The organism is Candidatus Saccharimonadia bacterium (assembly GCA_035544015.1).
Classification (GTDB): Bacteria; Patescibacteriota; Saccharimonadia; order UBA4664; family UBA4664; genus UBA5169.
The window spans coordinates 108227-220144 of sequence record DATKIP010000076.1 but is presented as its reverse complement, the minus strand read 5'-3'; the positions used below and the strand labels follow the sequence as shown (position 1 = coordinate 220144).

The following is a 111918-nucleotide window of genomic DNA, read 5'->3' as shown; positions in this document are numbered from 1 at the left end:
CGAGCCGGGCCGGGCTACGGCGTGAGCCTGGGAGCCATGCGTGTGTGGTATCGAGACGGCCGCGTGATCTACCGGCTCCTGGAGCAGGCGGGCACGGCCGACCTGTCGGCGGAGGTGAGCTATGTGCAGCGCGTGCTGCAGACTCTAGCGGCGCTCGACCTGCTGAGTAGCGGTTGGCCGGAGGCGTAGGGTCCCGCTGAACATCGCCGTTACGGGGCGGCAGCTCTGCGCCACTCACGCTGTGTGGGTGGCGCAGAGCGAGAATGGTTACCCCTGCGCATCCGGAAACTGGGCGCGTTTGGTGCGCAGCCAGGCGGGTGATTGGCGCACGAGATGAGCGGCATCGGCCGGGTCGGCGAGCAGCAGCTTGACGGCCTCTTCGGCGAAAACGCCGTTTTGGGAGCCTTTGGCGAGCACTACGTCGCCGGGCTGAAGCAGGAGCCCGAGGAACGCCCCGGCGACGTACGGCGAATCGGCCGGCTTCCAGCGCGTGGGGTCGAGGCCGGCGTTTACGGCGGCTGGGCCCAGATAGGTATTGGCTAGGGCGCCGATGGTGACGAGCAGGTCTACACCGGCCGCGGCCACCCCCGCCTCTTCGTGGTAGCGAGGCGACGCCGACCCCATCTCATTCATAGAGCCGAGGATGGCGATGCGGCGGCCGCTCGCAGGATACGAGGCCAGCGCGGTCAAGGCCGCTACGATGGCTTCGGGGCTGGAATTATAGGTATCATCGATGATGACGGTGCCATTTATACCCGGTAGCGGGTTCATGCGCCCCGAGACGGGCCGAACGCGCTCAATGCCGGCTTGAATCTGGTGAGGAGTGAGTTTGAGCTGTCGAGCGACCAGAGCGGCGGCGTCCAGCGCCAGGCGCATGTGATCGCCGAGAATCTGAGGGTTTGAGGGATGGTTTCCGCCGATTTTGTGGCCGTATTTGAGCACGCTGGGATGGTCGCCCAGATATTGGTCTTGGTATTTCTGGGGGACCGCGTCGTCGTTGAGCACCAGTATTTTGGATGCTCCGGCGAGGGCCATTTCTTCGGCCGCTACCTCATCCAGGCCGCCGGGGAAGTTTTCCATGTGCTCGGGAGTGAGCGCGGTGAGCACGCCGATATCGGGCGTGAGATAGCGCAGATAGCGGGGGATTTCGCCGGGATGGTCGGTGGCGAGCTCGAGTACGAGGACTTGGTAGGGGTAATTACGCACGCGGCGCCCGGCCTGCACGAGCCGCCAGATCCAGGCGAAGGGGTTGAGCAGCGAGGCCGGTACAGTGAGCTCAAAGACCGATAATGGCAGCCCCAGCTCTGAATTGTAATTGCCGGGATGTACCAAAACTTGATATTTTTCGCTCAGAACGGTGGCTATGGCTTGTTTGGTGGTGGTTTTGCCAACGCTGCCGGCCACCGCCACGACGGTGAGATGATGGCGCGCGATGACGCGGCGGACCTGGCGCTCAAACAGGCTGGCGATAATGCGCCGCAGAAGGGGTTTCATATAGGCATGATAACACCGCCGGCGCGTGCTAGAATTTCCTTATGATTAAAATTCTCACGATACGGGGTGGCCGTGCCCTATCCGGCCGTGTGCGCGTGGCCGGTGCCAAAAACGCAGCTTCGAAAATGATGATCGCCAGTCTTTTGACTGACGAGGAGGTTGAGCTCGAAAATTGTCCCCAGATTGAGGAATTATCGATCACGGCCGAGATTTGCGCGGCGGTGGGAGCCCATGTGCGGCGCGACGGCGGGCACGTGACGCTGCATACCCCGAGCGTGACGAGTACGCGCGTGGCCAAGATGAGCCGCGCCAACCGGATTTCGATTTTGGCCCTGGCGCCGCTACTCCATCGGTCCGGCGAGGCGGAGGTGCCACGTGTGGGCGGGGATGCGATCGGCCCGCGGCCGGTGAATTTCCACCTGCGGGCGCTGGAGCAGATGGGCGCGGTGATCGAGGAGCACGAAGAGTATTACCGCGCGCGGGCACCCAAGGGGGGTCTGCACGGCACCACGGTTACACTCCCCTTCCCGAGCGTAGGCGCCACTGAATCGGTGATGCTGGCCGGGGTGCTGGCGAAGGGCCGTACGCGGATCGAAAACGCGGCGGTGGAGCCGGAAATTACTGAGATTGTGAAATTTTTGCAGCAAATGGGGGCGATTATTGAGCTGGGCGCCAACCGGGTGCTCACGATTGATGGCGTAGAAAAGCTTCACGGAGCCAAATTTCGCGTATTGCCGGATCGCTTGGAGGCAGCGTCGTTTGCGAACCTGGCGCTGGCTACTGATGGGGAGATTATCGTCGAAGATGCGCGGCAGAGTGACATGGTGACGTTCTTGAACACCGTGCGGCGGATTGGCGGCGACTATGAGGTGCTGCCCGAGGGGATTCGCTTTCGGCGGGGGCCGGGAGGGCTCGTGGGAGTCGAGCTCGAGACCGACACCTACCCGGGATTTGCGACGGATTGGCAGCAGCCGACCGTGGTGACGCTCACCCAAGCCAAAGGAATTTCGGTAGTGCACGAGACGGTGTATGAGGACCGCTTTGGTTACACCGAAGATTTGCGGCGCATGGGGGCCGACATCGGGGTGTTCGCGAAGTGCCTGGGCGAGCTGCCGTGCCGGTTTCAACACCATTCGGAACGACATTCGGCGGTCATCAAAGGCCCCACGCCCTTACACGCTACGACGATTGATATTCCTGACATTCGCGCGGGGATGGCGCAGGTGATCGCAGCGCTGGTGGCGACCGGCGAGAGCACGCTCACGGGGGTGCATCACTTGGATCGCGGTTATGAGAAATTGTGGGACAAATTAGCGGCGCTCGGCGCTGATTTCGAGGTCAAGTAGCAGGCGCTGGATGTCCGGGGAGAGCTTGGGGGGCTCGAGGAGATGGGCGTTTTGGGCGATTTCGACGGCGTGATGCAGACGGGTTAATTCTTCGCGGAGGCGAAGGGCGCCGTGCGGCGAGAGGCCGTAAACGTGACGCTCTTTGGCCTGTGTGCCGACTGGGCGCTTGCCAATGAGATCGACAAATCCCTCATCTTGGAGTCTGGTGAGTAGCGGGTATTGCTTGTTGGGCGGGAGTATGACGCCGCCCAGCGAGTCTTTGATGATCTGGCTCCGCAGGGCATAGCCGTGGAGCTCTCGACGCGCAAGGGCCAGGAGGGCGTAGAATTCTGCCGGGCGCAGCGGCTTGGGAGCTTGTGAGTAGGGGTCCATGGGTCGGCATTTTACTACCTTCTGGGTACATACTCCAGATGGTAGTAATTCCGTGGTGAGTGTGATCCGAGCTCGCGATACGTAGGCGTGGCTAGGGAGCGGGTGTCACGCCGAGGGCGGCCCGGAGTTTGGCGAGAGCGGCTTTGATGGCGGCCCTGAAGGTGGTGTTGGCCTGATCGACCGCGGCTTTGCGGGCGGTCTTGGCGGCGTCGAGGTTGGGTCCGACTTTGTCGGCGGCCTGGCGGGCGGTTTCGAGGTTGGCGCGAGCGGTGTCCAGGGCGGTTTTGAGGCTGGCGCGCACGGTGGCGGCACTGGCACCGGCCGCGCAGCTGGCTTTGGCGTCGGCTAGGGCCTTGGCGACGGCGGTTTTGTAGGCGGTCGCGGCGGCCCGCAGCTGATTTTGCCGAGCGGTGACGGAGCCGGCCACCGCGGCCTTGAAGGCGGCATCGGCAGCGTCTACGGTGGCGCGGCGGGCGGCGCGGGCGGTGAGCACGCTGGCTTTGTATTCGGCCACGGCGGCTTTTTGGGCCTCGGTAGTGGCCTTGGTGTCGAGTTCGGCCAGTTTGGCAGTGAGTTTGGCGTCGACGTCGGCCCGGTTGGCGGCTATTTTGGCTGCCACATCGGCAAATTGGTCGTTTACCTTTTGGCTGCGGGCGGCAAAATTATCGCTGAGTTTGCCGAAGCGGTCGGCGGTTTCGGTAGTAACGGTGGTGGTGGCGTCGGCATAGCGCGAGCAAAACTGGCTGCCGTCGATTTTGACTTTAGCCTGGGCGTCCCCCTGGCGGGTGGGGCTAGCGCTGTCTTTGGCGGCGGCGATGCCGGGCAGGAGCACGCTGGTCAAGGTGGCTGCTAGCAATAATCTAGTAAGCGTTTTCACTGGCGCTGCCTCCTAGATTAGTGATGTCTACATCGGGCTCGGCGGCGATGCCGGCTGAATCTTCGGCGGTGGCACTGAGGTTGGCATCGGAGGCCGATTCGGTCTCGCTAATGGCGGCTGCGGCATTGGCCACGCTCACGGCGGCCTTAGCGGCCGGCGTGGGGGTGCTCGTGACCGAGGCGGCGGGGCCGCCGCGGTGCGACGACTGGTAGAGCGCCACGCCCACGAGCCCGAGCACAGCCGCCACCAGCACCAACTCGAGAACCATGGCCACGCCACGCTGATCGTGCAGATGATTATTCATGATGTTGTTTTGTTTTTACCCTTTATGTGGGTTTATTATCGCACTTATGCTTGAGGTGTCAAACTGGGGTCGGGGTTCAAATAAATAATTCCTGGTGGAGCTACAGGGACTCGAACCCTGGACCTTCTGCATGCCATGCAGACGCTCTAGCCAACTGAGCTATAGCCCCATATGTTTGACCACCCGTAGGGTCAACAAGAGCAAAGATTACTATATATGAAGCTTAAAGGCAACCATCAGCGCCCACGTGAGGCCGCCAACGAGGAGGCCGATGAGGAGTTGGGCGGTGATGATGCCAATACCAAGGCGGAACCCGTCGCCGTAGGTGAGGCGCGGGCCTCGGGGCCGGACGGCTTCGGCTAGGAAATTGTCGCGGGTGCGTGTAGTGCGGGCAGGGGTTTTGGGGAGGTCTTGCATGGGTTTACTGTACGTCGATTTGGGCGTAGCCACAAGCGTTATGTGAATACGGGCGATTTTAAGTTTATTGCTTTGACAATAGTATTAATTATCAATATGGTAAGACTAATTACGGAGATATGAAGATGTTTCTCGACCTGCCATACGACGAACTTGAGCAAATGAACCTAGCGGCGCGGCGCCTCACCGACCCAGAGGCAGCGAAGGCTGAGCATGTGGGCTACCTGGAAAAGGAAGCGCGGATTAAGGCGGTCACCGTGTGTTTTTCGGACATTGAGGGCCGGCTGCATATGTTGGATTACGACAAAAAGTTTTTGCTGGCGTCGCTGGAGAACCTGACGTTTGATGGGTCGTCGATCCGGGGGTTTAGCCAGCTGCACGAGAGCGATCTGCGGCTGCTCGTGGATTGGACGAGCCTCACGCACCTGCCGGCTGATGTGTTTGGTCCGGGCAAGGTGATCGTGTGGGCCAATGTGGCAGACCGGGAGCTTAAGCCTTATGAGGCGGATTTTCGCGGGCGGTTGCAAGCCTATACCCGTGAGATGAAGGCCGGGGATGGGTTGGAAGCGTTTATGGCGCCGGAGCTGGAGGGCTTTTTGCTCGACGGCATTGATGCGGAGCAGCACTACGCCGGCACTGAGGGGTTTGAGCTGATCTCGACCGGCGGCTACTTCCACTCGCTGCCGCTCGACCGGCTGCGGCAATTCATTGATGCGGCGGCCGAAGCGCAGCGGGCGCTGGGATTTCGCAATGAGAAGGATCACCCGGAGGTGGCGCCCAGCCAGTTTGAGATTAACTTTTCGTACACGGATGTGGTGCGGGCCTGCGACCAGGTGCAGCTGTACAAGCTGGTGTGCCGGCAGATTGCGCGGCGGATGGACATGACGGCGACATTTTTGCCCAAACCGATCCAGGGGATTAATGGCTCGGGCATGCACACGAATTTTTCGCTGGCCAAGGACGGCCGAAATGTCTTCCACGATCCGAAGGGTCCAGATGGCTTGTCGCCGCTGGCGTGGGGGTTTATTGAAAAATTGCTGGCGCGGGCGCCGGAAATTTGCCTGGTGCTCAACTCGAGCGTGAATGCCTACCGGCGGCTCGACCCGAACTTTGAGGCGCCGAATCAGATCAAGGTGAGCGCCAATGATCGCGGGTCGATGATTCGGATTCCGTTTGGCAACGAGAAAACGGCCCGCATCGAGGTGCGGTCGGTGGCGCCGGACACGAATCCGTACCTGCTGCTGTTTACGCTCCTGAAGGTGGGCATGGAAGACAAGAAACCGGAGGCGGAATCGGCCGAAAAGCGCTCACGGCTGCGGTTTTTGCCGGGTACCGTTAAGGATGCGATGCGGCTGTTTAAGGCCAGCGACCTCACGGGCGTGATTATGGGCGAGGACTCGAAGGAGAAATACTTGGACTACAAACGGCAATCGGCCGACCGCAATCCGCGCGAGCTGGGGACAGCCATTAAGGATTCGGAGATTTTGTATCACCACGAGGTGACGAATCAGTGGCTTTGGAACCGGTTTTAGAGCCCCTGGCGAGAAGGCGGCGCTCCCCCGCCAGGGGCTATGAGGAGGGGATCGATTTAGGCGCTATTGCGCCTTCCAGCTGTGGCCAAGCTGCCCCAGGTTGAGCCAGACGCGGACCTCCCCGAGGCCTGGCGAAGCTTGTTCGAGGTACGCTTTCACGCGCTGACAGATTCCGTCTTGGTCTTCCACCCTTTCTTGAAACTCATGCGCGACCATGTCGATCTCGACATCGCCGATCATGCCGCTACCTTCTACTTGCATTAGGCGGACCGTGACCTCGCCAGGACTGAGGCTCAGCTCGCCACACGTCAGCTGAGCGGCTACGAACTGCTTTATGGCGGGCGTCATTTCCTCCATGATGCGAAGCTGCTCGGGGCTCGTGTAATAGGCGTTTAGTATTGGCATTGTTTTACTCTACCATTCGCCGGAGCTGGGCACGGAACCGGTTTGGGTTGTTGCATCGGAATTACCTCCCAAATGGGTAGTACCCAAAAGGGAGGTAATTTACCGATGAGTGGTCCGCCTCAATTAGGAGTGGCGCTTAAATCTTTCGAATATTGCAAAAATAAAGGTGATGATCGCGAGTAGGATTGAGCTGATGCCGAGCCATGCCTGGAGTAATTCGGTGGCGGGCTCAAAGCCGCGGCCGAAGACGGTCATGGAGACGGAATTGAGGCTCTCGCTGGTGTCGCCGCCGTCGACCACGAAGAAGCCGAATAGGAGCAGCGATAGGTAGAGCGCGCCGAGCAGCCACACGTCGGGGCGGCTGACGAGTCCGGATTTTTTGACGTCGGGGCGGCCGCTGATGATGAAGCCGATGACCAAGAGGGCGACGAACACCGCGGGACCGAAGGTGAATATATAAATAATCGACAGCCACCCGCTGTGTGATAGCGTTACCCAGGCGGGCAGTACTACAGCCATGGGGATGAGGAGGATGCGGAAGAGACGTTGAAGTTTTAGCATAAGCGGATTATACCACTGGCAGATGACGCTGCGGAGGCGTAGACTAAGTGCCATTATGAAGACTACTGACGAATTCTACCAAAAACTATCTGAGGCCGAAAAAGGCTATAAGCCGCCGCGCGTGATTACGAGCGGGCAGGGAGCGTACCTCACGATTGACGGGCAGCCGCGGCTCAACTTTTGCTCGAGCCATTATCTGGGCTTCGCGGTGGACGCGCGCTTGAGGCAGGCGGCGACTGAAGCAATGGCGAAATACGGCATCGGCACGGGGTACCGCACGCTAGCGGGGACGCATGAGCTGCATCTGGAGCTGGAGCGGAGCATTGCGAAGTTTAAGGGCACGCAAGGCGCCATGGTGCTTTCGAGTGCCTACGCGGCCAATGCGGCGGCGATTCAGACGATTTTGGGCAAGGAAGATATCGTGATTTCGGATGCGCTCAACCATGCGTCGATTATCGATGCGGTGCGACTGAGCGGGGTGAAGCAGAAATTGGTGTATGCGCATGCCGATATGGCCGACCTGGAGGCTAAGCTACAGGAGGCGGCGGAGTTGCGGGCCACGCCCAAAGCCGATGGCAGCGCGCTGCTCGTGCTGATCGTGACCGACGGGGTGTTTTCGATGGATGGCGACCTGGCGCCGTTGCCGCGGATTGTGGAGCTGGCGAAGCAGTACGACGCCATAACGATGGTGGACGATGCCCACGGCGAGGGCGTGATGGGCAAAGGCGGACGCGGCGTGGTGGACCATTTTGGGCTCGTGGGCCAGGTGGACATCGAGGTGGGCAGCTTGTCCAAGGCGTTTTCGGTGATGGGCGGGTTCATTGCGGGCCGTCATGAACTGATTAATTTTTACAACGCAAAGGCGCGACAGCGGCTGTTTTCGATTGCGCTGACGATCCCGGATACGGCGGCAGCGCTGGAGGCGGTGCGGATTTTGGACGAGTCGCAGGACCTGGTACAGAAGCTGTGGGACAACGTAGACTACCTGCGCAAAGGCTTTACGGAGCTTGGGTTTGATATTGGACACTCGGAAACGCCGATTATTCCGGTGATGCTCGGCGACGAAGACACGGCGCGCGAGGTGAGCGCAAAGTTGTTTGACGACGGCGTGTTCGCGACCCCCATTGTGTTTCCGATGGTGCCCAAGGGTACGGCGCGGATACGAGTGATTGTATCGGCGAGCTTTAGCCGCGAAGATTGCGACAAGGGGCTGGCGGCGTTTAAGCGCGCCACGGGGCGCTAAATAATCATGGCGCAGAACTTCGGGAAGTCGTTTGTCGGGCGCGTCGACGACCATATTCAAGGCAAGGGGTGGTTCTTTGGGGCTTTTATGCCCGAGCCTCTGCTGCGTTCGGATGATGTAGAAGTGGCCTGGAACAAACTTCCGAGCCAGTCGCCTTCGCCCGAGCAGGCGCATATGCATAAGGTCGCGATAGAAATCAACATCGTTATCCAGGGCTGGATCAAGCTGACTATCGACGGCCAGGGGCACGAACTGCACAGGGGGGACTTCTATATCATTTGGCCAGGGTCTGTGGTTGCCGACATCTCGACTAGTGAAGATGCGGAATTAATCTGCATAAAGGCCCCTAGTTTACCCGGCGACAAGTTTCCGGTTGGTTAGCCGCCGATTTTGATGACAATTTTGGGGTGGGCATTGAGCGATTGTTCGAAGTCTTTGGGGTTGTATTGGGCGAGTGGGACGATGGTCCCCTGCCCGCCTTTGAGGATGACATCCCACATTTTGTCTTGGATGCCGTTTGACCGGTCCGAGAGGATGCGCTGCGAGATTTGCCAGGTTTCGAAGATGCGGCGGCCGATGATGCCGTGCACGGTGAGGCCTTTCACGATGAAGCGCGAGAATTTGGGGATAGTGAAATCACCGTCCTTAAGGCCAAAAAGCACTACCTGGCCGCCGCGGCGGGTGGCTTCGAGCGCATTGTTGAGGCTCGACGGCGGGCCGGCCATTTCCATGGCGACGTCGACGCCTTTGCCGTAGGTGAGCTCATGGATGCGGTCGATGACTTCGGGATCGTGGTCGTAATCGTGTTCTTTGGACTTCTTCTCGATTTGGATGGTCTCGTGTGCGCCGAGCTCTTTGGCCATAGCGAGGTTGTCGGGATTGATGTCGACCGCGATGATTTTGGCCGCGCCGAAGTTTTTGAGCAGCAAGATGGCGAACAGGCCGATGGGGCCGCAGCCCATCACGGCCACGCGCTGGCCGCGCACGTCGACCTTGGTGACGGCGTGCACTGCGTTGCCAAAAGGGTCCATGACGGCGGCGATTTCGGGCCGGATACGCGACTCGTCGATGGCCCAGAGGTTTTTGGCCGGTACTTTCACGTATTCGGCGAAAATGCCGTTGATGGAGATGCCGAGAATTGATTCGTTCATGCAGACGTTGGCCTCGCCGATGCGGCACTGGTAGCACTTGCCGCAGGTGACATGCGAGTCGCCGGAGACGAGGCTGCCGACCTCAATTTTGACCGGGTTGGCGGGGTCGGGGTCGTAGTAGAGCGTGTGCACCATGGAGCCGGCCTCGATGATCTCGCCGACGAATTCGTGACCGAGCACGCGCTGGGTCTGGCCCTGGGCTTTGAGGCTATCATGGATGAGGTCGTGAAAGACGTTGCGGTACCAGATGCCGCGGTCGGTGCCGCAGAAGCCGGCGTAGCGGATTTTGAGGATCACCGAGGTGGCGTCGGCGGGATCGGCGGCTTCATCCAGGGTGGGCATGGGGATGTCGCGCAGCACGAAGCCCGTGGAGCCTTCCCAGGAGTCTTGGGCGGTGTCGAAGGTGAGAGCTTTTACGGTTTTCATACCTGCTGGTTATACCTCTTTTGGGGTGAGGTTGGCAATGTCGGCACGGCCCTAATTTCGTCGATCATAAAATTAATGAACGCAACGGTGCCGGGGTAGGTGGATTCGGGATCAACGCCCTCGGTGTGGCCCTGCCGCCACTCGAGCGCCGCGTGGATGATCGGTGCCTTACGGGGATACAAGTCGGCGGCCCAGACGGCGGCCTGGGGCTTGCTCGTGAGCCGGCCATGGTGGGCGGTATAGAGCTTATGACAGATTGTGAGAATGAGGAAGGTCTGAAACGCGAGATCGTGGGTGGTCTGCATGTATTCCGGCCAGGTGACAAGCTCGGCCCCGCTGTGAAATTGCACCTGCGCGGGCGTGATGGGCGCGACAATGGTGGTCGGGGCGGGGCCGGTGACGGCGCGGCCGGCGTCGCGCACATGGTACGCCACGAGCAGCCGGTCGACCCGGGTGGCGGAGTGGAAATTGGTGCCGGGACGCTGCATGGCTATGAGGCCGGTGGGTCGGGTGGGCTGCTGCAAGGCCTCGAGCGGTAGGTACTGGATGTCGATGAGCTCCGGCCACTCCGGGTGGACGGCGTCGAGAGCCGCATGCATCGTTTGGAGCCGGCGCAGGTACAGCCACGAGAGCGGCGTGGTAGTGACGGCCACCAGATCGATGTCGCTGGCTTGGGGGTCGAAGTCGCCCTGGGCGAGCGAGCCGTAGATGTACAGGCCGACCAGCCGGTCGCCCAGCACGTTGGTGATTTCGGCCAGCAGGGTTTGGACGATGGCTTCGGCGGGGGTCATGAGATCATGGCTTTACGCAATCTGCTCGATGGCCCCGACTATTTCATCGAAATGAGCGATGCCGGCGGAGGCGTCATCGTGCTTTTCGATTGCGAGATGAATGCTTTTCATACCGGCGGCCGTAGCGGCATCAATATCTGAATGGCTGTCGCCCACATATATGGCTTCTTCCGTCTGGATATTTAATCGCTTTAGTGCGACCAAAAGCGGCTCTGGATGAGGCTTGGGGTTCTCATAATCTTCGAATGTTACGACTACGTCAAAGAGATGTTTGATTTGGCGCGCGTTGAAAATTTCGTCGACTCCGGCTTGGATGCGGCTGGTGACGATTGCCAGCTTATAGCGTTTATGAATCTGTTCGAGTGTGTCTTCGAGTCTATCGGGAAACTCAAACAGGTCCGGATTTCGCATGGCGGGGTCCTTGGCTAGCTCCCAGATACGCCGTATTTCGTCTTGATCGGTGGAACCCGTGAGTTTTTCGAGCGCCTGCCACAGGGGCTGATGAAAATGCCTGAGTACCGCGGAACGGCTGGGCGTGGGATAGCCGGCCTTGCTCAAGATGGTCTGAAACAAGGCCACATTGGCGTTTTTAGAGTCTACCAATACGCCGTCGATGTCGAAGATGATGGCTTTGATCATAGCAGCTACCGGCGCGCCTCAATCTCAAGTTTTTCCACCGCCTCGATCCCCTTTTCTTTCAGGTGCCGTAATTTTTCGGCCTGCTTTTCGGGCGTGCTGTTGGGGTGGTTGTCGAGCCTGGGTATGGGGATTAATACTTCATGGATGGGTGGTAGATCGCGCCTGGATGTTTCGGCAAACTGCTTCAGGACGTAGGCGTTGGTTTCGTACCGAGCTTGATCGCAAAACAGGAGCGGGATGCAGCCGGCGTATTTGGCTTGCCAGAGTTCCAAAAATTTCCTGGCTATCGTAATGCTCGTGAGGCTCTGCTCGTCGGCATTCATGCTCAAGCCGGAAACGCCCCGGCGCTGAAGCCGGCGGGAAATCTCGGGGATTGTGGTCTCACACTCGGTGCGGCCGGCCGGGTCGCGCATGCCGCCCGAAACATACACGGCCTCGATTCGGCCTTCGAGGGCGGCGAGGGCATTGGCTATGCTTTCGAGATATTGATCGTAGCCGATAGTTTCAACCGGGTGGCGCAGCTCGGGCGTCCAGCCCCCGTAGCAATTGATCCAGGCGAGAATTTTGGGAGCGGTTTTCGACATGGTTTTACTATACCAAACAGAGCCGCGAGGCTCTGGAGAATGTCGTGCTTTATTAGCTCGTATGCACGGTCTCGCCATCAAAATAGCCTTCGACTGTTTTGATTTCGATCGGGGGCTCAACGGGCATGATGGTTCCCGTCTCGCTGGCTCGAGCAATGACGTCGTTACTCCTAACGGGTGGGATACCTTGAATTGTAGCGATGGTGATATGCGGGTGCTTTTTCGTCGATATTGCGTCTCCATCCGGTGACTCAACTATCGCGGCGTGCACTCCATCGGCTACAACGTGGCCGGTAACGTGAAGTGTGCGTTCACGACCGGGGGTTACGCCTTCTTTCCCGTCTGCTGGTTCAAATTCTTTTGTCACATGATGGGCATAGGTTGTCGTCCCCTCCCCGCTGATCTGAGGGGGCAGCTGCGACAGCAACTCCTGAGGATCGAGAAGAAAATGCCCTGTATATACTACTTTTTCCGATTCCGACATATGTTCCCCCATAGATGTTCTTAAACGGCTATACGGCGCTAGCTAGTATACTTATTTTTATGCCACAAAACATGGGTGTCTTCGGCTTTAACCCAGGGGAACCGGTGGCGGTCATTGAGGGCCGCGCTCCTTTACACAACCAACGTTTTCCCCGCCAGGAATACCTATCGAATGCTCTCGGACGTAAATATGGCGTACAGGTGCTCCTCATCCAAGCACAAGACCCCACAACCTACGACGAGGACGGGCTTATTCGTACGTTTACGGTGTATGGGGGAGGGCCGTGGACACTAGAAGAGGGTATTTACGCGCCGGCGTGGCGCCTGCGTGATGTTATCTGGCGGGAGGGAGGAAACAAGCTGGCGTTCCTGCCTGGGCGGGGTTACAACTTTGCCCGTCTGCGGCAAGACCTAAAGACGCGGCTCGGCCTCGGGCGAGTGCTGGACGAGCTGGGGTTTAGCGGCCAGAGCGTTGAAAGCGTAGCTTTTGACGGCCGGAAGCCGGGCCGGTGGCCGGAAGAAACACATTTCTTCCTCAAGCCAAACGTCGTGATGGATGTGGGTGCCGACCCATCAAGCCGCGCTCAGCTGGTGCGGCGAGACGAGCTCACGCCGGCCTTCGTGGCTCGGTTTGGCGATGCTCCGGTCCTGCAGGCGGTGGAGCCAGGAATGGGCGACCAGGACTTGCTGGGTGCTCTCGGTCTGGCGCCGAGCGACCGGCTCGGAGCCGGTTGCCTGCATGCGCTGCGGATCTATCAGCCGCTGTGGCTGCCGTCCGATCAAGCACCGGCGGCCGAACTACGGCTGAGTAACCCGGAAGATGTAGGAGAACGGTTTGCAACCGAGCTGCATCTGCTCGAGCCGGAGCAGGTGTTCGATTCGTTCCCCTCGCTGCGCAAGCTGCATGGAGACCTCCATGCGATTCTCGCGTCGCGGTACGGAGCGCTGGGCTATCCGGCGATCGACTACATCATCGGACCGGACGGGTCGACCAAGATTCTCAATGTCCTGGCCCGGCCGCTCACTCCAAATCTCGAAGGGCAGAGGGACGACGTCATGCACCTCGCTCAAGCGACCGCCGATGTGGAGGTACTAAAGCTGGCAGAACTAGCCCACGATAGCTTCCAATGGGGGCCGCGGCCGTAAAAGGTCTAGTGCTTAATGGGAAGTCTCGTATGAGCCTTCAGTTTGGGTCCTCACCCTTACTGAGGGCTCAAACTGTTGTATAGGGAATTTCATACAACCTCCAATTCTTTCCGCCCGTAGGTCATCGCATACCCGCCAACCTTTACGCCGTCGCTCACGTCAACGAACATATTGCCGCCCATACCTAGATCGTAACCTTGAGCCACGACGAAGGTTGGCTTGTCATAGACATGGTATTTTTTGGCGTAGCAACCCAGTGCGCCGGCCGCTACGCCGGTAACGGGATCTTCGTTTTCGTCGGCTAGGGGGTTGAACTGGCGGGCGAAGAAGTCGGTGCCGGCTATGGGCGATTCGGTAGTGAAGGGATAGAAACCGCGCGCGGGGGTGGTACGACAGTAATCCTTTATGCCTTTCAGTTCGGGCTTGACCGAGCGGAGGGACGGGAGTGTGCGGAGTGGGATGAGGAGCTTGGGTGTGCCGGTGGAGACGATCTGGATTGGCGATTCGGACGATATATCGTTTTGGGCAATGCCGAGGAGCCTGGCTATATTTGCTTTATCTTCTTCGATTTCGGTGAAGGTGGGGTTATTTTGAGTCATGACCACCCGACCATCCCCGTGGACCGTGACGCCTAGGAGGCCGGCGCGGGTTTCTTGGGTGAAGTCCTTGGCTTCATGGCCGTCCAGGTCTAGACGGCCTTGTTCGAGCAGCACATGAAAGCTGGCGATTGTGCCGTGGCCGCAGAGGTCGACTTCATGATTGGGAGCAAAGAAGCGCAGACGGAAATCGGCTTTGCTCGAGGGCAGCACAAACATGGTTTCGGCAAAGCCAAGCTCTGTGGCGATATGCTGCATTTGTTGGTCGGTCAGCTTGTCTGCGTCGAGCACAATCCCGGCCGGGTTGCCGGCGGCCTGGTCCTGGGTGAAGGATTTGACGAGGATGGCGGCGGCTTTCATGCTTTGATAATACCTTATTTGTTGGGAGGGGCCGGGGAGCAAGGTACGCTCCCCGGCCCGGCTCGCTTGACGCCAGCTACATGCAGTCCCAGTTCCAGTTGCCGGGATGCGAATCCCAACCAACGGATTCGGGCTGGAAGCCAGATGAGGCGCCCGGGAAAACCCAGAGCCGAGTTTCTGACCCGCCGTAGCCATAGAATGCGCCGACGTCGACCTTGCCGTCATGGTTGAAGTCGGCCGCGGTGGACCTCACGTTGTTCCAGCCCCAGTTGCCGGCGCCGGAGTACCACGCCACGGATTCGGGCTGGAAGCCGGACGACGAACCGTTGAACTCCCAGAGCCGGACTCCGCCGCTTCCGTAGTCGTAGAACGCGCCGACGTCGCCGTAACCGTCGCCGTTGAAGTCACCGGCGGTCAGCTGGACGCTGTTCCACCACCAGTTGCCGGCGCCGGAGTACCAGACGTTGACGAGAGGTTGAACGCCGGTCGTGGAGCCATAGAGTATCCAGGCCCGAACGCCGGCGGCTTCGTAGTTGTAGAAGGCCACGATGTCGGCGAAACCGTCATGGTTCACATCCGCGACGACCGTCTTCATGTTGGTGGCATCCCAGTTGCCGACGCCGGAACTCCAGTTGATGTACTCCGGCTGCAGGCCAGTAGCTGAGCCGGGGAAGAGCCACAGCCTGGTATCGCCGCCGCCATAGTAGTAGAACGCACCGACGTCGCCGTAGCCGTCACCGTTGAAGTCACCGGCGACCAGGGTCACTTGGTTCCAGTCCCAGTTGCCGGCGCCGGAGTACCATTGCATGGCCGGCGCTTGCACTCCGGTACTGGAACCGTAGAACACCCAGGCCTTGACGGTACTGCTGCCGTAGTTGTAAAAGGCCACGATGTCGGACAGACCGTCGTGATTGATGTCGGTCACGGCGGACTTCATTTGCGTGGCGTCCCACCAGTTGGGTGGGGTTGGCCCCGAATCCCAGACCATGGTCTCGGCGCTCAGGCCAGTGGCGGAACCGTAGATAAGCCATAGCCGGGTCCGGCCGCCGCCGTAGTTGTAGAAATCTCCCGTGTCGCCGTAGCCGTCGCCATTGAAATCGCCAGAGACGATGCGGTTCGACAGCGGGAAGCCCCGGTTGTTGGCTGGCCCGGGAACGGTCGGCGCGACATCGATGCTGTCCTTGACCCCGTCGCCATCCAGATCAGGGCAGCCGGCGGTGGAAGCCGGCCCCGACTGTGTGGGGCACTGGTCTTGGGCGTTGGGGATGCCGTCGCCGTCGGTGTCGGTGGGCGGTGGGTTGCCGCTGGGCACACTTGCGCACGCCTGCTGCTTACCCGTGTTTGGCGACCCTAGAACGCCGAAGTTGCTGTCTTGGTTCACCGTCATGCCGGCGGTGTTGTTCGTGTTGCTGTAGTTGACATAACAAGCGTGGTCGGGCGTGCTCTTGAGTTCGATATGAGTGTGGGAGTAACCGATGTGACAGGTCTGATCAACCTTGCCGATTACTCCGCCACTACTCATGGCGGCGTCGAGTCCGGCTTGACTGGTCACTTCGCTCTTCAGGTGGTCGAAATAAACCTGACCCACCTCGGTTCCGCCCACCTTGACGGTGACCTCGACTCGGTGACCGCAGCTTCCATTGGTCACAGGTACGAAGACATACGCAAGTGTCCCCGTGGCGTAAGGAACACTTAGCTTGACGTCCGTGCCATCGCCGGCATAGGCGTCGGTTGCCCAGTCACCCCACAAATAGCCGGTGGACGGATTCGTCATGTGGCATGACGGGTGCGACGTCTGGTTTGAGCCAGACCCGCAGGATGCAGCCGTCGCGACGTTGTATGCCCACTTGCCAGTGAACGGCATACCGATGACGGCTTGGTGCGTGGCGTCGGCGGTGGCCGGCGAGGCCATAGTGAGGCCGACGACCCCCATTCCTAGCACCAAGGCCAGAGCTGTGAGCAGTGCGCGCAGACAGGCGAACTGTCGCTTGGTTGACCGAGCAGACACGTGTGCCCCTTTCAGGCTACGAGAGCGCCCCAGATACGAAAGAGCGAGCGGCCACGGATGCGGCTGAAGCTCCTTTCGGAGGCTGCGCTCAGTATTTGTATATCTTAGTTTAGTCAAAATGGGAAGGCGGGGACGAACGAACCACCCGGAGGCTCAAATTAGGGATAGCGGGGATTAATAACTACAAGAGCTTTAAAAACTCATTTATAGTGAGCTGTGCTTCTAGCTCAATGATCTTGCGAAGCAGCCCCTTCTTGATGTCCTTGCCCTTGTGTATCGGTACGACTACGCGTTTATTGGTCACTTCGTTGAATAATACCAAGTGGCTGCCCTTTTGCCTGAGCTCTACAAATCCGCATTTCTTGAGGGCCTTAACGACCTTTTCCGACGTGAGGCTGGGCACCGAGCTATCGGGCATTAGACTGCGACCTGAACCCGGCCTTGCCAGATATGGTCTTGGGGCAATTCCTTGTGCTCTTCTTTCAGCGACTCCAAATATAGCACAATCGCTTCGGTGATGTTGGTTTCGGCCTCTTCGAGCGTGTCACCCTGGCTGTAGCATCCGGGCAAAGCGGGTACGGACGCCACAAACCCGCCCTCAGGATCGGCTTCATAGATGACGGTGTAAACTTGGGTTTCCATGAGTCTATTTTAGCATAGCAACCAAAAAGAGCCTTGCGGCTCTCTTGTTCGAATAGATAATTCCTGGTGGAGCTGAAGGGATTCGAACCCTTGACCTCTGCAATGCGAATGCAGCGCTCTAGCCAACTGAGCTACAGCCCCGAGATAATTGGACTGATTTATTGTGCCTGGTATGGAGCGCCGCGTCAATGAACGAGGGTGATTGCGGGCCGGCCGGATAAAGCTTATGCTCAGGGGGATATGCTGCGTAAGATTGTTTTGATCGGTACTCCTCTGTGCGCGCTGGCGGGATTTGTGCTGGCGGCGCCGGGCCGGCCGGCCCAATGGCTGCCGGGGACGTTTGATGTGGTGATGCTGTTTGGGCTGCTCGGCGTGGTGCCGCTGCTGCTGGCGCAGGGGGTAGTGGCGCTGGCCGCTCGCCGGCGGCGCAGGCGCCTACCCGTGAACGATATTTGGGGGCCGGGGCTGTATTATTTGCCGCTGGCGGGGTTTAGCGGGTACCTCCTGGGGTCGGCGTACGGCGTGGCGGCGCGGGGTGGTTCGGGCGCCGAGTACCTGCCGCTTGTGCTGGGCGTGCTGTGGTTTTATTCGTTTGGGGTGGTGATGGTGGCGGCGGTCGTTAGTGGGCTGGTGGCGCTGCGGCGGCATCGGCGTCGGTCTCTTCGTCGATAAAGCCGCCGGATTGGTGGCTCCAGAGCGCGGCATACTGGCCGCCGGCGGCAATGAGCTCGGCGTGCGAGCCTTGCTCGATGATGCGGCCGGCTTCGAGCACCACAATGCGGTCCATGCGCTGGATGGTGCTGAGGCGGTGAGCGATGACGATGGCGGTGCGGCCTTCCATGAGCCGCCACAAGGCGTCTTGGATGAGCTTTTCGGACTCGCTGTCGAGCGCGGAGGTGGCTTCGTCGAGCACCAGGATCGGCGCATCCTTGAGCATGGCGCGGGCGATGGCCACGCGTTGGCGCTGGCCGCCACTGAGCTTGACGCCGCGCTCCCCCACCATGGTGTCGTAGCCTTGGGGGAGCTTGTGGATGAACTCGGCGGCGTGAGCGCGGTCGGAGGCGCGCTCGATTTCGGCTTTGGTGGCTGATGGCTTGCCGTAGGCGATGTTTTCGCGCAGGGAGCGGTGGAACAGCAGCGGCTCCTGCGGCACGTAGCTAATGGCGCGGCGCAGGTTGTCTTGGGTGACGGCCGTGATGTTTTGGCCGTCGATAATGATGCTGCCGGAGTCGAGGTCGGAGAAACGCAGCAGCAGCCGGGTGAGGGTGGTTTTGCCCGAGCCGGAACGACCCACGAGGCCGATTTTTTCACCCGGCGCGATGTGCAGGTTGAGGTTTTCAAACAGGGGGTCATCGGATTCGCCGTGGGTGAAGGTCATATTGCGGAAGACGATTTCGCCGGCGTGCAGGCGCGAGGGCTCGGGCCGGGCGGGGTCTTTGATGCTCGGCTCGATTTGCAAAATGCCCACCATGTCGCTGGCGTCGCCGAGGGCACGGTTGTATTGGCGTAGCACGTTTTGGAACTCCCAGAGACGACTACTAAGCGAGGTGGTGTAGCTGACCATGAGGAAGATGGTGGCGACGTCGGCGCGCAGCACCCCCACGCCAATGACGGCCACGAATAAGGCTAATACACTGATGGTCTGGGTGATGATGGCGGCGTAATTTTCGCGCAGCAGCGTGGCGCGCATCGAGCGGCGGCCGGCCTGGCGCACGCGCTCGGTGATTTCGGCGTAGCGGCGCTGTTCGTGGGTTGCGCGGGCAAAGGTTTTGACAGCGAACACGTTGGTGATGCTGTCGGCTAGGTAGCCGGTTTGGGTGCTTTGGAGCGTGGATTCTTCGGCATTGGCGACGCGCACGGCCCGCGAATAGATGAGGGTGCCGCCGATGTAGAGCGCCGAAAACAGCAGCAGCACGGCCACAAACATCGGTGCGCGCGGCGTCAAAATGACGGCCGTCGCAATGATGCTCACGATCAGCGGAATGAGACTAAAGGCGGTGGCGTCGGCGACGCGCACATACGAACCGGTGAGCTTGCCGGCCTGCGACACGAGCGAGCCGCCGAACCGGTTGGAGTGGAAGCCGGCGCTTTGGTTCATAAGGTGGTTGAACACGCGCTGGGTGATGTCGCGCGCGGCGTTGAGCTCGAGATTCCAGATGAGCCAGATGGCCACGCGCCAGCCAATGATCCCGGTGGCGAGGCTACCGGCGGCGTAGAGCAGCAGCAGCGGGCCGAAGCTGCCCCACAAATTGACGGGGTCGTAATGCCCGGTACTGAGGCGGCCCAAGATGACGGAGGTGATGTAGGGCATGGCAAAGTCAGCGATCATAATGTTGAACGGGATGATCGCAAGGAGAGGCCACAAATAGCCTGGGTAACGCCGAACATGGCGCCAGAACAGGCTAATGGTCTGCTTGGTATGGTAGGTTTTGAGTTTGGATCTGGGCATACTTCTAACGGTTGCTTTACAACCGGGGGATTATACCATTAATGCTCTAATCGAGCCAGGCGAGTTCGGTGTCGCCGATGCGAATGGTGTCGCCGTCCTGGGCGCCTTGGCGGCGGAGCGCGGCGGCGATGCCCATTTTGGCGAGGATGTCGCGCAGGCGGCGGATGCCGTCGTCTTGATCGAAGTTGGTGCGGCGGGCGAAGCCCTCGATGCGCTCGCCGGTGACGCGCCAGGCGCCCGGGCCGTCGGCCGCCACGCGCCAAAAGTCGGGCGAATCGACAGTGTCGATGATGGGCACGACGGCCTCGGCGAGCTCGGCGGCGCGCTGCGTGCGGGCGGCCTTCACGAGCTCGGCAGCGGCGCGCAAAACCTCGAGCAGGCCTTGATGCGCCTGGGCAGAAATGGCGAAGAGGGGGGTAGATTTGGCAACTTTTTTGATGGCCTTGGTGACGGCTGTGAGCGTGGGCTGGTCGACGGTTTCGACCTTGGTGATGACGACGAGCTGGGGCTTGAGCGAGAGGTCGACCTGATACTGCGCCAGTTCAGACTGAATCACGCGGTAGTCGGCGACGGGATCGGCGGTGCCGGCATCCACGAGGTGCAGTAGCACGGCAGTGCGCTCGATGTGGCGCAGGAATTCGTCGCCGAGGCCTTTGCCCTCGCTGGCGCCTTCGATGAGGCCGGGGATGTCGGCGACGAGGAAGCCGAAGTCGTCGACGTCGACCACGCCGAGGTTGGGCACGAGGGTGGTGAAGGGATAATCGGCGATTTCGGGCTTGGCGTTGGAGATGACCGACAGCAGCGTGGATTTGCCGGCGTTGGGCAGGCCTACAAGGCCGACGTCGGCGACCATTTTGAGCTCGAGGCGGAGGTTGTGGGCCTCGCCGGGGTCGCCGAGCTCGGCGTTGCGTGGCGCCTGGCGGGTGCTGGATTTGAAGTGCGCGTTGCCAAAGCCACCGCGGCCGCCTTTGGCGATGATGAGTTCATCGGCGGGGCCGGTGAGGTCGGCCAGGAGTTGCTCGCCCTCCCACAGCTGGGTGCCTTGCGGGACGGGCACGATCTGGTCTTCGCCGTTTTTGCCGTGCATGCGGTTGCCGCCCCCGGGCTGGCCGCTCTCGGCGCGCAAGGTTTTGGCGTTGCGGTAGGCGACGAGGGTGTTGAGATTGTGATCGACGCGCACGATGATATTGCCGCCGCGGCCGCCGTCGCCGCCGTCGGGGCCGCCCATAGCACGGTATTTTTCGTGCCGAAAGCTCGAACGGCCATCGCCGCCCTTGCCCGCTTTGACTTCAATTGTGGCGGTATCTACAAACATTGTGCCCTTACCATAGCAGAAGTCTGGGGATAAATCTAGCATTTTTTGCTTTAATGTGCTATAATATGGCTCTGCGGTCGGTTTTGCCGGCTTCAGAGCACTCGCACCTCTGCACGCGCACCCAGCGCGCTGCAAACAACGTTGGTTCCGGGGGGAAGCAATGAGCCAGACCGTTCACGAAGCCAAGTTAGCCGCCAAATCCATACCGGGGTGGGCGAGCTGGCTGGCAGCCCAGCTGGTGCGGTGGTACACCGCCACATTCATCTGCCTGCCCTTCGCGATCGCTGTCCGCGTTTCTTTCCACGCTCAGGCGTGGTGGACAACGCATGACGGCATGCCGCCGATTCAATTTGGCGACTCAATCGGGCATGGCCTGCTGTGGGCCGCACTTGCGGCCCTCGCCTTTCGCGGGCTTGTCATCCTCAACCACCACCGTCGCCCCGTGTGGGCAACCCGTCGCCGGGCACGCAACGCTGCGTCCCAGCCGCGCTTGGAAGCCCTGCCGCCCCTGTAGGGGCAAGGCCGGGACGGCGAGATGCGGGTGCGCCGCGGTCAGGAAGCGATTCGTCGCAACCTGGCCGCGGCCACCACTGAATTATTATTTTTGATCGCTCATTTCGGGCGATTTTTTTGTGGGGCTCATTGATGCGGGGGCATGCATGGTGGCACTATTCCAGTTTTTGGAGTAGTCGATGAGAGTAGTTTTCTCTGCCGGGGTTGGAGGGGGCAGCGAGAGCGCAGCTGGCTGGAGTGTGAGCCTGACCGGCCAGTGAGTTAGTAAAATTTTCAAGATTCTCCAGAATTATGGCTAAAACAAGCGCTGATTGCGGCTGAGCTTTTATTAGTCCAAAAAATGGAATAGTGCGGCCGCATGAGTAAACCGGGCGTGCTTGAGACTGCTCAATATTTCGTACTGTTGGCATTGGCGGAGGAACCGGGGCATGGCTATGCGGTGGCCGGTAGGTTAATTGGCGATAGTGTCGGCGGAGTATATCTGCGCCCCAGCAGCTTATACGCTACTCTTAAAATCCTGGAGCGGGATGGTTTGATTGAGCGGTGGGGTGAGTCAGAGATTCACGCCGGGCGCAAATTGTATCGTATCACAGAGGCCGGACGGCGGGCTCTGGCCGGGACGGCACGCGCACACGAACAGGCGGCTCGCCAAGGAGCGGCTGGGTTTGCGGTACTAGAAGATGTAGCGGAAGGTGCCGGCAGATACCGTGCGGGTGCTGACCCGGTTCCAGCCACCGTTGTAGTTCATTTCGCTGACGGTGACCATGCCGCCGGAGACGGATTCCACATAGGCGACGTGGCCGTAGTAGCCGGCGCCGCTCCAAGCGATGGCGCCGGGCACGGGCGTGGAGCCGACGCCGAAGCCGGAGGCCTGGGCGTTGTAGTACCAGCTGACGGCGTTGCCCCAGTTTGAGGGCACGGCGCGGCGGGAGGCCACGTAGTAGGTGCAGTAGCCAACAGAGTAGCCGTTGCCGCTGAAAGCGAAGCGGGTGAGCGTGGGCGAGACGGTAGCGGCACCGGCGACGCGGCTGTATTTGTTGGTGACGGCCGGGGCGGCTTTGGGCGCCTCTTGTTTGACGCCGTCGGGCACGATAATCTTCAAGCCGGCGGCGAGACCTTTGACCTCGGCGTTGTTAAACGACAAGATTTGGGCAGCGTTGGCACTGTAGGCTGCGGCGATGCTGTCGGGGGTGTCGCCGGCCTGCACGGTATACTCGAGGCCGCTGACGGGCAGAATGGTGAGCACCTGGCCGGGCTTGATCATGTCGGCGTCGTCGAGGTTGTTGGCCCATTTGATGGTGGCGCTGGTGATGCCAAATTTACCGGCCACGTCCGAAAGCGTGTCGCCCGGCTGGACGGCGTAGGTGATGATGTCGCGCGTGGCGTTGCCGGCCGTGGAAACGACCTGGCGTTTGGCCAGTGCATTGTCGTCGGCGGTGAGCAGGGCTACTTGCTGGCTCTTGGTGGTGGCGGTTTTGGTAGCATCTTCGGCGACCATCAGCTGGCTTTTGGCGGCGATGTCGGCGGCCATGCTGGCGGTCGCGGCGGCGTCGAGCGTGGAGCTCGCGCCGGCCTGGGCCGACATGAGGCGCACCGATACTGAATGAGCTCGGTCGGGGCTATTGCCGATCACGAGAAACGCCGCGGCACCGAGAAAACCGAGGTGGGCGAGATAGCGCGGGCGATAGCCCTGGCGCAGCAGGTGGGCCGCCGCTAGCGAATTTTTAGCGATAGCGGTGGTAATTTCGAATTTAGAGGCAGCTCGGCGTGTCTTTGGGGCTGCGGGAGTTTTTATGTTCGAAAATGGCTCTGACGTGTCTCCGACTCCCGGGGCGATTTGGCCCATAGGGAATTGATCGAGGGAGACGCTAAGGGCATCTCTACTAATAATGTTTCTCCATCTCGCGAGTGCGCGAGGAACTACTGGCAGTCCGTCCTTCCCCTCAGATTTGAGGGCAGAAGTATTTCGACCTGGTTAATGCTTCGTGTCGACGGTGCGAGTAGTAAACCGATAGTGCTCACGCTTATCAATTTACTTTCGTAGTCTAATTCGGGTCCATATGAGTGTCAACCGAGCCCCAGGCGTGATAAGGCCCAAAAAATGAGGTGAAAAACGGCTGATTTTTCGGGGCTTCGACCACTAGCACAGGTTTGCTATATGTCAAATCCGAGCCTGATAGTGCTTGGCTTAGTAGTTTTGTGGCTTTTGGCCGGGAAATTTGCCCGTCCTAAATCTTCAATTAACTTGAAAACTTGGGATGGGCCTCGCCCCGCGCGCACAGCGGCGCGGGGCGAGGGTCCCGGACTCAGGAGGTGGGGTTGTTCGGGTCGGGCGTCACGATGCCGACCGGCCTGTCGCCTATCCAGGCCCGAGCGAGCCGGTAGCGCCGGCCAGTACTGGGCGGCAACAGACGCGCGGCCCCGAGGAACAGCAAGTTCCAGGCTCTCGACAATGCCACCACCTGCGTGGCCGTGACGTCTTGCCCTTCGAGGACGAGGATGGCCCAGAAGTGGATGCCGCAGTGGTCACAGGTCACTGTGCCCACGTCGCGTGGAATGTCGGGCGGCTGGGGCACTAGCTCGTAGCAGTTGCCGCAGACGGCCTGGCCGGGGGCGATGACGACCACGGCCGCGGCCATGACCACATCGAGGAACAGGTCCCTCGGGCTCGGCGGTGCGGGCGGGGTTGGCGGACCGGCCGAGGTTGGGGTCGGAGTCGGCAGGCCGGCCACGGTGGCGACCGTCTGAAGCGCGTGGTCGATGAAGCCCCCGAGGAGGGCGCCGATACCGGTGGGCATACTGGCGTCGCCGGGTGCGTGGGGGCCGCCAGCCGGGTCGGTCGGGGAGCTGGATGTCATGCGAACCTCCAGGTTCGGGGTACGGTGTCCGTCTGGCGATGCCCTGGGTGGGCGTGCTGGGTCAGACGGAACGTGTTATATATAACAATAAACTACTCATAACGTCAATAGCCGTAAAGCCAGGATCTCGGAAGCTCACGCCTTGTACCTTAGATTAAGTGCATCGGTAAAAAATGACACTTTGTGTCAAAAATCACCGATACGCAGAGCGAGGAGGATAAACCCCAGACTGAATGGCTGGGGTCTGAGATTCAAGATTACAAATGCTTGGCGATGTTTTGGTTGTGCTCGGCGAGGGTTTTGGCAAAGTAGGTTTTGCCGTCCTTGCCGCTGAGAAAGAAGAGGTAATCGGTGGCGGCGGGGTGAGCGGCGGCGTCGAGCGCGCTGAGGCCGGGGCTGCAAATGGGGCCTGGTGGCAGGCCGGGGTAGCGGCGGGTGTTGTAGTGCGAGTCGATGTCCACGCTAAATGGCACCCCGAGGAGTTCGGCGGCGTAATGGGCGGTGACGTCGGAGCCGAGAGTTTGGCCCAGGCGCAGGCGTTTGAGGAAAATTTGGGCGACGATGGGGCGGTCGGCCGGAATGTTGACCTCGCGTTCCACCATGGAGGCTAGCGTGAGGCCCTGGTGGAGGGTGAGACCTTCGGCGGTAAACGTTTGCACATATTCGGGGCCGACCCGTTTGCCGAAGGTGTCGAGCATGTCGTTTACGAGTGTGGTGGCAGTGGTGGTACTGTCGATTTGGTACGAATCGGGAAAGAGATAGCCTTCGAGGTCGACCGAGGCGGGTTTGCCGGTCAGGAAGCTCTGCGCGTGGGGGGCGCTGAGGGCGGCCTTAAAATCGGCCTGGCTGATGCCGACAGCGGCGGCCGCGGTTTCGATTTGGGTTAGGCGGTAGCCCTCGGGGACGGTAAGGCGCTTGGTGAGAGTGTGGCCGCTGGCGAGGGTGTCGGCGATTTGATCGGCGGACTGGGTGGGGGCGAGAAGGTACCGGCCGACCTTGAGCCGCGGCCGGAGACCATGGAAATTGACGTAGGTGACGAAGGCCGTGCGATCCCGGATGAGGCCGGCGTCGAGGAGGTGCTGGGCAATGCGGGGCGCATTGTCGCCGGCCGCCACGGCGAATTCTTTGGCGGGACCAGTGGCGGCTACGGGGCGCAGCTGCAGCCGGTAGCCCAGATAGAGGCCGCAGGTTAGAATCATGCCGACCACGGCTACGGCCGTAATGATAGAACGGCGATGTGAACGGCGCTTGATCATAGGGTGTCGAGGTAATCTTGCAAAATGAGGGCGGCGGCGGCGGAATCGATGTCGCCTTTGTTGTACGGCTTACCGGATTCTTTGAGACGGTCCTCGGCTAGGGCCGAGGTGCCGGCTTCGTCTTGGAACACTGGCTCCAGATGGAGCCGGCGCCATAGCACGTCGTCGCTGAAGCGCCGCACGGCCAGGGTCTGGGGCGTGTCTTGGCCGTCGAGGCCGCGCGGCAGGCCCACCACCACGGCCTCAAACGGCCCCTCGCGCTCAATGGCCACGGCCAGCTCGTGGGGCGCCACGGCCGTGAGCGGGGTGGCTACCTTGGCGTCGGCGTCGGCCGTGGCGAGACCGACGCGCTTGGTGCCGTAATCGATGCCGAGATATTTGGCCACGGTGATGATTCCCCTGAGGTTATTTGGAAGCGACCTGGATCGTGATAGTTATTTTATCAGGTCGGGAGGGCAAGCTCGCGACCCACGCCGGCCAAAGGCTGATCTCGGCGCGGGTGACGCCCGGCAGGCCGCTGGCGATATTGGAGGCGTCGCCGTAACGCTGGCCTTTGAGCTTGGCGGCGATGGCGGTTTTGTCGAGCTTGGCGCCGCCATAGGCCTCAGTGGTGAGGTGGAAACTTTGGCGCCCGGTAGCATCTTTGTCGCCCGTGACGGTCACCTGGGCGGCGCTGAGGCCGTCGTCGTAAATTTGGTTTTTGTCGCCGACCTGCTTTTGCTCCTGGGCATGGATGAGGGCCTCGTATTCGGATTTTTTGACGGCCAGTACGGTGTAGCTAACTTTGATCGCGAGGGTGCCGGTGTCGCCTTCGGCGCCGACGGCCGGCGAGGGAGTCACAGTGGTGGTCGCGGTGGCCTGCGACGACGGCAATGCGACGTAGCCGCTGGGGACTTTGCCGCCCAGATCGCGGGTGGCGTTGTCTTTGTCTTTGTCGAGCAGGGCGGCCTTCTCGGTATCGACATCGGATTGGGCTACGATGGTGACGGTTTTGGTGGTGCCGCCGTTCATTTGCGCGCCCTGGCCGTAAATTTTGGCCTGCATGGCCGCGCTGTAGCCGGGGATTGTGTAGCGCGCGGGCGCTTCATTGTAGGTGTCGCCGGAGGTTTCGGCCTCCACGGCGATGGGGTCGGATTTGCCGGGGGTGAGCACGATTTGGCCGCCCGAAAGGCCAACGGTGGCGCCCGGCACAGAGCTATCGGCTTGGCTGTGGAAGATCTTGCCGTCGGGCGCCTGGAAGCGGGTGCCGGCCACGAGGGCGTGGGGGCTGGTGTCGTATTCATTTGACACGACGATAGTGCCGGAAGCTTTGGTGCCGGCGTCTTTTTTGCCCGTGGGCGTCAATGGCCCGCTGAGGTCCTTGGTGACGGTGACGAGCTGGCCGGCCAGGGTGGCTTTGGGTTGGTCGGTGGTTTTGAGGTTGGGGTCGACGCTAAAGGTGGTGTCGATGCTGACCTTGGTCCCGGCGGCGTAGAGGGTGACCTTGGCGGTGGTAAAGAGGTACATGCCCAGCACGTACCCGCCCACGAGCAGCGCGGCACCGGCTACCCACATGACGCGGCGCTGGAGGCGGTGGAAGTTGGGGATTTTGGGTGTTTTTTTGGCACTGGCGGCGGGCTCGGGGGCCGCATCTCCCGCCGAGGCGGCTAGGGCGGCCGGTGCTGCGGGCGGGCCGTCGCTGACGTTTAATCGCTTGAGGAAGGGCTTTTTGGCGGCTTTGGGCGGAGGCTCGGGCGTAGACTCCGGCAGCGGCGGGGGTTCGGGATCGTCAGCCTCGATGACTTCTTCGTGCGACTTGAGCGCATCGGGAATGTGGGCTTCGGCAATTACCGGCTTGGCTCCCAGCGACGGCGCCACGGCCAAACCCACCCGTGCCGCCAGATCGGTAGCGATACGGTCGTTTGTGACGAGCACGAGCTCTTTGCCGCCCTGCTCAGCGGCTTTCTTGAGCAGTTTGAGGTTGATAATGCTCTGCAGCATCGTCGAGCGTTTGGGTACGACGATTTGAACCGAGTGCTCGGCCGATTTACTCAGCTTATCAATGGCTGACGTGATGTCTTCGTCTACCTCTAGGTAGAGGGCGCCTTCTTTCATAGGTATAAGACTACCATAATTGTTACGGTTGCGTTATAGTAGGGCCAACTAAACGGTGAGCGCGGATATCATGGCGAAGAAGGCAAAATACGTCAGTAAGGAGCTGGTAGTCGACCGCATCCTCTTGGTCGGGATGCTGTGTGCGGCTACGAGCTACATCATTCGAGGGACGATGGCTTCGACCTTTTTTGAAGCAGCCGCGATCGTGCTTGGCATCGTGTGGTCGTTTCGGGCGCTCAATACCAACCCGTCGCGACAGTTCCGGCTGCTGGCGACGCTGGTGTTGATCATGCTCGGTGCACTGGTGGCCTTTAACCTGGGCGCCGCCAACGGTCTGCTGTAATTATCAGGCATCGCCATTTTGATGATTGACTTCCCTGGTTGGGTGCGATAATCTACTATCCCGATGGGAATTTTGGGCTTTGCCCACGCATATTCACTCACCCATCTGGTGAAAGCCGCGTCCACTGCACTCTCGGTGGACAAGCTTGCTTCGAGTAGCGTTTCGATGGCTTGGGGTCATGCATTTAGCCGTCGTCAAACGCTATTCGGAGCTGCAATGGGTCCCCACCCCGCAGGGGATCCACCGGCCCCCGGGCGGAATCGTGGCTGCGCTCCCGGCGGACGGCGCGCGCGATTCCGTCCGGGGCAACCGGACATTAGCTGCCGCAAGGCGCAAAACCCGAGCTACCCCCCTCGGTCTATCGCCTCTGCGGCTATCCTGAAGCGGACGCACGAACAACCCCCCGTTCGCGCAACTATCTTCAGGAGCCGGCCCCGGTGGGGCGCAACGGTGTGAGACTTCCCCATTGCTCACTCCTCGCGCGCCCCACCGGGTGTCGTTCATGTTTTGTTGGCCTCGGCCGACAGGGCATTCCCCCTCGCAGCGACACAGCTCGTGTCGCGCGGGGGTACACGCAATTATTTTTCTAGGATTAGGCTGAAATAGCGCGGGCGAGTTTGCGGGCCAGGGAGTCGGTGGCGGTTTCGCCGCCGACTTGGTCGAGGCCGAGGTTGGCGAGGCCCATGGGGGTGATGTCGGCGAAGCTGGTAAGTTTGCCGGTTTTGTCGATTACGCGGCTGACTTCGCTGGGACTGATGTGGTTGACTACCGGTTTGCGGGCGAAGGCGAGGTTTTTGTACCAGGTGCGGCCTTTGAGCGCGTCCATGATCTGGGGGAGGCCGGTGCCGCCGCCGCACAGCAGGATTTTGGCCGGCAGGTGGTCGACGCGGTCGAATTCGGCCAGGCTGAGTTCGACACCAGAGAGCCACACTTGAATGTCGGCGTTCACGGCCTCTTCTACGACTTTGGTCGATTTGGGGCCGAGTTTGCCGGCGGAGTAGGCGATTTTCATTTCTTCGGCTTTTTCAAAACTGGTGTTGGCGACCTGGGCGATGCGTTTGGTGAAGGCGCGGCCGCCGATGGCGAACATTTTGGTGCCTTCGACGCCGCCATTGTTGACAAGCGCGATGTCGGTGGTGCCGCCGCCGATGTCGATGAAGATAGCGGAAAATTCGCCGGAATCTTGGCCGCCCACGGATTTGGCCACGGCGAAGGGCTCGGCGGCGATGTTGACGAGATTGAGATCGAGATCTTGGGCCACGGACTGGAGGGCGCCGAGGTGGACCATGGGGGCGAAGGCATTGAAGAGCTGGATGCTGACGTCTTTGCCCTGGAAGCCGATGGGGTTGGTCACCCGATAACCGTCGATCTGGACGTCGACGATGGCGGTGTTGACGAGTTTGACCTCGAGCTCTTTGTAGCCGGTTTCCCAGGTGAGCTGCTCACGGGCGCGCTCGAAGGCGCGGTATTGGACGCGGTCGAGGATTTTGCGCAGCTCGGCCATGTCGATGGGGTCGCTGGGGGTGGCGCGCTTGTAGCGCACGATAGTGCTGGCGCCTTTGACGAGCTCGCCGGCGATGCCGATGACGACGTCTTTGGCCACCACGCCGGCCATTTTTTCAGCCATTTTGAGCGCGGCGTCGCAGTTTTCGACCACGCCGGTGATGTCGGTGACGGCGCCGCCGGCCATGTCGGTGAGGCGCTGGCGCTGGCGGCCAACGCCGAGAATTTCGACCCGCGACGGCGCGCCCGAGGCCGGATCGACGACGACTTCACCGATCAGCGCTTTCACGAATTCGGTGCCGATATCGAGCGATACCAGATAGCGCGGCCCGGTTTGGCGGCTGCGGAGTTTGACGAATTTTTCGATAAGTTTGGCCGTCATGGCTGATGTATCCCCCATGATTGTAGCGCTTATGGTCGGTGGCGCCAAACGGGGCGTGCCGGTAGGCTGCGGCGAAAACGTTTGGCTTGCTTGCGAACTCGGCCTTATTGCTAATTTCTATCTGTGGTGTGGTCTGGCGCGCGCGGGGCCAAACGTTTTTGCCTTCGCTCTTTGCGGAATCCGCCCTCGCTCCCGCGGGACCGGCCGCTCGGCGCTACTGGGCTTTGGGGCTGGCGGTGGGCTTGGGAGTGGCGGTGGGTACGGGCGTGGCGGTGGGGCTGGGGCTTGGCGACGGGGTGGCGGTAGCCTCGGGTGTGGCGGTGGGCGTGGGGCTGGCTTTGGCTTGCTCGAGCTGGCGACGGAGGCTGTCGTTGCTGCCCGAAAGCTCGGCGTTGGTGTTGTCGAGGTCGCTCGCGTGGCGCAGCAGCAAGAATGCGCCGATGCCCGCGCCGATGATGAGCACGGCAATCACCGTCCACAGCAGGTAGATTAGTTTGTGACTGGAATCTCGCATGGGGGAATCCTTTCGGGTGGGTTAATTCGATAACGTGGGCAGGGAGGCATTTTTGAAGGCGGCGCGGGCGGCGGCCAACGCGTTGCGGCCATCGGGGTCGGCGGTGCAAAAGCCGGTGGGCTCGATGTAATAGTAATTGAAGACGCCAATCTGCTTGACGAGCTTGCCGGTGCTGGTGACCCCGGTGGCGGCGCGTTTTTGCACGATTTGGCCGAGCGCGTTGTTGGCGGCGGCGGGCGCGCAGGCGGGGTATTTGGCTAGCAGCGCTCGAGTCGACAGCCCGGCCACGGTGTATTGGCCGTTTTTGACCATGTTGTAGGTGAGGTCGGCGATGGGATCGGCCACGGTTAATTTTACGCCATATTGGCTGATGGCGATGGAGCTTGTGCCGGCCACCGCCGGGGTGGCGGTGGGGCTGGGCTCGGGCGTGGCTAGAGGCGAGGGCGTGGGGCTGGGGCCGGCGGCTGCCTGTTGATCTTGCTTGACCTGGTAGCGCAGGTCGGTGATTTCGCCCTGGAGCTGCTTGCGGTCTTGCTGGGCACTCTGATGCTGGGAGTAATTGAGATACATGGACGCGAGCAACCCCAAACCCAGTACCACCGCGATGACGGTGACTAGATTTATCGCTCCCCGTTGGCTCATAATCGCGCTCCCCCTTAGGCCCTCGGGGTAAGTATATCAAACTTACGCTTGCGCTTTTTTGAGTTGCTTATTGTATACAAATATGGTTTAATTTAGCCGTTCGTGCACCGTGGGTGCGAACGCATGTCCTTGGGTGGACAAAAATGTTAAAAGTGTTGTGCCTCGCTGAGCGAGACCGAGAGAATGAGAGCGGCCTGATGGCGGTTTTCGCGGGGTAATACCTGCGTCAACCCCACCAACCAGCCACTCCCCCATTCTCTTTCCGTCTCCTCACGTGATGCGCGTGACCAGCGGCCCCGGCCAGTTTTTCTGGCGGCAGCCCTCATGCGCGTTCACGGCGATAACCACTTTAAAAACTCTTTGTTTAAAGCACCGTCGATCTGCGCCTGTTGGTGGTTCTTCACCGAACCTCCGCCGCCCGCCCCTTACGCCAGGCCGATTTCCGGTCGCAACAACAACCCACCCCATCGTCCACAAGCGGTGGTCGCCTCCAGCGACTGCCTCCACGGCCACGGACAGGGATCGCTCTTTGTTGAGCGGTCCCTTTTCCTTTTTTCTTGATTTATTTTGACTTTCATGGTATTATGTTGCCCGGACATTCGTCAGCTCCCCGACACGAGAAGAGGTAGATAGTGGCGACGCACTTCGGGACCACCGTTACGCGGAGCGTTCTGCGTGCCCTCTGGCAGCGGCTGATCTGGCCGCTGATCAAGCGCTCGAAGCAGCAGCAAGCGGAGGTCGACAACCTGTCGGCCAAGCTGAAGGACATCGCGGGTAACCTGCAGAACCTGTACCTGAGGTTCAGCATCCTACTCCCCACCATGGGAGCCCTGGTGCTCTTCTACAGCGAGGCGCTCTCGCGGCTGAGCCCTGCACTACCAGTCGGCTCGCTGTGGGCGGCGCAGATTCTGCTCGGGCTGGCCATTTTGATGGCCGGGCTGGCGATGGAGCTGTGCTTCCGGGCCCTGGCCCACCACCGGCGGGTGCTCAAGCGGGAGCTTTTGACCCTGCAGGACACATTGGCCGAGGCCTCAAAGGTGATCCTCACGAAGGCGGATATCCAGCAGCTGGCCCAGCGCGTCGCGTTCTTTGACGAGCGTCGCCAGACGGGCCGTCTTCGGAACGCGAGGGTGACCATGCTGGCTCGATACAGCCTGTATCTGACCGGTACTGCAGCGGGCGTGGTGATCGGCACGGATATCGTGCTCGCGATCATCCGCTTCCACCACTAGTGTCCACATCCATCGGCTCCGCGACGATCGCGCGAGCCCCGCCCCCGACGGGACGACAGCCACTGGCCGCGTTCCCGTCGGGGGCTTGTCGTTGACTTTTTATGATATTTATGTTAATATGTGCAGGTTCGTGTACGCTCATTACATCGAGACTTCGAGAAAGGCCGGTCCCGTGACCCGTCGCGCCGTTTTCCACTTCGCCGTCGCCACCACCGTTCTACTGGTCGCCCTGGCGACCGAACTGCTGTCGCGGACCACCCTCGCCCGCCCCACCGCTTTCGCATGGCCCATCGGGTTCGTGTATGGCGGGGGCTGGACGCTCCCCGTAACGGCCGCCGTGCTGATGGCGGGGGGACTGCGCTACGGCTGGCTGGCCCTTGAGTTTGCCCGCCGGCCCGCTGCCACCCACGTCGAATCGACAACCGGCGTGTCCAGGCACGTGGTGCCCGTGAGCGCCTGAGTTACCTCAACCCAACCACCGCTAGAAACGGAGCAAAGGATGAGAATCCGCAATTCGAACGCCCGATGGGTGGCCGGGTGGGTGGTAGTCATAGGCATAGGCATCGCGGCCGGCCTGCTGATCGTCCCGCACATCCTCGACACCCTGACGGGATGCTCGCCGGCCGATGCCAGTTTTGGCCTCGCGGGCTGCATCCAGGACGACTACACATTCTGGCACAGGGTGGGGGTGATCCTCGTCGCGCTGGTTGTAATCGGTGTGGAGGGCGGGGTATTCCTGATCTGGACCTCCCAACCCGTGGAGAGGGCGACCTACCGACTTTACTGCTGGCTGTTCCATCGCCGGCCGACCGCCTGACCGCCACATCTCACCCCACGCCGCTCCCACCGGGCGGCCCGATACGTACAACGGACGAAGCCGGTTCCCCTGCGGGGGAGCCGGCTCTCGCTGTCTAAGCGGGTTTTATGATTAAGCTGCTTGACTTTATTAGTATATATTTTATAATTCTTGCGTTCAGGTTGCATTTTGCCCAGGGAGTTCGCTGAGTCGGTCACATCCCAAGGTCGCTCACGCCGGCAGTATTGGTTGCCCTAGCCATCAGTGGCGCATCAGTACGGTGCGGCGGACTGGATGTCAGGATCGCTTCCCATACCCGCGGATCGTAGGTCTGCCACCATCCCGCTCGAGATGCACGCTCGTCCGCCTAGCCTCAGCGCCACCACGGCTTGACGCACTACGGAGGTTCAAGAGATGCTCGTGATAATAGCGCTGGTCCTAGGCGTCGTCTCCGCGGAAGGAAGCTACCAGCTTATCATCTCCAAATATACGACCCTACCCCACTGCGCCCATCCGGCAACCCAGGAGCTCGTTGAGACATGTCAGGCGCTTTCGGCCCAGGCGCATGGACATATCCTGGACATATCGATACTGACCGGAGTCGGTGTTTTCGTCGTGGTGCTGGGATTCGGCAAACGCCGCAGCGGCAACTGAATGCGTCTCGGAACGGCCGGTTCTCCTCAGGGGAACCGGCCGAAACCGCTTTTTGAGACTCCATTATTCCAGTACGGCCTTGATGCGGCGGATGCCGGCGGAGCTGGATTCTTCTTTTTTGATCTTAAACTTTTTGCCGCCGTCGGCCAGTGCGCCGGTGTGCTCTACGTGGGGACCGCCGCAAATTTCTTTGGAGTACCACTCCCCCATCGGGTCGCCGGCGGTGTAGACCTTGACGGTGTCGCCGTATTTGTCGCCAAAGGCGCCGAGCGCGCCCTCTTTGAAGGCTTGCTCGGTGGAGATTTCGCGGAATGCCATGGGCCAGTCTTTGGCGATGTTGTCGTTGACGATTTTCTCGACTTCGGCGATTTGCTCCGGGGTCATTTTGTCGGGGTGGCTAAAGTCGAAGCGCAGGCGCTCGGGGGTGATGTTGCTCCCGCGCTGAATGACATGGTCGCCCAGCACGAGCCGCAGCGCCTTGTACATGAGGTGCGTGGCAGTGTGGTATTTGACGCTCGTGTCGGAGTGGTCGGCCAGGCCGCCCTTGAATTGGCCGACGGTGGCGGTGCGGGAGCGGTCTTTTTGTTCGCGGAGTAGGGCGTCGAATTCGGCTTTCCAGTGCGAATTTACGGGAATTTTTTGTTCATGGGCTGATTCGAGCGAGAGTTCGGCGGGAAAGCCGTAGGTGTCGAATAGAACAAAAATAGTTGCGCCACTGAGCTCATCGCCGGCGAGTTTGCGGAATTCGTGTTCGCCCTTGAGGAGTGTGGTGCGGAATTGGCGCTCTTCTTGCACGAGCAGGTGAATGATGGACTCTTCCTGCGCCGCCACTTCGGGGAAGTCGTCGCGATAAGCTTCGGTGATGACGGGGACGACGAGCTCGAGAAAGTCTTGGCGCAGGTCGAGGGCGAGGGCTTGGCGGATGGCGCGGCGCAGGAAGCGGCGCATCACGTAGCCCTGGGCGGTGTTGGACGGCACGACCCCATCGGCAGCCAGGAAGACGGCGCCCTTGAGGTGGTCGGTGATGATGCGCATGGCCTGCGGGTTTTGATCGTATCTGAAGCCGGAGATTTGCTCGAGTTTTTGGATTACCGGGTAGTGCACGCTGATTTTGAAGAAGTCGGGGTCGTCGATGGCCGCGGCGGCGATGCGCTCGAGGCCGGAGCCGTGGTCGATGTTGGGGAGGGTCAGGGGTTCGAACTTACTATCCTCCACCTTTTTGTAGGCCATGAAGACGTTGTTGCCGATCTCCATGAAACGGCCACAGTCGCAGTTGGGGTGGCAGTGCTCGCCGAAGTTGGGATCGTGGGGCGTGCCAAAGTCGTAGAACATCTCAGAATCGGGTCCGCAGGGGTCGCCGACGGGCGTCGTTTCGGGGCCGCCGTTGCGGCTCCACCAGTTTTTGGAGCCGTCGTAGTAGAAGATGCGCTCACCGGGTTTGATACCGCGCTGGTAGCCGTCGGCTTCAGAGCCGATGTCGGCGGCTTTGGCCTCAAGGGCTTTGGATTTGAATAATTTCTGCCACATCTCGGCGGCTTCGGTATCTTTGGGGATGCCGTACTCGGGGGCGCCGATGAAACAGGTGACGTAGAGCTTGGCGGGGTTGAGGCCGACGACTTCGGTCAGGAACTCCCACATCCAGGGGATTTGCTCGGCCTTGAAGTAGTCGCCCAGGCTCCAGTTGCCGAGCATTTCGAAGGCCGTGGTGTGGCGGTTGTCCCCGACTTCGTCGATGTCCTCGGCGCGGAAGCAGACTTGGGAGTCGGCCAGGCGAACGCCATCGGGGTGCTTTTCGCCCAGCAGATACGGAATCATGGGCTGCATGCCGGAGCCGGTGAAAAGGGTGGTGGCGTCTTCTTTGGGCACGAGGTTGGCGCGCGGAATCACCGCATGACCACGGTCGGCGAAGAATTTGAGATAGGCGGCGCGGATTTCGCTGGTATTCATGGGGGGTATTTTAGCCTAATTTACGATAATTCCCAAGGAAGAGGCGGGCGCCCCTCGTTATTTGATACCAGGCCCGAAACTGTCAGTCAGCCGGGGCTCAGGAGGTTATAACACCCGCCAATCCCAACCACGCTGCGGTGGCTACGTTCATTTCACCTCCCTTCGCAGTTGGGACGGGATCATTGTACGCGGGATCGGATCAGATATATATGGGCAGCTTAGGCGACAATGCCGCCGCCGAGGACTCGCTGGCCGTCGTAGATCACGGCGGATTGGCCGGGGGTGAGGGCGCGCTCGGGGTGGGCCAGCTTGATGGCGTAGGTGCCGCGGTGGCCGGCCTCGAGCGTGCAATCGATGAACGCGGCGCGGTGGCGGCTGCGGAGTTGGTAGGTGCGACCGGCTTGGGGGGCGGGGCCGATCCAATGGACGTCGGTGATGGTGCAGTGGTCGGTTTCGAGGGCGGCGTCGACGGGGTCGGTGGTAACGTAAACGGTGTTGGTGGCCATATCTTTGCCCGTCACGTAGTACGGCTCGCCGCCGCCTAGGCCGAGGCCATGGCGCTGGCCGATAGTGTAGAACACGGCGCCTTGGTGCTGGCCGAGTTCGTGGCCGGCGGCGTCAACGATGGGGCCGGCGGTAGCGGTGATGTATTGGCTGAGGAATTCGCGCAGGCCGACCTCGCCGATGAAGCAGATGCCTTGGGAGTCGGGTTTTTTGGCTGTAGGTAGGCCAAATTTGGTAGCCAGGCGACGTACTTCGGGCTTGGCGAGGCCGGCCAGCGGAAAGAGAGTGCGCTCGAGGGCCTCGGGAGTGACGCGGTAGAGGAAGTAGGTTTGGTCCTTGGCGGTGTCGGCGGCGGTGAGCAGGCGGCCGTCCTCGGTGCGCGCGTAGTGGCCGGTGGCGATGAGGTCGGCGCCGGCGGCTAAGGCTGATTGGAGGAAGAGTTTGAACTTAATTTCCTGGTTGCAGAGAATATCAGGGTTGGGCGTGCGGCCGGCTTGGTACTCGGCCACCATTACATCTACAACGTGCTGCCGGTACTCGGCCTGGAAGTCGAACACCTGGAACGGGATGTCGAGCTTGGCCGCGGCCGCGCGGGCGTCGGCCAGGTCTTGCCTCCAGGGGCAGGCCACGCCGGCAACGTCGGCGGTCCAATTCTTCATGTAGACGCCCACGACGTTATACCCTTGCTGCTGAAGCAGGGCAGCAGATACCGAGGAATCGACTCCCCCGCTGAGGCCAACAAAGACGGTTTTCATAATTGGACAATTTTAACGAAATATGGAGATTTGGACAATCAGTTTGGTTGGGCTGGGGATGGCGGTGTGTGGCGCCTAAAAGGAGACCGGCGCCCGAGCTTGATGCCCGGGCGCCGGATAGTGCCGTGCGGCGGCCTAGTAGGTGTAGGAGACTCCGCTACTGTGGCGAGACGGTGAGGGACCGCCCCACTGGGGGTCCTCTAGGGGATCGCCTCCTCTAGTGATGGCCGTTGCGATTGCCTCATGCAGGCCGTCGACGATGCCATCCTGGTAGGCCGGGCTGTTGAAGATGAGGTCCATCTTCGGGTCTTCGCAGGCCTCCAGCACTTCGCCGGGCCTCCGGCCGTCGGATAACGGAGAAACGCTCACGACTGTTCCTTCCGGTAGGGAGTAGACGTGATACGACTTTAACATCTATTTCAAATACGGCAAGTTTGAAGGCTCACCGAAACGAGCTAATCCGTGAAGTCCTGCGTGATCATGAGCCCATAGGGCCCGCCGTCAACCACACCGATGCCCACCGTGCGATACGCCGACGAGAGGATGTTGGCGCGGTGCTCGGGCGATTTCATGAGGCCATCGTGGGCGAGGCTGAGCGTGGGGGCGAGGGCTAGGTTTTCGCCGGCGCTGGTAAAGCTAACGCCGCCGGTCTTCATGCGGTCGAACGGTGATTTGCCGGCGGCGTCGATGTGCGAGAAATAGCCGTGGGTAAACATTTCGGCGGAGTAGGCGCGCGCGACGGCGCGAGCCTTGAGGTTGAGAGTGAGCGACGGCAGACCTTGCAAGGTGCGCTCGTGGTTAATGAGGCCCAGCATATCGGCCTCGAGATGGGAGTCAACGGTAAAATTGGTGGTAGTGAAGCCGAGATCGATATGGACCTCGCTCTCGGGGCTGGCGGTAATGGTGAAAAAATCGAAGCTGTCGTTGATGTCGCGGCCGAGCCCCGCGGCAAGCCGGGGCTGCAAATCGCCGCTGGCCGCGATAAATTGGGCAGCCACCGGCGCAGTGATGACGGGTTTTTTGATGGAGGCGGCGATGGGCAGGCCGTCAAACACGATGAGCGCGAGGGTGATGATAGCGGCGGTCTTGAAGGCGCCAAAGAGGCCTCCGCCGGCCCGGTTGAGGTTCGAAAAGTGGACTTGCGGAGGGAGGCGCCGGAGCACCACAAAGTGCACAAACAGCGCGCAGAGCACCTCCGAAACGGTCCAGACGGTCACAAAAGCGGCGACGTTGCCCAGCGCGATATTAACGCCGGCAATGGTTTTGACGACCGTCCCCAGCGGGTGGTAGATCACGATCGCCGTGAGGGTGGCCAGGGCAAAACTCACAAACTCAAACGCGATGATGATGAGCCCACGACGGGTGCCCTGATACGCGCCGTAGCCAACTGCCGCCAGGATACCGAGCGCTACGAGGAGGCTGATCATTGCGGGTTCCCGCTGGCGAGCTCGTACAACACCTTTTGCAGCTCGGCGAAGGTGAGCGAACGGCTGGTAGGCGTGGCCCACCAGTGCGACCGGCGCCACTCGCCGTCATACGAGGAGTGGTTGATAATGACGAAATCTTGGCCGAGCGCCCGCCGAAACTCCAGATAGGCCCGGCGCTGGTGGTAGGGCGAGGTGACGAGAATAATCGAGTGCAGATGTTTGTCGCGAATAATGGCCGCGACTCCATTGGCGTTTTCGCGCGTGTTGTTGGCGAGCTCATCGAGTGCAATGGCGGCGCTGGGCACGCCGGCGTCGCGTGCCGTCGCGCCCATGGTTTTGGCGTTGGACGGGCTATTGGGATCGAGAGCGGCACCAGAAAAGATGAGGTGGGCGGCATAGCCGTCCTGATAGAGTTTGATAGCTTCGGCGGTGCGGGTTTTGGTTTCGCCCCCGGAGATGGCGACCACGGCGTCAGCCTTGGCGAGAGGGTCTTGTGGGGAAAGATAATAGCCGATGCCAAAGAAAAAAGTGACGGCCAGCGCGCCGACTGCGCCTGCCAAAATCACCAACGCCACAAAGAACCGTTTCATGGTGTTATTGTAGCAGGCGACGGCCCGGCAATGATGCCGGGATGGCGATGGAGAGCCGGCTACTCTCCATCGCCATCGGTGGGCGGATGATGCCGCGAGGTGCGGCGGGCTACCCGGAGTAGGCGATGTCCACGATGATGCTGCGCACTCCGTCCGCTACTTTGGTCCAGACGCGGAAGGGGCGCTGGCCTTTGCGGACCCCGAGGCCGAAGCTGGACACGCTCTCGTGAGAGCCCGCGAACACGATCTGCACCATGGCTGGCCACTCAGCGCGATCAGCCAGGACGTCGCCGGGCTCGTGGGTGGTGACCTGGCTGAGCAGGGGCGCCTGGATGGTCACCTGGAGCACGGCGCCGCCGGCCACATCAAGGTGCTTGCCGCTGCCATCGGCCGTGAGCTCGGGCACGTACCGGACATCCCACCCCACCTTGGCGGCGGTTTTGACGTCGAACCGCACGCGATCGCAGGTGTCGTGGCTGCCGGGAGTGGGGCCGAGTAGCGCTTCCCGGACCGGCAGGACGTCCTCACCTTGCGGTGCGGTATTCCACCGGCTAGTGTCGCCGCAAACGCGCTTGACGGCGGAGGGTCGGGGCGGCACGGGCGTGCTGCGCGGGGACGTGGTGGCAACCGGCGGCTGGACGGTGCCGGTGGTCGCGGGAGCCGGGACGGTGGGATTAGCGGTAGTGACGGTGGGACCGCCACTACCGGCTTGACAACCGGCGAGAGGGAGCGCTGCGACCGCGCATATGGCGGCCGCAAGGGTGGTTCTGCGCATGTAGATCACCTCCTGGTGGCTTGTATACATGCAGGATCATCATATGCCTAGGGCAACGTAAAACCTAGGAATTATAGGCCGACTTTAGAGTTGAAGTTCGCGCAGGCGTGCGACAATTGGGGGAAGTTTTTCGGCCACCACGGCGACGGCATTGGCGTCGGTGGAGCGGCCGAGCGTGAGGCGCAGGCTGGCGTTGGCCTCGGCAGGGGTGCGGCCGAGCGCGAGCAGCACGTGCGACGGGTCGAGATTGCCAGTGGAACACGCCGAGCCAGTGGAGGCCTGTATGCCAGCGTTGTCCAGATACAGCACCAGGGCCTCGCCTTCGGCGCCAGGGATGGTGAGGTTGAGATTATTGGGTAGGCGATGGCGAGGATGACCGTTGAGGATGACACCAGGAATGGTGGCGGTGAGCTCGGCCGCCAGCTGGTCGCGCAGCAGTGTCAGACGGTGTGACTCGGCGTCGCGGGTAGTGGCCGCGAGCTTGAGGGCGGCGGCGAGGCCCACGATGCCGGCCACGTTTTCGGTGCCACTGCGCCGGCCGCGCTCTTGGCCGCCGCCGTACATCAGCGGCTCGAGCACGGTGCCATGGCGCACGTAGAGCGCGCCGGTGCCTTTGGGGCCATAGATTTTGGAGCCGTTTAGTGTGAGGAGGTCGACGCCGAGGCGAGCGACGTGCAGATCGAGGTAGTTGGCGGCCTGCACGGCGTCGGTCTGGAGGTAGAGCGGAAGCGTGACGCCGCGCTTGGCGCGGTCGGCGCGCACGACGGCAAGCAATTTGGCGACGTCGGCCACGGGCTGGATGGTGCCGATTTCGTTGTTGGCCAGCATGACACTCACAAGCACGGTGGTATCGGTGATGGCGGTGCCAATGGCTTGGAGCGCGACGGTTCCGGATGGCTGTACGGGCACTATGGTGGCGGCATGACCCTCGCGCTTTAGTGCCTCCACACAGCCAAGAACTGCGTCATGCTCGATAGCGCTGGTGATCCAGTGCGCGCCGGGATGGGCTCGCAAAACTCCCTGGATGGCCAGATTGTTGCCCTCGGTGCCGCCGCTCGTGAAGATGATTTCGGTAGGCTTGGCGCCGAGCACATTGGCAATATCGGCCCGTGAGGCTTCGACGGCCAGCCGCGTCTCACGGGCGGCGGCGTAGAGGCTCGATGGGTTGGCGAACTCCGCGCCCAGGTACGGCTGCATAGCCGTAAGCACCGCGGGGTTGAGCGGTGTGGCGGCGGCGTGATCGAGGTAGATGGATTTATTGGTCTTCATCGGTGGATTGGGTAGTCTTTTTCCGGGTATTGGCATAGATGGCGATTACAATGGGGGCGAGGCCGGCAAAAAAGGCCTCGAGCGGTTTGTCGTGGAGAGCTAAGTATACTGCAGCTAGCACGAGACAGTATAAAAAAGCTTGGGATAGGAGATCGAGAACAAAGTTTGTGAGTCTTTGTACGCGCATATCCGCTACCCCGGCTTTCTGATCGAGTTCTGCCATCTTCAGCAACCGATCGGCGGCCCCGGGCTGCGCCTGTTCGTAGGCTGCAAAATCGGCCGGCGTAGGCAAGGGTCCCTCATGGAGCTTAATACCAATGAGTGAAGAATTAGCGAGATGGGCGGGCGGAGCGGGATTGCGGCGTGGTTTTGTCATAATTGTCCATTGCTCTGCGGAGGTGTCTTCCGGTATTGAGCCAGGCGCGCTCGACGGTTTCTCCGGCACGCAGTGGACGTACTTCCCTGCGTTGACGCATATCCAGGGAATCGAGGAGATTATTCCAGGATTGCTTTGCGATGTTGGCAAACGTAGCGCGTTTCATAGTGCTATGATAATGCACCATCGATTGGGCTTCAACCATAAGTATGCCTCATTAATAAGATATGATGTATTCATCATACCGAACATATGGCGAACATGCAAGGCTAAATTTGGAACAGTTTTTCGGCATTTTGAGTGGTGGCGGTTTCGAGGTCTTCGAGCGCTTCGCCGCGAAGCTGGGCCAGGAATTTGGCGGTGTGGACGATGTTGGCCGGCTCGTTGCGTTTGCCGCGCAGGGGCACGGGCGCCAGGAAGGGGCAGTCGGTTTCGAGCACGAGCCGATCCAGCGGGACGGCCTTCGCGGCGTCGAGCTGGGCCGGGTCTTTGGTGAAGGTCATGATGCCGTTAAGCGCGATGGAGAGACCGCGCTCTAATGAGCCCTCGAGCTCAGGCATGCCGGCGGTGAAGCAATGCACGAGGCCGCGCACGCCGTCGCCGCGGTATTCGTCGAGGATGGCGAAAAATTGCGGAAAGGCGTCGCGAACGTGGAAGATCATGGGCAAATCGCGCTCGAGGCCGAGCTCGATCTGAAACCGCAAGGCGCGCTCCTGGTCTTCGGGGGTGGTTTGGGAGCGGAAGTTGTCGAGGCCGCACTCCCCTATCGCCACGACTTTGTCGAATTCGGCCAGACGAGCGATTTCTTCGAGCGCCTCGTAGCCGCGGTCGGCGTCGTGGGGATGGAGGCCGACGGTGGCCCAGAGGTTTTGGTGGGCGCGCGCGACGGCTACGGCTTCGGCCGAATCGGTGTCGTTGCAGCCGACAGTGAGGATTTTTTCGACCCCGGCAGCGTGGGCGTGGTCGAGGATCGTGTCGAGCTCGGGGCGGAATTCTTGGAAGTGGACGTGGGAGTGGGTGTCGATGAGCACAATTATTTGTCCTTGGGGAACAGCACGCCGATCTCGGGATGGACGGCGCCGCCGGCGAAGGTAGCGGCGATTTTTTGCGCTGTAGCGGGCATAAACGGCATCAGCAGCGTGGCTATCTGGATGAGGTCGGTGACGGCGTGGTGCAGGACTTCGGCGAGGTGACTGGGATCGGCCCGCTTGCCGCCGTCGGCCAGCTCCCAGGGCTTTTCTTCTTCGATGAGTTGGTTGAGGCCGCGGATGAGCAGCCATACCTCGGCCAGCGCGCGGTCGAAGCGCAGGTCGCTCATGGCTTCTTCGAACGGCTGGATGTCGTGGGAGTGCGGCGGCAGTTCGCCGATGACGCCTTTTTGGTACTTGCCGATCATGACCTGCACGCGCTGTACGAGGTTGCCGAGGTCATTGGCGAGGTCGGCGTTGTAGACGGATTCCATGCGCGCCCACGAGAAATCGCCGTCGCCGTCGGAGGGGATTTCGCGCAACAGGTAGTAGCGCAGGGCGTCGACGCCGTATTTGGCGATGACGTCGCCGGGGCTAACGACGTTGCCGAGGGATTTGCTCATTTTGTGGCCTTCGCTCGAGATAAAGCCGTGGGCGTAGAGGCTGCGCTCGGGCGGCAGGCCGGCGGACAGCAGCATGGCGGGCCAAATGGCGGCATGGTGGCGGAGGATGTCTTTGCCGACGATTTGGACGTCGGCGGGCCAAAATTGCTTGAACTTGTCGGCGTCGGGGTAGCCGAGGGCAGAGATGTAGAAACCGAGCGCATCGAACCATACGTACATTACCTGCTCGGGGTCGCCCGGCACCGGTACGCCCCAGGTAAGCTGTTTTTTGTCGCGGCTAATACTGATGTCTTCGAGGCCGCGCTCGAGTAGGGCCATAATTTCGTTCTTGCGTGAGGCAGGGCGGATGAGCAGCTGGTCGGAAGTGATGAGTTCTTTAATGCGATCAGTGTAGGCGCTGAGCTTGAAGAAATAATTTTCCTCAGCAATGTGCTCGATGGGCTTTTTGTGGATGGGGCAGATATGGTCGGGGACGTCGATTTCGGTGTAAAACGTTTCGCAGCCGACACAGTACCAGCCCTGGTATTTGGCTTTGTAAATATCTTTTTCGCAGGCTTTCCACAGTGCCTGCGCGACTTTCTCGTGAGCCGGGTCGGTGGAGCGCACAAATTGGTCGGTGGCGACGCCCAGGGCCGGGGCGAGATCGCGGAAGAGTTGGCTGATCTCGTCGGTGTAAGCTTGGGGAGTTTTCCCGGCCTCGTCGGCAGCGCGCTTGATCTTGGTGCCGTGCTCGTCGGTGCCGGTGACGTACCAGACTTCGTCGCCTTTTTGGCGGTGGTAGCGCGCCAGGACGTCGCCCTGGATGAGCTCCATGGCGTAGCCGATGTGCGGCGGGCCGTTGGTGTAGGCGGAGGCGGTGGTGACGTAAAATTTGGCCATATGGCGGTTATCGTATCATATGGCGGGGTCGCTTATAAGGGGTGGCGGCTGGGTGGCGCTTTTTCGGGACGGGGTTTGTAGCATGCATGGGCGATTTTATATCATATATGGGTTCAGGGGATACCATATGTGATATAAAAAACGCTATGCGTTCAGACTTGGTCGGGGCCAGGTGGCGCCCGCTCCCCAGGTTATCGTGGCGCCGTCGTTGGCTTCAAATATAACCATGCCGGACTTAATTCTATCAGCGTACCGGATGCTTCGTTTTGCGATGTCGGGCTCAGCCTCATCGGCCGCCAAGGTGCCTTTTGAGGTGGTCTTGTCGATACCATAGAGCATTTCTAAATCGTTCCACTGGTCGAGAACTTCTTGCTCGCAGACGTCGTCTGGGCTACTCCTGGCAACCTCAAAAATCGGCGTTGACCGGTCGGCAATTTCGAGAAGATAGCGCAGTGACGTAGCGAGGTGGCTCGAGACTCCGTCGCTGAGCAGGCCGGCTTCGTGAGCTTTATCGAAAATGGCAATGTAGTCTGCTCTGGCGGTGCGACCAGACTCCACGAGGAGGTCGAGCAGCGACTGCGGATCTTCGGAGCTGAGGCCTTGTTCCTGGGCGAATCTTCCCAACTCGAGCTCGCGGGCTGTACGCTTGGCTTCGTCGAACTTAGGCCCCATATGGTCGAGATGTTGCTCGTGTTGAGCATCCATTAGTTTCGGACCGATCCGGGGGCGGGTGGGATTTGAGGCTTGGCGGGCGGTTTTGGCTTGATGAAGCGGTTTTTGAGGAGTCCGGCGCTGTGGACGAGCCGCAGGGCGATGGTGATAATGAGCAGGGCGAGGGCGGCAGCGGCCAGCTGGGTGGCTATGCCGTGCAGCACCGATTCGAGGAACGGCGCGATGACGGGCCGGATGGCGGCGGTGTCGGGTTTGTCGAGGAGCGATAGAATGAGGCTCGGCGCAAACCACAGCAGCGCGGCGGAGGCGGCGAGACTGATGGCGGCCTGGAGGCCGGCCCGGCTGAGCACTAGCAAGCGCCGGGCGCGCATCACGCCGATGATTAGCAATACGAGCGCCAGGGCGACGAAGGGCGCGCTCATGGCGGCCGGGCGCAGGACGGCAAAGGCGTCGGTGACTTGTTCGTCGGCGCCGCCGAGGGTGAGGGTCTGGGAGTCGCCGCCGGGCAGCGCGAAGGTGGGGGCCGGTGTGCCTTTGGTGAGGTGGTCGATGAATCCTGGCAAAACGGCGTTGACACGGTTGGCGAGATCGGCGGGATCAATCGCAGCTTCGGGGACTGCGGTGCCGAGCCGCTCGTAGAGCTGGGCCTGGCTGGCCTGATGCTCGAGATAGCTAGCGCTCCCCAGCGTGCGGCCGAGCACAAAACCCCAAACCGCCACGACAATCGTGGTAGCGAGCAATAACGCGAGGACATGGCCGAGAAACTTCATCATCCGAGCAGACTCCTTGTTTCGGTTACGTTGTAGAGGCGCCGCCAGGCCGGCAGGTCGAGCTCCTGGGCGCGCGCGGTAGGGGGTAATTTGGCGTGGGCGATGAGTTCGACAGCGAGGTCGGATGAAAGGTTGAGGCCGCCGGAGAGGGCGTTTTTGAGCAATTTGCGCTTTTCACCAAAGCCGGCCTTGATGAGGCGAAATAATTTGGCGGGGTCGGCGGGGAAGGCGGGGCCGGTGAGGGTGACACGCAACACGGCCGAGTCGACGGCCGGCGCGGGCCAAAATTTGTGCCGCTCAACGATCCGCACGATTTCGGCGTGGCCGTAATACTGGACTGATAACGCCAGGATGGAGAGCTGACCGGGGCGGGCCGTGATGCGCTCGGCGACTTCTTTTTGAATGAGGACCGACATGAGCGCCGGGGGGTTGGGGCTTTCGATGAGCAGCCGGAAGATTTTGGACGTGAGGTAGTAGGGAATGTTGGCAATCACTTTGTAGCGTGGCGACAGGGTGCGGAGGTTGTAGGTGAGAAAATCTTGCTCGACCACCTCGAGGTTTTCGGGGGCGTCGCGGCGCAGCAGGCCAGCCAGCACATGGTCGGTCTCGACGGCGATGAGGCGGCCGGCTTGGGCGGCGAGGGGGCGGGTCATCACGCCCAGCCCCGGCCCGATCTCGAGCACGGTGTCGGACCGCGTGACGGCCGCCGCGTCCACGATGGCCTCGAGGCTGCTGCGGTCGACCAGGAAATGTTGGCCGAGACCTTTGTTGGGTCTGATGCCCGCGAGGCGCAGGGCGGTACGGACGTCTTCGACGCGTGATAAATCCATGGTGGGTATATTTTAGCAGAAACGCTTCGGGGCGGGGCAGCCATTGTGGCCGCCCCGCCCCGCGGGTATTACCTGGTTAGTCCGGGAGTTGGTAGCCGCACCGGTCGAGGAGCAGCCGGATGTGGCTCACCCATTCGTGGGCGGAGGGGTCGGACACGCGGGGGTGCTCGCTCAGTGCGGCCTGGAGGCCGCTCGCCGTGAAGGTCCCCACGGCAGCCGTGATGTCGACTCCTGCCTCGGTGAGTAGCCTCGCCAGATGCTCGCCCTCGACGACCGCGCCGAGCGGCCGGTCGGGGTTGAGCGGAGCCGGAGGGCGGTTGATCTGGACGAGCGCCCGTGTGACCCCGGTGACCAGCCGACCCAGAGCGAGTTCGAGATCGACCGCATCGAGAGCCACCAGCTGCGAGATGGCGTTGAAACCTTTCTTCTTGAGAATTCGGTAGGCGACATCTTGCAGCTCGAGCAGCTCGATCTGGTCGTCGATGGCGATCGTGCAGCCCGCCAGGGTGTGGCTGCACTTGGCCAGCGCGACGACGATTTCTTTGAGCATGGGGTAACCGATGCCGGACAGCGCGACCAGTTTGGCCTCGGTGTAGGCACGGAGCTAGTCGACGGTTTCGATGTTGTTGGCGACCAGGGCGATGTTGGTCTGGGTGCCGAGCTCGAGTTCGACGAACTCCGGGGAGAAATCGAACTGGGCACTCCTTGTGGTTTTGCCGTCGAAGCGGCTCAGCAGATCGCTCAAGGCCGCCGCGAAGGCCGGCCTGTTGGCGGTCGGTACCTCGATGGTGGACGTGAAGCGGGTCATCTTCATGGGTACGCCCTTCTCTCGGTCGGGGACGGGTAATACGCCTGCTATATTATAAAATAAATTCTTGTAATTTGCAATAAAAACGCTCTGGGGCGGGGCAGCCATTGTGGCCGCCCCGCCCGGGTATTCCCCTTTCGTTAGTTGGGGAGGTGGTAGCCGTAGAGGTCGAGGGTCTGGCGGAGGGCGTCGACCCCCTCCCTGGCGGCGGTGTCGTCCAGGTCCGGATGCGTTTGCAGCGCGGCCAGGAGACCGGTGGCGGTGAGGTTGCCGATGCGACCGGCGATGTCGATCCCGGCGGCGGTCAGCACGTCCCACGTAGTGGGGCTCGGTGGCCGCAGGTCGGTGAGCGGGCGGTCGAGGTTGAGCGGTGTGGACGGCCGATTGAGCTGCTTGAGCGCGGCGATCACATAGACCGCCATCGACCCGATGGTGGCTATCATCGCGACCGGTTCGAAAACCGTCAGCTGGCTGAGCGCGTGGTACCCACTCTTCTTGAGCCCGCAGTAGAAGAGCTCGCTCAGATCGAGGAGCTCGATGAGATCGTCGGGTGCAACCTGGCAGCCAGCCAGGACTTTGTCCTGGGCTGCGAGTTTGCGCATGACTTCTCGGAGCTCGGCATGCCGCAGGTCGGTGGCCCGGAGGCTCTCTTCGGTGTGGCCGCAGAGCTGATCGATGGTTTCGATACCAGCCGCGACGAGCAGGACATTGAGCTCGAGTTCGAGCCCGAGTTCCCGGAGCTCGCGGGAGAACGTGACCGCATTTGCCGCTTCGGGAATGCTGCCTTCCAGGCGGTTGGCCAGGAGACGGGCGCGGGCGACGAGTACGGGGCCGGCGGCGGCGGGCACCTCGAAGGCGAGTGTTATCCGCTGCATCCTCATGGTTATGCGCCCCCTATATTGAGGTAGAGTAGGTTCTTGCCCGCCACCATCCGAAAAGGCACGGGTACCGGGCCGTTCAGACCGAGTACATATATGACCCGGCCGACGCCGTCGGCGCCGGTGAAGTAGGCCTTCAGGAAGGGAAGGCCCACGTCGGTACGGCCTACGGGCGCCCCTGCGGCATCGCGTCGATCGGGGCGTTCCTGCGTGACGTCGGGGTTGAAGGTGACGAGCAGGAAGGTACTGGAGTCAAGGCCCTCGGAACTCACATACTTCACCTCATAGGCCGGAGTGCCGTCGGTGAAGGCGAAGGCGATCCGGTCGAATCCGGCGTGCGGCTCGACCGTAACCCCCACCAGGGCCCACGAGGGGGAAAGATCAGGGGAAGCCGGTCCTTCCGTGGGTCCGGTGGCCGCGGGATGCGGCGTGGGGCGAGTCACCGGCGGCTGGTTGGGGGAAGCGGACGAGGTGGGGACGTCGGGATGGAGAACGGAATCAGGCAGGTGGTCTTCGCCCATCCGCCAAACGACGGCTGCACTGATTGCTAGGCCAGCCACCACGGCTGAGGCCAGCGTTGCGGTAACTGCCCGACTCATCGGACACCCTCCTGGAGCTGCTGCGGGAAGCCGAGTTGCTCCCGCCGCCCAGTATACCCTATGCCCTAATCGGCTACGCAAGCGCCGGTGGAAACGGCGCCGGAGTGGGCGGCGCGGGCGAGATCGGGCAGGATTTCGGGGGAGGTGAGGGCATAGCCGACGTTTGAATTGGTGGTGGAGGTAGCGAAGATTACGCCAATGACGGTGCCGTCTTCGGCAACGAGCGGACCGCCGGAGTTGCCAGGGCGCACTATGGCCTGAAGCGTGTAAATGTCGCGGCGGATGAGGCCGGCGTCGTAGATATTGCGGCCAACGGCGGGTTGCTGGCCCAGAATGGCGGCGGCGCCGGCGGTAAAGCCTCCGCCGCCGGGATAGCCGAGAGCAGCAGCGACGGTGCCGCGGGGCTGGCTGGTAGGCTCGATGGCCAGCGGGGCGGCGACCAGGCCGGAGGTGCGCAGCACGGCGAAATCGAGATCGGGGTCAAACAGCACCACGGTCGCCACGTGTGGTCCGGCCGCGTCGGTGACCACGGGGCGAGCAATGCCAGCGACGACGTGCGCGTTGGTGGCCACGAGGCCCGGCGCGGCCACGAAGCCGGAGCCCTCGAGTACGCCGCCGCAGCCAGAGCCCTCGATCTTGACAGTGGCGGCGTGCGCGGCGGCGGCGGCGGCGTTCACGACGGCGGCGTTTGGCCCGGTGACCGGCGGGGCCGGCGTGGGCTCGAGGCCGGCAAACACCCGCGGGAAGCGCGAGGCACCGATGGCGTGCTCGAGGCGGGCGGTGACCTCGGGGGCGGGCGGCAGGTGGCGATCGAGCAATCGCAGGATGCTGGAGTTGCCGATGTCGGCCGCTAGCACTGGGCCGACTGAACCGGCAAAGGTGCTGGCCAACAGCCATAGGGCCAGTAATGCTCCTCCAAAGCCAAGAACGGCGCCAAGGACGCCGTCGACGGCATCGAGGCCGACGCGCTTCATGAGGCCGGCGAGGTGCACGCCGATGATCTCGCCCACGCCGCTGAGCGTAAAGGCCACCGCAAAGAAAAAGATGAGCGCCAAGACCGGCCGTGCAGCGCTGGCCGGGAGCGCCTGCGTCATTATCGGCGTCAGCCACGCACCTAGCAGCAGGCCTAGCACAAATCCTCCCAGCGAACCGACTTGACGCAGGAAGCCCGAGGCTACCCCGCGGGCGGCCGCGGCCAGAGCCACGAAGATAATGAAGAAGTCGAGCAGATTCACCGTTTTACTATACTATCGACCCGCCGTTGAGGATTTACTTACACTGCCAGGCTTTGGTGCCTTCGCGAGCCATTTTTTTGGCGGCGATCTGAATTTGAAGCGAGCCGTCGAAGATGTTGTCGTTGGTGCCGCCGGCTGCTCTCCAGGTGGAGGGCAAAAATTGGAAGAGGCCGGTGGGGTGCTCACCACCGATAGTGAAGGCGCTCACCGATGTAGCGTTGCCGCGCGATTCGCAGTTCATGATCCGGAGCAGCATATTGGGATCGATGCCGTTGGCGGTGGCGGCGGCTTCAGCTTGAGAGCGCCAATATTCGACCGAGCCGGCGAAGAAGACCTTGCTGCCCTGCACGACCACTTTGGCGACGGGAGCGGTCTGGCTAACGGTTTGGATGGCCTCGCGAACGGTTTCGACGCCATCGTGGTAATGAATGCGGTAGGTGACGGTTTTTTGGCCGTCGGCGCCGGGATCTTTGATGCTGGTTTGGCCCTTGAGTACGGTGGGATCGGTGATGACTTTGACGGGCTTGGGTAGGGTTTGGGTGAGGTTGACGACGGCCTCAGTGACCCGCGTGATACTCACCGTCATGCCGGAGGTCACCGGGGCGGCCAGATTGACCGAGACGGTGTCGTTGACCCCCAGTGCCACGCCGGCGCCTTTGAGCGCATCGACGGCAGTGCCGGCTTGGGTGCGAATAATCCGCTGCTGGCCGTCGACTTTAACGTTCACCGGCTTGGCCCGGGTGACGGTGACTTTTTCGCCGACCGAGCCATCATCGACAAAATCGGTGATTATTTCGGTGTGGAAGCGATCTTCGGGGTACACCACCAGCCCGGCGGCCAGAGCTAGGAGGCGGGGGCTTTGGTAGGCGCTTTTGAGCCGGTAGGTCTGGAGGCCGTCTTCGACGAGGACGGGGCGAGCGCGATAGACATTGATGTTGAATTGGCCATGCGGCACCGGCGAGGCGGCGGACGGCTCCACGAGGTCGTGGGGTCCAAGCTTCAGGTTGGCACGGCGCAATACGTCGCCGACGGTTTTGTCGTCGGCGCTAAACAGGCGCTGCTGGCCGTCGGCATACAGCGAGATGAGGGCCTGCGAATCGGCCGCAGCTGCCGGAGTTACCGGCAGCCGGCCCGATGAAGGTCCGAGGCTAACAATCGCGAGGAGGAGGCCGATCGCCAGGAGGTTACGCGGTTGGGCCCGGAGCTTCTGGTAGGTGGCGATAATGTGGCTAATACCGTGACGCAAAATAAAACGTCTCTTTCGTTACTACGAAGGGACTTTTATTTCTCGTTTTTTGGTTTTAAGAACATGCTTATGGTACCGCGATATCTGGTGGGAGTCAAATGGGGCTGCGAAGAACAAACAATTACTTCAGCACGAACTCCTCCTCTTTGCTTGGCAGTGCGTAGTGTTGTCTGGCGTGGTGAAGTAATTGTTTGTTCTTCTCCGCTCTAGCCGGCGCACTATCTGGGCGCTAGGTGAGCGTTGTCAAAAGGCTCTGGGGAGGTGTATAGTGGCGCTTGCTCGGCCGGATGGTCCGGCTAGCGTACTCGCAGGCTGCAGAAGCGGAATGAGAGGAGTAGTTCGTGAATTACAGCTTCTTTCCCGGGGGTGGCAACAGGCGCACGAATGACGGTTCGGGGAGAGGATGGCTCAGGCTCATTGCCTTCCTCGCCCTGCTTGTCATTGGGATCGCCCTCGCGCTACAGCACGGCGGGGACACCAGCTCACCGGCGGTGCGCCCGGCGGTTACGCACGCGCCGGCGCGTCCGACCCCCACTCCGTCCGCCCACCGCTAGCGGCGCGGCGGGAGACGGGGTCACGCCTGCCCGAGGTGCGGCCATGCGCTGCACCTCGGGCAGGCTCGCTGTGTTTTTAGGGGATGCTAGGCACGAAGGGCGCAGGAACGGGCCAATTTACGTCACCACGCCAGACAAGACCACGGACCCATAATTAGCAATGAGAACGAGTTCGTGGTGACGTAAATTGGCCCGTTTCGGAGCTTATTAGCTAACCTTGGTGCCGATATTTTGGCCTTCGATGACGCGGCGGATGTTGCCGTGCGTGAGGAGGTCGAAGACGACGATAGGCAGCGAGTTGTCCATGGCGAGCGAGATGGCGGCGTTGTCCATAACGTTGATGTGCGGGTCGGTGAGGACTTTGCCGAAGCTGAGCTCGGTGTGCTTCTGGGCGTCGGCGTGCTTGCTGGGGTCTTTGTCGTAGACGCCATCGACTTTGGTGGCTTTGAGCACAAGGTCGCCCTCGAGCTCCAGAGCGGTAGTGACGGCGGCGGTGTCGGTGGTGACGTACGGGTTGCCCGTGCCGCCGGCCACAACTACCACTCTCCCCTTTTCCAGATGGCGAAGGGCGCGGCGGCGCACGAAGGGCTCGGCGACTTGGTCGGCGCGGAGGCGGGTGGTGAGGCGGGCCGGTACGCCGTTGGCCTCGAGGATGTCGACGAGCGCCATGCCGTTGATGAGCGTAGCGAGCATGCCCATGTAGTCGCCGGTGGCGCGCTCAATGCCGGATTTGGCGACGCTGGCGCCGCGCATAATGTTGCCGCCGCCGACGATGATGGCGAGCTGCACGTGCGTGGCTTCGATGGTTTCGGCGAGCTCTTTGGCGAGGCGGTTCACAAATACGGGGTCGACGCCATACTCGCGGTCGCCGGCAAATTGCTCGCCGGAGAGTTTGAGGAGAACGCGCTGGTAGGGTTGGGTGGGTTTCATCGGGATAATGATACCTTAATGTGTGCGTTCTCGAAAGGCGGCGATGGTGCGGGCGAGGCCGTCGTCGAGCGAGATTTGGGGCTGCCAGCCGAGTTGGCGGCGAGCTTTGGTAATGTCGGCGAGGAGCTGCGGCGGGTCGCCGGGGCGTTCGCCGAGGTCATTGATGGTAGTAGTGCGGCCGGTGAGGTCGAAGATTTTTTGTACGACATCGCGCACCTTGGCGCCGGAACCGGAGCCGAGGTTGTAGATCTCGAAGCCGTCGCGACCCAGGCCCATCACGTGCGCACGGGCGATGTCGTCGACATAGAAAAAGTCACGGATTTGGTCGCCGTTCCAGTACAAGGGAATGGGCTGGCCGGTGAGCGTGGCGCGAATGAAATTGGGCACGGCGTGGGTTTCGGGATCGTGAGCTTCGGTGGGACCGTAAGGGTTGAAATAGCGAAACATGACGACATTAAACCCGTAGGCGGCATGGTAGGCGTGGAGCAATTGTTCAAAGGCGTATTTGGTAGCGCCATAGGGATTGATCGGTAGCTTGGGGTCGTCTTCGGCGATCGGGACTTTGGCGGGGGTGCCGTAGACGGCGGCCGTGGAGGAATACACCAGGCGAGTGACGCCGGCGGCACGCATGGCCTCGAGCAGGTTCTGGCCGCCGGCGAGATTGATGTCGAAGGCTTTTTGGGGTTCGGCCACGGACTCGGGCACGAGGGCTTGGGCAGCAAGGTGAATGACGGCGTCGCGGCCCCCCACGGCGGCGCGAATGGCGGCGACGTCGCGCAGGTCGCCCTCCACGAGCTGCGCGCCGGCGGGCACCGCAGTCCGCCTGCCGGTGGAGAGGTTATCGAAAACGGCAACCACATGCCCGGCCTCGAGCAGCAGCGTCACGATCCGCGCGCCGATGAAGCCGGCGCCGCCGGTGACGAGCAGCTTCATCGTGCGATAGCCTCGGCGACGTGGTCGATCAAGGCCTTGACGGCTTCGAGCGAGGCGCGTGACTGAGCCTCGGTAGCGTCCTTGCCCTCATGCACGAGCTCGTTGCGCAGCTCGGTGTGGGCGATGAACCGCGACCAAAACGGTGCCTGCTTGATGTCGTCGTTTGAGAGCGCGATGTAGAGCTGGGAGACCTTGGTGTTGCCGATGTTGTAATTGATGAGCAGGTGTTCGAAGGTGGCTTTGAGATATTCGAGGCGGCGCGCTTGGTACAGCTGGCGCAGAGCCTTTTCGGTAAAAATCTCGACCGCGGTTTGCGCGAGGATCACCGCTTCTTTATAGTGGCCGTGATCGTGCTCGGCCTGGGCCGCGGCGAGAAGGTTCTGATAGGGTTCGGGTGACATGGTGCTTATTATAGGCCGAAAGCCGGGATTTTGCCCGCGAGCGAGATGGGGCTGGTGGTCAGGTGCTTTTTACTTAAAATTTGTATGCATAAAAAATTTATGTAAAATCGGATGATATGTATCCTTTTTCTTATTTGCCTAAGCCGCTTAAGACCGCCGAATTCTACGTACTTTTAGGCCTCGTTCATCAATCCCGGCATGTATATTCGATTAAAAGTGCTGCCCATAAAGCCTCACTGGGAAGCGTGGATCTGAAGGATGGCCAGCTCTATCCATTGGTGGCGTGTCTCGATGAGGAAGGCTTGATCGAATTAGAGGCTTATGGCCCGGCCGGGAAGTCTGGAAAGGAACGGGCGTTTTATGCTCTCACCGAGCACGGAAAGGTCCGGCTGCAAGAAGAGGGCAAGCGACTTCGGCACGCGGTTAGGATTTTGGAACTAGCTGATTTTCTCGATGGGGGCGAAGCTCAGCGATAGCCGCTTGGTGCCGATGCCTTCGAAGGCGGCGGTGACTTCGTCGCCGGAAACGGCCGCTACGATGCCGTCGCCAAATTTGGCGTGGCGGATGCGGTCGCCGGGGGCGAGGTCGAGGCCGAGCATGGCCTCGCGATGCGTCGCGGCCTGGGCCTCGGTGGTGGCGTACATGGGCTGCGCGCTCCAGCTGCCGGCGCCCGTGGCATGCCCGGCCGCGGCCGCGGTGAGCGCGGCGCCGGCCCACTCGGAGCCGCTGTCTTGGAGCTCGGCCGGGATTTCGAGCAAAAAGCGCGACGGCGGATTGTGGTTGGTGGCTCCGTAGAGCAGACGCGAGTTGGCATAGAGCAGATACAAGCGCTCGCGGGCGCGCGTCATGCCGACGTAGCATAAGCGGCGCTCTTCCTCCATTTGATCGGCGTCGAATAAAGCCCTCGAGTGCGGGAATATCCCCTCTTCGGCGCCGGGAATGAATACTACGGGAAATTCGAGACCTTTGGCGGCATGGAGCGTCATGAGGGTGACGGCGTTGGTGTCCTGGGAATAATTGTCGATGTCGGCGATGAGGGCGATTTCTTCGAGAAAGCCTTCGAGCGAGAGTTCGCCCCAGGTTTCGGCTACACTGAGTAATTCTTTGACGTTTTCGATGCGGTCGGCGGCCTGGATGGAGTTGTCGTCGAGGAAGGTGAGGTAGCCTGATCGCTTTAGTACCAAGTTTAGTAGCGGTCCTACGGCCAGCTTTTGGGCTTCGTCGCGCAGACCGTCGATGAGGAGCGCAAAGGCCTGGAGCGAATTCACGGCTTTGGCTTGGAGGCCGGGGACTTGGTCGGCGCGGCGGCAGGCTTCGAGGAGGCTCAGGGTTGTTGCTGCGGGAGAATCACCCTCGCGTCGGCGAACGCGGTCCGTCTCTTCGGCGGGACCGATATCAGGACCGGCGCCTCCGTGCTCGGGTGATTCTCCCTCCGCACTACCCGCCTGCCTTACAAATTGTCTCCTTCTCCACGCTTCCAGACGTTGCAACGACACGTCGCCCAATCCTCGCGCCGGCAGGTTGATGATGCGGCCGAAGCTCACGGAGTCGTCGGGCTGGTAAATGTAGCGCAGGTAGGCGATAGCGTCTTTGATTTCTTTGCGCTCGTAAAAGCGCGTGCCGCCGACGATTTTGTAGGGTAGGCCGGCGCGCAAAAAGCCTTCTTCGAGCGAGCGCGACTGGGCGTTGGTGCGGTAGAGCACAGCAAAATCGGAGAGCTCGCGCTTCTCGGAGGCGCGCAGGTCTTGGACGCGCGCCACGATGGTTTCGGCTTCTTGGATTTCGTTGTAGACGTTGACGATGCCGATGCCGACGCCGTCGCCGCGATCGGTCCAGAGTTTTTTGTCTGAGCGGACGCGGTTTTTGGCGATTACGGCGTGGGCGGCGTCGAGAATGCGCTTGGTGGAGCGATAATTTTGCTCGAGCTTAATGACGGTGGCGGTGGGGTAATCTTTTTCGAAATCAAGAATATTTTGGAAGTTGGCGCCGCGCCAGGAGTAAATTGCCTGGTCGTCGTCGCCGATAACGCAGATATTATGGTGGGCGCTGGCCAGGAGTTTGGTGATTTGATACTGCGCGTGGTTGGTGTCTTGGTATTCGTCGACCAGGATGTATTTGAACTGCTGCTGATATTTGGCGAGGATGGGGGGGTAGTCTTTGAACATGCTGACCGTGCGGTAAATGAGATCGTCGAAGTCGAGGGCGCCGGCTTCTTTGAGGAGTGCCTGGTAGGCGGGGTAAACCTGCGCGGCGGCGGCTTGGGCCCGGCCGCTGGCGAGTTTGGTGTATTGCGCCGGGCTGATGAGTTCGTTTTTGGCCGACGAAATGAGGCCGTGGATGAGGCCGGGGGTGAGCTGCTTGTCGTCGATGCCGAGGTTGCGCATGGCCCGCTTGATGGCGGATTGCGAATCGGCGGAGTCGAATACCAGGAAGTTGGAGGCCAGGCCGATTTCGACAGCTTCGCGGCGCAGCAGGCGCAGGCAGATGGAGTGGAAGGTGCCGATGAAGGGGAAATAGCCGCGGTTTTGGGGGTTTTGGCCGAGCAGGGTGAGCACGCGGCCGCGCATTTCGCCGGCGGCTTTGTTGGTGAAGGTGACGGCCAGAATGCTTTGCGGCGACTCGTGCTTTTCGGCCACGAGGTAGGCGACGCGGTGGGTGAGGGCTTTGGTTTTGCCTGAGCCGGCGCCGGCCAGGATGAGCACCGGCCCCTCGGTGGTCTGGGCGGCGACGCGCTGCTGGTCGTTGAGTTCGGTGAGTAATGGATGCACCATCTGATTTTAGCGTACCGAACGCGACCGAACTAGGTTGACTTTTGCATCGGATATTAGCATTATGAGCGAGATTCGACATCGAATCGTACCGGGCCGGTAGCGGCCGACGAGACGGAGGAGGCACAAGGATGGTAGTCACCATTTTGGCCGGCGCTGTGGCGATGTATCTCGATATAAATACAACCTTCAGCATACCGGCCGCCCGTTCTCGCCTTTGTCCGGGATCATCGTGGCCCTGACCGCGCTTTTGATACTGGCAAATGTAGGCAGTAGTAGGGGAGTCTCGGCCGAGGAGACAACCCGTCCGGGTGGGCGCCTGTCCGGATGGACGAGGGCGATCGTCGTGGTTCTCGTTATCTGCCTCATCTGGTGGCTGGCTTCGTCGTCTCGGAGCCCCGGCCGGTAGCTCCGGCAAAAATCGTCAACTGTTTCAGGAGGAGTCCCATGCTGTCTAAGCCGGTTTCTCACTTCACCATACCGTCCGCCGACTCACCGGCCACTGCCGAGCAGTTCATCCACGAGACGCGAGAGGCGGCGGCGAACGGGAGGGAGTTGTTGCGATTCGTCTGGCCCGATGGGCCGGGAGACACATCGGGGTTCTGGGCGCTGTTTTACCGATTGGCGTACCAGGGCCACGGCTCAAACTCGATGGGTGCGCCGGTCGCGGAGCACACTGTGTACGGAGGCGGGCACAATTACACCCGTCAGTACCGGCTGCACCCACGGTCGTACGGTGAAGACGTCGAGGCGGGGTCGCACGTGATCATCTGCTCGCTCCACTCAGACCGGGTTGGCGCGGTGGAGGTAAGGTTGGAGTACCGCCAGCGGGACGACGGCAGTTTCATTATGGCGAGACTGACTTTCTCCTAGAGGAGTCCCGGATGGGATGGAGAGAAATCCCGGTCGCCGGCATCATGTCGCGTGGCGCAGTCGATAAAGACATGGTGTGAGGCACGCGGCAGCCATGTTCGAGCTCGAGGCCGACGCTCTGCCGCCACACTCGTACGAGTGCAATGGAATGTGGTTCGTGAACCTCATGGTCACCGACGTCATTCCGGTGGCGGATGTCCCCGGCGGCGAGGACCAGGCCGATGAACCCATGACGACGGTGGCGTACACCGGCACCGTCGATGGAACAGACGTCAAGGTCCAGCTCAGATACGTCGGCGAGATGTTTGACCGCTTCCTCGCCGAAGAATAACCACCCGTGAAGGAGGCTGCTTGCCGGAACCCTTCGCGGGTTTCGTGCGTTGTCGGGGTTAATTTTTTGGGCGGGTGGGCGTTGACTTTTGAGCTTGGGAGAAGCATGATGTCCAACGGTGCCGCTGGACCATAAGCGTAATTGTCTAGTGCATCAGAGAATGTTCGGATCCAGTCGACCAGAAGGGGACCGTACGTGCCTGGCGGAATCTGGGTTTTGGCTGCCGCGGTAGTCATACTCTACAAGATCATGAGTTGGCGAGGAAGAAGAGGTCGGGGCGCCCCCCATAGTCAACGAGGGGTGCGCACCATATGGAGGCTGCTGTTGTTTTGTGTCTTCGCTGGCCTTTTCTGGTTGGTCCTATTGGTGGCGAGCTCGGCGCCGAACCGATAAGCCCCACGAGGCGGTTGCATGGCATCCCCCTCGTGGGGCTCTGCCACATTGACTTATTTTGGTTTTGTTGTATTATATTTTAGTCTGATAGTTCGATATTCGGCTGCGGCCGATCGTTCCTGGAGGTGGTTCCCATCAGTCTGCCCGAGATTCTTGCCTACGCGGCGCTTCCGCTGCTAATCGGTGGAGGCGCAACGTTCGCCCTCACACCGGGCCGGAATGCCCGCGGCGGTGCCTGGCTGATCCTGGTCGGCATCCTCACGGCTATCGCGGCTGGCATCATGCGCCTCGTGGCGGGGAATTCCGACTGGGCCGCCTGGGGCTGTGCCCTCGTCTTCGGCGGCTTGGTCCTACTGCTTGGCTCGGGCATCTTCGAGCCGATCCTGCCCGGGTGGCAGCCAGCGAATCCACCGCGGCGGCCGTCACTACGGTGGATCGCCGCCGGGCTGGTCTGCATGGCAATCGGGTTGGTGCTCATTATCACCCAGTAGACGTTCTCGCTACCGCGAGAGCGTCACAGGCTCCGGCCTTCGTTTATGACTCGTTGTCGTAGACGGAGGTCCGGAGCCTTCGTCATGGGCGGGATTATTATTTAACGTCGAGGCAAGTGGGAACCGAGGTGCCTTCGAGCAGGGTTTGCAGCGCGAGTTTGCGAGTACCGGTGGCGCCGGGGGTAACGCCAGGGCCGGAGCAAGCGCCACCGGGCCAGTAGCGGATTTGACCCACGGTGATGGCGGCATCTTTGGTAATGACGTAAGGCTGGCCGGTGGTGGGGTCGGCGGCGCTGACGGAAACGGCCGGCGGGGTTACGGCGTAGAAGCCGCCGGCGGCAGTGGCTTTGTAAGCGGCGGCGTAGGCGGCGAGGTCGGATTGGCGCTGAGCGTTGGCGGCGGCAGGATCGGGCGTGGGCAGAGCGGTCGGCGCGGGGGTAGCAGTGGCGTCGAGCACCGACGAATCGGCCGAGCTGGTTTTGGGCGCGGGGGTCGGTGTGGGGCTGGCTTTGGTACCCGGCACCCACGAAGGCAGGGTGGGCTTGGCGATGACGGCGTACGCCGCGGCACCGCCGATCACGAGCAGCACGACAAACGTGATAATGAGGGCGACTGTGCGGCCTTTCGAGAGAGGCTGGGGGTGCGTAGCGGGCTGGACTGGCGCGCCGCCGGCCGGTGCGGGCGCCGCGGGAGGCGGAGGCGCAGGGGTCGGCGCGGTGTCGGCGACCACCGGGACCGGCTCGGCAACGGCGGCGGGCGGCGGCGTGGGTACGGGCGCGGGCGCCGGCGGGGGCATGGGTTGGGCGGGTGGTTCGGGGGCTGGCTCGGGTTCCGGGGCTGGTTCGGGCTCGGGCGCTGGGTCGGGCTCGGGTGCGGGCTCGGTGTCGGCGGTCTGGTCGCCCTCGTCGGCGGCTGGTTCATCTGCCGGCTGGGGCTCCGGCGTGGCGCCGCTCAGCGCGGTGGCCACTGCGGGGCTCGATGATAAAGCCGTTTGCGGCTCTGGTTTGGGATTATTTTCGATTTCGGCAATGGATTTCTGCAGGACCTCCTCGACTGCCTCGCCTCCCGAAACTTCGGCCACCGCGAGCTTAGGGTCCTCCGCCTCGGGCGTGGGGTCGTCGGTGGGCTTGTCGTGGTTTTCGATTTGTGGGGCGTCTTCGGGCTTTGGCTTGGCGGCGTCTGTGGTGGCATCCGGCATGGTTTTGGTCTCCTCGATATCGTCAGATTTGGCCCGGGGGCTGGCGGCCGGTGCGGCTGCGGGGGCCGGGCGCCCCAAAACCTCGGGCAGTTTGGCTTCGGTCTGGGCTTTATCGGCGTCGGTCAGCGTTTCCATATGCCCGCATTCGGGGCAGAGCCAGCCGGCCTTGGATTGCACCATGTCGTTGCCGCAATTTGAGCATTTCATACTAACCAGCATACCATACCACTTATGCTAGGTACGAATGGGCTAATTTTTAAAAACGAGGGCTAATTTCGAGGCGGTCGAGGCCGTGTTCTTCGAGCTCGGTGCGGTAATGTTCCTCGAGCGGGCGCAGCTCACCCAGATCGTCGTCGCGATTGAGCTGTTCGACTTCCACGCCGCGTTCGCGGGCTAGATCTCGCTGCGCCAGCCGCTCAGTGAGTTCATCCCAGAAAACATGATCGTCGTAATCGAGAATATATTGGTCGTAGAGGCGCTGGGTCCATTCGGCTTCGATGAAGTGTTCGCCGGTTTCGGCATCAAGCCCGATGTCGGGAAACTTGTGCGCGGCTAGCAGTTTTTCCACAACGCTCGAGGCGGCTTCGTCTTGAAAGTCGGGGTCGTGCTGGGCATTAATCATCCATTCGCCCAGGTAGGCGAGCTCGATGAGCTTGCGAAAATCTTTAACTGTTAGCTCGGGTTTTACCACAATGGAACTATTTTACAGGCTTTGGACGGTTTTGACGATTTTGGCGAACGATTCGTAGTTGAGGCTGGAGGTGCCGGGCAAGAGGCCGTCGACGTGATCCATTTCTAGGTAGGCCCGGCAGTGGTCGGGGTCGACACTGCCGCCGTAGAGCAGCCGGACGCCCGCGAGGCCGCCTTCGCCGTAGAGTTCCTCGAGGGTGGTGCGGATGGCGCGGTAAGCAAAACGGATATCGTCGGGGGTGGCGGGGCGCGGCGGATGGCCGTCGTGGTGATTGATGGCCCACACCGGCTCGTAGGCGATGACCAGGCCGGCAATATCGTCGGCCGTGAGGTTGGCGAGCGCGGCCGTGAGTTGATCGACCACGACACGCTCGGCGAGGTTGTGCTGGTGGTCGTGGAGATTTTCGCCGATGCACAGCACGGGCGTGAGGTTGTTGCGCACCGCAGCGGACAGCTTGGCGGCGATGAGCGAGTCATCCTCCCCCATCGCCCGGCGCTCGGAGTGTCCGACAATGACGTAATCGGCTAGGCCGGCGAGCATGGCGGGAGAGATTTCGCCGGTGTAGGGGCCGGAATCGAGGTAATGGACGTTTTGAGCGCCGAGCTTAAATTTCTTGCGGTCGAGGTCTTTGGCCAGCGGGTAGAGATCGATAGCCGGCGGGCAAATGACGATTTCGGTGCTGGATTTGGCTTCAATGTGCTCATCGAGCCGGCGCATGAGCAAGCTGGCCTCGCCCGGGCCCAGGTTCATCTTCCAGTTGGCAACTATGAGGCGCTTCATCTTCTTCGCTATAGTAACGCTTATGCCAATTGTTTGTCGAGCAGGGCGTCGACGCAGGCCAGGCCTTTGCCGCTCATGAGCTCGAGGCTGGCGCCGCCGCCGGTGGAGACCCAGGTGAATTGGTCGTGCAGGCCTTCGCCGTCGATGAAATCGGCGGTGTCGCCGCCGCCGATGATCGAGACGGCCTTGGACGCGATGATGGCGTCGGCCATGGCGCGGGAGCCGGCGCGAAATTCTTTGACCTCGGTGATGCCGAGCGGTCCGTTCCAGATGACGGTGGATTTGCCGTCAAAATCGAGGAAATCGTAGATTTCGGACTTGAGGCGGGCGCCGTAGTTTGGGGCGGCATCCACGATATACTCTTTGGCGCCTACGCCGGCTAGGGGCGTTTGGTGCAGGTTTTTGGCTTCGGTAAGGCTTTCTGAGACCATGACGTCGGCCGGGAGCACGAGGTGGGTGTTTTCGCTCTCGGCTATGGCCAGGAGCTTTTTGACGTCGGCTTCGGCGTCGCGCTCGGCTACGCTGAGGCCGATATTGGTACCCTGCACGAGCGCAAACGTGTTGGCGATGGGGCCGGTGAGCAGCATGGCGTCGACTTTGGGAATGAGGTTGGTGAGAATCTCGAGCTTGGTGGAGACTTTGGCGCCGCCGATCACGGCCACGAGCGGGCGGTTGGGATGCTCGACGGCCCCGGTAATGGTGTCGACTTCGCGCTCCACCAGCAGGCCGGCCACGGCGGGCAGGTAGTGCGAAATGCCTTCGGTGGAGGCGTGCGGGCGATAGGAAGCAAAGGCGTCGTAGACGAAGATGTCGCCGAAAGCGGCCAGCTGCTTGGCGAAGGCGGGGTCGTTGGCTTCTTCTTCGCGATGGAAGCGCACGTTTTCGAGGCACAGCATGCCGCCGAGCTGGAGGGCGGCCACGGCTGCTTCGGCTTCGGGGCCGACGCAATCGGACACGAATTTCACTGGCCGGCCCAATACTTCGGCAGCTTTTTGGGCTACTGGTTCGAGGCTAAATTTGGGATCAGGCTTACCATCGGGGCGGCCGAGGTGGCTCGCGATGACTATTTTGCAGTTTTTACTCCAGAGGTACTCCAGGGTGGAGCGGGTGGCTTCGATGCGAAAGGCGTCGGTGACGGCGCCGTTTTCGACCGGGACGTTCCAATCGAGGCGAGCGAAAATGGTTTTATTTTGGACATCAATGTCGCGGATGGTTTGCTTGTTCATATGGTTAGTGTAGTGGATTTTTTGACTACTGTCTGTTTCGAAGCACGCTCATGGATAGGGTGTAACGGAATCCGAGGATTTCTGGCGAGTGTGAGCGTAAGTAATTGAGAAACCCTCGGATTCCGTTACAATGGCACGATGCGTGAGTCGGAAGGAGCGTCATGACAGGTCCACTGGAGTCGACAAAGTTTTATCTATTATTGGCCTTGGCAGAGGGACCCTTGCGGGGTGCGAGTGTGCGCCGACAAATTTTGGAGGACACGGTTGGAATGTATTTGGCAGACGGGACGTTGTATGAAAGTTTGGCTAGCTTGGTCCGAACAGGGCTGCTCGAGCGAACGGACACAACTTACCGGCTCACCGACAAAGGCCGGCGGCGGTTGGAGCTGGAAGCGCGCACGTTGGGGCGAGCTGTGGAATTGAGCCGGGCTCGGCTGGGTTGGCGCTAGGCGACCTTGATGACAACCTTGTCGGTGCCGCCGATGAGTCCTGGCTGATTGCCAGAAGCTACGACGGCGTTGTCGCCTTTGTGAATGTTGCCGGCGGATTTGAGCAGGCGCAGGACGTGGTCGGTGGCGTCTTCCATGGATTCGGCGAGATAGGATTTGCCGCCCCAGACGATAGCCATTTGGTAGTAGACCCGCTCGTGATCGGTCACCATGATGATGGGCACGTTGGGACGCAGGGCGGAAATGTTGCGGGCGGTTTGGCCAGAGCTGGTTTCGGCCACGATGACTTTGGCGGGCAGCTGATGGGCCAGTACCACGGCGGCGGCGGAGATGGCGTTGGCGGGTTCTCCGCCCACAAACTCCACGTGATCGCCCATGTGGACGTGGTTTTCTTCGCGCTCGGCATAAAGGATGACGCGCTTCATCATGCGCACGGTTTCGACCGGGAAGAGGCCCATGGCGGTTTCGCCGGAGAGCATCACGGCGTCGGTGCCCTCCATGACAGCGGTGGCCACGTCTGACACTTCGGCGCGGGTGGGTTGCGGGGATTGAATCATGCTCTCGAGCATTTGAGTGGCCACGATGACGGTCTTGCGATGATGCTTCGCCAGCTCGATCATGCGACGCTGCACAGCGGGTACGGCCTCGGGCATGGTTTCGACGGCCAGGTCGCCGCGGGCCACCATGAGAGCGTCGCTAGCGATCACGATCTCTTCGAGGTTGGCGACGGCGGCGGCGGTTTCGACCTTGGCAATCACGCGCAGATCGGAGCCGAATTTGGCTAGCCGCTCCTTGAGACTCAGGATATCTTGGGCCGTCTGAACAAAGGAGAGGGCGATGTAATCGGCCTTGGCCTTCACCGCGAATTCAATGTCGGATATGTCCTTGGAGGTGAGGATGTCGCCGCCAAGATCAGAGTCGGGTAGGTTCATGCCTTGGTTGGAGTAGAGGAGGCCGGGCGTGAGAACTTGGCCGGTGATAAGGCCTTTTTCGATTTTGTGAACTTCAATCTGGATCATGCCATCGCGCAGAAAAATGCGCTCGCCTTTTTTGAGGTAGCGCGAAATATCATGTTGCACGGGAATGATGCCAGTGGAGTCAAACGTGGCTCCATATTGGAACCGCACCAAATTATCGCGGACGAACGGCAGGCCGTCGGCCGGCAAAGTGCCGACGCGGATCTTGGGGCCCTGAAGGTCGGCGATGACGGCGACGGGGCGCTCATGCTTGGCACTGAGTTTGCGGGCAATCTTGAGGACTTCGCCGTGCTCCTCTTGGGTGCCATGCGAAAAGTTAAGGCGGAACGCATTAACCCCCGCAAGCATGAGTTGTTCCAGTACTTGCGGGGAGTTAGAGGCGGGGCCAATGGTGGCGATAATTTTGGTGCGTTTGAATGATGCAGCTAACATTTCTTTAGTGTAGCACCATTTGAGACCGACTAGGGGTGCAGGATATCGTGGATAGCCTTGCGGAAGGTCCTGAGCGCGTCATTAATGGCATCGCGGTAGGTGTTGCGGGCGGTTCGGATGCAGGCGCGGAAGGTGTTTTGATTGGACAGGCGACCAGAAGCGGTAGCTTGCGCGACCATGAGCGCTTCATCGCCGTCGAGACGCGATTGGAGCTGGGCATTGGCGGCCTTGAACGTGGTATCGAGTTTGGCGTCGGAACTGAGCGCAGCGGGACTGGCGGCTTTGGCGCTGAGATCACCTATAGCGCTCGTGGAGGATGAGCGGAAGTTGGACACGACGGTGGACTGGCCGCCTAGGTGATCGTCGACACACTTCTGGATGTCGGTCTGGAATTTGTCATTGGCAGCAGCGAGGGCTTGATTGAGGGCATCAACGGCCGCCCGGATTTGCTCGGCTATGCCGCCGTAGCCGTCGCGGGCAGCGACGGGCGTGGTGCTCCGGTCGGCCTGCGCGAAGCCTACTACGCCCACGGTGGCAGTGACGGCCACCAAGCTGATGGCGAACACCGCCTTGGCGATTATTTGTCGGTTGATGCTGGGACGATTAGTGTTGGCCATATTGGATCACCTCCTTGCCTGCGAGGAGGCGGACCCCCTCTCAATATCTGTATGCTTTAATTCTACTATAGCCTGGATCGTGCCAACCACCAACAGCTCAAAGACGTAAATGGCGGCGTTGTGTGCGAGGCCGGACTGCCCGAGTGCGCTAAACACGGGGATGGAGACTAGGATAACCAGAGCAAGAACGAAACTTGTGCTGCTGGGGATCCGGCGGCTGACGACTACCGCTAATGCATATACCGCGATGGCTGCCTGCCCAAACATGGAGCTGGCGGCGGCGCCGAAGGCCAGCGCGGCGATGAGCGGGTACTGGGCCAGATTCCATAACCATCTCTGTGATCGTCTGGTGCGTGGCCGGGGCTGGACGGGGGACGCTTGATGAACACGCCGTGGCATCCCCGCAGGCACCGGCAGCTGACCTCGACGCACCGGCGCGGGGCGTACCGGACGGTAAATGTCTCCGGAAATGCCGGGCGGTGCAGTCATGGGATGGCCTGGTATAGCTGCCAATCGGGGGTCTCCGCGACTAAGGTAAGATCGCTCTGAGCGCGGAGCCAACCGTAGTTTTGCCAGTCCGACACCTTTATGAGCACAACGTAGTGTACCCCGAGGGCCCGTAATCTAGAACCGGCATTATGCTCAAAAAATCGGCGATCTATGACATCATTTTGTATTTTATTGACAATGCCTAAATCTGAATCGGGAGGTACACCGGGCAGCTCGGGGTCGTTCGAGACAATACCTGGACGGTCAAAAAACTGCGCTGAGGGGTTGGCAACGGGACGATGGGCGAAATCGAGGTAGATATATTGATGCCATGGCAACATAAGTGTGTCGGGATGTCCGGGCGGGGCTGCCGGCAGAGCGTTCAGCCGCGCATTGAGATCGGACCAGCCGGCGGGATAGGCCGTGGCGGTGAGCTGGCCGGCCGCTCCCCACGGCAGCAGCGGCGCCCAGGCAAACACCAGCACGGCCGTAGCTGCCAGGAGGCCGCGCCGCCAGAAGGGCTGGAGCCGAGTGCCGGCAGCGGCCAGCGCACCGGACGCCAAGTAGGCATAGGCCAGCGCGATGAGCGCCGCCCACTTTTGGGGCTCACGGTAGCCGCGATAAAACGGCAGGTGATCGACGAGAAGGTGCGTGAGCGCCGCGGTGGGCGGCCAAGCGACACCAATGGCGAGCAGCCAGGCCAGGCTAGCCGCGACGGCCAGTGCCAGCCCGAGCCGATCGCGCCGGCGCACTGCTAGCACGAGGCCGATGATGGCTAAGATGAGTATTGTGGCTGCAGCAAGCCAAAACCATGCGCCCGTGCTCGAGCCGGGCACCACCAGGCCGGTGCGCTCGCCCCAAAAGCCCTGGAGCGCGGCCACGGCGGCCGGCGCGCCGAGGGGGCCGGCGGTGGTGCGGAAGGCCTCGAACTGCCCGGCGTCGAAGCCGGCCACGGCGCGGGCTGCCGCCGAACGGTGCAGCAGCCAGGGCACGAGCCAGGCGCTGGCGGCCGCCAGCCACAGGGCCGTGGCCAGTGCCAGCCAGCGTCCGGTGTGCGGCCGCCACCCTCGGCCCCAGGCGCTGGCGGCGATGACGGCGGCGAGCAGTAGCGCGGCCATGGGCAGCAGGTGCAGCGACGCCATGCCCAGGCCGACCGCCCAGGCCCCGAGCACCAGCGCCCGCCGCGCGCCGGGACGCTCAAGGAGCCGCAGCAGGGCATCCACCAGCCAGGGCAACAACGCGTAGCCGGCCAGCACGAGCCATTGGCCGGCCATGAGCCGTTCGTAGGTGAAGGGGTTGACCACGTACATGAGGCCGGCCGCGTAGGCCGACCAGCCCGGCGACCGACGCGCCGCCAATCGCCACATGCCCACCCCCGTTAGCACCGGCAACCCCACGAGCACGAGCTTCTCGACCACCCAGCCCGGCAGCACCACACTGAGCGCTCGAATGAGCCACCACAGCGGGGCGGTGTTGCTGAGCATATCGGAAGCAGCCATGTGCGGACCCCAGCTCAGATCAACCGTGAGCACATACCCCGGCAGCAGCAGCGGACCGAGTACGATCAGGGCGAGTCCCAGAAACACTAGCCACGGCCGTGCGCGAATAATTTGAGAGGAATGATGCATGCAGACAGTGTACCAAAGACGTAGCCCCCGGCCTCCGCGGTTGCGGATACCAGGGGCTTACCGTCAGGGTGTTGTGCTTGTGGCGTGAACATTGAGCGGACGCGTGGGTTTGTTGCGTGGACTCAGGCTCGCGGGGCCAGCCGGTAAGCCCGAGGGCCAAGGCTGACCGGGGTGCCCAGGGCACTCGCGAAGACGGTCGAGACCGCCTGGAGGAGCCGTCCCGTGACGGCTCCGACATCAGCACCGTAGAGCACGGTGAACTCGAACGTCCGGTTATTCACCACGTTGAGCCTCATTACGGCCGCTAGGCCCGCAGGCTGTCGATGGAGCTGCACGAGGATTGCGGCGTGGATGTCGGCTACCGTCAATCCGACAGTAGCGCGGAGTGTCCCACCGTCGGTGGAAGGCTCTAGCTCGATCTCGACCGGCTCGGTTTCGACATGTTCGGTCCCTCTTTCCAGGGTAGTCATGAGCCTGTGCTCCTTTGCACTCGTTCTGACGACGGCGAAGGTAGTTTCGCCATTTGGTTATTATACTACTAATGCTTCCTGGAATCAACTTTGGCTTAACAGACTCAACCCCCGGCGCAACGTGCGCGCCGGGGGCGGGTCGGATCAGGTTTGGTCGGGGGGCGGGAGCGGTGGGGACGGCGGCGGGGTGACGGCCGTGTAGATTGGGCCGATCCTGGCGGGCTCAACGAGCCGGTTGTGGTTGAATGCCCGAATGGCGACGCCGGTGATGGCGTCACGCATTTTCTTGCGGACGGTTTCGGGCCTCAGGCGGCGGTCGGGGGGCCACTCTTCCGGACGCAGGAAATATACGACCGTGAGCTGGCCGAGATTGGCGGTAACTCCGGCCAGAGCGTTGAGATACCCTCCTAACGCGGCGGCGGTGGGATCAGGAATTTTGTACGCCTCGACCGGTTGAGCGGGCTGTTGCCCGGTGGAGTCGGCGAGGAAAAACGTGAACCTGCCACCGTGCGGGCCGGTGTCTCCGCCCCACATCTGGTGAAGGCCGACGAGTGGCGTCAACGAACCCCTCACTTCTGTGATCCGACAGATGCACAGCGGTTGCTGCGGACGACCATTATGGCATTTAATATGCCGGCGGTCAATGGGTCCAGAGCGCTGCCCCCAACATGACGGATCCCCGGCGCACGATGCGCGCCGGGGATCATCGCTAGATTGAGGGACAAGGGGTCGGCAGGGTTAGGGCCGAGCGATGTGGCGAAGCTCAAACTACCGTCGCGTCCTCTGTACGCCGGCGACGGCGTCGCTACCGGGTGCCGCGTACGTGCGGAGGGTGAGGTTGACGATGTGGTCGGGCAAGTCGTCGTTGAGCAGCGCAGCCGCCACGGCAGCTTTCACCGATTCCAGCATCGAATCGGCGCGAGACCAATCCAACACAGTGCCGGCCGGCCAGCCCAACAGCTCGGGGACCGGCGCCGGCAGGGGCTCGCCCACGGGGCCCGGCAACTGGAAGCTGAATGCTTCGGCCGACACCGCGACGAGGCAGGCGGCGGGGTGGGCCTCGAGCACGGCGGCGACGCGGCTGGCGAGCGCCGGCGTGAGGGGCTCGCCGATCACCTCGTAGGCGGCGGTGATGACCACGGGGTCGTCATCTGGCCCGCACGAGGGTAGGGGTTGGTCGAGGTGCGTGCGGGGGAGAAATGGAGCAACGGTCTCTCCCAGCGTGCAGGCGAACCGGGGCTCGCCGTTGGGGCTGGCAAACATGTGCATCCCCTCCAAGCGGGTATCTAGCGGAATGAGCGGCCAGACGGCCGCTGCTGACTCAGCATTGTACTATTTTTGGCTTTTGTCAAGCCGCAAAACAGCGTAGCCCCCGGCGCAACATGTGCGCCGGGGGCATTCGCCAGATCTGGTTGGAGGGGTCAGCGGGGGCGGGCGGTAATCGGCTCGATGGGGCTCACCAGCACCGGGAAGCCGTCGGGGGCCTCGCGCTTGCGGTCGCAGAGCAGAGTCCGGACCCCCAGATTCACGACGGCCGCCAGGTGGAGGGCCTCAAAGCGGCCCATGGTGGACGACCGGATGCCGCCGCTAGCCAGGAGCTGCACAACCCTGGGGGCCAATCGCTCCCCCTGCGCGCCCCGGAGGGTGTACCTGAGGCTGTTGGGGTTGACGTCGAAGTCGACGACCACAGCGTGGCAGTCGTGGCCCAGGAACCACTCCAATGCCTCGATCGTGGGCTGGCCCCACACCGAACTGGGCCTGAGCACGCCGACGTAGGCGCCGTGCACCGGCGCCTCTGAGGGCACCAACTCGGGTACGAGACTATACGGCATGGCCGTCTCCAATCTGACGAATGTACAAGCAGCGGGACGCTGCGTTATTTCATTATGACATTAAGACCGCTTATGGTCAAGGTGGCCGACGCCCACAATGTGCATGGTAAAGCCAAAACCGGTGTAGGCCTCGGCGTCGAGGAGCCGGCGGGTGTCGAGCACGCGCCGGTGCGCCAGGCGCTGCGCCACCTCGGCGGGGCTCACGGCGGCAAACTCGGGCCACTCGGTGAGCACCGCCAGCACGTCGGCGCCGTCGGCCGCCTCGAGGGCGCTAGCAGCCGCGATCACGCCGGCGGGCGCCGAGGCGGCGGGGTCGTAGGCGGCCACGGTGGCGCCGGCTGCCAGCAGCGCGGCGATGACGCGCAGCGCCGGCGACTCGCGGGTGTCGTCGGTGCCGGCCTTGAAGCTCAGGCCCCACACCGCCACGCGGGCACCGGCCAGCCGGCCGCCGGCGAGCCGCCGCACCAGCTCTACCATGCGCTCGGTTTGGGCGGCGTTGGCGCGCACCACGGCCTGCATCAGTTCAAATTCGTACCCCACCGAGGCCGCCAGCCCCATGAGTGCCTGCGTGTCCTTGGGAAAACACGATCCGCCCCAGCCGGGTCCGGGCTGCAAAAACTGCGGCCCAATGCGGCTATCGGCGCCCACCCCGGCCAGCACATCGTGGGCGTTGGCGCCGAGCTCCTCGCTGATGGCGCTGATGGAGTTGGCAAACGATATTTTGGTCGCTAGAAAGGCATTTGAGGCATACTTAATGAGTTCGGCAGTGCGCGCGTCTACGAGCATCACGGGGGCCTCGACGCCGCCATACAGCCCAGCCACCACCCGAGCCGCTGCCGGGTCGGCCGAGCCGATCACGATGCGGTCGGGGCCCAAAAAGTCGGCCACGGCAGTGCCTTCGCGCAAAAATTCGGGATTGGACGCCACGGCCACGTCGGCGCGGCCCAGTGCCTGCGCCACCCGCTCGGCGGTGCCCACCGGCACGGTGGATTTGTTGACCACCACGGCGCCGGGGGCGAGGTGATCCTTGATTTCGGCCGTAGCCGCCATGAGGTAGCTGAGGTTGGCCGAGCCGTCGGCGGCCTGCGGGGTGGGTACACACATCATCACCACGCGCCGGTCCCCTACCACTCCGGCCGCGCCCACCACAAACCGCAGCCGGCCAGCCGCCACGCCGGCCTGCACTAATTCCTCGAGGCCGGCCTCCATGATAGGCATGTGCCCAGCCCGCAATTGTTCAATTTTGCGCTCGTCCACATCCACGCACACCACATCGTGCCCCAGGCTCGCCAAGCACGCCCCCGTGGTGAGGCCAACATATCCGGTTCCAATCACAGCAACATTAACAGAAGATTTCACGAAGTGCATTTTACACCGTACGGGGGCGCGGCGCCATCTGTAAAAATGCTAATGTCGGCCGATCTTGCTCGCCATCCGTGTGCAATGCGGCCGAAGACATTAGGGTAGCTAGCCTCTATCCTGCCCATGTCGTCGTCGGCGCCAGTCCCAAGCCAGGAATCCGATGCACGCCACGAGGGTGCCGCCGCTCACGATGAGCCCGATGTAGAACCATCGCTGCGGCGTAAATTCGGCTACCATCTCGAGATCGTATGAACCATCGGCATTTTGAGTGCAGAGCTTCTGCTGTCCGCAGAGTTTATCGACATCCACGTACCAGCCGTTTTCGAAATCATTGAGCTTGAAGTGATCCCCCGCAGCGACTGCATCGGGCTTGGCCCACGGCAGCCACGATCCCAGCCCCTTCACCTTGCCGTTGTTGATTTCGAGACGCCAATCCGGATGGTAAGCCTCGGCCATTGCGAGGTAGAACGGGGTGGTGGCAGCCCGTATTGAGATCGTTCTCGCTGTTTGACTTGGAGCCTTAAAGCTAATGTCTTTTGGTGGCTTCACTGTAATGTTCGCGTTTGTCAGGGCGAAATATTTGCCGGTGATATCAGGGGTCTTTATCACTCGAAGGTCGTCATAACGTACGACTGACTCTGCGCCATCATCTTCTGAATATGCGTATAAGGTAATGTTCGCAATTTTCGCGCCGGGAGGAATTACAAACGTCGACTGGTATTTCTTCCATATCGTTGAGGCGATGGATATACGCTCTGTGATTTTCGTCTTCTGAGGATCGTCTAAAATTACGGAATATCCGGCACTCTGCGTGCCGTTCGTGGTGTAGTCAAAAGTAATTTGGTAAGTCCCATTTGGCTCAATGGGGATATTATTGGCGCTGGTGCAGGCAATGTGCCGCGAAGCATGGAGCTCGAGGGATCGCCTACCATCGCTCGCTTTTGTACTTATATTCATCCCTATCTTGGGCTTGTCGTCATACGCGCCGCAATCGCCAACATTTTTTTCCCAAAGCCCATTTTCGAACGAACCATTCGGAACGATGTTCTCGTACGTATAGGCCTGATCTCGATACGCCGTCGGGCCACTCTGGAAGGGCTCGAATTGGTTCTGTCCAAAATCCAGAGAATCGAGCTTTTTTAGGCCAACGATTTTTACATTGTCGTAATTTGTTTCCGCGAGCTTACTCTGCTGCTCAGATGGTCTTGCCATGAGAGTAACGCCGAGATTGGTAGCCCCAGAGGGACGAGCCTGAATCGTGGCATACGTGCGCCACGCATCATCGGGCGCTCGCAGGTTATATTTTCCCAAGACTTCCTTTGTTTCCGAGTTGCTGATCTGGTACGCAGCGTAGGTACCATTGTGTATTTTGTAATCCATGGCTGTGAGATAAAAATCTGCTCGAATTGGTAAGGGCGCTGAGGCGGTACAGGCCATGTGTTTCTGTGCCGTCATATTTAGAGAGTATTTTCCATCGGAAGCCACCGAACTTTGTCTCACGGATATCGAGGGACTACCGTCGTAATTATTGCAATCTTGTACTTTGTCCTGCCATAAACCGCTTTCGAACGATCCGTTGATGACGTTATTGCCTGTCGTGGCAGAGTAGACTCCAATTTTTTCAACGTTAGACCCAAGATAATGCTCCTGGTTGTCGCTCGCGTTAAGTTTTGTAATTTTTCCGTCAATATCCAGATATATGTCGGGCTCTCGTGCAACATTTATCCGTTTTATAATTGAAAAACTAGCCGCGTTGGCTACTCCCCTGGTTGCACCTAGGTTTTTTCTGAGATCTCGCGACAAAATCTGTAGTTCATTCCCCGCCACGCGATATTCGTACTCGCTAAATCTGGCTGGCCGATAAATCGTTGACCCCCTCAGGTCCTCCTTGCTAGCAAGCTCGCGGTCCCGAGTTGGTTGCATGTCTTCGAAAGTGCCAAATAAGTCCGTTATCTTTCGAGCATAAGTCTTCTCTTCGCCACTCACAAAGTTGAAATCTTTCTCTCCTAGGGCCTGTTTCGCAAAGTTGAGCGATCCCTGGAGTGCTGGCATGCCCGGGATTGAATATAGATTGCTGAAGGTTGAGACATAGGGCTTAACATTCGTGTTTTGGTAGAGTGCGATGTCGTTGATGCCAGTATTAACCCGTTTTAAGAACGGCATTTTATCGAGCAAATCGGTGTAGTTGCTTCGGATATCGCCGTAATTAATGAAGAAATCATCGTCATTTTTAGTATCCCTTAACGGGACTACGACATATTTAATGACTCCGTCCGCTAGAAGCTCGGGTGCAAACGGATTCTGGAAAACCTCCATGGCCTGCTCCTCGGTGGTCAGGTAGCTACCATCCACGGTGCGTTTGATGAAATCGACCCACGAGGATTGCGCTATATCGATTGCCCCTACTTTCGGGTGCATGTCGGAGTCTAGCGCCCATCGCGAGTCCTTGGGGGCCCACAGCGTCCTGGAAAAAGACGATTCGTCCAACAATTTGTTGAGAGCCGTATAAGACTCTGGGATTGTACGACTTGCGAACGTGGTCTGGATCGTACCGCTTATGATGGGAGCTAAGTTTACTACCATAATGCTCGCGAGAGCTGCCGCAAAGCCTAGGGAGAGGTACTTATGGCCGATTTTCTTCAACGCAATATATGCGCCGGGGATGAGAACCGTATACGATAACGCGATTAGTAGGTAGAATTTGCTCGCCTCTCTATACGCACCGAAGCCGGGAAAGTGCGCGTAGAGCCATTGATACGCCTGCGGAAAGGGAGTGTCTACCTGTTTTGTTAGAAATATTCCCAGAATGCCAAGTGTGGCAAAGAAAATTATCGTTCTTCTGGATTTATTCAAGAATATCCCGAGAGTTGCGGCGACGGGAAGCAGCCAGAAATACAATGGGATGTGGTTAATAATAAATGGTATTGGTCGTCCACCGTTCCAGAAGGGGTGAAACAGGGTTAGGGCTTCATTAATGTCGTAAAACGCATTTCCGAATAACCCTCGCGACAGAATATCCGCGCCAATTGCACCGTTGATTTTGGTGAAAGCAAAAATCCAAAAGAAATTGAGCAGCCCGAATATGGCAAACGGAATAATTGAGCGCAGCGTATAGCTTATGATCTCGTTAATTTTTTTATGATCAATGATTTTTGCGACGCCCTGGCCGGCGGCGGCGAAGACGAGGATCCAGGCAATTATGTATGCGGCTCGGGGTTCATAGGCCGACGACGCCGAGAGCAGGAGGCCAGCCCAGATGCCATAACGAAGGCTCTCCTTCTCTAAGAACTCTAAATATGCGAGCAGCACCCACGGGGCAAGCGCATATGCGCCCGCGAGCGTTAGATGCCCGGTCAGTAGGATTAAAAAATAGGTATTACAGGAATATATGATGGCGCCCAGTATGGCTGCGATTCGGTTTTTAAAAATCTTCCATACCAGAAAAAAGGCCCCGAGCGGAGTGAGGAGCACTGCTGGCCAGAGGTGCACGAGCCTTTCGGCCAGGGCAAAATCGATCTGCAGGGCAGCTGACAAGAACCCATAAAATGCATAGGTGGGGGCCTGCCCAACGTCGACGAGAATGCGCCCAAACGAATAGTCTGACAGCCAAAGTGAAAAATAATGGATTCTCAGCGTATCGGCGCTTACGCGAGAGACATAGCTCCAATCCCCATGAGTCATTATCCCGAACCCAAGAAACCACACTCGATAAACCAGGATGTTCAGAAGTATGATGAAGCCGACCAGGTATAAATTCTTCTTATTCATCGCCTATTAGCTCGTGCCTTCTCAAGCAACTCAGACAATTCTATATACGAGCGATTTTTGTTAAATTCTCGGCTTATTTTTTCTCTTGCCGCTTGACCAATCGAGTTGAATTTTGCACGATTCGTCTTTCGTAAAGTGTCCAATGCAATTATCTTCTCGGCGAATTCTTTTGGTTCTGGACTGACGAGAAAACCCGTTTTCTCATTTTCGATCACTTCCCTAGGGCCCGATATATCCGAGGCTATAGCTATCTTGGATGCCAAGCCCGTTTCAACTGCTATCTTGTTTAGCGTCTCATATCGAGACGGGATGAGGGAGATATCGGCCCATTCGTATAATGTCCGCATATCTGCGACGGGGACATGTCCGAGATATTCTACGTTGGGATAGTTTCTTGCGAGCGATTCGGCTATGGATTCTAGATTTTCGTCGCCGCTCCCTGCTATCCGGAATCTGTATGCTTCGAATCGTTCATGCTTGCTGAGCGTTTGAATTATAGTTTCGAGCGTATCGACCCCTTTGGCCTCGCTAAGACGTCCGGCGAATAGAATATTGAGAGAATCAGTTTGATTGCGTCGCACCGAGCCCTCCGTAATATCGAATCCATGATGTATCACCACCGCGTTTTTGTATTTTAATTTTTTTTGAACAAAGGCCATATCTTCTTGATTATTACATTTGATGTAGGCAGATCCTTTTAGCAGGTACCGATAAATAAACCCGCCGTAGATCAAATTATGAAGCTTTGCGGACACAGAGGGGGCGTTCGTAAAGTAGACGGGGGTGTGTGCCCCGACCACCACCGGGGGTAGGTTCTTGTAGCCAATGAGTTTTAATATAGCCAGTTCGATGATCTCATTTTTTGTATATACGACGTCGTACTTTTGCAGTCTTTCCCGCAAATCCCGAAGGGAATCTGCCTGCAAATATTTGACTGCTCCTAACCTTATTTTGATGTCTTTAGCGCTCTCTCGATATATCGTCGAGGTTGAATGCTTCCTAAAGTAATACAACGTTAGCAGATGTTGAAGGGCCTCATTTAGCCGAGGTGTAGCCGTAATGATCGAGGCTTCGTCAACATACCGACCACGTATTAAATCCGGCGCGGTGGCAATGAGGTAATTCTCTAACCCTCCGCCGTATTCTAAAATTCCAAACGAGAAAAAAATTACCCGCATACTAGGCAAGATACCATTGAATGGTTTGATCGATGCCGCTATTGAGATCCGTATATTCTCCGCCGGTCATCCTCAGATGATTTGCTACGTCTAGGACTCGCCGCGCCGACCCGCCAGGCTTGCTCGTGTCCAGGTTTGCTTTGACTTTTTTTCCCTGAAGATCACCTATCCGGTTTGCCAACTCAAGTACCGAAATCGCTTCGGGGGACCCGATATTTAAATAATCGTCAAATTCATTTTCGACCATTCCCAAGATGCCTTTTGCGGCATCAGTGACGTATACGAAGCTCCTGACTTGACTGCCGTCACCCCAAATTTCGACGTCTTGATCGTCGGCTATTTTTTTAATCATGCTGGGGATCACGCGATTCATCGCAGAGCCAAAATGATCTCGGGGGCCATAAATATTTGCGGGACGGGGATGATAGATTTTTATGCCGTATTGAGATCGGAAGGCCTCTCCCATGATCTCTGAAAACCTCTTGGATAAGACATAGCCATTATCGGTATAGTCCCAATTTTTTCTATAGTCATCACTTTCGCGAATAGGATTACTAACTTGTCCCGGGTACACCTCCGCCGAACTTAAGAGGACCACGTCACTGATGGAGTTTTCGACCGCGGCGTTTAAAAGATTGGAGACGATTCTTAAATTGGAATCGAGTATCTTGGCGGCATTTTTTCGCTTAAATTCTGCGTTTCCATCGAGGGCGGCACAATTAATTAAAACGTCAGCATTTTGGGTGACTAAATTAACCCCGTGCGAATCAAGCAAATCTATCTTTTGGAAAGTAAGATTCGATACGTCTAGCCCGCGTTTGTGGAAAAATTTCGTATCCCCCCCGCGGTAGAGACAGATTACTTTTGCGTCTTGCCGCAGGAGCTCCTCTATGACATGGGCACCCACGAATCCTAAGCCGCCGGCAACTAAAACAGTTTTATTCTTCCAAAATTGCGTAGCTTTCATGCATTCCCCTTTAGTACCGAGTAAAGTATCCCGACAAACCCTGCTGAATATTCGGCCAGTCTCATAACCATAAAGGCTGCGGCGTCGACGGGACGACGGGCGAACAGCTTCCAATTTCTCAAATATGCCATTCGTATGGGAAAGTAGCTTTTTACACCGGCGGCCGGCCGTTTGGAAATGTACCGAGCTGAATCCCGCCCGTACATAAATCTCTTTCGCATAAGTTTTCGGAGGCTCAAGTGCCCCTCATTGTGCATGACTAGCGATTTGATTCTGGAGACAGTGTAGCCGTGATCTCTCAACTTCTGGTATAAATCCCAGTCGTCTCCTCCCCCTCCCAGGCTCGTATCGAGGCCTCCCAGTTGCACCCATACGCTGCGCTTTAGAAAACGAGGCGCCTCGACCGAGTCGTCGCCCCAGTAGCATCTTCTTTCTAGGTTTTTGGCTTGGGCCCATACCCCAATGCCGAATGAGTCTTCTGGAATTATTACAGCATCACTGCCGGATTCAGTGCAAAGCTCTACGGCGTCACGGATAACATTCTTTGTTAATTCCATATCCGCGTCTACATAATAGACTAACTCGCCGCCAGCGTTTTCGACTCCATAGTTTCTGCGGAAGGGGGCGTCAAAAAATCCTTTTTTGACTTTGGGATCATATTGTAAAACTTTAGCGCCCATTTTATTGCAGAGCTCAATGGTTCCGTCTGTGGATTGACCATCAACGACGATCGTCTCGACGTTTTTATAGGACTGCTCTTTCACGGACGCCAGACAGGCCTTGAGGAAACGGATGCTGTTTTTTGTTGGGATAACAACAGATACAAGGGGGGTGCTCATGGGTACGTATGTTACCAGAGTCATACTGCGAGGTCTTTTGTGCAAAATTACAGGGCGGGGTGGTCGGGAATGTAGGGAGATGGGTTGGGAGGGAGAATTTCAAGACTTGATGCGGGATGCAGTGTGGGCGGTATGATAGGAATCCGGTAGTTTACCGCTGGGCTTGAATCTTCGGAATATGTTCGGTATGATGCCGGCGTGTGAGGATAAAATGACTGAATAATGGACGAGATTGATGGCACTGACGACTGAAGATTTTCGCTTGATGCGAGTAGTGATGGACGAGGCGATTGCGCATCATCCGCGGTTCGATGATATCGATCGGCGGCTTGATTTGGTGGACCGACGATTTGATGAAGTGGAGCGCAAATTTGAGCAGGTAGACCGGCGGTTTGACGCAGCGGAAGCACAGTTGGACGCGCTGTTAGCCCGCACGGTGAGCCAGCTTTCTACCGTGATTCGTGATGGGCATACCATTATCGGCTCGATGTACACCGAGCTGGAGCGGCGGGTGGAGAACCTTGAGCGGACGGGGGCTTAACTGAGCTTCAGCGCGGCGGCGAAGTCGGCGTAGGCGCGATCGAAGGTGAGGGTGCTGGCCCAGGTGTAGGCGGCGGTGCGGAGTTGCTCGTAGCGGGCGGGGTCTTGGAGCAGGCTGGCGGTGGCGGTGGCGAGGGCCTGAGGGCTCGGGGCGGTGACGAGGCCAGTGCGGCCGTGGCGCACGCTGTCGCGCAGGCCGTCGACGTCGTAGACGACGGCCGGGGTGCCCTGGGTGGCAGCTTCGGTGACCACGAGGCCCCAGCCTTCTTTGACGCTCGTGACGAGGAGCAGATGGGATTTTTGCATGAGCTGGGCTTTGCGCGCGGGGGTGACACGGCCGAGGACGGTGATGTCGTGGTGGTGGGGGCTGGCGGCGATGGCCGCCTGGACGCGCGCGCCGTAGGGGCCGCTGAGGTCGCCGGCTACGATGAATTTGAGGCGGGGCAGCTGGGCCTTGGCGAGCTCGAAAGCGGCGATTTGGTGGAGCGTGCGCTTCATGGAGCGCATGGCGCCGAGCGACAGCAGCGTGGGGTCGGGGTATTTGGCGATGGCCCGCAGCTCTGGCACGGGAGTGAGCTGCGTGGCCTCGGCGATGACGCGGATGGACCGCGCGGTGAAGCCGTGCCGCACAAGGTCGAGCTTGGTGGAGGCGGAAACGGCGATGACGGCTGATTTTGGCTTGAGGAGGCGTAAATAGAGTGGTTCGAGCAGGTAGCCAAGTGTGCTGAGCGGCTGCGGGAATTCGTAGAACCAAATTTCGCGACAGAGCATGTGAAAGAACAAAACGGTGCGGACGCCGGTGTAGCGGCCGGCAAAAAACGGCATGGTGTTGCACTCATCGATGACGAGATCGGGGCGCAGCTGCGCGCGGTGGGCACGGAAATAACGCGCGGCGGCGAGGTAAACGGTGAAGCGGCTGCCGACGCGCACGACGCTAAAGCCGCGGCGCACGGCGGTGGCGGACGCTCCGGGATAGCCGGCGGTGATGAAGGTGACGGTATGACCGGCGGCGGCGAGGCGAGCGGCCAGCTCCTCGTTTACTACCTCGGCTCCCCCAGCCTGGGGGTTGTCGAGGTCTTTCCAGTTGAACCAGACGATATTCACTCGGCAGCTTTCCCGGCGTGAAGGTGGTTTTCGGGCCGGGCTACGTAGAGCGGACGGTTCATGACTTCAGTGTGAATATTGGCAATATACATAGCGATGAGGCCGAGGCAAATCAGGATGATGCCCACCAGAAACAGCAGGATCACGGCCAGAATGGCGGGGCCAGAGAAGCTCAGCCCCCACGGATCGCGCAGGAGGTACTTCTCGACGAAAATGAAGATGCCAAGTGGGCCGGAGATGAGGGTGATGAGGAGACCGAGGTAGCCGGCAAGGCGCAAAGGGAAAAAGCTCATGGAGACGACACTGGTGACGGCGAGCCCGAAGAGCTTTTGGTACGAATAGGCGGCGATGCCGGCATGGCGCTTAGCGGGAACGAACTCTACGTAGGCACGTCGAAACCCGAGCCAATCGACGAGGCCACGAGTGAGGCGACCCCGCTCGGTGAAGCGGTTGAACTCGTCGATGACGATACGGTCGAGCAAGCGGTAATCGGAGGCGCCGGCCCGGATTTCGACGCCGGAGATGGCGTTGATGAGGCGATAAAACAGGCTGCTGCCGGCGCGCTTGAGCACGGGCGCGTGGTCGTGACCCCGGCGCCGAACGCCGATGGCGACCTCGGCACCGGCGCGCCAGGCGGCGATGAGCTCGGGGATGAGCGCCGGCGGATGCTGGAGATCGGCGTCGATGGTGATGCCGGCCTGACCGCGGGCGGCGTGCAGGCCGGCACTCACGGCGATTTCTTTGCCGAAGTTGCGTACCAGCTCGATGGTGCGGACGCGCGGGTCGCCCAGGCAGAGCTGGCGGAGCACGGGGAGGGTGGTGTCGGTGGAGCCGTCGTCGACGAAGATAAACTCAAACTGGTCAGCCAGCGGTTTGGTAGCGGTATCGAGCGCAGTGTGCAGCGCCCCTAGGTTGGCGACTTCGTTGTGGCACGGGATAATGATGGAGATGAGGGTAGATTTGGTCATGTGCCTGAGTATTATTGCATATTCGGAATTTGTTCGGTATGATGTTTTTAGGTTTCCCGTGGCATATTTTACCGATAGAGGGCTCCTATATGTTTGTGCTATCCCCCAATTTGATTCCCCTAAAATATTAAAAAATCCTTAAACTTTCTAAGGAATGACGCGTTTCGGGAGAATTCGACTATCCTCGATGCGGCCAGAGGCGGCGGCGGACGGTGTCGAGCAGGCGCAGGCCGAGCATGAGGACCGAGCCGATCAGCAGCGCACGCACGACCGCGGCAGGGGTGCCGTGGTGGAGCGCGACGGCTCCAAAGGTGAGGGCGGCGCCGGCCACGGCGATGACGGCACTGGAGTACCGGCGCAGCGCCAGGTCGTAGGTGAGCAGCAGGTTGATGAACGCAATCACGAAAAGTGCGAGGCTAAGTTCTGGGAGCAGCGAGGACAGCTCCAGATACCGCGGCCCCAGCAGCAGGCGGGTGAAGAAGCTGGGGAACAGCGCGAAGGCCGTGAGCGCGGCGCCACCGAGGACTGTCTGCAAGACCACCGAGCGCCACAACAGTCCGCGCGTGGCGGCCGCTGGCTCGCCGAGTTTGACCGTCGAAAGCAATACGCCCGCTACTGAGCCCGTGAGAAAGTAAATGATGCGAGCGATGGTGGCGATACCGGCGTAGGCGCCGGCGATTTCGGCCGAGAAGTAGTGCTTGACCACGAGGATGTCGAAGCTAAATTGAACCGTCGTCACGAGCGATATGATGAGCACGAGGCCGGCATACGCCAGCTGCGGCCGGATGACTGCGAGATCGGGCCAGCGCCAGCGGCCGGCTAAGGGGTGCAGGCCGAGGCGACGGGCGTAGCGGGCGGTGTAGATGAGCGCGATGAGCTGGGCCGCCACCAGGCCGCCGATAGCACCGGCGGTACCGAAGCCCCCGAGGACAAAGGCGACCGAGGCGAGCAATTTGGCGGCGGCGGAGAGAATGTTGCTCATGGAGAGTCGGCCGAAGGCATTGACACCGCGCAAGTAGGCCTGGCGCAGTGACAGCGGCACACTTATGAAGAGCGAGATGCCAAGAATAATGAATGGCAGCGGATCATTGAAATGTAGGTACCGCTGGATGGCCGGCAGGGCGAGCAGCCCGGCGACGAGGCCGATCAGAACTACCAGGCCGGCCAACCGCTCCAGCTCGCCGACGGTGCGGCTGCGGCGGGCGGCGTCTGGCTCGTTGGCCACCACGTTGACGGCTACGTTGCCGACCACCCCGAGGAAAATGGTGGCCTGCAAAAACAACGACACCACAGCCTGAATTTCGCCAAAGCTCGTGGCCGGCAGCAGGCGACCCAGGATGGGGTAATACAGGTAATTGAGCACGCTCACCACGAGCGACCCGGAGAAGAAGATGGCATTGTGCCGCAGGAACTGACTGCCGCGAGCACGAGCAAGGATGGGAGAAAGCGTCGTCATGTCTATACTAGAGGGTACACAATATGGTAGTATTTACCAGTTCAAAAAATGATATGGTCCCATCGTCTAACGGTTAGGACACCAGGTTTTCATCCTGGCAACCGGGGTTCGATTCCCCGTGGGACTACCATAGAGTCTTTATTCATATTTGCGAGCGCAAAGATGCCATTCACTCCTGGAAACAGGGGTGTTTTTGGTGTTCCACATTTTATTTCATCGACAGTTGGGATTTGGTCGAAAATGACGCCGAAAAGCTGGGCTTTTTTGATCGGGTCTATCTGTTGGAGGATCAATTTATCGAGGTGTTCCACGAAATATCGGACCCTTCCCAAGACTTTGCTAATTTCGTGCGGTTTCTCGGCTTCTTTCTTGGCCTTCTCGTCGGTAAGGGCTTCGATTTGCTGTTCTATTCTCACGAGGTCTTCCTCCATAAATTTAAGGGCGGTTGGTGAGTTCAATACGCGAATCTTGTCCATGGTGGCGACAGCATCTTTTCTTAGCTCTGCAATGCGCTCCTCGATGCCCTCCAGCTCTTGGAGCTGGCTTTGGTTGCGCAGATGCCACTCAGCAGAGACGGCATTCATGACGGCATCGAGGTGATCGCTAGAGACGGTAAGGTTGCCGATAAACTCGGCGACTCGATCCTCCAGCTCCTGCTTAGGTATACGGTAGTAGTGCCCACGATGTGCGCAATGGTAGGCGGGATAGTACTTCCCGGATTTGCCACGGGAAGCACTGCCGACGAGTGGCTTACGGCAATCGGGGCAAAGTAGATAACGGAAAGCAAAGTCAGGATAACGCTTACCCTTGTTAATCAGATGCTCGGGTGGTCGTTTGGTACTAATGGCTATTTCGCCATTGGCGCTCTCAACGATTACCTTCTTGCCTTTGTTGGCGCGATTGAAGAGATCGACGGAGATGAGGCCTTGGAAGGCGCACTTAATGGGCTTGTCCCCTGTCCACTTCTCGGCGTTGATGCCGGCGTAGATGGGGTTGCGAAGTAACTTGTGCATTGCCTTCACCGTTAGCGGGTTGCCCCCGCTTTTGGCAATGACCTTAGTCCTATCATTTTGGTCGCGAATATACTTCACTCTGGTTCTGAAGCCAAGTTCGTTGAGCTTGTCTACGATTTCTTCGTCATGGAGGGTGCCCTTAGCGCTTAGCTCAAACATCTGGAGGATGTACTTGGATTCGGTGGGATGAGCCTTGAGCACACATCGTTTGCCATGCTTGGTTTCGGCTTTTTCGCTGATGAGGCCGTACGGTGCACGGCGCATCCAGTAGCCCATTTGGGTGTAGCGGATTTCGGCGCCGATGATGCGGCTCATGATGTCGCGGAGTTCATCTTTGGCGCGTTCGGCTTCGAGGATTTCCGATTTTTTGCTGGGTGAGTATTTGCTCCATTTGTATTCGAAGCCGAGGTGATCGAGGGTGTTAATTTCTTGGCCGCTAATGACACCGTAGATGTCCACGAGTTTGACCCGGCAATGGTCGAGCTGGGCGGTTAGCTCGCCATAGGCATGTGAGCCACCGCGCGTGAAGCGATCGATGGATTTGATGATAAAGAGCTGGATGTCGTTCCTGGGATTCTTACAGTAGTCGATGGCCGGCTGGACTGGCTGCTGGTCTTTGGAAGCAGATTCCAGAAATACGAAGTATTGTTTGATTGTGATGCCTTGGGTGGCGGCATAGCGTTCGATTTGTTCTTTTTGAGCTTCGGGCGAATCGCCGTCTCGGCCTTGTTTCTCGGTGGATACTCGGATTGCGGCTACGGCATTCTTGTTGGCTAATGACGGCATATTCCCCTCCCCTATTGCTTCTCTTGGGCTTCTTTAGCCATGGCCGCGTCAATGGCTTCTCGAGTTTCCTTATCAGCGATGGCGTCGACGATAATGTTGGCTAGGAGAGTGATGCGATCGTCTGTCGTCATGCTGAAGATTTCAGGGGACTTCTCTTTGTTCTTTGCGCCTTTAACTCTGCCCATTTCTACCCTCGCTTACCGTAATTTGCCATCAAAACAAGTTTCAGCGAACATTCGCGAAATGTAGCAATTCGGCTAAGTTATGGCTTTTTCAGAATTTGGGTTTAGAGGGATTGCCCGGCCGGGTGCGGTTAGCCAGGTCCTTTTCGACGAGCTTTTTAAGCTTGTCATTCCCGTCTTTAGCGAGCGCTTGCAGTACAAATTCCGTCAGACTTAGCCCGCGACTATAGGCAATGGCCTTGGCCTCGTTGAGTATTTCAGGAGCCGCGTTGATTTGGAATCTTGGTCGCACTGGTGTCATGACTTTATTGTACTATGAGTACTGCAATTTGGGCTTGTGTTTTGTGCTTAGCCGAACTGTTAACGTACTCATGTTCTTGGTATTTATTGTAGTATTAGTAGTACATTAATGCAAGCTTAGTACAGTTGGTCTTCGAGCAATGTTCTGTCCCGAATCTCCATATCGGGATGGCAGCGAGCCAGTGCCCAGCTCATGACTGGCTGGTCTGTCCTCCACCACTCGGCAACGCTCGTTAGCGCGGGATAAAAGATCGGATCGCCATATATGCCGGCGGCTTCGATCTCCCAAGTCCAAATCGTTTTGCCCTGCTGGTCTTGGCGTTCCAGCCAGTGCTTTAAGGGTAGCACTCCGCGGCGATCGCCTCGCCTAGCCAAGCCGCGAAAGGCTTCGGCGCGGGTTTCAAAATGACGGTCGCGAGTTCGGTCGAGCAACGCTTGGCGGATGGCGTCACTATTGTTAGCTTCGATGTCCAACTGTGTCCCGACGGCAAAAGTGGCCCAATTGCGCACGTCTGGGTCGGGATCGCGCATGAGCTCAAATAGCCGATCTAGGGCATATTTTGGCGCCCGCTCATGAATACCCGACACGATTGAACCTGTGGCGGCATACCGAACGTCTTCGTGTGGATGGCGGGACAGTTTGACGAGCGGCCGGACGGCTTCACGAAGATACGGCTTGCCGAGGGCGTAACCGATTTGCGTGAGGATAGCTGGGTGTCGTTCGCGGGCGGCCCTGGCCGCCAAGACTGCGATCATATGGCGGGCTTCGGCGCGCTGATGCCGCTCGGTGGGGTTGAAGATTTTACCCAGCAAAACAACGGCAAAGAAGCGCTCGGATGGTGCCGAAGTATCCAGGAGCGAGTAGGCTAAGGCAAGCGCTGCTTCCCTATCCTGCTTAATTTTTTCGAGTAAATTCCAAAATGAGGTTGTTAGCCCGGGATGTTCTGGCGTGTCGCCGGACATGCGTTGAGCAAGGAATTGTCGGGCTTTTTGGACTCGGTGATTGAAATATCGTGTTGACATGTTATATCCTTCAGCAGCTCATGGCTGCTAATTATTTACAGCAGAAATATGCTGAAGGATTAGCCATTACGGCCGGGCAGTCACTGGATGTGAGAGGGCATGATACTCATGACGATTCCTAATGTATTGTTGCTATTATCCCCTATGGAGCGCCGGCAGGGAAGTGTTCCCAAATGGCCGCTTGGCACGTTGCTTGTCGGCTACAGCCCCTTAAAGAGTTCTTCGAGGCGTACGCCTAATGCAGCGCTAATCCGGTGCAGGGTTACCAGTCGCGGCCAGCGTTTGCCTGTTTCGATGTAGCCGATGGATACGAGGCTTATACTTAGCTTTTCTGCTAACTGCTGCTGGGTTAGCCCGCGGCTTTTCCGTACATCAGCTAGTCTGCGGCCAAAGGCCATAAGTTGCTTGGATTCTTGTGTGTTACTCATGCCTGTAGCGTAGGAAATATAAACAGATCGTTATATAAACGACTTGTTTATATTTGGGATTGCATATACATTCAAAACAATGCCGTATAAACAGTTTGTTTATAAAATGCTATGCTGAAAACCGCCGATGGGATTCCCTGTCCGTTCTGTCAAACTATACCTCATGAGCAAAGTGCCAGGCCGATGCACGCTGCCCAGGATGTACTTCCGTACTTGGATTATTTTCGAGACAAGAAGCAGGAGTACTTCGTATGCCTTTCGTTGGACAGTGCGATGCGCCTTATTGCCCGGCGCGTTGTTACGATAGGGCTACTTGATGTGGCCCTCACGCACCCCCGTGAAGTATTTGCCGGTCCAATTATTGACCGGGCGGCATCTATAATCGTGGCCCATAATCACCCTTCTGGCGAGTGCAGCCCGAGCCAGCCAGACATATCGGCCACCCAGCAGCTCGTAGCGGCGGGTCTCTTGCTTGGCATGCCCGTGCGGGATCATATTATTGTGACGGCGAAAGGGTGCTACAGCTTTCGGCACAACCATTTGATCTAGATAGGGCTCTGATGCCGTCACAATAGAAAACGGGCTTCAGCCCGTTTTCTATTGATAGTGTTTGCACCTCGCTTCGTACCTGCAAGTACTCAAAAAGGTCTCCACGCTCACAACTATCTGGTTTGGTTTTACCATTAGCGGCATCTGGAATCAACCCGGTGGGTTGGCCGACTTGGTCTTTTTAGGCGGAGTGACCAACTCCATTTGGAGGCCAGCCGACCGCAGGTCGCGCTCGATCCGGTCTTCAATAGCTTGGAGCTCCTCGGCCGTGTGCTTACGGAAGGGGGCGCGGGGCTTCTTTCGTTCCTCGTTGCGGAAGGTATCCCAGTTGTGGGCTGCCTGAACGATAGCGGATAGGAACAGGTCCAGAATTTTACCGAGATGCTCGGCGTCGTAGAAGACGAACGCTCTGTTTGGGATATTCCCGTACAGATTTTTGTGTTCGGCGGCATATGCCTTGTATGCGGCATCAATCGCTCTTGGGTCGATTAGCTTTTGCGAGACGAGCGTTGCGGGAGTCACGTCTGTGGATGGTTGATGAGGGTGTCCTTCGGCCGGGTAGGCTAGGTCTGTGATGCGGATGAAGAAATCCCAGCCCTCGTCTTCGGTCCAACTCCATTTGCCGAGGATTATTTGGAGCGTATTGCCGTTGCGGCTATATTTGTGACGGCCTTGCCGGGCAAAGCCGGCCTGCTTTAGTGGCTCGTCGTGCTGCTTGAAGATTTGGTAGAATTCGGGAGCTTTTATCATGCTAGGGCTGGTGGACCACCAGGTAGAGCTCGTAGATGGATACGATTAGCAGCAATATGCTGGCCAGCTTATAAAGCCAAGCTTTTGAGCGTTCCTTATTACCGGTATGCCAACTCAATATTAAGCATCGGCTGGCGCAACCGAGCGCGACAATGAACGCCCAGCCGAACACAGCAAATGCTACGACCGCAGCTATCCAGCCTATGATCAGGAACCGAACCAGCTCCTTCTGTGCCTTCTCTTCGGGGACATGCGCCAATGGGTTTTGCATTCAGACTCTCCTTAAATACTCTTAATCCCTACAGAACCGTTGACCGAATTCCATCCCATATCGCACAGAAAATGGTATGCCCCTGACGCAGCCTTACCACAGTTGCCACGACGAGAAATCCCAGCATTATTACGAGGACCGCAAGGAATCCACCGAAGGCCCTGTAATGGGCTATGTCCGGACCGGTGATTATCCATTGTGCGATTGCAGCGATTATCACAAGACCTCCTAGTTTGAAGAATCTGCCGTCCAGAGGGGCGTATGGTTTTCCGCAGTAGCATGTCGTTCTTTTGCTCATGCTATCATTGTAAGCCCAACGTAATCGGGCCGCCTACTCCTGCTCCATAGCCACCAGTCGTCATAGACGCCTCTTATTGTCGAGGTTGCAGCTTTGTTTACGATCAACCCGCCAATGTAGCTCGCACCGAGTTTAGCGGCTCTCATGTTTGTTACTACCTTGCTTTGATATTTCGCCCCGAGCCTTAATACGCCGGCCCTAAAGACTGAGCTTGTTTTCCAGAGGCCTCCACTTAGCCGGTCAGCAACGCCGGATGCTACCCCTATGCCTGCAGAAAGCCAGAAATTATGGGTGTCTTGCCAGGTAGCCATGCCTGCGATCGCTGCACCCGCTACCGTAGCGGCGCCCAGCGCGACTCCGCAGGCTCCTGCGCTTGCTACGACGCAGACCGCGAGCGCGCCAACTCCTACAACTGTGCCTGCTGTATCCCATGCGTTTGTACCGCTCAGGTCGAAGTTGTTGACTGGGTCCGGCGGATAGACGTAATTGTTTTCGGTTCCGCCGTCTATCGGATCGACCTGAGCAAAGCGACCGAGGGAAGCGTCGTAGAGGCGGGCGCCCATGAAGACAAACTGTGATGTGTTGCCCGTCTCGGTTAACTTACCAAACCCACCCACCGTGGTGAATTTATTTGTTCCCATAGCATTGTCGGGGGCTTCGGAGCCATCAACGCCCGTGAGGTCCCTTCCGAATGGTGTGTATTGGAAAATGCCATAGTTGGGGTACTTCCCCTGTCTGAGCAATCCGGTGCCGTTGGCTATAGCGAAAACATCACCATGCAGATTAGGCATCGAAACATTTTGGCCGTCGAGCTGCCCGCTTCCGCCCAAGCGATTAGTTAAGAGCACGCCGCCGATAAGCCGGATGTATGCCTCTTGTACGTAGCCGGCTGTTCCGCGGGTAAAATCAGGTGTATCGCCCGGATCAGAGTAGCCGTAATCACTGTGCCAGAAATCATCCATCGTAAGCAGGCGATCCTGTGCATCCCGGATATTGGTAGTGTTTGTGCCCGGATCGGATGTGTAGACGGCGCGGTCCGACGAGTCGTATTCAATCTTTGTATTGCCGCCGCCGCTAGAGCCATCGATCCCATGTGTCGCGAAGTTCCCGTGTGCGTCATAGGTGTGGGCGGATACACTGGCGCCACCATTTGCTGTGTTGGAAATTAAGCGGTCGGCATTGTCGTAACAATAGGTGGTGGTGACGCCATCTTGTACCTGGCTCGTGCGATTGGCGTTCTTGCCGGCGTTGGCGTTATAGGTTCCCGTGCAGGCTGTCGGAGCCCCGAAGCTGTAGCTAAAGCTGTGGGTGCCAAGCGTGGCGGTGGTGAGCCGGTCGGCTTTGTCGTAGGTATAGGTCTTTGCGGCCCCCGCTTCGGTGCCCGAGACGGCTTGGCTCGACTGGCTGAATGCGATGTTGTCGATAACGTGCTTAACTGTGAATGTGGCGGGGTCCACGACAGTGTAATCGTAATTATTGACCCTTCCAAGATTGTCGCGAGAAACGGCCATGGTCATGGTGCTGACCGGGAACGAGGACACGACCGTGGGATAGGTCACGCCGGTCAAGCGACCGAAGGCGTCGTAGCTTGGGGTTGCGAGCGTGGTTGTGCCCAGTTTCTGCGCGGTGAGGCGGTTATTGTTATCGTAAACGTAATTTTCGGTGCCGTAAGGGGTCGTCTTCGAGGTCAGGCGGCCGAATATGTCATAGCCGTATGTCGTTGTGTTGCTCTTGGCGTCAGTGTAGCTCGTTATGCGGCCCAGTAGGTCAACGGTAGTGGTAATCGTTCCAGTGGAGTCGGCGACACTTGTCACCAAAGGATTGCCGCCGACAGACCAGTTGTTGGTGACGGTGCGCGCGGAACGAGTGACGTGCGGAGTGTTCGGCTGGCTGGGAGTGGCAACTTGGGTGACGCGTCCGCGCGCGTCGTAGGTGGTGCATTTCCATGCCTCGGTATTGTAGCGGGAAGCTACTACATGTCCGGTATTGTCGTAAATCGTCTCTGTGGTAACTGGCGTTTGTGGGCCGGCACCGTCAGGGTCAGGCTGCGTGATTAATTTTTGCAGTCCCGCCTGGTTGTAGGACTCAACCGGTACCGTACATGGGTTATCGCGCGGCGGATCAGTGGCTGCGTAGTGGGCGTAGTTGGTTGTATTGCCTCCTGGCAACGTTTTGGTAAGCTGCCGCAAGAAGCTGCCAGCCGCCCCTTGGGCTTCGTAGGTGTAGTTTGTAGTGAGGGCTAGTCCCGTGGGGTCAACAATGGAGGTTTGGGCCAAACCAAGCTCGGGGTTCGGGCCGTAGCCGGTTGTTGTCGTTCTATTGCCAACGTTGGCGTTGGAGTCATAGACGGTATTCGTTGTAGCTAGACCATATCCGGGGTTTAGCAGGGTGCCGAGAGCGCTCGTTTCGCCGCCCGCGGGCGGGGTCATGTAGAGCGTTAGTGCGGCATCGGTATTAAGGACTCCGCCCACGGCCTTGTTGTAGTAATCGAGCCGGATACGGTGGTAGGAGTCGGCTGTATTGTTAAAGCCTGTGTATCCAGCCACCATTCCATGCGAGCGCGAGCTGCCATCGGTCCAGTCGTCAATGATTAGGGTGTCATCAAGCCAGAGCCGCACCCCATCGTCTGATTGGATTCGGAAGGTGTAGTTGCCGGCCGCCGTGAAGTGTACATATCCGCTAAGCCGGGTACCCCAGCCGTAGGTGCCGCCACCCGGTGCGGCGTCGGGTGTAAACGGCGGCGTACCTGCCCACGTCTTATTGATGTCACCGTTTGCGCCGCCTATACCTGTCGTGTGCAGCTTGGGAGTGCCAAAGAGTGCTTTGGCGGGCTGCCCGGTGCCATTAGTGTATGTATCGACATTGTAATATGTGGCAGCTAGGCTCTTGAGCGCACTATTTCCCGCTACTGTCGACTCGTCATATCCAGTTTGCTTATGTGCAATAAGATTCACGTATGGCTGTCCCGAAACGGGTTCGTTTCCTGGCAGCGGTTTACGGTCGGAACCGAACCAGGCGCTGGGTGCTGGTCCGTATTGGTCAATTGGCCGGTCGGCGTAATCGTAGAGCGTTGTGGATTTAAGCCCGGCGGGCGTGGTTGTTGAGAGCACAAGATCCTTGCTGCCGTGCCATTCGCTCTGAGTGTTGAGGTTTGCTACATCGTAATCGTTGGTAGTTCGAAGGGTCGCGTCATAGAGGATTTTACGGCTAAAGCCGTTTGGCTCCGTGGCGCCCGTAAGATGCATTTGGGTTTGGCCGGTGTAATAGTTGTAGGTATGAGCGATCCTCACTGCGCCAGCTGTGGCGGCAGGCAATGTGGCGTTCGATACACGCCCTAGAGCGTCGTACTGTATCGTTGTCAATTCGGTGCCGTCCGGCAGGCGCACTTGGGGGGTTGCGTAAACGGCATCACTAGCTAGTCTGTCGCGAACACTTAGGACGCGGCCAAGTGAGTCATAGCCGTAGTCGGTATAGTCGGTTCCGGGCTTTTCGATACGAGCTAGATTCGGAGCGGTCGTGCTGTCGGGATGCGTGGTTATTTGGTAGGAGAGGCGCGTTACATTCCCATTAAGCACGTTTACTGGCGTGGACTGGGTACCATCGGAGGTGGCAATAGCGCAGATCATACCGACAACTCTCGCGTCAGTATAGGCCGTGTATCCTGCTGTAAGGCTCGGGCAGTTCGTGGTATCGCCCGCATAATATATCTTGGCCCAGCGATTTGAAGTTACGCCATCAGTAATTTGGGTAAGGCGAGCCGGCGAACCTGCGTAGGTGTATTTGAGGGCTGTCGGATGTAGATCATCCGTTGGCGTGGTGGTGGATGCGAGCGTGCCGTTGGGGTTAAAGACGTAGGTGCGGCCGTCAGCATCCTGGAAGGTGACGGTGCTGTCGCCGTTGCGGACCATATGGCCGATTTCACCGGTCGGCGGCGTAAATCCGTTGTTGATGAATTTATATTCGTGGGTTTGGCCGGTAGAGTCGCGCAGCGTGACACTATTTAGCCCGATAACGGCGTAGTCGTATTTAAGATTGCCATCCGCATCAATGCCTAGAGCCCAGCCTTCCGGGAGCACCTGAGCCTGGGGACTGAGCGACGTCGTTTCCACGGGCACATACGCCCCGGTGCTGTCGGGCTTGTTGACTAGCAGCGAGATTTGGCTCGTTCCCGAATTTTGGTAATAGTCGATTGTAATCGGCACGGAAGTGCCGCCTGTTAGATTAACGGGGACTGTGGGGCCCACAGTGGCGGCCGGCTCATGGTCGCTCCAGGCGTCGAGGACGACCGTACTGCCAACGGTCACCCGTACGCCATCGCTGACAGTAGCCTTGAAGTTGTATGCGCCGGTAAGGGTTGGCGTATACGACCCCGTCCACCGGACCATATAGCCAGTGGTGGGCCCGTTCGGCACCGGCGAGCCGGTGCCCCAATTTTGGGTCAAACTGGTGTCGGTTCGGGCAAGGAATAGTTTTTGAGGGTCGTCTTGGGTCGGGAAGCTGTGGCCTGCGGTATCGAGATAGTACCGACCTACAAGCCCGTGCGGTGTCGCAACGGGCCGGACGCCGGTTTGGAGCCAGGCGGTGTCGATTGGTCTGCTGGTGATGATCGGGGCATCAATAGTTTTGACTCGCAATTGGGCGTTGGCGGCACCCGCGGCTTCATAGTACTCGTAGCAAATCGGCTGTATTTGGCCGGCGGTGAGGACTACGCTGCCGCCAAAGAGATCATTGGGCAGACTACCCCATTGATCGAGGTATGGACTACCGGTGCAGTCGGCGGTTAAACGAATCCGGCTGCCATCGTCTGAAGTGGTGCCGAATTGATATGTTCCATTCTGCGGCGCCACAAAGTAGCCCGTCCAGCGGCCCAGGAAGTTGTCCTGGTTAATGACCCCGGTGTATGGTCCACCCGTGCCCCAATTAAAGTCGACGTTTGGATCAACGCGCTGATAAAGCGGCGCTGTAGACGGGAACGCATGCGATCCATTGTCGTTCCAATATTGCCCGATAAGACCTTGACGGGATACCTGAGGGGAGTTGTAGCTGAGGTTGATCCCGAGGTTGCCGCCAAGTGCCGTAATGTTATGGCTCTGAGCGCCCATTTCAAGATTACCGTTTGCGAGGTCGATGCTTGCCGGCCCCACAGAGTCTGAGGCCTGCGTGACATCTTTGCCGTTACGGAGGTCAACCTTGAACGAGTAGGCAGGACTGTACCTTTCCGGAGTGTTGGCCAGGCTATCCCTTACGCTTACTTGCCAGTAATATGTCGTCCCATCTTGAAGAACATTATCGGATACTGTCCACTGGGTAGATGCGGCTGGGCCGGAGTCTCTCACTATTCCGCCCACGCTTTGGAAAAGATTATATGGGTTGTACGCAGGTACGTTTTTATTGGTCCCGATGATAAAGCGATACAGCAGTGGCGCAGGTCCATCCGAGTCGGTTGCGGTCGTGGAGAAGAAGGTCGGTTGCGTGGTCACCGCTATGCCGCCATCGGCTGGATTATTTTTGGTGGTATCAAGAATACTTTGGGTCGGAAGAGCTTCATAAATAATTGTGATGGTGGTTTTGGTGTCATCGAATAACTTATAGCTGCTTGAGCCACTGGCCTCGTTGCCGTGGACCATGAACCAAGGCTGGTTAACGCCCTGCCACATGGCGCCTATAAAGACGTTCGTTACGTCTATGTCTCCCACTGAGCCAATTGAACCCGTGGATGTATCCCATGATGTATCGTAGCAACTCATGCCCGTCTGGCAGGTGGAATGATCAACTGAAATTGGCTGAGAAGCTGTAGTCCCACTCTTGAGTTCGAGATGGAGGTTGGCCGCTAGCGGGAATTGTTGTGGGCTGGTGGGGATTGTCGTTAGGTCAGACTTGAAGGCGAAGCGCCAATTGGTGCTGCCGCCTTGGTTGCCCATCGCTTGGCCGCCACAGGCCACTGAGCCATGACAGGAGGACGGAATGGAGCTGAAATTGTAGTAATCTGCGGGCGCGGCCGGGCCATATGTGAGGGTGGGGTCAATTATGATCGGGAAGGCACCGACAGATTGAGATTTCAGCCAGGTAGAGTCCAGCGCGACGTGTACATTATTGCTATTAGCGGACTGAGAAATGTTGGCGTCATCAATTGCTGAGTCATTCGCAGTTTCAATTGTTGCCGATGCGATAGAGAAATCAGCAAATGCGCCGTCGAGCAGGTACGAGCCAGCCTTATCCGGATTGGGCCTTAAGTTGGCTCCTATGGCGTCGAAATCAAAAGCAGTTTGGGTAAGCCTACTCTTAACAATTATGCTTTCCTTAAGCTGCGCACCCGACACTTCGTATTTGAGGTCGATGCCCTGCCAGACATTCCGGTACGTCACTTCCTGGTTGGGCGCCTCGCCCGAAATGGATGGCTTTACGCTTTTGCCGTTAACTGGCTTAAACGCAAAGGTATGTCCGTCTTTTTCAATCTGGATACCTTCTTCCGAAATATCCCCGAAATTGACGTGCCAGGTGTTAGCTTTGGTGTGCCAATTACCTGATGATTTGTCTTGCTCAAGAGAGGTGTCGACGTCTTGCCAGTTCCCGTCCTTGTCTTTGAAGCTTGTTGGCTGAAGGCTGCGCACGAGCGATTTGGTTCCATCGGCGTTCAGGTAGAATCGATCGTGCTCATTGCGCCCTTCATCTAATGCCTGGATATGGCGAGTGTCGCGGGGTTTGCCGTCCCGTTCTTTTTTGAGCTGGTCGGCCAATTGTGTCTTCACGCCGTCGGAAAGGCTCTCGGCCTTGTTGGCCCCAAGCCCAGCGTCAGCCGCAGGGGGGTTGTCGATTTTTTCGCTTGCAGCGAGTGGGTGCGGAATGCGAGCTTGGGCGTCGTTGTATTGAGTCAGGAGGTACGGTAACCCAGTTGCGATAATATTCAGTGAAAGCGCCATAATAGCCGTTACGTGGAGGGATTTATGCCATAGCGCAGGAGTATTGGGTGTACGCCTGAGTACCCGCCACCCTTTCTTGTGCATAAAAAGAGCCGCCTTAAATCTGGCGACATATCCTCCCTTGGGCTTCTGAAATCGAGCCATATACCACACCCTCCTTATTAGAGCCAAAATTGGCCACTTAATATAAGTTTAAGATGTTTGTCGTTTTGCACACAATAAGGCAATTTTCTAATTTGAAGCTCTTGATAGGGTACCTGGTAGGTGCTAGTTTCCGCTTTTGGATAAATGACTAATTAAATGTGATCCTTAACCCTTTATTTAACGCCTACCTTTTGTTTTTCCACAGACACTTAGGCTCGATTTCAGGCTACAACTGGAGTGTGGGTGCATCTGCACCCTCACGGATTGAGGCAATCTTCGACGGGTACGGGTCGTTTTCCCTTAGCTTCATGAATGCTGATCTCAGCGCGGCTGATCGGTCTGCATTTTACGCAGGCGTCGCTAGCAGACAGTATTTCGAGTGCCTTGATGACATCAGCATTTTTAGCAAATTCTCTTACTACCAGTTCGGTAGCCTTAAGTTTCATTTGGTAGCCTAGTTTTTTATATCTGGTAGGGTTCTGGTTCTCGCGTTCGTCAAATTCTGCCATCTGATAGTAAATTATGCCAAGGAGCACGTTGCGCCCGAGTCTGAGGTAAAACCAGTCAGCACTAGGGGTGGCGAGGGTGAGAAAAATAACAAGAAGGGGGCCAAAGCTGTGGGTTCCGATACGAAAAACGGACTGCCTGACGACCCCGACCAGCCAGCTAGGTGGCCTCTAAAACTAAGCAAATTATTTGTAAAATATAATCATGCTCACCTACCTCGAAGATCGTCAGCATTACGAAGACCTCTACGACCACGCTACTGTCGAACAGTGCCGTTCTGGTGAAGGTATCCTTAATGATACCTTCCGTAAACTGGAGGAAACAGTCCCTGCTGCGGAGTTCAAGGAGCGCCCGGTTGCCTGGTATCTAGAATACAGCAAATACTATCTGCAATTCGTCGAATTCACGGCGGCCAGTCGCTATCATCGCCGCGACAAAATTATTGCCGAATGGATGGAACGAGACGGACAGAAGGATCGCCATCTAGCCGACGCTCACCTACCTAAAATGCCGTTCTGCCGTAGCTGTGGCCGAAATATGGAAGTCATGGATAAATACTACATGCACCGCGAGGGCAAAGACCGCCATAGTGAGGACGTGATTTTTATTTTAGCCTGTGAGCCGTGCAGCAAACGGCAAACCTATTGGGAAGACGGTGCTGAGTGGGAAGGCGTGAAGATTTATTGCGAGAAGTGCCGAGCTGAAATGACCATTACTCACAAAGAGTCCAATAACGTGCTGATTTCAACGTATGCCTGTATTGAATGCAACCATACCTATCAAGAAACGCTTGATCTTAGGGAAAGATCAACCGAGAAAGAGGTCGCCGACCCATTGTATGAACTGGACTACAAGCGCTTCTGCATCGATGAAGACACCATGCGCAAACTTGAAGATAAGATTGAGCACATGATGCGCTTAGGCAAGCTTTATGCAGACGCTACCGAACGCACCGAGCATGCGGATATATATGATGCAGTCAAAGACATAAAGCAGCTCAAGATCGCACAGCTCATAGAAGCATTGCGACCCGTGCTTGAAAAGGCTCAATATACCGAATTCAAACTTGGTGATCCCCAGCTCGGGAAGGAGGTGGTAGTCGACTTTAACTGCCTTGATGCCAAGCCGGATCGTCAAGAGTACGATAGCAAGAATAGTTTGCGAAAACTCATCACTAAAACGTTAGAAGAGAGCAACTGGCGGCTGACGAACGACGGCGTTTACTACCGGCTCGGCTACTTGACCGGCAGATTGCGGGCTTATGAAGGAGAAGATGCGCTCAAGAAATTGGTTGAGCAACGAGTTAAAAAGGGCACCTTAAGGCCGCCGGAACCGACGCCAGCTCACGCATATGACCCAGCAAGGCTCAATAAGGTCGAAGCGATAAAGATATATTCCGAGAACGAAAAACTCTACATTGACTCTGTGCCGATTGAGAACGGCTCCAAGCGCCCCGACCAAAAACTTACGCTAAGGGGAACACTCCATCCCAACCTACGACTCACTATTCCGTTTCGGGAGAATGATGATTCGGTGCCCGAGTTTGTGCGGAACTTTGATTTTAGGATGGAGAGTAGCGGTATCTACCAGAAAGGCGCGGGGTCGCGTGCTTCTAGGAATCCATAGCCGATCTGCTCTGGTCATTAAAAAGACCCGGATCGCCCGGGTCTTTTTATATTGGATAATTGCTGGGGTGCCCGTCCCCGTCCGGCTCGGAGGCCGGCGGGGACGGGCTGCCGCACTATGTGCGGTGAACCCGGGAGGGATCGCCTAGGCGAGGGCACCTATCAGGGCCAGTACGACTGCGCCAGCGAGAGTGATCCACGAACCCGTGAACAGCTTCTCGATAGCGTTGTGCATGCGGCTCCGGTGCCACACCCATTTGTAGAGGTGGTAGGTGTCGGCGTCGATGGGGTCAGTGAGGACTGTCTCTTCGCCAGCGACAACATCGCCGGCCATGACGACCATTGCGGCTAGGCCAGGGTCCTTGAGTTTGCGATAGATCTTGCCGCGGGCCGACAGTCCCCAGCCATCCAGCAGGAAGGCCGCCACGAGCAGAGCTCCGGCGAGCACTGTCCACAGGTTGATCCGATGCAGTCGGCTTGGGGCGACGGCGACGATCACGCTGGCGACCGTGAGGACTATGCCGATGGCGGTCAGGAGAGCGCCCATCTTGTTGAAGCACCACTCGATCTGCTTGGTCTCGTCGTTGAAGTCCCGTTCCATTCGGTGGTAGTGAGCGCGTTTTGCGGACGGATGCTGCCGGTCCCACCCACCATACTTCTTGTCGAGCTCCGCCTTGAGGGAGCTCCACGACTTGTGGGGTGCCGGCGGCGAGTCGCCCATGACGTACTGGGCGAACCAGCGGCCGAGCCACTTGCGTAGTCCTTGCGTCACGATATCTCCCGGGTTGTCAAATGCTCGATTTGAGCGCCACTATAATAACATAAAACTGGTTAGTTTACAAGGCTTGATGCTTAGCTACGGCAAGCGCCCAATCTGCTGCACTCAAAACCTATTGAGTACAAATGGGAGTTACTGATTAGGGCTCAAGGCGGTCCGCAACTAGGCTATATTGCTATCTCTACCCACGCCGGGTCGTGGTCGGAGCCGTCGCCACCAAGCTTGGTGCGGCGGTCAATGAAGGCGCCGGTTTGGTCTTTGGCCAGTGCGGCGCTCAGCCAAATCTGGTCGAATAGCTCATAGTGCGCAGGCTTGCCGGATTCCTTGAAGCGGTGGGTCCAGGCGGGGCCGGGCGGCGGCGAGGAACTTTCGGGTGTGGGGCGGGTTTCGGTCGGGTGCTCAAGCCCATTAATAAGCTTGACTCGGGGGCTGTGAGTGAAAGGCTTTAGAAATTCCGAGTCAACCGGATCGTTCATGTCCCCCACTACGACGAAGCGGTCATCTGAGTCCATTTCTTTGGCAATGATTTTGGCCATCACTTCAGCTTGTTGTTGGCGCCGGCGGTTGGCTTTCTTCGCGCCTTCCGTCTGGTCTTCCGGGAAGCGGACAAAGTGACTCTTGAGGTGATTGTTAAATATGGTGCAGAGTCGTTTATCGCGATTTTTACTCAAGACTTCGACCTGGAGCAAATCACGACTAAAGACGCGCTCGCCGGGACTGTCGGGGTGGGTGGCGTGCTGCCAGGTGGTAACGGCGCCGATGGGGTACTTGGACAAGACGGCGAGGTCGATGAGGCGGGGGTCGTTACCTTCAACCAGAATAAGGTGGGGGTACATGCCCTTGGTGTCTAGCTCATGGTTGACGAAGAAGCGCAGGGTTTCGATGTCCTCTACTTCCTGAACGGCTAGGATATCGAGGTCCATTTCTTCAATACGGCGGACCACGGCCTGACGCGCAGCCGGGTCTTTGCGCTTGAGAGCGACGCCTTCGTACTCCACCGAGGCCTCATTCATGCCGCTGACGAGCTTCTGCACTTTCTTGAACTCCACGCTGCCTTCTTTGAGATCGGGCACTTCTGTGCGGAATTCAAAATTGAAGCGAGAAAAGAGGTTGTTGAGGTTGAAGGTACCGATTTTTAGATTCATAGCGAGGGGCTCGTTTAAGTTGCTTATGGCTTCATAATACAAGCTCTGCGGCAACAATGAATTAAACTTTATGACCTTAGGGCTGTAAGAGGTTAGCCCTCCCTCTGTCTTGCCATCATAAGGCCATAACTGGCCGCCCCAAGGTCGTTCAGCGCGTGGGGTGCTCCACCTTGACGCGTCCAGTTCTGACCTTGCCCGGTCGACAGAGCGGGAGGTCGATACGCTCGAAGGTTCAAAGATAACTTTACGAGGAGGTTTGAGATGGAAGAGTTATTAGTGGAAAAAGCATTGTCCGAGAGGATCGCGGCGGCGAATGATGAGTTTCGCAGGTCCAAGAAGGGGTTGATAATGTGTACGCGGAATGTCTGGCATCTATACAACCTGCCAGGGTTGATTCAAGAGATACGTGAGTACGAAAACTGGATCGCAGGTCTTGATCCGTTTCACCGGCATGATTTCGGTCATGTCATGTGGCTAAGTAATATGGTGTTTCATAAGGTTCGCTGGAGTATCGACTACTACGACTGGAGGCTGCGTGATTGGGAAGATCCCTTATCGCCGGATTGCGTACGAGTTATGTCGGTGAGATTGGCTGACGAGGATTAGCTAGAGGGGGCCCGGGAGCTGCTTTGGTGGCTTCCGGGCTCTTCTTTGGGTCGAGGATGGCGCAGATTTGGCTCTTCAGAATCGCTTCTACCTTGAGCTCATCTTCGTATGAATCCTCAAGCGCTATTTCTATGAGCTTCATTAGTTTGCGCTGGATATCCGGCGACTCACATACAAACAATATTGTTGGCATCTCAGTGCCGGTGGCGGCCTCCCATTCTCCCCCTTCGGCATAGTCGATCAGTTCTTGGATACGCTTCTTATGCGCAAACATTGGCGTTGGTTTGTCGCAGACTTCTAAAAAATATTGATTGGAGTCGTCGTCTTTGGTTGATGCGCCGGCGATAGTGAGGTAGCCGTCAGGTAACGGCTGCGGGAAGTAATCGTACTCTTTGGATTCACTTTTGGTGAAGAATTCAACTCTGACGCCAAAGCATTCAGTGAGCTCGTGACTGACATCGGCGATAGCCAAGCAGTGCTGGATGAATTGCTCCGAAGCGGTCTTGTCTTTGTATGCATTGTGGAGTGCGGCTTTGCTGACGTCGGAGTCGATAGCCTTGAGCGCATGCATGCCTTTTGGTTGTAGATAGTACGAAGCTGGAAGCCCAGCAAGCCTTAGGGAACCATTATAGTTTCGGCCGATAAGGCCAAGTTCTACGAGCCTATTGAGTCTTGGCTGGACACTGCTAAGATACTTAATCCCTAAGGCTTGCTGGATGTGCTTTGTGCTGACAAATCGAAAGCGGTAGATGAGGGTGAGGATAGCGAGTTGTTGTTTGGTAGTTGGAGTTTTAATCATGATGGGCGTCTCCATATACATATGTATATAGGGGAGAGACAAAATTTACCTGCTTGTATCTGGAAATGTAACTTTGGATGAATAATACGATTTATTCATTGGGTGATCTTGTGTTTCTTGACTGGCCGGCGAAGCGGGGTGGCGCTTTTGATTTGAGGGTTGTTAGTCTCGCTGCTGGTTTTGGGGGCTTGGGCCGGAGCGTGCGTCTTGCCATAGGTTTGACGGGAATGCTCGATGAGGCGGCGGGCGATATCATCACTCCCCTCTTCGGTTGGCGGGATGGTTTGGCCAGAGAAGGGCTCTTGGGTGGTGGCCCCGGCGATGCGCATGTAGAAGTTGTAGGCTGGTAGATTGGTGATTTCGCCCGGCTCGATGTACGGACTAAAGAATGGGAGCAAAAGCTTTTCGTCGGCGGGGTTACCGGTACGGAAACAGATGACGGTGCCGACGTTGGCGAGAATTATCTGGACCATACGCTGGTCTTTTTGCTGGGAGGTGGACTGCTCGGCGAGGGTCATAAAGAGCTGATATTTACGGGCCTCCGACAGCATTTGAACGAATGAGGCGGTGGCGAAGTTTTGGAACTCATCGACATAGAGGTGGTACGGCGAGCGTTGATCGATGGGCAGCCGGGCGCGGCGGAGGGCGGCTAGCTGAATTTTGGCCAGGATCATGATGCCAAAGAGCTCCGAGGTGTCTTCGCCGAGCAGGCCTTTAGAAAAGTTGCAGATGAGGATTTTGCCGGAGCTTAGAACGTCGTCGAAATTTATGGTTGATTTGGGTTGCTCGATGATGCGCTTGGCCGAGGCCGAGAATAGGAAACGGCCGATCTTGGCGGTAATGCCGGCGGCCATTTTGACGCGCTGGAAGTCGCCGGCTTTGCCGAGCTCATGCTTCCAGAAATTGATGAGGTCCTTGTCTTGGAGCTTGGACACGACCTGCTTGCGATAGGCCGGGTCATTGAGGAGATCGAAGACGGTGAAGAGAGTGGCGCCGGGCTGGGTGAGGGCGGTTTGAATGGCGTTACGGAGTACATATTCGATGCGGTGACCGCCCTCGTCTTCTTCGGAGAAAATCTTGCGGAAGACAGAGATGGTGGCTTCGGTGACAAGGTCTTTTTCGCGCAGGAGGTCGTCGCCGACGAGGCCTTCGGGGAGTTCGAGGAGATTAAGGCCGATGGGCCGCGCGAGGTCGTCGGGGTTGAAATAAATGACGTCGCTTAGGCGCTCTTCTGGAACGTGCCGTAGGAGCATTTCGGCGGCGTCGCCGTGCGGGTCGATGAAGGCAAAGCTCTGGCCGTTTTGGAGATCGGCGATCATGGCGCGCGTGAGCAGGGTAGTTTTACCATTGCCGGTACCACCGATGATGTAGACGTGGCGCTGGCGATCGGCAGCGGTGAGACCAATCTCGGTAGTGCTGCCATGATGATGATTGTGGCCGATGACGATGTCATATTTAGCATCACTTTTCAGCGATAGCGGAGCGGGTAGGGTGCGGCTATGTGACCGGACTAGGTTTTCGGTGGTGATGGTGCCGTATGGGAAGTGATAAACATCGGCTAGCTCGGATGCGGCAAATATATTGGTATTTACCACCAGTAGTCCTGGGAGTCGGTGTTGAAATTTGTGTCCCTCAAATCTTTGTCCTAATCGTCCGAAATAGTCTTGTGATGATCTGAGGTGCTGGAAAGGGGCGTTTAGTGGTGCAAGTGAACTTTCCATGCCTCCGGATAGTTCACTTAACCTGGCGACCGAATTGGCGGTTAGCGAGATTCGGAGATTTACCCTAAATAGTGGCTGCCCAAGTTTTTCTCGAATACCATCGAATAGTTGTTGTTCTCCCACCGTGAGGGCTGGCTCTTCGCGTTTGATAAAGAACATTGAGACAACAAGCAGCACGAGGGCCCACGACCCCGCCAGCTCTAGGTCATGCGTGTAATAAGCGATAAGGAGGGCGATGCACCAAACCCACCAGTGCTTCATGATGAAGTGGCGGAGCTTGTGATCGATAATGGTATAGCCTTTATTCAGGATTTTGTTGTAGAGCCGGCGCATCCAGTATGAATCGTAGGGCGTGATTATCAGTTGTAGGGCGATTGATTCGCCTGGTTGGAGGTTTGTCATAGAGCCCGCGATAAAAGCGACGGGGTCGCTTTGGTTGAGATCAGTTTGGGGCTGGAGCGGATAGGCGTAATGGCGGGCTTGTTTTATCTCATGCACGTAGTGGTAGGTGGTATCATTTGAATCAGATAGCGGCGGGGCGTCATTTAGGATACGGAACCGTGATTCTGGTAGATATGACGCCACATGGCGCTGCAAGATTGGTACGTTGTCTGGGCTGGTTCGGATAAGATAGCGGATGCCCTCTTTGCGCGATGAGACTAGTTCCAACGAGACACTCTCGTTTTTGCCTAGGTATTGCCGCAGTACGGTGATAAGTTGTTGCGTGGCCAGCGATGATTTTTCATTGTGTGTGGGTGGCGTAATTTCCAGATACGAAGCTGGCCGGCTTTGTGATCTCTGGTATGCCCATAGACCCGCCAGGACATCTAGCGCGGGCTCAAATAGCCAGCGCCAGGCGAAATAACCCATGGTGAGGAGAAGAAGGCTATTAATGGCAATGTCGTATGGGGTGTCGCCGAATAGGCGTGACAGGAGGGCGGCCAAGTGTTTATTCCAGTAGGTAAGTTTAGCTGGGCATTAAAGCATAACCACAACACATTTTTTGTGAGTGTACAGCTCATGGTATGGAATAAGCTTTCAGAAAGCAATCTTATTGCCACTCTCATATATAGTGCTCATCACTAACTACGGAGAGATTACATGCAGGCAAGAACGATTATTTTGGCGCGAGTTTCGAGCAAGGCGCAGGAGGACGAGGGTTATTCACTGGACGCACAGATCAAGTTTTTGCGGGAGTATTGCGCGGGCAAGGACTTGACGGTTGTTAAGGAGTTTAAGCTGACGGAGACGGCGTCGAAGCAGGAACGTCGGACGGTGTTCCATGAGTTGTTGGTTTATGTGGCGAAGCACAAGATTTACCATTTTGTGGTCGAGAAAACCGACCGCTTTACGCGCAATTTGAAAGATGCTGCGTACATCAATGACTGGCTGGAGGACGACGGCTTGCGGATGCTGCATGTCGTTAAAGAGAACCAGGTTTTGCATAAGGCCTCGCGGTCTGACGCTAAATTTATGTGGAATATCAATCTGGCGCTAGCAAAGAAATATACCGATAGTTTGCGTGAGGAGGCCATGAAGGGTTGGGCTGAGAAATTGGCACAGGGTTGGCTCCCCTCGCCTCCCCCGCCGGGCTATAAGACGATAACCGAGAACGGTAAACGCATTCATGTGCCGAATTTGGATACGACATCGCTGATGCAGCGGGTATTCATCTTGGTGAAGGATTTTGACTATTCGGGAGCGGCGGCCATGCGGGAGATGACAGCAATGGGGTTAGTAACGGGTAAGGGGCGGCCGTTTTCAAAAAGCTTTGTTCTAAAGACTTTGAGGAATCCTTTTTACATCGGGATTAATCGGTTTAATGGTGCGGATTATCCGGGTGCGCAGGAGCCGATTATCACCAAGGAAGTATTTGAGGCGGTGCAGCTTAAGCTAGGCCAGCATAAGCCTAGGACTCGTAAGCATAATCCGGTATTTAAGGGCATGATTCGATGCACGGGTTGTGGTGGGATGGTTACGTGGCAACTGCAAAAGGGTCGGTACTATGGGCTGTGTCAGCAGCGTAAGGGTGTGTGTCGGGGCAATCGGTTCTTGCGAGAGGATCGGCTGGAGCGCAGGGTGATTGGGATGCTGGAGGGGCTGGACGATTCCGATGGCAAGATTCTTGCATGGCTCGAAAAAGCACTAGAGGCGGGGCGACCGAAGTCGCTTGATTGGGTGGGCGTTATTGATACATTGCAGCGGCAACTAACGCGGCTCAAGCGAATGGATGAGATGCTATATGAGGACAAGCTGGCGGGTGAGGTGTCGGTTGAGAAATATGCAATGAAGCATGCTGAGCTGACGGAGCGGATGACGAGCGTGCAGGAGCGGCTGGGTGAGGTGCAAGGGAGTCAAGGTGGAGGTGAGTCGGTGGCGGTGCCTGCGTGTGATTCTGTGAACCCCATTGTGCGGCTCTATGTACGGAGCACGCCGGATGAGAAGCGGGTTATTATGAGGGCTTTGTTCAGGCCATTAAGCTCAGATCGTGATGGGGCTGGAATTGAGTTTATGTAACCCTCTTGATTGGCAGGAGCGCGTGGATGGGGGTCTGAACAGCTGTCATGCAATTACTGGGCAGAATGTCCTGCCGGAATTGGCATGAATACCAGTTAGATCTGGCCTTTTCCTTCCACTATCTTCATGAACTCGTCCCAGCTCATCCCGCCTGAGCGAACCATATAGGGACGTATGTCAGGGAAAACTTTCGTTTGCAGAATATTATCTAGCAACAATATCCGCGTTACCTCATGCATATTTCTTTCTAGGGCGGTCAGCGCATGGGCATCACTCTTGAAGCTGTTGACGACCGTATCAATATCAAACTCGTTATCGCCGTGGTGAAGCTGGCTTGAAGGTCTTTGATGCGGATAATCACTTTCGTGTGCGGTTTTATGTCGTATACTCTGCCTAACAGTCCAAATGACTTTCATGTACTGGTCGGCCTTCTCGGCATCGCCAACAATTTCTAGTAGCCTATCTCGCGCCCATTTTTTCGCCTCAATTGGATTGTGCATAATGCTCTTCTTAGAACATTTTGAACATTCATGCGTTTCTTCACAAAAAGGCTGCCGCCCCATTATGGCTTCGATTATCGAGAAATCAATCACCATTCTCCAATATGAATAATCCGCCATCTCAAGGTGCGACCATTGAGACCCAGGTTTCAAATCTAGCATTAGGTTTTTTACCATGCCACTCTGCCGCTCACTTAGTCCCTTGAACCTTTCATACAGCTCTTGGTAGCTCCTCTTCTGCGTAATACCCTCTGTTCGATAAGCAGTATTCAGAAAATCGCCATAATCCTTTTCATCTTCGAAAGGCTTGTCCATTGGCTCAACAACACCGTGTACAGTGCCCATATACGATGACAACGTCCAAGGATCACCCATAACAAAGCCATGAAAGAGCACCCATAAAGATAACTCTCCTTGGGCTAAATGTTCGTATTCAAGACTTACCGTAGACCGAAACGACTGACCACTTGAGTTGGTTGATTTGGTAGTTATTACAACCCCATTCCCCTCAGACACTTTGATATTACCAACTGTCACCCCTACCTTGGGAGGGTGCCATGTTATGAAAGATTTAATTCCAAGGCGGTTTTCCACATTGCCTCAATCTTCGCTGAATATTGATATTAAAGATGTAGTTGCTTCTGCCGTTATTGGACTAACGGGCCGTCCAAAAAGCGTATCATGAGGGCTTAGGCGTATTCCGCTTCTTCTTTTCCTCAATGCCTAGCGTAATGCACTTCCCTAGCCCAGTTGCGAGTTCAGCGCATAAATCGATCATGTCGCGTTGCAGCTTGATAGGAATCTGATCTTTAGAGCCGATTTTTATTTTGGCAAGCCTCTCCACTAAGCTTCCCTGCTGCTCAAAGCCGCCCATAAAGCTCATATGGATCGATGAGAAGTGCAGCAAGTCACAGCAGTCATCGTAAATTTTCTTGAGATTAGTCTTTGCATCGACAACCATTTGTGCATACTTCACCGATTCGCGTGGCCCCAAATCAATCCACTTTTGTGCTTCCTCATCCCATTTGGGCAAGCGCCCAGTTTTAAGGAATCGGTCGTACCCCTCCTTGGGCAGACTGGCAGTTCCGTCATAAACAACAGCGCCTAGTACTTCGATCATGCCACGTAGATTTGCCATCGAGGAAACATAATTGCCATTCTTGAGTGATAAATTAACGCCAGCCATGAAATGTACGAACCCGTTTGATCCGGGCAATAGCACCGCTACTTCCCAAGTATGAAATGCCCCTCCATCCTCCGCCATGAAGTCATGGAGCAGGCTCAGGATTCTATCTTCAAGAGAGGGCAATATGTCGTAGATTGTTGGCATTACATTTTACCTGTCGTGTTATGAACGGAGCCAATAGTGCACTCTGAGCGCTCGCGAGCTACTGTCTCTGGAACGCTTCTTCGATCGTACCGCCAGGTATCTCGGCGTAGCCATAGGAATGCAGTAACGATGTGGCGATCTCTTTCATCAACTCATATCGTTTGGGCTTACTGGAAAGCTCTTCGTTATCCAGTCTCAGCGACGCTTCAAATGACCCTCGTACATTAACTTTCTCAGTGCTATTTAAACCTGAGCCAATTGCCCCTCTGAACACTATTCGCGAATCTACCGGAACACTAATCCCCACTTCAAGGCAGGCAAGTCCGAGATAATTCTTGCTCTTATATACATTTGCAGCGAATTCTAGGGTGTCTTCAAGCCGGTTCATGAACTCATGAAAGATGATGTGTCTTTCGCCGTGCCCGCCGCTCCGTAAAATATCCTTATTCGCCAAGATGCCACCAAAGTTCTCTAGGCCGAGAAACGACTCATGAGTTGTTGAGGTTAGCCGTTCTACGCCATGCGTATATGCACCTTCATCAAATATCATCCTGCTTGGAAGATAAGTAGGGAATGCGCCATCACTTGCTGTATTTACGCGTTGATCGTATAGGGCGTTATACGCTTCTGCGCCTGAGAAAAGCTGAGTGCTAGGGAAAAATGGTGAGACAAACACTCGCATTCGCCCGTCGTTGGCCGTAGTTCCGCCGCCGGCCACTATTGGATATTCCCTGTTGTGCAGACGAGCATAAATAGCCTGCAGAGTGCTGCCGCTCCGCTCTCTCTGATCCTCGGCCTTTAATCGCTTATTCCTCAGCCACTCCCACTCGTGAGCAGTGGCATAGCGCTCCCAATCAGTCGAGTCGCTTCGGTCGCTCCTCCTAACGTATAGATGGGACTTATCGGCTGTCCAGTGGGGAGCCTCGTCACTCTCTGGAACATAAACCGCAATGAAAGCTTTATTGTCGGCATTGGGGCCGCAAACTTGGACTATCGGTCGTATGTAAGGCCAAACACTATCAACAATCATATTGGGAATGGCAGAGGCAATCTGAGGATTATATTCAATACCATTATATGGAGGCTTAGGCTTGTCGCTCTCGTCCTCCACTCCGATGATTAGCCACCCGCCTACGGTATTTGCGAATGAGCATATCGTCTTAACAAGCGACTTTTTACCGCTTAGGTCTTGCTTGTAATCAAGAAATATCCCCTCCTTATACTGCTTGTCGCAAAAATCCACGACATCCTGAAATTCTAAGTCTTCCATTTTCTTGCCGAATAGTGATTCCATAGGCCAGACCTTTGCTATTTGAATTGAGTCAGAGGCGAATTAGCTAACGCCGAATCCTTCGCCATTATATTCGATCATCTCAGTCATCCCATCCCAAGGCTCAAGTTCGGCATGACGCCAGGGCCAGGACTTGAGCTTATTTTTGGCCTGGTTTCTGGCTTCCTCGATTTCGCCAGCGTATTTGTTCTTCAGGCGCTCGTAGTTCTCTTCCGCACGGTCACGCAGCTCCCCTCCCATTACCAGCTTCGGCAGGGCATGTTCAGTGTACGCGGCTTGGAAGTCTTCATGCAGGTAGTTGGCGTTAATGACCAAAAGTTCAGACTTGGAGTACCGTACAAGGTGAGTATTTTCTCGGCTTCCCTGGCGCGTGACGGCGATTAGGCCCTTTGTCGAGAATGTATGAGCAATGCCATTACGAATGAGCTGACGCCCAAAAACACCTAAGGCTTTATATCGTTCATCAACCTCGGATAGATAGTGAGCACAATAATGGTCGAAGGGGAACGCGCCCGATTCTTTATGCTCCTGTAGGAGAGTACCAAGTAGCTCAATACCTGAGCATATTGCGCCAGTCACTAAGTAAGCTCCATTCCCCTCGTCACTAACGGGGATCTTGGACTGTATAGACTCGATATCGTCCAGTAGGTAGCCACTGATATACCTATCGAGGAAGGCGTCGAGAGTATTGGTCTGCATGACCCTATTCTAAGTCCTTTTTACTTCCGTGGCTTCTAAGATATGGCGTATCCATCAGTTTGTTCGTGGGCTACTACCAGCATCGTTGCCGTGATAAACCTAAGTTCATTGATTGCAGCCAATAGCTCTATATGGTTGAGATCTGATTTGCGTGGTTCATACGGGGGATAGCGAAATTGGTGGGTTGCATAGTATTTATCAACTAGTTCTAGTTTTTTCCAGTCCTCATCGGGCAGATACAGCCCAATCTCTTCCACGGCATATCGAGCAAGCCTGACAAGGCTATGGCCATAGCCTCTCATAACTTTATCGAGCGCCTCCGGTGTTGATGCGTGGTTCTTGTGTGCAATATGGCTCTTAATGATTAACTCAAAGGCGAGGCAGGCGTTGTTGTACTTTACTGCAAACATTGCCAGGCCGGGGTGCTTATCGAGGAGGTCGTTTACGGAATTGTGATAGTCGTAGGCCCATCGGTAGAGCGTGTATGAGAAATCATGAATCTTGATCTGATCTGTGGGCATATTCGCTCCTAACTAGCTTTGGACAATGCGAACTGGAACCCGGACGATTCTGCCGCCCCGGAATGTTACCACTAGCTCTACTGTATCGCGATCCAGATCGGGCATTTGGCGATGGTGGCTGCGATCCGCCCCAAGAAAAAGCGTCACTTGCTCCATAGCACCCTCCATTACTCCGTATGGATGGTCAATTTCGTCGTCAGCAAAACGGAAGCTATCGGTGACGAACGGGGAGCCGTCCCCGTTGGTGCCAACGAGTTGGGCGTTAGTGACATAGGTCAGTCCGCCACCGTCATTATCAATAATAAACTTCACCTCAAACGCAGCTCCATAATCCGAATAATTTGAGGCCCATCTAGCTTCAGTATCTTTAACCAGGGTAATCTTTGGTGCGCCGGCGTTTGGGTCGGCTGGGGTGTAGTTGGCGGTGACGGTCTTAATGACCGCCGCCACTTCTTTACGCGCTGCTTCGGGCTTTGAAAAGTCAGCCAAGATCATCAGGCGGTTACGAATGTCGAAAGGGAGGTTGGCGGTAGTGGTCGAGCGACGGTCAGCGACAAAAATTACTCTACCTTCACCGAGAGCCTTCATAGCGTATCCCGCCTCGTAGATGACATTGGGGTTTGGTGTTGGGCGGACGGCATCGGGGTCGAGGATGGTGACGTCGGCCAGCATAAAGTCAGCACCGTCAATCTTCTCAAGGATCATAGCCCCAATGTCGCGCGAACCTACCGCCAGACGAGTGGCAGTATCAATCTCAAAGTCCGGTATGTCCTTGCCCACGTCTTTGAGGGCCTGCTCAAGCAGATTGCGGTTGCCGGGCGAGTCGGATTGCCAAGAGAAAAACAGCTTCATCAACCAATCCTTCCAGATAGTGTGTCTCAGATTTTACCGCCTGGGCTTGGACTTATCCATGGCTTTATCCTGCCGTATGGCTGTCGCGCATGAGTCTATTGGGCGCCGGGCTGATTTTTCGCTTGAGTCATGGCCTGCTTCCTTTCTTAGAACTTTCGTAATCATCATAAATTTTGTTGAGCGCCTCGGGGTCGGTAAATGCCATACGGCGTGCAGTGGCTTTGAGGTATTTGAAGAGCTCGACAGCGTATTCCCGGTTGGCGTTTTCGGGGTGGAAGATGCGCAGGTAGTTGACCATGGCGTCGATGTCTTTTTCGGTGATTTTGTAGTCGTGCATATTAGTCATGAGTATATCACCACGCCCATTTGTTGAGGCCGGTGAACTGGATCATCTGCCGGCAGAGTTCTTCGGACTGGGTGCGGCGCATAATTTCGCGGCTGTTGTTTTGGGAGAGGATGTTGAGGCTGCCCTCCCAGAGGATGGCGCCGTCGATGATGGCGAGTTTGCGGTGGCGGTAGTCGTCGCAGGTTCTGACCTTGACGCCGGCGGCGCGGAGCTGCTTGAGGGCCATCCAGGCTTGGATGCGCATGTACTCTTCGTGGTGGTTGGGGTTGCGGGTATTAATGCGCACCCTCACGCCTTGGCGGACGAGCTTCGATAGGAGCGGCAGAAGCTCGCTGGTGCGTTTGCAGGTGAGGTAGGGGCTCTCGATGACGACTTCGCGTTTGACGCGCTTTAAGTCGTTAGTGAGGGCGGCGTAGAAACGGCTTTCGTCGTACAGTTTGGAAGTGAGGATGGCGGCCGGATTGGTGCGGCGGCGGAAGAGATTAAACATGGCTCCCCTCCTCCTCGCCGATGCCTAGCTCTTCAAGCCGCTCGCTCATCTTGATCAAACTTGGCCACAAAGTGTTCCACATTTGGGACGTCTGGCCTACCATTGCACTTATTGCTTGTTTGAAAATAGCGCAGATCCTATAATTAGGTTAACCAGTTGTGATATCTTGATATTCTGCTGGTGGCCAGGTGCTGGAACTCCGAGACAATTGCACCATCACTATTATATCTGATTTACCGTACAAATACCAAACAATTACGGCTATGCGAGCGTTTTATCTATCCAGTCCCGAAGCTCTTGATTAAGGTCGTCGGGCGCAACGAATGTAATCATAGGAACATCTTCAGCCGTGGTTCTGCGAACGTCATCCATTACCCCGTCTTTGTGCCTGTCGGTCGTATAAGAAGTAATAGTGATGTAGTCCATGTTCTCGACTTTGCCCTTCCAGAGAAACCGTGCCGGCGCGACGATGAATTGACCGCCGGTTACTAACTTCTTTTCGAGAAGTGAATCCACAATTTTATCGGCTTGACCCTGATTTTCGGCGCTGATTTTGACTTCATAATAAATAGGCATGTTTGACTCCTGAGCCTGTTTTTTTATAGCTTCTCTGCTAGCTCAATGATTATGCCATCAGGGCCACGGAAATAGCACAATTTATAGATATCTTGGTAGTTTATGACGTCCGTTATGAGTTCTCTGCCTTTTTGTTTTACAGATTCAATGATTCCATCAACGTCTTCGACCGCCAGGCAGATATGTTGTATACCCTGCGTATAGATGTGATTAGCTTCTACGACGGATGGAGTCATGGGATGAATAAACTCGGTAAGCTCGATGTTTATCTGGGCGTGGGGCGCCTCCATAAAGGCGATGTGGGATTTAGCGCCTTTGACCCCCACTACCTTGTCTAGCAGCTCGCTTTCCTCGAATTGCTCGCCCCGGGTAATGAAACCGAAATCTTCGAAAAACGCTTTCGCTCCATCAAAGTCGTGAACAACTATTCCAATATGATCGATGGTGTGAACTTTGTAGGTCATGTGACCATATTATAACTTGAGGCCCCGCCATCTGACGACCTCTCCCGCAATCTCGTTCGTTGCTTTCCGGCTGAATCTTGACGGAAGCCCCCTTTTGAGTTATGGTTTGTCTCCCATTTGGGAGTTCACCGTGAATTTTGGGCCTCTCGGCGCAGATTTTGGCGAACTGCAAAGTGGGTGCAAGCGCGTGACGGCATTTCGGCACTAGGCCGAGATGCACGACCGGACGGGGGAACGTCAATGCGCAAGTTCCAATACCACTGGCGTCGGTTGGGGGCAGCCATCGTGGCTGTGGCTACGATCCTGGCGATTGCCGGGCTCGGAGCGCCGGCGGCCGATGCGACCTCGCAGAGCTACAGCGGCCACTGGGCCGGCCTCGTGGACGGGGGCGGCGGCTACACCAAGATCACGGCCGACGTCGTCGTACCCAGCGTCACTACGGCGTGCGGGACCGGCTCGGCGGTGGCGGTGTACGTGGGCCTCGGCGGCTGGGGCAGCCTGCCGTTCGCCCAGAACGGCTTCACCGTGACCCCGCAGGGGGTCGGCGTGTGGTGGGAGGTGTTTGACCGCAACGGCAATGGGCCGGTGGCCGGCATTGCGCTGGCGACCCGCCCGGGCAACAAGCTGCGCTTCGGCTTCGAATTCGCGAGTCACGGGACGGTCCTCACGTTCTACTGGGCCAACCTGACGACCGGAAAGGTGGTAACACGCCGAATCACGAACGCGGCCCGCTACTACAACGCCAAAACGGCCGACTACGTCG

Annotated in this window: 118 protein-coding genes and 3 tRNA genes (2 of these 121 only partly in view); 29 read left to right on the top strand and 92 right to left on the bottom strand. The window is 58.3% G+C overall.

Annotation, left to right across the window (positions count from 1 at the left end; all coding sequences use genetic code 11):
• Positions 1-189, top strand: the 3' portion of a protein-coding gene (locus VMT30_04890) for a hypothetical protein (GenBank protein HVQ44272.1). 12 nt of this gene lie to the left of the window's left edge; the window shows 189 of its 201 coding nt (coding positions 13-201); its start codon lies off the left edge, out of view; the stop codon is at positions 187-189.
• 78 nt (positions 190-267) lie between these two features.
• Here the strand turns inward: VMT30_04890 and VMT30_04885 are convergent, their stop codons facing one another.
• Positions 268-1494: a Mur ligase family protein gene (locus tag VMT30_04885; protein ID HVQ44271.1), complete on the bottom strand. Its 1227-nt coding sequence runs from the start codon at positions 1492-1494 to the stop codon at positions 268-270.
• A gap of 41 nt (positions 1495-1535) precedes the next feature.
• On the opposite strand from VMT30_04885, the gene murA reads away from it, so the two are divergent.
• Positions 1536-2840, top strand: coding sequence for a UDP-N-acetylglucosamine 1-carboxyvinyltransferase (gene murA, locus VMT30_04880; GenBank protein ID HVQ44270.1), 1305 nt, complete (start codon positions 1536-1538; stop codon positions 2838-2840).
• On the opposite strand, the gene VMT30_04875 is transcribed toward murA, so the two are convergent.
• From VMT30_04875 to VMT30_04855, 5 genes are all read right to left on the bottom strand, one after another.
• Positions 2805-3212 carry a helix-turn-helix transcriptional regulator gene (locus tag VMT30_04875; protein ID HVQ44269.1) on the bottom strand — a complete coding sequence of 136 codons (408 nt, stop codon included), beginning with the start codon at positions 3210-3212 and terminating at the stop codon, positions 2805-2807. The two genes, murA and VMT30_04875, sit on opposite strands and share 36 nt — an antisense overlap.
• A 91-nt stretch (positions 3213-3303) precedes the next feature.
• Complete coding sequence (locus tag VMT30_04870; protein HVQ44268.1) at positions 3304-4089, bottom strand: hypothetical protein; 786 nt, start codon at positions 4087-4089, stop codon at positions 3304-3306.
• Positions 4073-4393, bottom strand: coding sequence for a hypothetical protein (locus VMT30_04865; GenBank protein ID HVQ44267.1), 321 nt, complete (start codon positions 4391-4393; stop codon positions 4073-4075). Before VMT30_04865 ends, VMT30_04870 begins: the two co-directional genes overlap by 17 nt.
• 92 nt (positions 4394-4485) lie before the next feature.
• Positions 4486-4562: transfer RNA gene (locus VMT30_04860), tRNA-Ala, on the bottom strand.
• 41 nt (positions 4563-4603) lie between these two features.
• Positions 4604-4810 carry a hypothetical protein gene (locus VMT30_04855; protein ID HVQ44266.1) on the bottom strand — a complete coding sequence of 69 codons (207 nt, stop codon included), beginning with the start codon at positions 4808-4810 and terminating at the stop codon, positions 4604-4606.
• 119 nt (positions 4811-4929) lie between these two features.
• Between VMT30_04855 and VMT30_04850 the strand changes: the two genes are divergently transcribed.
• Complete coding sequence (locus VMT30_04850) at positions 4930-6342, top strand: glutamine synthetase family protein (protein HVQ44265.1); 1413 nt, start codon at positions 4930-4932, stop codon at positions 6340-6342.
• A gap of 63 nt (positions 6343-6405) precedes the next feature.
• On the opposite strand, the gene VMT30_04845 is transcribed toward VMT30_04850, so the two are convergent.
• Entirely contained in the window at positions 6406-6747 is a 342-nt protein-coding gene (locus VMT30_04845; GenBank protein HVQ44264.1) for a hypothetical protein, read from the bottom strand.
• A 123-nt stretch (positions 6748-6870) separates the two neighbouring features.
• Complete coding sequence (locus VMT30_04840; GenBank protein ID HVQ44263.1) at positions 6871-7308, bottom strand: hypothetical protein; 438 nt, start codon at positions 7306-7308, stop codon at positions 6871-6873.
• A 55-nt stretch (positions 7309-7363) separates the two neighbouring features.
• Between VMT30_04840 and VMT30_04835 the strand changes: the two genes are divergently transcribed.
• Both VMT30_04835 and VMT30_04830 read left to right on the top strand, forming a co-directional pair.
• Positions 7364-8551: an aminotransferase class I/II-fold pyridoxal phosphate-dependent enzyme gene (locus VMT30_04835; protein ID HVQ44262.1), complete on the top strand. Its 1188-nt coding sequence runs from the start codon at positions 7364-7366 to the stop codon at positions 8549-8551.
• Between the two features lie 6 nt (positions 8552-8557).
• Entirely contained in the window at positions 8558-8932 is a 375-nt protein-coding gene (locus VMT30_04830) for a cupin domain-containing protein (GenBank protein ID HVQ44261.1), read from the top strand.
• Here the strand turns inward: VMT30_04830 and VMT30_04825 are convergent.
• Genes VMT30_04825 through VMT30_04805 form a run of 5 tightly spaced genes read right to left on the bottom strand, consistent with a single transcriptional unit; the run spans position 8929 to position 12626 of the window.
• Complete coding sequence (locus VMT30_04825) at positions 8929-10128, bottom strand: zinc-binding dehydrogenase (GenBank protein HVQ44260.1); 1200 nt, start codon at positions 10126-10128, stop codon at positions 8929-8931. The genes VMT30_04830 and VMT30_04825 overlap by 4 nt on opposite strands.
• Positions 10125-10919 carry an aminoglycoside adenylyltransferase domain-containing protein gene (locus tag VMT30_04820; GenBank protein HVQ44259.1) on the bottom strand — a complete coding sequence of 265 codons (795 nt, stop codon included), beginning with the start codon at positions 10917-10919 and terminating at the stop codon, positions 10125-10127. The genes VMT30_04825 and VMT30_04820 overlap by 4 nt, the downstream gene beginning before the upstream one ends.
• A 12-nt stretch (positions 10920-10931) precedes the next feature.
• Positions 10932-11558 (bottom strand): HAD family hydrolase, encoded by a 627-nt coding sequence (locus VMT30_04815; GenBank protein ID HVQ44258.1) that lies wholly within the window; start codon positions 11556-11558, stop codon positions 10932-10934.
• A 5-nt stretch (positions 11559-11563) separates the two neighbouring features.
• Positions 11564-12142 carry a hypothetical protein gene (locus VMT30_04810; GenBank protein HVQ44257.1) on the bottom strand — a complete coding sequence of 193 codons (579 nt, stop codon included), beginning with the start codon at positions 12140-12142 and terminating at the stop codon, positions 11564-11566.
• 52 nt (positions 12143-12194) lie between these two features.
• The gene (locus tag VMT30_04805; GenBank protein HVQ44256.1) at positions 12195-12626 is read right to left on the bottom strand and encodes a hypothetical protein; all 432 of its coding nucleotides are present in this window, start codon (positions 12624-12626) and stop codon (positions 12195-12197) included.
• A gap of 59 nt (positions 12627-12685) precedes the next feature.
• On the opposite strand from VMT30_04805, the gene VMT30_04800 reads away from it, so the two are divergent.
• The gene (locus VMT30_04800) at positions 12686-13771 is read left to right on the top strand and encodes a hypothetical protein (protein ID HVQ44255.1); all 1086 of its coding nucleotides are present in this window, start codon (positions 12686-12688) and stop codon (positions 13769-13771) included.
• 89 nt (positions 13772-13860) lie between these two features.
• Here VMT30_04800 and VMT30_04795 read toward each other — a convergent pair whose 3' ends face one another.
• The 5 genes from VMT30_04795 to VMT30_04775 all read right to left on the bottom strand — a co-directional run bounded on the left by VMT30_04795 (position 13861) and on the right by VMT30_04775 (position 17518).
• Positions 13861-14727, bottom strand: coding sequence for a PhzF family phenazine biosynthesis protein (locus VMT30_04795; protein HVQ44254.1), 867 nt, complete (start codon positions 14725-14727; stop codon positions 13861-13863).
• A 76-nt stretch (positions 14728-14803) separates the two neighbouring features.
• Complete coding sequence (locus tag VMT30_04790; protein HVQ44253.1) at positions 14804-16735, bottom strand: FG-GAP-like repeat-containing protein; 1932 nt, start codon at positions 16733-16735, stop codon at positions 14804-14806.
• 181 nt (positions 16736-16916) lie between these two features.
• The gene (locus tag VMT30_04785) at positions 16917-17153 is read right to left on the bottom strand and encodes a type II toxin-antitoxin system HicA family toxin (GenBank protein HVQ44252.1); all 237 of its coding nucleotides are present in this window, start codon (positions 17151-17153) and stop codon (positions 16917-16919) included.
• The gene (locus VMT30_04780; protein HVQ44251.1) at positions 17153-17377 is read right to left on the bottom strand and encodes a type II toxin-antitoxin system HicB family antitoxin; all 225 of its coding nucleotides are present in this window, start codon (positions 17375-17377) and stop codon (positions 17153-17155) included. The genes VMT30_04785 and VMT30_04780 overlap by 1 nt, the downstream gene beginning before the upstream one ends.
• A gap of 64 nt (positions 17378-17441) precedes the next feature.
• Positions 17442-17518 (bottom strand) — tRNA-Ala (locus VMT30_04775).
• A gap of 99 nt (positions 17519-17617) precedes the next feature.
• On the opposite strand from VMT30_04775, the gene VMT30_04770 reads away from it, so the two are divergent.
• Positions 17618-18049, top strand: coding sequence for a hypothetical protein (locus VMT30_04770; protein HVQ44250.1), 432 nt, complete (start codon positions 17618-17620; stop codon positions 18047-18049).
• On the opposite strand, the gene VMT30_04765 is transcribed toward VMT30_04770, so the two are convergent.
• Complete coding sequence (locus tag VMT30_04765; GenBank protein HVQ44249.1) at positions 17997-19826, bottom strand: ABC transporter ATP-binding protein; 1830 nt, start codon at positions 19824-19826, stop codon at positions 17997-17999. The two genes, VMT30_04770 and VMT30_04765, sit on opposite strands and share 53 nt — an antisense overlap.
• A gap of 46 nt (positions 19827-19872) precedes the next feature.
• Positions 19873-21141: a GTPase ObgE gene (gene obgE, locus VMT30_04760; protein HVQ44248.1), complete on the bottom strand. Its 1269-nt coding sequence runs from the start codon at positions 21139-21141 to the stop codon at positions 19873-19875.
• A gap of 160 nt (positions 21142-21301) precedes the next feature.
• Here obgE and VMT30_04755 point away from each other — a divergent pair, with 160 nt between their 5' ends.
• Positions 21302-21655: a hypothetical protein gene (locus tag VMT30_04755; protein ID HVQ44247.1), complete on the top strand. Its 354-nt coding sequence runs from the start codon at positions 21302-21304 to the stop codon at positions 21653-21655.
• Between the two features lie 672 nt (positions 21656-22327).
• On the opposite strand, the gene VMT30_04750 is transcribed toward VMT30_04755, so the two are convergent.
• From VMT30_04750 to VMT30_04730, 5 genes are all read right to left on the bottom strand, one after another.
• Positions 22328-23500, bottom strand: a complete 1173-nt coding sequence (locus VMT30_04750; protein HVQ44246.1) for a LysM peptidoglycan-binding domain-containing protein — start codon at positions 23498-23500, stop codon at positions 22328-22330.
• Positions 23501-23960: 460 nt separating this feature from the next.
• The gene (locus VMT30_04745; GenBank protein HVQ44245.1) at positions 23961-24512 is read right to left on the bottom strand and encodes a hypothetical protein; all 552 of its coding nucleotides are present in this window, start codon (positions 24510-24512) and stop codon (positions 23961-23963) included.
• A gap of 257 nt (positions 24513-24769) precedes the next feature.
• Positions 24770-25768, bottom strand: coding sequence for an endolytic transglycosylase MltG (gene mltG / locus VMT30_04740; protein HVQ44244.1), 999 nt, complete (start codon positions 25766-25768; stop codon positions 24770-24772).
• Complete coding sequence (ruvX, locus tag VMT30_04735) at positions 25765-26154, bottom strand: Holliday junction resolvase RuvX (protein HVQ44243.1); 390 nt, start codon at positions 26152-26154, stop codon at positions 25765-25767. The genes mltG and ruvX overlap by 4 nt, the downstream gene beginning before the upstream one ends.
• A gap of 19 nt (positions 26155-26173) precedes the next feature.
• Entirely contained in the window at positions 26174-27862 is a 1689-nt protein-coding gene (locus tag VMT30_04730) for a hypothetical protein (GenBank protein HVQ44242.1), read from the bottom strand.
• 70 nt (positions 27863-27932) lie between these two features.
• On the opposite strand from VMT30_04730, the gene VMT30_04725 reads away from it, so the two are divergent.
• Positions 27933-28205 (top strand): hypothetical protein, encoded by a 273-nt coding sequence (locus VMT30_04725; GenBank protein HVQ44241.1) that lies wholly within the window; start codon positions 27933-27935, stop codon positions 28203-28205.
• A 592-nt stretch (positions 28206-28797) separates the two neighbouring features.
• On the opposite strand, the gene VMT30_04720 is transcribed toward VMT30_04725, so the two are convergent.
• The 3 genes from VMT30_04720 to VMT30_04710 all read right to left on the bottom strand — a co-directional run bounded on the left by VMT30_04720 (position 28798) and on the right by VMT30_04710 (position 31246).
• Positions 28798-30090, bottom strand: a complete 1293-nt coding sequence (locus VMT30_04720; GenBank protein ID HVQ44240.1) for a cell division FtsA domain-containing protein — start codon at positions 30088-30090, stop codon at positions 28798-28800.
• 214 nt (positions 30091-30304) lie between these two features.
• Entirely contained in the window at positions 30305-30604 is a 300-nt protein-coding gene (locus VMT30_04715; protein ID HVQ44239.1) for a hypothetical protein, read from the bottom strand.
• A gap of 21 nt (positions 30605-30625) precedes the next feature.
• Positions 30626-31246, bottom strand: coding sequence for a hypothetical protein (locus VMT30_04710; protein ID HVQ44238.1), 621 nt, complete (start codon positions 31244-31246; stop codon positions 30626-30628).
• 632 nt (positions 31247-31878) lie between these two features.
• Between VMT30_04710 and VMT30_04705 the strand changes: the two genes are divergently transcribed.
• The 4 genes from VMT30_04705 to VMT30_04690 all read left to right on the top strand — a co-directional run bounded on the left by VMT30_04705 (position 31879) and on the right by VMT30_04690 (position 33928).
• The gene (locus tag VMT30_04705; protein HVQ44237.1) at positions 31879-32478 is read left to right on the top strand and encodes a hypothetical protein; all 600 of its coding nucleotides are present in this window, start codon (positions 31879-31881) and stop codon (positions 32476-32478) included.
• Positions 32479-32596: 118 nt separating this feature from the next.
• Positions 32597-32938: a hypothetical protein gene (locus tag VMT30_04700; protein ID HVQ44236.1), complete on the top strand. Its 342-nt coding sequence runs from the start codon at positions 32597-32599 to the stop codon at positions 32936-32938.
• Positions 32939-32977: 39 nt separating this feature from the next.
• A complete protein-coding gene (locus VMT30_04695) occupies positions 32978-33295 on the top strand; it encodes a hypothetical protein (GenBank protein ID HVQ44235.1) in 318 nt (105 codons plus the stop codon).
• 393 nt (positions 33296-33688) lie between these two features.
• Positions 33689-33928, top strand: coding sequence for a hypothetical protein (locus VMT30_04690; GenBank protein ID HVQ44234.1), 240 nt, complete (start codon positions 33689-33691; stop codon positions 33926-33928).
• Between the two features lie 63 nt (positions 33929-33991).
• Here VMT30_04690 and VMT30_04685 read toward each other — a convergent pair whose 3' ends face one another.
• From VMT30_04685 to VMT30_04595, 19 genes are all read right to left on the bottom strand, one after another.
• A complete protein-coding gene (locus VMT30_04685; GenBank protein ID HVQ44233.1) occupies positions 33992-35875 on the bottom strand; it encodes an alanine--tRNA ligase in 1884 nt (627 codons plus the stop codon).
• 218 nt (positions 35876-36093) lie between these two features.
• On the bottom strand, positions 36094-37134 hold the full coding sequence (mnmA, locus tag VMT30_04680) for a tRNA 2-thiouridine(34) synthase MnmA (GenBank protein HVQ44232.1): 1041 nt from the start codon (positions 37132-37134) through the stop codon (positions 36094-36096).
• A 135-nt stretch (positions 37135-37269) separates the two neighbouring features.
• Positions 37270-37503 (bottom strand): hypothetical protein, encoded by a 234-nt coding sequence (locus VMT30_04675; protein ID HVQ44231.1) that lies wholly within the window; start codon positions 37501-37503, stop codon positions 37270-37272.
• 86 nt (positions 37504-37589) lie between these two features.
• A complete protein-coding gene (locus VMT30_04670; protein ID HVQ44230.1) occupies positions 37590-38561 on the bottom strand; it encodes a CvpA family protein in 972 nt (323 codons plus the stop codon).
• Complete coding sequence (locus VMT30_04665) at positions 38558-39151, bottom strand: YdcF family protein (protein HVQ44229.1); 594 nt, start codon at positions 39149-39151, stop codon at positions 38558-38560. Before VMT30_04665 ends, VMT30_04670 begins: the two co-directional genes overlap by 4 nt.
• Positions 39152-39260: 109 nt before the next feature.
• Entirely contained in the window at positions 39261-39956 is a 696-nt protein-coding gene (locus VMT30_04660; protein HVQ44228.1) for a hypothetical protein, read from the bottom strand.
• 54 nt (positions 39957-40010) lie between these two features.
• The gene (locus tag VMT30_04655; protein HVQ44227.1) at positions 40011-41195 is read right to left on the bottom strand and encodes a cysteine desulfurase family protein; all 1185 of its coding nucleotides are present in this window, start codon (positions 41193-41195) and stop codon (positions 40011-40013) included.
• Complete coding sequence (locus VMT30_04650; GenBank protein HVQ44226.1) at positions 41182-41640, bottom strand: DUF2335 domain-containing protein; 459 nt, start codon at positions 41638-41640, stop codon at positions 41182-41184. Before VMT30_04650 ends, VMT30_04655 begins: the two co-directional genes overlap by 14 nt.
• A gap of 200 nt (positions 41641-41840) precedes the next feature.
• On the bottom strand, positions 41841-42602 hold the full coding sequence (locus VMT30_04645; protein HVQ44225.1) for a TatD family hydrolase: 762 nt from the start codon (positions 42600-42602) through the stop codon (positions 41841-41843).
• A gap of 2 nt (positions 42603-42604) precedes the next feature.
• Positions 42605-44041 (bottom strand): methionine--tRNA ligase, encoded by a 1437-nt coding sequence (gene metG / locus VMT30_04640; GenBank protein HVQ44224.1) that lies wholly within the window; start codon positions 44039-44041, stop codon positions 42605-42607.
• A gap of 144 nt (positions 44042-44185) precedes the next feature.
• On the bottom strand, positions 44186-44746 hold the full coding sequence (locus tag VMT30_04635; GenBank protein HVQ44223.1) for a hypothetical protein: 561 nt from the start codon (positions 44744-44746) through the stop codon (positions 44186-44188).
• Complete coding sequence (locus VMT30_04630; protein HVQ44222.1) at positions 44746-45486, bottom strand: hypothetical protein; 741 nt, start codon at positions 45484-45486, stop codon at positions 44746-44748. The genes VMT30_04635 and VMT30_04630 overlap by 1 nt, the downstream gene beginning before the upstream one ends.
• Entirely contained in the window at positions 45483-46313 is an 831-nt protein-coding gene (rsmA, locus tag VMT30_04625; GenBank protein HVQ44221.1) for a 16S rRNA (adenine(1518)-N(6)/adenine(1519)-N(6))-dimethyltransferase RsmA, read from the bottom strand. The genes VMT30_04630 and rsmA overlap by 4 nt, the downstream gene beginning before the upstream one ends.
• 76 nt (positions 46314-46389) lie before the next feature.
• A complete protein-coding gene (locus VMT30_04620; GenBank protein ID HVQ44220.1) occupies positions 46390-46863 on the bottom strand; it encodes a hypothetical protein in 474 nt (157 codons plus the stop codon).
• Between the two features lie 54 nt (positions 46864-46917).
• A complete protein-coding gene (locus VMT30_04615; GenBank protein HVQ44219.1) occupies positions 46918-47127 on the bottom strand; it encodes a hypothetical protein in 210 nt (69 codons plus the stop codon).
• A 134-nt stretch (positions 47128-47261) separates the two neighbouring features.
• Positions 47262-47996 carry a hypothetical protein gene (locus tag VMT30_04610; protein HVQ44218.1) on the bottom strand — a complete coding sequence of 245 codons (735 nt, stop codon included), beginning with the start codon at positions 47994-47996 and terminating at the stop codon, positions 47262-47264.
• Between the two features lie 8 nt (positions 47997-48004).
• Entirely contained in the window at positions 48005-48598 is a 594-nt protein-coding gene (locus VMT30_04605) for a hypothetical protein (protein HVQ44217.1), read from the bottom strand.
• Between the two features lie 65 nt (positions 48599-48663).
• Positions 48664-49833 carry a MarP family serine protease gene (locus VMT30_04600; GenBank protein ID HVQ44216.1) on the bottom strand — a complete coding sequence of 390 codons (1170 nt, stop codon included), beginning with the start codon at positions 49831-49833 and terminating at the stop codon, positions 48664-48666.
• Between the two features lie 34 nt (positions 49834-49867).
• Entirely contained in the window at positions 49868-51079 is a 1212-nt protein-coding gene (locus VMT30_04595) for a ubiquitin-like domain-containing protein (GenBank protein HVQ44215.1), read from the bottom strand.
• Between the two features lie 341 nt (positions 51080-51420).
• On the opposite strand from VMT30_04595, the gene VMT30_04590 reads away from it, so the two are divergent.
• Complete coding sequence (locus VMT30_04590; GenBank protein ID HVQ44214.1) at positions 51421-51633, top strand: hypothetical protein; 213 nt, start codon at positions 51421-51423, stop codon at positions 51631-51633.
• 207 nt (positions 51634-51840) lie between these two features.
• Here the strand turns inward: VMT30_04590 and pyrH are convergent, their stop codons facing one another.
• The 3 genes from pyrH to VMT30_04575 are packed head-to-tail and all read right to left on the bottom strand — an operon-like array spanning position 51841 to position 53897.
• The gene (gene pyrH, locus VMT30_04585) at positions 51841-52563 is read right to left on the bottom strand and encodes a UMP kinase (protein HVQ44213.1); all 723 of its coding nucleotides are present in this window, start codon (positions 52561-52563) and stop codon (positions 51841-51843) included.
• 15 nt (positions 52564-52578) lie between these two features.
• Positions 52579-53496: an NAD-dependent epimerase/dehydratase family protein gene (locus VMT30_04580; protein ID HVQ44212.1), complete on the bottom strand. Its 918-nt coding sequence runs from the start codon at positions 53494-53496 to the stop codon at positions 52579-52581.
• Positions 53493-53897 (bottom strand): hypothetical protein, encoded by a 405-nt coding sequence (locus VMT30_04575; GenBank protein ID HVQ44211.1) that lies wholly within the window; start codon positions 53895-53897, stop codon positions 53493-53495. The genes VMT30_04580 and VMT30_04575 overlap by 4 nt, the downstream gene beginning before the upstream one ends.
• A 116-nt stretch (positions 53898-54013) precedes the next feature.
• Here VMT30_04575 and VMT30_04570 point away from each other — a divergent pair, with 116 nt between their 5' ends.
• Complete coding sequence (locus VMT30_04570; GenBank protein ID HVQ44210.1) at positions 54014-54373, top strand: PadR family transcriptional regulator; 360 nt, start codon at positions 54014-54016, stop codon at positions 54371-54373.
• Here the strand turns inward: VMT30_04570 and VMT30_04565 are convergent.
• A complete protein-coding gene (locus VMT30_04565) occupies positions 54335-56668 on the bottom strand; it encodes a UvrD-helicase domain-containing protein (protein HVQ44209.1) in 2334 nt (777 codons plus the stop codon). The genes VMT30_04570 and VMT30_04565 overlap by 39 nt on opposite strands.
• A 444-nt stretch (positions 56669-57112) precedes the next feature.
• On the opposite strand from VMT30_04565, the gene VMT30_04560 reads away from it, so the two are divergent.
• The 3 genes from VMT30_04560 to VMT30_04550 all read left to right on the top strand — a co-directional run bounded on the left by VMT30_04560 (position 57113) and on the right by VMT30_04550 (position 58753).
• Positions 57113-57538 carry a hypothetical protein gene (locus tag VMT30_04560; protein ID HVQ44208.1) on the top strand — a complete coding sequence of 142 codons (426 nt, stop codon included), beginning with the start codon at positions 57113-57115 and terminating at the stop codon, positions 57536-57538.
• Positions 57539-57614: 76 nt separating this feature from the next.
• A complete protein-coding gene (locus tag VMT30_04555; protein ID HVQ44207.1) occupies positions 57615-57869 on the top strand; it encodes a hypothetical protein in 255 nt (84 codons plus the stop codon).
• A gap of 518 nt (positions 57870-58387) precedes the next feature.
• Positions 58388-58753 carry a hypothetical protein gene (locus VMT30_04550; protein HVQ44206.1) on the top strand — a complete coding sequence of 122 codons (366 nt, stop codon included), beginning with the start codon at positions 58388-58390 and terminating at the stop codon, positions 58751-58753.
• Between the two features lie 97 nt (positions 58754-58850).
• On the opposite strand, the gene VMT30_04545 is transcribed toward VMT30_04550, so the two are convergent.
• The 16 genes from VMT30_04545 to VMT30_04470 form a co-directional block, all read right to left on the bottom strand.
• On the bottom strand, positions 58851-60158 hold the full coding sequence (locus VMT30_04545; GenBank protein HVQ44205.1) for a hypothetical protein: 1308 nt from the start codon (positions 60156-60158) through the stop codon (positions 58851-58853).
• 49 nt (positions 60159-60207) lie between these two features.
• Positions 60208-60642 carry a hypothetical protein gene (locus tag VMT30_04540; GenBank protein HVQ44204.1) on the bottom strand — a complete coding sequence of 145 codons (435 nt, stop codon included), beginning with the start codon at positions 60640-60642 and terminating at the stop codon, positions 60208-60210.
• A 12-nt stretch (positions 60643-60654) separates the two neighbouring features.
• Entirely contained in the window at positions 60655-61422 is a 768-nt protein-coding gene (locus VMT30_04535; GenBank protein ID HVQ44203.1) for a triose-phosphate isomerase, read from the bottom strand.
• 20 nt (positions 61423-61442) lie between these two features.
• Complete coding sequence (locus VMT30_04530) at positions 61443-62648, bottom strand: phosphoglycerate kinase (protein ID HVQ44202.1); 1206 nt, start codon at positions 62646-62648, stop codon at positions 61443-61445.
• Positions 62649-63093: 445 nt separating this feature from the next.
• The gene (pyk, locus tag VMT30_04525) at positions 63094-64506 is read right to left on the bottom strand and encodes a pyruvate kinase (GenBank protein ID HVQ44201.1); all 1413 of its coding nucleotides are present in this window, start codon (positions 64504-64506) and stop codon (positions 63094-63096) included.
• Between the two features lie 29 nt (positions 64507-64535).
• Complete coding sequence (locus VMT30_04520) at positions 64536-65123, bottom strand: hypothetical protein (protein ID HVQ44200.1); 588 nt, start codon at positions 65121-65123, stop codon at positions 64536-64538.
• A 485-nt stretch (positions 65124-65608) separates the two neighbouring features.
• On the bottom strand, positions 65609-67240 hold the full coding sequence (locus tag VMT30_04515) for a hypothetical protein (protein ID HVQ44199.1): 1632 nt from the start codon (positions 67238-67240) through the stop codon (positions 65609-65611).
• Positions 67241-67362: 122 nt separating this feature from the next.
• Positions 67363-67710, bottom strand: coding sequence for a hypothetical protein (locus VMT30_04510; GenBank protein ID HVQ44198.1), 348 nt, complete (start codon positions 67708-67710; stop codon positions 67363-67365).
• Between the two features lie 144 nt (positions 67711-67854).
• Positions 67855-68283: a hypothetical protein gene (locus VMT30_04505; protein HVQ44197.1), complete on the bottom strand. Its 429-nt coding sequence runs from the start codon at positions 68281-68283 to the stop codon at positions 67855-67857.
• Between the two features lie 195 nt (positions 68284-68478).
• Complete coding sequence (locus VMT30_04500) at positions 68479-68979, bottom strand: hypothetical protein (protein ID HVQ44196.1); 501 nt, start codon at positions 68977-68979, stop codon at positions 68479-68481.
• A gap of 152 nt (positions 68980-69131) precedes the next feature.
• Positions 69132-69542, bottom strand: coding sequence for a hypothetical protein (locus VMT30_04495; protein ID HVQ44195.1), 411 nt, complete (start codon positions 69540-69542; stop codon positions 69132-69134).
• Positions 69543-69602: 60 nt separating this feature from the next.
• The gene (locus VMT30_04490) at positions 69603-70901 is read right to left on the bottom strand and encodes a UDP-glucose/GDP-mannose dehydrogenase family protein (protein HVQ44194.1); all 1299 of its coding nucleotides are present in this window, start codon (positions 70899-70901) and stop codon (positions 69603-69605) included.
• 108 nt (positions 70902-71009) lie between these two features.
• A complete protein-coding gene (locus tag VMT30_04485) occupies positions 71010-74672 on the bottom strand; it encodes a carbohydrate binding domain-containing protein (GenBank protein HVQ44193.1) in 3663 nt (1220 codons plus the stop codon).
• Positions 74669-75850, bottom strand: a complete 1182-nt coding sequence (locus VMT30_04480) for a glycosyltransferase family 4 protein (protein HVQ44192.1) — start codon at positions 75848-75850, stop codon at positions 74669-74671. The genes VMT30_04485 and VMT30_04480 overlap by 4 nt, the downstream gene beginning before the upstream one ends.
• Position 75851: 1 nt before the next feature.
• Positions 75852-76817, bottom strand: a complete 966-nt coding sequence (locus VMT30_04475) for an NAD(P)-dependent oxidoreductase (protein HVQ44191.1) — start codon at positions 76815-76817, stop codon at positions 75852-75854.
• A complete protein-coding gene (locus VMT30_04470; protein ID HVQ44190.1) occupies positions 76814-77656 on the bottom strand; it encodes a glycosyltransferase in 843 nt (280 codons plus the stop codon). The genes VMT30_04475 and VMT30_04470 overlap by 4 nt, the downstream gene beginning before the upstream one ends.
• Before the next feature lie 235 nt (positions 77657-77891).
• Between VMT30_04470 and VMT30_04465 the strand changes: the two genes are divergently transcribed.
• Complete coding sequence (locus VMT30_04465) at positions 77892-78197, top strand: hypothetical protein (protein ID HVQ44189.1); 306 nt, start codon at positions 77892-77894, stop codon at positions 78195-78197.
• Here the strand turns inward: VMT30_04465 and VMT30_04460 are convergent.
• The 3 genes from VMT30_04460 to VMT30_04450 form a co-directional block, all read right to left on the bottom strand.
• Positions 78194-79300, bottom strand: a complete 1107-nt coding sequence (locus tag VMT30_04460) for a glycosyltransferase family 4 protein (GenBank protein HVQ44188.1) — start codon at positions 79298-79300, stop codon at positions 78194-78196. The genes VMT30_04465 and VMT30_04460 overlap by 4 nt on opposite strands.
• Positions 79297-80268, bottom strand: a complete 972-nt coding sequence (locus VMT30_04455) for a glycosyltransferase family 2 protein (protein ID HVQ44187.1) — start codon at positions 80266-80268, stop codon at positions 79297-79299. Before VMT30_04455 ends, VMT30_04460 begins: the two co-directional genes overlap by 4 nt.
• Before the next feature lie 178 nt (positions 80269-80446).
• Complete coding sequence (locus VMT30_04450) at positions 80447-81724, bottom strand: oligosaccharide flippase family protein (GenBank protein HVQ44186.1); 1278 nt, start codon at positions 81722-81724, stop codon at positions 80447-80449.
• 55 nt (positions 81725-81779) lie between these two features.
• Here VMT30_04450 and VMT30_04445 point away from each other — a divergent pair.
• The 5 genes from VMT30_04445 (at position 81780) to VMT30_04425 (ending at position 83115) form a co-directional block, all read left to right on the top strand.
• Positions 81780-81854 (top strand) — tRNA-Glu (locus VMT30_04445).
• 100 nt (positions 81855-81954) lie between these two features.
• The gene (locus VMT30_04440) at positions 81955-82176 is read left to right on the top strand and encodes a hypothetical protein (protein ID HVQ44185.1); all 222 of its coding nucleotides are present in this window, start codon (positions 81955-81957) and stop codon (positions 82174-82176) included.
• Between the two features lie 105 nt (positions 82177-82281).
• Positions 82282-82497: a hypothetical protein gene (locus tag VMT30_04435; protein ID HVQ44184.1), complete on the top strand. Its 216-nt coding sequence runs from the start codon at positions 82282-82284 to the stop codon at positions 82495-82497.
• 45 nt (positions 82498-82542) lie between these two features.
• Entirely contained in the window at positions 82543-82728 is a 186-nt protein-coding gene (locus VMT30_04430; GenBank protein HVQ44183.1) for a hypothetical protein, read from the top strand.
• A gap of 195 nt (positions 82729-82923) precedes the next feature.
• Complete coding sequence (locus tag VMT30_04425; protein ID HVQ44182.1) at positions 82924-83115, top strand: hypothetical protein; 192 nt, start codon at positions 82924-82926, stop codon at positions 83113-83115.
• Positions 83116-83796: 681 nt separating this feature from the next.
• Here VMT30_04425 and VMT30_04420 read toward each other — a convergent pair.
• The 3 genes from VMT30_04420 to VMT30_04410 form a co-directional block, all read right to left on the bottom strand.
• On the bottom strand, positions 83797-84006 hold the full coding sequence (locus VMT30_04420) for a hypothetical protein (GenBank protein HVQ44181.1): 210 nt from the start codon (positions 84004-84006) through the stop codon (positions 83797-83799).
• A 116-nt stretch (positions 84007-84122) separates the two neighbouring features.
• Positions 84123-85028 carry a HEAT repeat domain-containing protein gene (locus VMT30_04415; protein HVQ44180.1) on the bottom strand — a complete coding sequence of 302 codons (906 nt, stop codon included), beginning with the start codon at positions 85026-85028 and terminating at the stop codon, positions 84123-84125.
• 200 nt (positions 85029-85228) lie between these two features.
• A complete protein-coding gene (locus VMT30_04410) occupies positions 85229-85456 on the bottom strand; it encodes a helix-turn-helix transcriptional regulator (protein HVQ44179.1) in 228 nt (75 codons plus the stop codon).
• 111 nt (positions 85457-85567) lie between these two features.
• Between VMT30_04410 and VMT30_04405 the strand changes: the two genes are divergently transcribed.
• Positions 85568-86005, top strand: coding sequence for a JAB domain-containing protein (locus tag VMT30_04405; GenBank protein ID HVQ44178.1), 438 nt, complete (start codon positions 85568-85570; stop codon positions 86003-86005).
• Between the two features lie 150 nt (positions 86006-86155).
• Here the strand turns inward: VMT30_04405 and VMT30_04400 are convergent, their stop codons facing one another.
• From VMT30_04400 to VMT30_04380, 5 genes are all read right to left on the bottom strand, one after another.
• Positions 86156-86755 carry a hypothetical protein gene (locus VMT30_04400; protein HVQ44177.1) on the bottom strand — a complete coding sequence of 200 codons (600 nt, stop codon included), beginning with the start codon at positions 86753-86755 and terminating at the stop codon, positions 86156-86158.
• A gap of 1 nt (position 86756) precedes the next feature.
• Positions 86757-87026 (bottom strand): hypothetical protein, encoded by a 270-nt coding sequence (locus VMT30_04395; protein HVQ44176.1) that lies wholly within the window; start codon positions 87024-87026, stop codon positions 86757-86759.
• Between the two features lie 28 nt (positions 87027-87054).
• Positions 87055-87324 carry a hypothetical protein gene (locus tag VMT30_04390; protein HVQ44175.1) on the bottom strand — a complete coding sequence of 90 codons (270 nt, stop codon included), beginning with the start codon at positions 87322-87324 and terminating at the stop codon, positions 87055-87057.
• A complete protein-coding gene (locus VMT30_04385) occupies positions 87321-94073 on the bottom strand; it encodes a PA14 domain-containing protein (GenBank protein HVQ44174.1) in 6753 nt (2250 codons plus the stop codon). Before VMT30_04385 ends, VMT30_04390 begins: the two co-directional genes overlap by 4 nt.
• Positions 94074-94645: 572 nt before the next feature.
• Entirely contained in the window at positions 94646-94897 is a 252-nt protein-coding gene (locus VMT30_04380) for a hypothetical protein (protein HVQ44173.1), read from the bottom strand.
• A gap of 202 nt (positions 94898-95099) precedes the next feature.
• Here VMT30_04380 and VMT30_04375 point away from each other — a divergent pair, with 202 nt between their 5' ends.
• Complete coding sequence (locus tag VMT30_04375; GenBank protein ID HVQ44172.1) at positions 95100-96521, top strand: hypothetical protein; 1422 nt, start codon at positions 95100-95102, stop codon at positions 96519-96521.
• 144 nt (positions 96522-96665) lie between these two features.
• Here VMT30_04375 and VMT30_04370 read toward each other — a convergent pair whose 3' ends face one another.
• Both VMT30_04370 and VMT30_04365 read right to left on the bottom strand, forming a co-directional pair.
• The gene (locus VMT30_04370; protein ID HVQ44171.1) at positions 96666-97292 is read right to left on the bottom strand and encodes a hypothetical protein; all 627 of its coding nucleotides are present in this window, start codon (positions 97290-97292) and stop codon (positions 96666-96668) included.
• Positions 97293-97465: 173 nt separating this feature from the next.
• Positions 97466-98443, bottom strand: coding sequence for an endonuclease/exonuclease/phosphatase family protein (locus VMT30_04365; protein ID HVQ44170.1), 978 nt, complete (start codon positions 98441-98443; stop codon positions 97466-97468).
• A 261-nt stretch (positions 98444-98704) separates the two neighbouring features.
• On the opposite strand from VMT30_04365, the gene VMT30_04360 reads away from it, so the two are divergent.
• Positions 98705-99049, top strand: a complete 345-nt coding sequence (locus tag VMT30_04360) for a DUF3768 domain-containing protein (protein HVQ44169.1) — start codon at positions 98705-98707, stop codon at positions 99047-99049.
• On the opposite strand, the gene VMT30_04355 is transcribed toward VMT30_04360, so the two are convergent.
• Together VMT30_04355 and VMT30_04350 are read right to left on the bottom strand one after the other, a co-directional pair.
• On the bottom strand, positions 99018-99848 hold the full coding sequence (locus VMT30_04355; GenBank protein HVQ44168.1) for a replication-relaxation family protein: 831 nt from the start codon (positions 99846-99848) through the stop codon (positions 99018-99020). The genes VMT30_04360 and VMT30_04355 overlap by 32 nt on opposite strands.
• Positions 99849-99943: 95 nt before the next feature.
• Positions 99944-102514 (bottom strand): TraM recognition domain-containing protein, encoded by a 2571-nt coding sequence (locus VMT30_04350; protein ID HVQ44167.1) that lies wholly within the window; start codon positions 102512-102514, stop codon positions 99944-99946.
• Between the two features lie 156 nt (positions 102515-102670).
• Here VMT30_04350 and VMT30_04345 point away from each other — a divergent pair, with 156 nt between their 5' ends.
• Complete coding sequence (locus tag VMT30_04345; GenBank protein HVQ44166.1) at positions 102671-104086, top strand: recombinase family protein; 1416 nt, start codon at positions 102671-102673, stop codon at positions 104084-104086.
• Positions 104087-104181: 95 nt separating this feature from the next.
• On the opposite strand, the gene VMT30_04340 is transcribed toward VMT30_04345, so the two are convergent.
• The 10 genes from VMT30_04340 to VMT30_04295 all read right to left on the bottom strand — a co-directional run bounded on the left by VMT30_04340 (position 104182) and on the right by VMT30_04295 (position 111155).
• A complete protein-coding gene (locus VMT30_04340; GenBank protein HVQ44165.1) occupies positions 104182-105180 on the bottom strand; it encodes a hypothetical protein in 999 nt (332 codons plus the stop codon).
• 85 nt (positions 105181-105265) lie between these two features.
• Positions 105266-105916 carry a hypothetical protein gene (locus VMT30_04335; GenBank protein ID HVQ44164.1) on the bottom strand — a complete coding sequence of 217 codons (651 nt, stop codon included), beginning with the start codon at positions 105914-105916 and terminating at the stop codon, positions 105266-105268.
• Positions 105917-105974: 58 nt separating this feature from the next.
• Positions 105975-107210, bottom strand: a complete 1236-nt coding sequence (locus VMT30_04330) for an ATP-binding protein (GenBank protein ID HVQ44163.1) — start codon at positions 107208-107210, stop codon at positions 105975-105977.
• A gap of 39 nt (positions 107211-107249) precedes the next feature.
• Positions 107250-107906 carry a hypothetical protein gene (locus tag VMT30_04325; protein ID HVQ44162.1) on the bottom strand — a complete coding sequence of 219 codons (657 nt, stop codon included), beginning with the start codon at positions 107904-107906 and terminating at the stop codon, positions 107250-107252.
• 35 nt (positions 107907-107941) lie between these two features.
• On the bottom strand, positions 107942-108427 hold the full coding sequence (locus tag VMT30_04320; protein ID HVQ44161.1) for a hypothetical protein: 486 nt from the start codon (positions 108425-108427) through the stop codon (positions 107942-107944).
• A gap of 12 nt (positions 108428-108439) precedes the next feature.
• Positions 108440-109279, bottom strand: coding sequence for a hypothetical protein (locus tag VMT30_04315; protein HVQ44160.1), 840 nt, complete (start codon positions 109277-109279; stop codon positions 108440-108442).
• A gap of 127 nt (positions 109280-109406) precedes the next feature.
• Positions 109407-109616 (bottom strand): hypothetical protein, encoded by a 210-nt coding sequence (locus VMT30_04310; GenBank protein ID HVQ44159.1) that lies wholly within the window; start codon positions 109614-109616, stop codon positions 109407-109409.
• Positions 109617-109632: 16 nt separating this feature from the next.
• Positions 109633-110115 (bottom strand): phospholipase D-like domain-containing protein, encoded by a 483-nt coding sequence (locus tag VMT30_04305; protein HVQ44158.1) that lies wholly within the window; start codon positions 110113-110115, stop codon positions 109633-109635.
• Positions 110116-110376: 261 nt separating this feature from the next.
• Positions 110377-110691 (bottom strand): divalent cation tolerance protein CutA, encoded by a 315-nt coding sequence (cutA, locus tag VMT30_04300; GenBank protein HVQ44157.1) that lies wholly within the window; start codon positions 110689-110691, stop codon positions 110377-110379.
• A gap of 23 nt (positions 110692-110714) precedes the next feature.
• Positions 110715-111155, bottom strand: a complete 441-nt coding sequence (locus VMT30_04295; protein ID HVQ44156.1) for a VOC family protein — start codon at positions 111153-111155, stop codon at positions 110715-110717.
• Between the two features lie 240 nt (positions 111156-111395).
• On the opposite strand from VMT30_04295, the gene VMT30_04290 reads away from it, so the two are divergent.
• A protein-coding gene (locus VMT30_04290) for a G1 family glutamic endopeptidase (GenBank protein ID HVQ44155.1) crosses the window boundary here: on the top strand, positions 111396-111918 show its 5' portion. Its footprint extends 218 nt past the window's final position; 523 of the gene's 741 nt are visible here — the first part of the coding sequence; the start codon lies at positions 111396-111398; its stop codon lies off the right edge, out of view.

Coding starts and splice junctions, on each gene's coding strand:
- VMT30_04885 (HVQ44271.1), bottom strand. CDS start 1,494: ATGAAACCCCTTCTGCGGCGCATTATCGCCAGCCTGTTTGAGCGCCAG.
- VMT30_04785 (HVQ44252.1), bottom strand. CDS start 17,153: ATGCCCGATAGCTCGGTGCCCAGCCTCACGTCGGAAAAGGTCGTTAAG.
- VMT30_04375 (HVQ44172.1), top strand. CDS start 95,100: ATGCTCACCTACCTCGAAGATCGTCAGCATTACGAAGACCTCTACGAC.
- VMT30_04465 (HVQ44189.1), top strand. CDS start 77,892: ATGGCACTGACGACTGAAGATTTTCGCTTGATGCGAGTAGTGATGGAC.
- VMT30_04410 (HVQ44179.1), bottom strand. CDS start 85,456: ATGAGTAACACACAAGAATCCAAGCAACTTATGGCCTTTGGCCGCAGA.
- VMT30_04485 (HVQ44193.1), bottom strand. CDS start 74,672: ATGAATAAGAAGAATTTATACCTGGTCGGCTTCATCATACTTCTGAAC.
- VMT30_04480 (HVQ44192.1), bottom strand. CDS start 75,850: ATGCGGGTAATTTTTTTCTCGTTTGGAATTTTAGAATACGGCGGAGGG.
- VMT30_04400 (HVQ44177.1), bottom strand. CDS start 86,755: ATGATAAAAGCTCCCGAATTCTACCAAATCTTCAAGCAGCACGACGAG.
- murA (HVQ44270.1), top strand. CDS start 1,536: ATGATTAAAATTCTCACGATACGGGGTGGCCGTGCCCTATCCGGCCGT.
- VMT30_04305 (HVQ44158.1), bottom strand. CDS start 110,115: ATGTTTAATCTCTTCCGCCGCCGCACCAATCCGGCCGCCATCCTCACT.
- VMT30_04325 (HVQ44162.1), bottom strand. CDS start 107,906: ATGCAGACCAATACTCTCGACGCCTTCCTCGATAGGTATATCAGTGGC.
- VMT30_04840 (HVQ44263.1), bottom strand. CDS start 7,308: ATGCTAAAACTTCAACGTCTCTTCCGCATCCTCCTCATCCCCATGGCT.
- rsmA (HVQ44221.1), bottom strand. CDS start 46,313: ATGGATTTATCACGCGTCGAAGACGTCCGTACCGCCCTGCGCCTCGCG.
- VMT30_04865 (HVQ44267.1), bottom strand. CDS start 4,393: ATGAATAATCATCTGCACGATCAGCGTGGCGTGGCCATGGTTCTCGAG.
- VMT30_04835 (HVQ44262.1), top strand. CDS start 7,364: ATGAAGACTACTGACGAATTCTACCAAAAACTATCTGAGGCCGAAAAA.
- VMT30_04755 (HVQ44247.1), top strand. CDS start 21,302: ATGAGCCAGACCGTTCACGAAGCCAAGTTAGCCGCCAAATCCATACCG.
- VMT30_04315 (HVQ44160.1), bottom strand. CDS start 109,279: ATGAAGCTGTTTTTCTCTTGGCAATCCGACTCGCCCGGCAACCGCAAT.
- VMT30_04520 (HVQ44200.1), bottom strand. CDS start 65,123: ATGGCCAACACTAATCGTCCCAGCATCAACCGACAAATAATCGCCAAG.
- VMT30_04720 (HVQ44240.1), bottom strand. CDS start 30,090: ATGACGGCCAAACTTATCGAAAAATTCGTCAAACTCCGCAGCCGCCAA.
- VMT30_04295 (HVQ44156.1), bottom strand. CDS start 111,155: ATGACCTACAAAGTTCACACCATCGATCATATTGGAATAGTTGTTCAC.
- VMT30_04725 (HVQ44241.1), top strand. CDS start 27,933: ATGGCGAAGAAGGCAAAATACGTCAGTAAGGAGCTGGTAGTCGACCGC.
- VMT30_04415 (HVQ44180.1), bottom strand. CDS start 85,028: ATGTCAACACGATATTTCAATCACCGAGTCCAAAAAGCCCGACAATTC.
- VMT30_04800 (HVQ44255.1), top strand. CDS start 12,686: ATGCCACAAAACATGGGTGTCTTCGGCTTTAACCCAGGGGAACCGGTG.
- VMT30_04815 (HVQ44258.1), bottom strand. CDS start 11,558: ATGATCAAAGCCATCATCTTCGACATCGACGGCGTATTGGTAGACTCT.
- VMT30_04770 (HVQ44250.1), top strand. CDS start 17,618: ATGCTGCGTAAGATTGTTTTGATCGGTACTCCTCTGTGCGCGCTGGCG.
- VMT30_04360 (HVQ44169.1), top strand. CDS start 98,705: ATGGAAGAGTTATTAGTGGAAAAAGCATTGTCCGAGAGGATCGCGGCG.
- VMT30_04310 (HVQ44159.1), bottom strand. CDS start 109,616: ATGCACGACTACAAAATCACCGAAAAAGACATCGACGCCATGGTCAAC.
- VMT30_04805 (HVQ44256.1), bottom strand. CDS start 12,626: ATGTCGGAATCGGAAAAAGTAGTATATACAGGGCATTTTCTTCTCGAT.
- VMT30_04820 (HVQ44259.1), bottom strand. CDS start 10,919: ATGACCCCCGCCGAAGCCATCGTCCAAACCCTGCTGGCCGAAATCACC.
- VMT30_04380 (HVQ44173.1), bottom strand. CDS start 94,897: ATGGCAGAATTTGACGAACGCGAGAACCAGAACCCTACCAGATATAAA.
- VMT30_04810 (HVQ44257.1), bottom strand. CDS start 12,142: ATGTCGAAAACCGCTCCCAAAATTCTCGCCTGGATCAATTGCTACGGG.
- VMT30_04855 (HVQ44266.1), bottom strand. CDS start 4,810: ATGCAAGACCTCCCCAAAACCCCTGCCCGCACTACACGCACCCGCGAC.
- metG (HVQ44224.1), bottom strand. CDS start 44,041: ATGGCCAAATTTTACGTCACCACCGCCTCCGCCTACACCAACGGCCCG.
- VMT30_04560 (HVQ44208.1), top strand. CDS start 57,113: ATGCTGTCTAAGCCGGTTTCTCACTTCACCATACCGTCCGCCGACTCA.
- VMT30_04570 (HVQ44210.1), top strand. CDS start 54,014: ATGTATCCTTTTTCTTATTTGCCTAAGCCGCTTAAGACCGCCGAATTC.
- VMT30_04665 (HVQ44229.1), bottom strand. CDS start 39,151: ATGAAACGGTTCTTTGTGGCGTTGGTGATTTTGGCAGGCGCAGTCGGC.
- VMT30_04620 (HVQ44220.1), bottom strand. CDS start 46,863: ATGCTCAAAGAAATCGTCGTCGCGCTGGCCAAGTGCAGCCACACCCTG.
- VMT30_04530 (HVQ44202.1), bottom strand. CDS start 62,648: ATGAACAAGCAAACCATCCGCGACATTGATGTCCAAAATAAAACCATT.
- VMT30_04500 (HVQ44196.1), bottom strand. CDS start 68,979: ATGCACATGTTTGCCAGCCCCAACGGCGAGCCCCGGTTCGCCTGCACG.
- VMT30_04670 (HVQ44230.1), bottom strand. CDS start 38,561: ATGATCAGCCTCCTCGTAGCGCTCGGTATCCTGGCGGCAGTTGGCTAC.
- VMT30_04690 (HVQ44234.1), top strand. CDS start 33,689: ATGCTCGTGATAATAGCGCTGGTCCTAGGCGTCGTCTCCGCGGAAGGA.
- VMT30_04615 (HVQ44219.1), bottom strand. CDS start 47,127: ATGAAGATGACCCGCTTCACGTCCACCATCGAGGTACCGACCGCCAAC.
- VMT30_04845 (HVQ44264.1), bottom strand. CDS start 6,747: ATGCCAATACTAAACGCCTATTACACGAGCCCCGAGCAGCTTCGCATC.
- VMT30_04685 (HVQ44233.1), bottom strand. CDS start 35,875: ATGAATACCAGCGAAATCCGCGCCGCCTATCTCAAATTCTTCGCCGAC.
- VMT30_04750 (HVQ44246.1), bottom strand. CDS start 23,500: ATGGGCCAAATCGCCCCGGGAGTCGGAGACACGTCAGAGCCATTTTCG.
- VMT30_04745 (HVQ44245.1), bottom strand. CDS start 24,512: ATGACATCCAGCTCCCCGACCGACCCGGCTGGCGGCCCCCACGCACCC.
- VMT30_04565 (HVQ44209.1), bottom strand. CDS start 56,668: ATGGTGCATCCATTACTCACCGAACTCAACGACCAGCAGCGCGTCGCC.
- VMT30_04345 (HVQ44166.1), top strand. CDS start 102,671: ATGCAGGCAAGAACGATTATTTTGGCGCGAGTTTCGAGCAAGGCGCAG.
- VMT30_04455 (HVQ44187.1), bottom strand. CDS start 80,268: ATGACCAAATCTACCCTCATCTCCATCATTATCCCGTGCCACAACGAA.
- VMT30_04830 (HVQ44261.1), top strand. CDS start 8,558: ATGGCGCAGAACTTCGGGAAGTCGTTTGTCGGGCGCGTCGACGACCAT.
- VMT30_04320 (HVQ44161.1), bottom strand. CDS start 108,427: ATGCCCACAGATCAGATCAAGATTCATGATTTCTCATACACGCTCTAC.
- VMT30_04605 (HVQ44217.1), bottom strand. CDS start 48,598: ATGAGTCGGGCAGTTACCGCAACGCTGGCCTCAGCCGTGGTGGCTGGC.
- VMT30_04395 (HVQ44176.1), bottom strand. CDS start 87,026: ATGCAAAACCCATTGGCGCATGTCCCCGAAGAGAAGGCACAGAAGGAG.
- VMT30_04405 (HVQ44178.1), top strand. CDS start 85,568: ATGCTGAAAACCGCCGATGGGATTCCCTGTCCGTTCTGTCAAACTATA.
- VMT30_04475 (HVQ44191.1), bottom strand. CDS start 76,817: ATGAAAGCTACGCAATTTTGGAAGAATAAAACTGTTTTAGTTGCCGGC.
- VMT30_04765 (HVQ44249.1), bottom strand. CDS start 19,826: ATGCCCAGATCCAAACTCAAAACCTACCATACCAAGCAGACCATTAGC.
- VMT30_04695 (HVQ44235.1), top strand. CDS start 32,978: ATGAGAATCCGCAATTCGAACGCCCGATGGGTGGCCGGGTGGGTGGTA.
- VMT30_04495 (HVQ44195.1), bottom strand. CDS start 69,542: ATGCCGTATAGTCTCGTACCCGAGTTGGTGCCCTCAGAGGCGCCGGTG.
- VMT30_04515 (HVQ44199.1), bottom strand. CDS start 67,240: ATGCATCATTCCTCTCAAATTATTCGCGCACGGCCGTGGCTAGTGTTT.
- pyrH (HVQ44213.1), bottom strand. CDS start 52,563: ATGAAACCCACCCAACCCTACCAGCGCGTTCTCCTCAAACTCTCCGGC.
- VMT30_04875 (HVQ44269.1), bottom strand. CDS start 3,212: ATGGACCCCTACTCACAAGCTCCCAAGCCGCTGCGCCCGGCAGAATTC.
- VMT30_04730 (HVQ44242.1), bottom strand. CDS start 27,862: ATGAAAGAAGGCGCCCTCTACCTAGAGGTAGACGAAGACATCACGTCA.
- VMT30_04535 (HVQ44203.1), bottom strand. CDS start 61,422: ATGAAGCGCCTCATAGTTGCCAACTGGAAGATGAACCTGGGCCCGGGC.
- VMT30_04610 (HVQ44218.1), bottom strand. CDS start 47,996: ATGCAGCGGATAACACTCGCCTTCGAGGTGCCCGCCGCCGCCGGCCCC.
- VMT30_04715 (HVQ44239.1), bottom strand. CDS start 30,604: ATGCGAGATTCCAGTCACAAACTAATCTACCTGCTGTGGACGGTGATT.
- VMT30_04850 (HVQ44265.1), top strand. CDS start 4,930: ATGAAGATGTTTCTCGACCTGCCATACGACGAACTTGAGCAAATGAAC.
- VMT30_04335 (HVQ44164.1), bottom strand. CDS start 105,916: ATGCCAACAATCTACGACATATTGCCCTCTCTTGAAGATAGAATCCTG.
- VMT30_04660 (HVQ44228.1), bottom strand. CDS start 39,956: ATGTATACAAGCCACCAGGAGGTGATCTACATGCGCAGAACCACCCTT.
- VMT30_04580 (HVQ44212.1), bottom strand. CDS start 53,496: ATGAAGCTGCTCGTCACCGGCGGCGCCGGCTTCATCGGCGCGCGGATC.
- VMT30_04630 (HVQ44222.1), bottom strand. CDS start 45,486: ATGATGAAGTTTCTCGGCCATGTCCTCGCGTTATTGCTCGCTACCACG.
- VMT30_04365 (HVQ44170.1), bottom strand. CDS start 98,443: ATGAATCTAAAAATCGGTACCTTCAACCTCAACAACCTCTTTTCTCGC.
- VMT30_04420 (HVQ44181.1), bottom strand. CDS start 84,006: ATGACACCAGTGCGACCAAGATTCCAAATCAACGCGGCTCCTGAAATA.
- VMT30_04355 (HVQ44168.1), bottom strand. CDS start 99,848: ATGATTAAAACTCCAACTACCAAACAACAACTCGCTATCCTCACCCTC.
- VMT30_04435 (HVQ44184.1), top strand. CDS start 82,282: ATGCCACTCAGCAGAGACGGCATTCATGACGGCATCGAGGTGATCGCT.
- VMT30_04780 (HVQ44251.1), bottom strand. CDS start 17,377: ATGGAAACCCAAGTTTACACCGTCATCTATGAAGCCGATCCTGAGGGC.
- VMT30_04655 (HVQ44227.1), bottom strand. CDS start 41,195: ATGAAGACCAATAAATCCATCTACCTCGATCACGCCGCCGCCACACCG.
- VMT30_04390 (HVQ44175.1), bottom strand. CDS start 87,324: ATGAGCAAAAGAACGACATGCTACTGCGGAAAACCATACGCCCCTCTG.
- VMT30_04545 (HVQ44205.1), bottom strand. CDS start 60,158: ATGAAATGCTCAAATTGCGGCAACGACATGGTGCAATCCAAGGCCGGC.
- obgE (HVQ44248.1), bottom strand. CDS start 21,141: ATGTTTGTAGATACCGCCACAATTGAAGTCAAAGCGGGCAAGGGCGGC.
- VMT30_04795 (HVQ44254.1), bottom strand. CDS start 14,727: ATGAAAGCCGCCGCCATCCTCGTCAAATCCTTCACCCAGGACCAGGCC.
- VMT30_04430 (HVQ44183.1), top strand. CDS start 82,543: ATGCTCGGGTGGTCGTTTGGTACTAATGGCTATTTCGCCATTGGCGCT.
- VMT30_04425 (HVQ44182.1), top strand. CDS start 82,924: ATGAGCCTTGAGCACACATCGTTTGCCATGCTTGGTTTCGGCTTTTTC.
- VMT30_04635 (HVQ44223.1), bottom strand. CDS start 44,746: ATGGATGCTCAACACGAGCAACATCTCGACCATATGGGGCCTAAGTTC.
- cutA (HVQ44157.1), bottom strand. CDS start 110,691: ATGCCTATTTATTATGAAGTCAAAATCAGCGCCGAAAATCAGGGTCAA.
- VMT30_04450 (HVQ44186.1), bottom strand. CDS start 81,724: ATGACGACGCTTTCTCCCATCCTTGCTCGTGCTCGCGGCAGTCAGTTC.
- VMT30_04470 (HVQ44190.1), bottom strand. CDS start 77,656: ATGAGCACCCCCCTTGTATCTGTTGTTATCCCAACAAAAAACAGCATC.
- VMT30_04510 (HVQ44198.1), bottom strand. CDS start 67,710: ATGACTACCCTGGAAAGAGGGACCGAACATGTCGAAACCGAGCCGGTC.
- VMT30_04575 (HVQ44211.1), bottom strand. CDS start 53,897: ATGTCACCCGAACCCTATCAGAACCTTCTCGCCGCGGCCCAGGCCGAG.
- pyk (HVQ44201.1), bottom strand. CDS start 64,506: ATGTTAGCTGCATCATTCAAACGCACCAAAATTATCGCCACCATTGGC.
- VMT30_04330 (HVQ44163.1), bottom strand. CDS start 107,210: ATGGAATCACTATTCGGCAAGAAAATGGAAGACTTAGAATTTCAGGAT.
- VMT30_04700 (HVQ44236.1), top strand. CDS start 32,597: ATGTGCAGGTTCGTGTACGCTCATTACATCGAGACTTCGAGAAAGGCC.
- VMT30_04825 (HVQ44260.1), bottom strand. CDS start 10,128: ATGAAAACCGTAAAAGCTCTCACCTTCGACACCGCCCAAGACTCCTGG.
- mltG (HVQ44244.1), bottom strand. CDS start 25,768: ATGATCAAGCGCCGTTCACATCGCCGTTCTATCATTACGGCCGTAGCC.
- VMT30_04710 (HVQ44238.1), bottom strand. CDS start 31,246: ATGAGCCAACGGGGAGCGATAAATCTAGTCACCGTCATCGCGGTGGTA.
- mnmA (HVQ44232.1), bottom strand. CDS start 37,134: ATGAAAACCGTCTTTGTTGGCCTCAGCGGGGGAGTCGATTCCTCGGTA.